Here is a 115343-nt window from a genome sequence, read left to right as displayed (position 1 = left end):
AGTCGCGAAACGGCGCGCGCGTCACTTCTCCCGTGCGGATCGCCGCGGCATCGACACTCAGCGCATTGGCGCCGGGCATCAGCCACCACAGCAGCATCGCCGCCGCAACCACGGCAAGGCCGATCGCGCTGCGCACGACCACGCGCCGGCGCTTGGCCTGCGGGCGCTCAATGCGCCGGTCCATCGCGGCTCCGGAAGGCGTCGTTTGCGTCATGCGGACACTATACCGGATGCAGGACAGCCGCGCTAAGTCCAGCAAATCCTCCATTTTCCGGTGCGATCGCCGTCCGCTTGGCGCGCATCTGTACGGAGTGTCCGTTTCCGGACACTATGCGAGGGCATGTCAAGCGAATCACCCGCCATCCTGATCATTGAGGACGATGCCGACGTCGCCAAGGCGGCGCGTCTGCTGCTCGAGCGTCAAGGAATGTCGGTAGCGGTGGCGGCCGACCCGGCGGCTGCATGGGTCCAACTCGCCGAGCGGCCGGCGGATGTCATCCTGCTCGACCTCAACTTCGCCCGTGGGCGCACCAGCGGCGAGGAGGGGTTCGCGATGCTCGACCGGCTGATCGCCGCCGACCGTCACGCCGTGGTGATCGTCGTCACCGGCCATAGCGGGATTGCCGTCGCGGTGCAGGCGATGCGCCAGGGCGCGACTGACTTCGTGATCAAGCCGTGGAGCAACGAACGCCTGCTTGCGACGGTGCAGCGCGGCGTCGCGCTGCGGCGGGCGAAGCTGGACGCGGCGACCGCGCCGCCGGTCGCCGACGGTCTGTTGCTCGGCGAGAGCGCAGCGATGGCGCGGATCCGCGACCTCATCGCTCGCGTCGCGCCGACCGAGGCGTCGGTATTGCTCAGGGGAGCGACCGGCACCGGCAAGACCCTGAGCGCGCGGCTGCTCCACCAGGGTTCAGCGCGCGCCGATGGCCCCTTCGTCACGCTCCACGCAGAGACCGCCGACGAGGCGACGATCGCCGCCCAAACCGCTGCCGCGTTCGCCGGGACGCTTGTCATCGACCACGTCGATCGCCTGCCGCGCGGGTTGCAGACCGACCTCGGCCAGCGGATCGAGGGTATCCGCATGATCGCGACAAGCCGGTTGGATCGGGCAGGACTGCGCGCGGCGGTCGGCGAAGACCTGCTGTACCGCATCGGCACGATCGAGATCGAAATGCCCCCGCTCGCCGCGCGCGAGGGGGACGCGCTGCTGCTCGCACGGCATTACCGCTCGGTCTTCGAGCATCGCCATGGCAAGCCCGCCTGCGCGATCTCCGACGCCGGCGCGACGGCGATCGCACAGGCAGGTTGGCCCGATAATGTGCGCGAGCTACGCCTGGTGATGGAACGCGCGGTGCTGCTCGGAGCGGACACTGCGCTCGGACTGGACGATCTCGCGCCGCCGGTCGACTACGCCGACGGACGCGCGCTCCAGCCCGCACGCTCGCTTGCGCAGAGCGAGCAAGCCATGATCGAAACGGCCCTCAAGCGCCATGCGTTTAACGTCAGCCGAGCCGCCGCCGAACTCGGGCTGACCCGTGCGGCGCTCTATCGACGGATGGCACGCTATGGGCTCTGACGCGGTCCGCCAGACTTTCCGGGCAGTAACCCTCGCGGTGACTGGGGGCATTTTGGCGCTGGCGGCAACGCAGGGACTGTACGCGACCGCGCTGCTCGCGACGATGGTCGCGCTGTGGATGGTGGTCCGCACTGTGGTCGAGCAGCGCCCCGCCCCACCGCTGCCGGCGGCACCCGCGCTGCCGAACTCCGATGCCGACGCGCTCCAGCGGCTGACCGCCTATCTCGAACTTTCGCCGGCGCCGCTGGTGTCGCTCGACGGCGACCGGCTTCGAGCGGTGAACCGCGCCGCACGACGTCTTCTTGGTGCGAGCGACTTGGTGCCCGATCCGCCCGCCGCGCTCTGCACGGCGCTGACGGACACCCGACCGGGCCGCACCGCCCAGATCGAGCTGAACGACGCCGGGGCCATTCGGAGCTTCGCGCTTACCACAAGCGATTTGACGCTGCCTGGCCGGATGCTGCGGATCGGCGCTCTGATCGACATCGATACGGCGCTGAAGGCAGCGGAGGCGGCCGCCTTGCGCGAACTGATCCAGGTGCTCAGCCACGAGATCGTCAATGCGCTGACGCCGATCGCTTCGCTCGCCGCGACCGCCGTGGTGATGCTCGATGATCCCGTTCCGCCGCTGCCGCAAGTACGCGAAGCGATCGAGACGGTCGCGCGCCGCGCCGCGAGCCTGCACCGCTTCGGCGAAAGCTACCGCGCGCTTGCGCGTCTGCCACAGGCCGTTCCACGGCGCGTCGCCGTCGCCGGGTTCGCCAGCGATCTCGCGATGTTGTTCGCCGCGCGCTGGCCAGCGATCGGCCTGGTGCTGGAAACGCTCGCAGCGCCATCGAATGTGGCGATCGACCCCGACCAGATCAACGCCGCGCTCTGGGCGGTGCTGCAAAACGCAGCCGAAGCGTTGGCCGGTACGCCTGCCGCCGAAATACGGTTGAGCTTCGAGGCGCAGATCGGTCGGACGCTGATCGCGATCGTCGACAACGGACCTGGGATCGCAGCACAGGACGAATCCGACATCTTTCGCCCGTTCTTCACGACCAAGCCCGAGGGTAGCGGGATCGGCCTGTCTCTGGCGCGCCAGATCCTCCGCGGCCATGGCGGCGACCTTATTCTGGTCTCTTCGCACGTTGGGAGGACGGCTTTCGAGGCGACCATTCCATCCTGATGGCCGCGGGGCGGCGGTCAAAGTCCATGATATCCGAGATCTGGCTTGTTGCCGCTCTTCGCAGCGATGGTTCTGAGGAAAGCGCCTAACGGTCCGCGCTGACCCAATAAGCGACATTCACGTTTCCCTCATATCTTTCGGATCCCGGCTGTCCGTTCACGGGCATCGTGCCAACCATAGATGTGAACGGCCAATTCACCCTCTCGATGTAGCCTGCGGCGCTAACTCGCAAACGTGGAGATAAGCGATGGGACACTCGTCGATAGATCCAGCTTTCAACGAGCTTCGCCCTTGGGACGAAGGCCGCGTGCTGGGCCCAAAGTGCGCGCTTAAACCTCAGCAAGTCTGGGCTATTCGCTTCTGGCTTGACCAACATCGGCGGCTGCGGGATCGGGCACTTTTCGACTTCGCGATCGACAGCAAGCTGCGCGGATGCGACGTCGTGAAAGTCCGCATTGGCGACATCGTTGCGGGTGGCCGCGTTCGGGATCGCGCGATCGTAGTGCAGCAAAAAAACGAAACGCCCCGTGCAGTTCGAGCTTGTCGAACCTGCCCGCAAAACCCTCCTCGCTTGGCTCGAGCGCCGTGGCGGCACATTGAACGATTTCGTCTTTCCGAGCCGTAACGACTATATGGGGCACATGAGCACGAGGCAGTATGCACGCCTCGTTCGCGAGTGGATCGTCGGCATCGGCCTCCAAGCTGAGAATTACGGTACTCACTCCCTTCGACGCACTAAGGCGTCGATCATCTACAAGGCGACGGGCAACCTTCGCGCAGCGCAAATCCTACTTGGTCATGCCAAGATCGAGAGCACCGTCCGCTATCTCGGCGTTGATGTGGAAGACGCTTTGGAGCTGTCGGAGCGGACCGAAGTCTGACGGGCTCAGTTTGACCCATTTCCGGTCATTCACGCCCCCTCCAGCGCTTCCCAACTTCCGACATGCGTTAATCTCAATCTGACGACCGGTTTAGATGCCGGGCTTTGTCCCCTGAACAACGCTAGTTGGTGGTTAGGCGACTGTCCGCTTGCGGCGAAAAAACGCTTTAGTTGCCGACAAACGCCAGTGCCGCCATCGCGACCAGCACAACACTCGCTAGCCCCATAACGAACCAAAACGCGATGGGATTGCATGACCGTTCCACAGTGCCGCTGTGAATCGCTGTGACACCACACCGCCATCCGAAACCTATCACCAAGACGCAAATCATTGCGGCTATGATTTCTTGCATCGTGGTAGACATTTTATCGGTCTAACGTCGCCGGGAATGTCTGCAGTCAGGAGCGGCGTTGTGACGAGCGAACACCCGGGCTTGGTCGTAGGCCGTCCGACCGCTTTGCGGCGGCGATTACCGAGAAGTCGCCATTCAGGCCGCCCCGGCCGCTCGCATCGTCTGCTTATTTCTGTTCGGCCCCGCTGGCCTGCTGGCATCCGGCCCCGCACTTGCCCGGAACGCTGGAGCGCAAACCGCGCTTGACCGGGTTGGCAGACTGGGCTTCATTCGCTGGAAAGCGCGCTTTTCGAACCGTTTGGACCACTGCCGGGGGGCTCCAATGCCGATTGCCAAACACCTTACCGCCTGGCTTCTGCTTGCGGCGGCCAGTGCGAACCCTGTGGTGGCTGCGTCCGACACCGCCCCGGTTGCGCGCGACGTCCAGCTACCGGCCTGGGCAGAAACAGCCTTACGCGCCATGAACGCCAAGGACTATACGACTGCGCTGCGCCTGATCACTGCCGGCATCGCTTCGCCGACGTCGACGACAATGCCGACAGCAGTTCGCGTCGCAGCGCTCGAGGCAGGCGTCACGTGCGCATACGAAACCGGGCAGAAGGACCTCGCGCATCGCTTCGCACTCGACGCGACGCAGTTCGACGAGGCCAGCGATTGGGTCTGGCGTACCCGGCTGTGGCTGGAACTTGGCGCCAAGACCCCCGACGCCGCGTTCGCGACGGTCGTCGCGATGACGCAGGGCCGCGGCGGTGCGCTCAACTCGGCACCTGTCCAGTGGATGTTCTCCCTCACCCGGCAGCTGCGCGACGGCGGCGACCTTGCCGCGCGGCGCCGATTGCTCGCGATGCTCACCGCGTCCTCCTATCAGCCGCAGTCTGCGATTCCGGTGATCGATCCGTTCCGCCGCGACTATGCCGGCTTGCTCTACGAGGCAGGCGAAAAGGACGCCGCGCTCGCGCAGGTCCGCCAAATCGAGAATTCCTCGATGCTGTTACTGCTGAGCGTCGATCCACGGTTTCGCCAGGCGCTGGGTGCCGATTTCTCGCCCCGTGTGGCGGTCGAGCGGTTCCTCGCGACGTTGCGAACCGCCGCCGTCCTGCATCCCGAGTCGCTTGAGGTGGTGATCGAGATCGCCGCGCGCGAGCGCCAGCTCGGCCACGCAGATGCCGCGCTTGCCACTCTCCAGGCGGCGGCACCGCTCGGCCCGAAGGCGGCAAGCTACACCGATCTCGGTGAACAGCTTAACTGGTGGTGGGACGGAGTCGGACGGGCGCAGGAAGCGCTCGGTCATTCCGAAGCAGCTCTCGGCGCGTTTGCCCAAGGGAAGGCGACCGTCGAGTATGGTGCCCTCAACGTTAGCCAGACGATTAACTTGGCGTGGGCGCAATTGCGGGTGGGACATACAAGCGATGCCCTGGCCACGCTCACGGTTTTCGACGTGCCGGGGCGCGATGTGAGCGCCTATGGGGTGATGGAAATGCGGTCGGTGCAGGCGTGCGCGGCTACACGACTTGGAAGGGCCGCCGACGCCGCTGTCGCGATCGCCTTCGTTAAGGCGCATCGGCGCGACAATATCGGAGCCCTAGGCGACGTGCTGCTCTGCGCGGGCGATTTCGACGGCGCGGCCGCGGACTTCATTCAGCGGCTCGACGATCCCGAGCAGCGCGCGACCGCGCTGCTCGCGCTGAGCGACTACGATCCGCCGGAGGGGACGCTGCCTCCCGATCCGATCTACAGCCGCCTGCCCATGCTGAAACGGCGGCCCGACGTGCAGGCCGCGATCTCACGGGCTGGAGGTACGCGGCGCATACCGCTGCAACGCGAGCCGATCTGAGCTGAGATACAGATACACGTATCCGCTGCAGGGGCAGCGGTGCGCTCCTATAGCAGCTGTTGGGCCAAACGTGGGGTGATCCGAATACCGCCGTTGGTGCAAGGAGCGTCGACAGACCAAGCTGGTCGCCAGCCGTCCGGCAGCTTTGCGTCCCCATGACCCAGTTCCAACCATTCGGGACGCCTTGAGCGCCACCCAACTTCGGACGTTTGTTAATGTTGCTCAGACGAACGGATCTAACGCCCAGCGTCGCCCGCTGAACAGCAATAGTCGATGGAAAGCTGACGTCGGCAATGCTGCGCGGAGCTGGTAACGTGCCAAAGACCGCGTACGATCCCGTCGCTTGGTTTGAGCAGCGACGCTATGGCGCTGCGCTCAATCGACGTATTAGATCTGTCTCTGCACTACGATACGGCGTGCCGTCATTGCGGAAGACCTCGTGAAACCAGATCGTCGGCTCGGCCAGCACATAGGGTTTCTGCCAGCTATCCCACGGCAACCGGGTCTGGGTCTTGCCGTCTACGAAGCCCCAGTTGATCATCCCGACATTGTAGCGCTTGCCGATCGGTAGCGAGCCGTCGAAGGTCGATCCGTTGCCGCGCGCCATGAATTCGGTGCAGATCACCGGCCGGTGGTAGGGCAGCAATTGTTTGATCCGCCGCTCGAACGCCTCGGGCCAGTTATAGTCGTGAAATGTCACTACGTCCGACTGCGCGAGCTGCAACTTCTCCATCGGCGAACTCTGCCCGCCTGGCGTCCAGTCGTCGCCGAGCCATACGCCCGAGGTCAGCGGCTGCGACGGGTCGGCCGCGCGCGCCCAGTCGAACACCTGCGCGAGCATTGCGCGGACGAGCGGTTCCTTGCCCTCCTGCCCCTTGTATTGGTCGGCACCGTTATCCGGTTCGTTCCACAGGTCCCAGCCGAGAACACGGTCGTCCTTCGCGAAGGCGCCGATCACGCCCTGGACATAGGCCTTAAACATTGGATAGCGGGCGCGGTCCCGCAAACCGGGCAGCCCCGGCGATTGCACCCATCCGGAATTGTGTACGCCCGGAATGGGCGGGTGCTGCGGTCCGAGCTTGGGGTCAGGATCCCAGCAACTGTCGAACAATACGAACAGCGGCTTGATCCCGTGCCGTTTCGCGATGACCAGGAACGCATTGATGCGGCTTTCGAAGCCTTCAGGATCCTGCTGCCATAGTTGGTCGTGGAGAAACACTCGCATCGTGTTCATGCCGATGCCCTGCGCGAGGCCGAGTTCGTAATCGATCCGCTTGGGATCCCACGTCGCCGCCTGCCACATCTCGAGCTGATTGATCGCCGTGGCCGGCGCATAATTCGAGCCGATCAGCCAGCGCTGCTGGCCATACCAGGCATTGGCCTGCGCTTCGCTCCAACGCCCGCGCGCGTCCGCTGCGCTCGCGCCCGCCAATGTCGTCACCGCGAGTAACGCGATCAAGATCGTCTTCATGCTCAGCGCTCCGTGAAGAGTTTATAGACCATCTTGTTGCGATAGGTCTGGCCCGGGTCGAGCCGGATCGATGGGAAGTTCGGTTGATTGGGCGCGTCGGGGAAAAGCTGCGGCTCCATCACGATCGCATCTCCCATGCGGTAGATCTGACCCTTCTTGCCGGTGATCGTCCCGTCGAAGAAATTGCCGGAATAGAATTGCAGGCCAGGCTGGTTCGACCAGAGCTCGTAGCCGCGACCCGACACCGGCTCGACCACGCGCGCCATCAGATGCTGCTCCGACGTAACCTTGTCGCCGATTACCCAATTGTGGTCATAGCCGCGGCCGTAAGCGATCTGCGGATCGCGGGCATCGCGCACGCGCTCGCCGATCGCGGTCGGTTTGCGAAAATCGAATACCGTACCTTCCACCGAGGCGTGTCGCCCGGTCGGGATCGAGGTCGCGTCGGTGGGCGTGTAGCGATCGGCCGGGATCAACACGATGTGCCCCATCGCGCCGCGCGGGCTGCCGACACCCGCCAGATTCCAATAGGAATGATTGGAAATGTTGACGACGGTCGGCTTGTCGGTGGTGGCGCGATATTCGATGGTGAGCTGATTCTTCTCGTCGAGCGAATAGGTCGCATACGTGGTCAGTTTGCCCGGATAGCCCATGTCGCCGTCGGGGCTGACATAGCGCAGAGTCACCGACGCGGTCGGGCCGTTCTTGACCTCGGTCACTTCCCACAGGACCTTGTCGAACCCCTTGGTTCCGCCGTGGAGCGAGTTGGGGCCATTGTTGACCGGCGTCGAATAGGTATGGCCGTTGAACGAGAGGCGACCCTTGGCGATGCGGTTGGCGACTCGGCCGACCGTGGCGCCGAAAAATTCGGGCTTGGCGAGATAGCCCTCGAGCGAGTCGTAGCCGATCTGGACATCCTCGCGCTTGCCCTGCCGGTCGGGCATGACCAGTGACTGTAGCGAAGCGCCGAGCGCGATCACCGTGGCGGACACGCCGCGATCGTTGACCAGCGTGACGGCAGCGACGGCGCGACCGTCTGGCATGCGACCAAACGTCGTCTGCTTGGCATCCCCGGCGCGCGCGGGGTTGGCGATGGTGGTGATAGCGGCCGCCGCAGTCAGCAAGGCCGTCAGAGTCGTTGCGCGGTTCATAACCCTCCTTTTTTTTATTTTGGTTCGTCTCATTAGGCAGGATCGGATCCGGGGCAATCGTCGAGCGCGCGCAACCTGTTTCGGCGCCGGCCGCATCGTTCCGCATCCTCCTCTGCCCGGCGCCTGCGCGGCACTTGTCCGACCGACCAACCCGTTCGTTCAGTCGCCGAATGGACGCTGACACGTCACTTACGTAGCGCGCAAAGGTTTTGCGCCACAAGCGAAACCGCGCACGCCGAGCAAATGTCCTACAAATAGATATTGTCTGACGCGCCAGACCGTTTTAGGACACGACGAACCGCTCGGAATGAAGTGGGCAATCGGGGAGAGGCTATATGAGAGCGAAGGCTTTATTGTGCGCGTCGGTCGCGAGCGCGACGCTAGCGGCGTTGATCGGCGTTTCGCCGGCGTGCGCCCAGACGAGCGACCCGGTTGCCGCGGCGGCGCAGGAAACGCCCGCTCCCAAAGCGGAGGACGCGCCCAAGCCGATCACCGCATCTGACCAGAGCGCGGACCCCGCCTCGTCGCAGCCATCGGTGCAGGAAACACCCGGCGATAATGCCGACATCGTCGTCAGCGGATTGCGCCGCAGCCTCCAGTCGGCGCAGACGATCAAGCGGACATCGGACGGCATCGTCGACGCGATCGTCGCCGAAGACATCGGCAAACTGCCCGACACGTTCGCGTCGTCCGCGCTGCAGCGCGTGGCGGGCGTGACCGTGACGCGCGGCGGTGGCGAATCGGCCGGCGTAACCGTCCGCGGCCTGCCCGACCTGACCACCACCTATAACGGACGCCAGATCTTCACCGCCGAAGGTCGCTTCGTCCAGATCCAGGATTTCCCCGCGGGCACGGTCGCGGCGCTCGAGGTGTATAAATCGGGTCTCGCCAACATGATCGAAGGCGGCATCGCCGGCTCGATCAACGTGCGCGGGCGCCGGCCGTTCGATTTCAAAGGGTTCGAGCTGTCGGGCTCGCTCAACGGCGTGCTGTCGCAACAATCCGAGAAAATCGTTCCGAACGGCAATCTCCTGATCAGCGACCGCTGGAACACAGGCATCGGCGAAATGGGTGTGCTGCTCAACGTCGCATATGTCGGCATCAACTTCCTCGATTCCTCGCGCGAACAATCTGTGGTCATCGCCCGGACCAACCAGCCCAATGGCGACGGCACGGTCTCGAACAATGCCCCGGGTCAGGCTGCCGGGCTGCGCTTTCCAGACGCGCAAGGCAATTTCCTTGGTTATGGCGCACGCTATCGGCCCTCCGCCAACGCCGCCTTTCAGTGGAAGCCCACCCCTGAACTCGAAATTTATGCCGATGGCCTGTATCAGGGGTTCCGGTCGAAGGATTACAACCGCTGGATGTTCATCCCGAACTTCGGCAATATCACGCTGTCGAACGTGACGACCATTCCCGGCACCAACCAGATCAACAGCGCCACCGTCAGCGGCGCGGTGCGTCCCGATGGCTACACCGGCTCGTTCAACGGCAAGACCGACACCTATCAAGCCGGCGGCGGCGTCAACTGGACGAAAGATCGCCTGAAGATCTCGGCCGACCTTGCGTATACCGACAGCAAATACACCGCCGATCTGGTCAACGTCGATTATGCGACGGTGGGCGTGCCGACGCACACGTCGTATTTCAACGTCGCAGAGGACGGCGGGCCTTCGCAAATCTTCAACAACTTCAGCATTACCGATCCCCGCAATTTCATCAGCCGCGGCCTGTATCAGGAACTGACGGTGGTCAGCGGCAAGGATTGGCAGGCGCGCGCAGACGTATCGTATGATCTGAATATGGGCTTCTTGAAGCGCATTCAGGCGGGCGTGCGCTATGACGATCGCGATGCGGCGCGCGACTTCGGAAGCATCTATAACAATAACGAAGCGCTCGGCATCCCATTGACGTCCCTGCCCGGTGCGGTCGTGACGACCAGCCTGCCGGGCTTCACCTACAATTCCGCGCAGCCCAATACAGCCTATGCAGCGCTCACGCGCGACAGCATCCGCGACAATCTGCCCGCTCTGCGAGCCTTCTTCAACGAACCGGCCGGGACAGTCGCATTCGACCCGACGCAGAACTTCCGCGCCAATGAAAAAGCGTACGCCGCCTACGCGCAGCTGAAATACGGCTTCGACTTGGGCGGCATCACCGTCGATGGCCTGGCCGGTTTGCGCTCAGTGAAGACCAAGGAACATATCCAGGCCTTCTCGAACATCAACGGCGTCGTTGCGCCCAGCACGGCGGATAGCGAATATACCGATTATCTGCCGAACGGCAGTGCCCGTATTGCCTTGAACGACAAGTTGCAGATGCGCCTCGCCTACACCAAGACGCGCACTCGGCCGAACTTCATCGACCTTCGGCCGAACTTGACCTTGGGTTCACCCCCGACGTTCCCCGCGGACAGCCCGTGCCTGGATTCTACCAGCGCTACCTACAACAGCCGCGCCTGCGCTCGCGGCGGATCGCAAGGGAACCCCAATCTCAAGCCGTTGACGTCGAACAATTACGATCTCAGCCTTGAATATTATTTCTCGCGGACCGGCTTTTTCAGCGCTGCGGTGTTCCGCCACGACGTGACCGGGTTCCTTGCAACGGTGAACAACGTCTATCGCGACCCGACCTATGGTCTGATCGCGGTCGATCAGCCGGTCAATCTTGGCCAAACCCGCCTGCAGGGCGCGGAAGTGCAGTTCACCAGCTTCCTCGACATTGACGGAATCCCGAACTGGGCGAAGGGCTTCGGCATCCAGGCCAATGGCACCTTCATCGACGCCAAGGGTGATCTCCAGCCCAATTTCGCGGCTACCTACAGCAACCCGCGACAAGCCTTCCCCGGGGTGTCGAAATGGGCGGGGAACGTAATCCTCCTGTACGAAAAGCCGCAATTCTCGGCCCGTGTCGCGTATAACTATCGGTCCGATTTCGTGTCCTACTATACCCTGGAGACGTTCGATCCGGTCGCCCATCCCACGATCGAAAAGGGTCGCGGGCAGGTCGATTTCTCGACCTCGGTCACACCGGTTCCGAACATCACGATCGCGTTCGACATCATCAACCTGCTCGGCAACCCGATCCAGCGCGACCGCGCCTATGACACGGGCGACGTTTATCGGCGGCAAGTGCTCTACATCGAGCGGGCCTACTCGCTCGGCGTCCGGTTCCGCTTCTGAGGACGGGCGAGACCATGCGATCCTTGTTCATCGCTGCCGCGCTCTCGCTGCCCTTCCTTGCCGCCCCGACTACCGGGGGGGCGCAGGATGCGCCGAGCATGGCCGACCGGCTTCGTAACGATCCGCGGGTGGAGGCGCTCCGGCCGTACGGCCTCAACCTGCCCCCCGCTATCCGCATCGACAAGGGCGTGCAATTCGGCAAGGCGATGCGGGTGCCGCTCGACGGCCATCCCGACTTCTGGCGCATCGGCGTGACCACGCCTTTGCTCAAGCCTGTCAAGAAAGGCGATCGGATCGTCATCGCGTTCTGGGCGCGCGCCGAGCAAACCGAGCAGGGCGCGCCGGGGAAGATCGGTCGCGTCCAGCTCGAGGCGACTCCGGTCGTGCGCGCGATCTTCGAACAATCCTTCGAGGTCGGACCGACGTGGAAGATGTATCAACTCAAGGGCGTTTCGGATCGCGACTACGGTGCGGGCGACCTCAACGCGGCGCTGCAAATCGATTCCGCCAAGCAGGTGCTCGATTTCGGACCGGTCTTCGTCCTCGATTACGGAGTATCGTCGCAATGAGGCGCTGGATCGTCCTCGCACTTGGACTTGCCCTCACCACGGCGGCGGTCGCCCGCAATCCCCAGTTCCAGGGCGCCGATCCGCACGCGATGTTCATCGACGGCGAGCTTTGGGTGTTCCCGACCGGAGGCCCCGGAGGAAGCTGGGCGGCAGACCGGTTCGGTGCCTTCTCGTCGCGCGACCTCAGGAGGTGGCGCAGCCGCGGTGTCGTGCTGCGCCGGGACCAGATCAAATGGATCGGCGACGATGGCGCAACCGAGCATTTCCTCTGGGCGCCCGGAGTCGCCACGCGCGACGGCAAATGGTACATCTATTATTCGGTCGGCCCGCAAAACCCGACGCCCAGTCGGATCGGCGTCGCGGTTTCCGACCGTCCGCAGGGCCCTTATCGCGACATCGGCCATCCGCTCGTAACCGGCGGCAACGGCTACGAGGCGATCGATCCGATGGTGTTCGTCGATCCTAAATCGCAGATCGCCTATCTCTATGCCGGTGGCAGCGCCGGCGCGAAGCTCAGGGTGTGGGAACTGAGCCGCGACATGATCACGATCGCGCGCGAAATTCCGATCAATCAACCACCCGAATTCACCGAAGGCGCTTTCGTGCATGAACGCGCCGGCGTCTACTACCTCAGCTACAGCCACGGACACTGGAACGGCCCGGACTACTCGGTTCATTACGCGACCGCCGCCTCACCCGTCGGCCCGTGGACGTACCGAGGGGCTATCCTGACCAGCGATGCGCGTCATCAGGGGCCGGGACATCATAGTTTCGCGCGCACGCCCGCGGGCGACTGGCTGATCGTCTATCACCGCTGGGACCAGGCAGCGGGCCCGGCCCCGTTCCGCGGCGAACGACAGATCGCAATCGACCGCGTGCGCTATGCCGCCGACGGATCGATCCGCCCGATCGTGATGACCGACGGCGATAACGCGCCGACTCTCCCTCTGGTGAAACCATGATGCTCGATCGACGCCGCGTCCTCGCGCTCGGGCTGGGCGGTGGCGTCGCCGCGCTCGCGGCACCAGCACTCGGCGCTCCCGCAACGCTCAACGAGCAGCTTTCCGGCTATCTCGACGGCCTGCACGATCCTGTGATCATCCGCGAGGGCGACACTTATCACGTGTTCGGCTCGGGCGGATGGTGGGGCAAGCCGGGGCCGAGCTGGCGCGTCTCGACCGACCTCCACGACTGGCGCGCCAACGGGTCTCCGTTCGAGGCGATTCCCGACTGGGCGGCAAAGGCGATCCCGGGCGCGACCTCGATGTGGGCGCCCGACATCCACTTTGTCGACGGCGTGTACCGGCTGTATTATTCGGTTTCGACCGGTGGATCGATGCGCTCCGTCACCGGCTTCGCGACCAGTCCGACGCTGGATCGCGCCAGTCCGAAATATGGCTGGACCGACCACGGACTGGTGATCGAATCGTTCGCGGGCGGCACCTACAACGTCATCGACGCCAATTTCGTCGTCGACTTCGCGGGCGATCACTGGCTCGCGTTCGGGAGCTATTGGAGCGGCATCAAGCTCGTCGCGCTCGACAAGACCACCGGGAAGCCCAAGCCGGGCGCCACGCTCCATTCCCTCGCCTATCGCCCCGCCCCGACCGGCGGCGACAATCCGGTGGAGGGCGCGTTCGTGTTCTCGCGCAACGGCTGGTATTACCTTTTCGCCAGCTACGATTATTGCTGTCGGAAGGAAGGCAGCAACTATTACGTCGCGGTCGGCCGGTCCAGGTCCGTTTCCGGGCCGTATGTCGGCAAGGACGGCCGCGCCATGATGGACGGCTATGGCACCGCAGTCATCGCAGAACGGCCATGGGGATCGACCAACTGGCGGGGCCCGGGACATTGCGGCCTCTATCACGATTCGGGTCGCGATCTGGTCGTCTATCATGCCTATGACGTTGCACACGCCTCACGTCCCACATTGCGCGTGGCGGAACTCATTTGGAATGCGCAGGGCTGGCCGGTGGCGCTGGTCTGAAGCCAGCACAGTCGGTCGCCGTTCCAGCGCCAGACGATCCTACGAAAGCGCGAACGTCGCGCTTTCGCGCCTTGTGCTGGCGACGTCGCCGACCATCAGCTTGGGGCCGATATGGTGCAGGTAGACGTTGCTCGTCCCTGCTGCGACGAACGACACGCCGCGCCGATCAGCCAGTCCAGCGATGCGGGTAAAACGGCTGCCCTGAATCGGAGCGGCGCGCGCGTCGGCCTTGACCAGCCGTACCGATCCGTCCTGTATCGCGCAGAGGCGATGGTCGGGCGCCTCGATCGGCGCCAGCGAGACCGAACCACCCGGGTCGGCGAGCTGTCGGAACTGGCTTCCCGCCAGACTCCCGCAGCCGATCGACGGCGCTCCGCCATCATTGCGGAGGAAAAGCCCCGGTGCATCGAGCGGTGACAGACGATCGGGAAGCGCACCATTGCCGACCGGGATGCCGAAATCAGGCGTTCCATCAGGACGGTAATACAGCCGCTGCAGGCGCGTATGGCGGTTCGGGTCGAACAGCGGATCGCCCTTGATCTCGCGATAGTCGCGACCGTGATAGACCAACACGTCACGTCCGCGCTCATCGACCGTGAAGGAATTGTGGCCCGGGCCGTACACGCCGGTTGCCTCCGATGTGGTCAAGACCGGCACCGGCGACTTGGTCCACGACGCCGCGGTCATCAAATCGGCGTCGGCTTTGGCGCTCAGCAACCCGAGGCAATAGCGCTCGTCGGTCGCGCTCGCCGAGTAGCTGATGAACACCCGGCCGTTGCGCGCAAGGAAGGACGGCGCCTCGTTGACCTTGAAGCCACGGATTTCCCACTCTAAGGTCGGGACCGACAGCCGCACCGGCGCGCGCGCGAGCGTCAACGGCGTGGCGAGCGGCGCCAGATACAGGTTCGAATTGGTATCTATCCCCGGTTCGCGCTGCGCCCAGCAGAAATAGCGCGTGCCGCGGTGGACGAAGCTGGTCGAGTCCAGGTTGAAACTGTCCCACGGCGCCTGGAACTGGCCCAGCGCCGACCATCCCCCCGTCATCGGATCGCGCCCATCGCACACGGCCGCCCAAGTGCGGATGCGGAACACGTCCTCGCCGCCGCCGCTCGGCCCGGCCGCGAAATACATTACCCAGCGTCCGTCGATGAGATGAAGCTCGGGCGCCCAGATAAAGCCGGACAAGGGCCCGCTCGCCAGATGGTGCCACACGACTCGCTCGGGCGCCGTGGCCAGTCCTTCCAGCGTGCGCGACCGTCGCAGCACCAGCCGGTCATATTCGGGCACAGAACCGGTGAGATAGTAAAAGCCGTCGCTATGCCGGAACACCTGCGCGTCGGCGCGCTGCCGTACCAGTGGGTTGAGCGGCTCAGCGATGAGTCCGCGCTCACGCGCGAGCGGTCGAGCGGTCGCTGCGCCTGCACCAACCGCGCCGGCTCCGACCATGAGAGAACGCCGAGTGAGGTCGAGCATGGTCATTGTCCTTAGCGCGAGGCGACCGGCCAGCCATCGGCGGACCATTCGACAGGAGAGATCCGCAGCGTCGACGCACCGTGGTTCAATCGGTCATAGGCGTGATAGACGAGGTAATCCTTGCCGTCGGTGTCTCGCAGGAATCCGGGATGCCCCGGTCCGCGAAAGCGCTCCTGTTCCTCCAGATCCGCGCGCAGCACGATCGTCCCCTCGCCGTCGATCAGCCTGCTGCCGTCCTTGCCCTGATAGGGCCCGCGAACGTCCTTTGAACGGCCGACGACGGTGTAATAGGTGCTGTTCGCGCCCTTGCAGCAATAGTCGTACGACACGAACAGATAGTAATAGCCGTCATGCGAGACCAGAAACGGCGCCTCGATCGGCGCCGGGCCGCCGGCTGGTGCGTGACGTCGCGCGATCGTAATCGGCGTGCCGGGCGGGTCGAGCAATTTGCCCGAGCGCGGATCGAGCGCGAACAGCTTGATCCCGCCCCAGAAACTGCCGAGCGCCAGCCAGTGATGGTCGTCGGCGTCAATGAAATGATTGGGATCGATCGCGTTGAAATCGTCCGAAGGGTGCGACATCACGACCGGGCCTTCGTCCTTCCAGCGGTAGTCCGGCGCCTTGGGATCGAGCGTGGGACTGGTAAACAGTCCGATCGCCGACCGGTTCGATCCGAAGGTGGAGACGGCGTAATAGAGGTGCCAGCGACCGCCAAAGAACGACATATCGGGCGCCCACATGTCTTTACTGCCGGGTACCGCCCGCGTCGCCCAATCCGGCAGATCGGTGAACAGCGGAGGCTGCGCGGTCCAGTGGATCAAATCGGGCGACGTCTTGACCGACACCATATGACCCGTGCCGAAAACGTAATAGGTCGCCTTCTCCTTAACGAGAACGGGATCGTGCGTCGGAACGATGTCACCAGTGATCCGCGTATTGATCGGACCGGATATGGCCGGGCCGGGCTCGGCGAGTGCAGTGCCGCCCCAAAATGTGCAGGAGGCGGCCAGAAGAAGGGAGCGGAAAATCATGCGGGTCTCCGTCGGTAGAGTTGGCGGACGGTGCGTGGCCGATCACATCATAGGCGGCGAAGGGTGCTTCGCTCGACTGGTTGCCCCGATCCATCCTCGATCAGCGGCTCCGGGCCGTTGATGCACCGCGTGTAGATCGTGGAGAACATGGTCGTCTGGAACAGCCCGATCAAGATTGACGCCTACACCGCGACCTGGCCGGTCGCGGGCATTTTCGCTGATGGAATTGCTCGTACAAAGAAGTGATCGACCGCACGTGCTCGCTCAGCGTGTCTGCGTATAGCATTGGTCGAAGTGGTGGCGCAGATGCAGTCGCAGCCATGTAGTTGATGACGGTGATGTGGCCCGCATGAAAACAGCGGCGCGCGCACCTTCTACCCACAACAAAAGCCCGCCCCACCTGGGTAGGCGATGAATCGTGATGGTTCGTTTGGAGAACCGGGATAGCCACGATGCCGATATCCTCTGAAACGCGGCAAACTCTGGTTCGCTCTCGTCGCCTTCTTGTCTGAGTATAAAAAACGATACGGTCCGTCAACCGAGACAATCGCGGGTACCGTCACCGGCCACCGTCTCGGCCCGTCGGACGCGCCTGCGCGTCATCCGCCAAGCAAGGGCTCGGTATCTTGCAGCGCCAGCTGCACCAATTCGGTCATTGCCGCTCGCGCCGCTGTCGGATCCGCGTCAGCGATCGCATCGTAGATGCGGCGGTGATCCGGTAGCGGATCACGCGGCAGTTTACGCTTGCGATGTTTGAAGATCGTCGTCCAGGTAACCGCCGCGGCGATCGAGCTTGACAACGCGATCAGCGGCGCATTTCGAGTGGCGGTCAGTACGGAATGATGAAACGCCTGGTCCGCCGCCCGCCCAGCCTCAACCCCCAGGCCAAAGCGCGCCATTTCGCCCAGCGCATGTCCCATGTTGGCCAGATCGGCGCCGGTGCGGCGCTTGGCCGCCAGCGCAGCGGCCGATGGCTCGACAATCATGCGCAGTTCAAACAGATCGCGGATCAGCGCTTCGCTCGGCTCGGAGGCGAAGGACCAGGCCAGCACCTCAGGATCAAGCACGTTCCAGCGACTCCGCTCGCTGACGCGCGTACCCGTCTTGGGGCGGCTCTCGACCAACCCCTTGGCGGCGAGGATTCGGATCGCCTCGCGATAGGCGCTGCGCGAGACCTTCAGGTGCTCGCTGAATTCGATTTCGCCTGACAAGATTTCGCCGGGTATGTGACGACCGGTCAAAATCGCGACACCAAGATCGTGCGCGATCGAGTTGGGGATCCGCTTCGATCCCTGCGCCTCGAACGGAAGCGTAATTCTCTCGGGCATTGCCGGTGCGGCCACGTTGTCTCTCCTTGAGCCCAACCTCTATGAACGTTGCGGGTTCGGCTTGTCGAGCGGATGCACAGACGCTTGATCAATTACCCCATGCTGCAATACGACTATTGTGAGAAAATTCGGCATCGCGACCGAGACGCTGCAAGGATCGATGTCAGCATGTTTTGCGGGAACACCTTGCAGCCGCGCCCTTGCTGTTTAGCGAATATGGCAAGCTGCACCGGTCGGCGCGAGGCCAGAACGAACTCTGCATCGGCCGAGATGCGATTGACGCACCGCAAGCGGTGCGTCGCGCGGCGTAAACACGCTTATACTGACGGCCGCGGGCACCAGCGGGTCGCGGCGATGAGGCGATCCACAACCCAAGTCCAAACTCGCGCCTCCAAGCAATAAGTCGAAGCTTAACGAACGGGAAGATAGCGACCTTGCCGCTACAAAGCCGCCGTTCCGCTATCCACCCGAATTGCGCTGGAAGCAGCCGCTCCTTCCTTCGCAGTATGAACTAAAAGCGGCCAGTCCGCGCACGGCGAGACGCTACCTCCCAAGCCCCCGTCCGATGCCGAGATCAAGCGCATGGTTGAAGACCAGTTCGGCGCCGAGGCTGCGGCCACTGCTGAACGCTATGCCAAGCTCCTGCTTCCGGATCGCGAGCAGCGATTCCAGTTGTGGATCGCGACTAAGCCCCTCGGCCATGGTCCTCATGTTTTTCTGGATCGCGGTGTAATCGTCCCTGCGGCCGTCCGCGTAGGCGATGTGGCTTTGGCGATCGAGCTGCTGCCAGCGTTCGACGAACCGGTCGGCGCGGAGCGTGGGATCGGTGCGGATTTCTGTCTCCAGCTGCATTGCCTGAACTGCGCGCGTGAGCTTGCCGCCCGCCGCCTCACCGAGCAGCGTGCGATCACCTTGAAACGCAGCTTCCATATCGAGCGATGCGCCTGGCCGAAGCGCATCGAGCGCGGCACGTGCTTTCTTTAGTTCCTGGGTCTGTTCCTGGGTTGTGGCGAGCCCATTGTCATGGCCCGTGAAGATCGCATCGACCGCTTGCGCGTGTCGCAGCAGCGCCTCGCCGCGTGCGTATAGCAATCGTGGCCGTGGCGTCGGCTTCACCCGCTCAGGCAGATGCCGCGTAGGCTTAGGTGAGCGTTGCTCGGGAAGAGGAACGTCCTGCGCAGGTCCAAGGCCGAAATCGCGACGTCGCCCCGCGTGTTGCATCCGCAGCACCCAGGAACGCGCTCCGCTGTCGCGAACGAGGAGGTAGAGACCGTGCATATCGGCATGTCTGCCGGGACCTGCATGTTTGACCTTGAGAGTAGTCAACGCCATCTGAAACTCCGCAATGAAGCCCCACATCAAGTCCCACACTTTGATCCGGATTTAGTGGAAAACTGTGGGACGCAATCGCTCGACAGTTTTCAAGTATTCGCAACAAGATCAAGAAGCTGGGACGTAATGATGGTTCCTGGAATTTCACAACGGTATCCGTAGGGGTCACCATCAGCGCTGATGTGCTGTTTTGGTTACGCACCAGGTGTCGGTTGCGCCTGGATTTTCATGCAGTTCCCCCCTTGTTGCCCGATTGCTGGTTCTAATCGGCGTCATGCTATAGCTCGGCTGGCTTGTGCGTTCGAAGTGCGCGCCACTTCGTCAACTCATCGAGGTCGAGTTTGGCGTGGTGATCGGTCGCATTTCTCCGGGCGTTGCGGGATCAACCGGTGAAGCCGCTGCTGGGCCCTTACTGCCGGCGCTGGAAGCGGTTCTGCGGTCTGATGCGGGTATCGGCGCATGGGCACCGACGGGCAGGCAGAGCAATGGAATGACGTGGATCCGACAGGGCGCACGGCACCTGATGCCTCGCGCCGATCTGCGCTTTCATTACCCGGACCGGGGGCCTCGAACAGACGGTCAGCAAGGCATCCGCTGCGCCTGCATATTGTTTCACCCGCTCTCATTACGTCGGGATTGACACGAAAAGTCATATAGTTAACCGACGTTCACCCAGTCAGACTGGGTGAATCAGGGGAAACCATCATATGCGTAAGATTTCCATGGCGGCGTGCGCCTGCATGGTCGTGTGTTGCACGCCCGCCAATGCTGCAACGATCGTGCAGATGGCAAGCGGCGGGCCGGCTTATGTCAATCAGTTCGATCCGACATTCGGTACGTTGAACAGCGTGTCTTTCAGCGCACGATATTCCAAAACCGTCTACTTCGATTATCCATATCAACTCGGAACGCCGATTGTCACTTCTTCCGGCTCCATATCGACCAATTCCTTCACGGCCTACGACTTAACCGGGTCGTATCAGTCGTTCACAGAGAACCCACAATTGATTGGGGTACATTTTGGTGGTGAGGCATCGGGAACGACTCCATCGAATTTGGATGAGTATATCGGAAACCGATTGGTCACGCTTGTTGGCCTCGTCAATGCAAAGTTCGCAATCAACGGCGCCGCTGTCTCTGCCGTCTCGACATCGTTCCCATCCCTATCAAGTGACACCTATACGGTGACGTACGATTATACCCCGGGCGCCGTGCCCGAGCCCGCCACTTGGGCGCTTATGCTTGCCGGCTTCGGTGCAATTGGGTTTGCGATGCGCCAGCGCGGGGCGCGCATCCGTGTTGGCGGGGGCTTAATCCGCGCCGCTTGAGCCCTTCGGGGCTGGCCGCCTGGTCAGCCCCGGCAAAAGCTGACGGCTCAAGATTGACCGACGTCCATCGAGCCCAGCCCTGCTGTTCTGCCACCGGCCGACCGCGCGTCTGTCCCGACGGTTCCCGTACAAAGTCCACCGGTCGAGCTTCGCAGCAATATGGCAGAACCCGCGCAACGCGAGGCAGACCGGGACAGGACCAACGAAGCTGGGCGTGCGCCGGCAAGGTTGCCCTTCGCACCCGTAAAGTCAGAACGGAAGCGATCTGGATAGAGCCGTCGCAACGATATCGCTCCCGTGCGCCGACAGATGCCCGTTATCGACGTACCTTTCGCCGGCCTTGTCGATCAGATCGCAGCGGTAGGTCGGACAGATCGCCGGCATGGGATTGAAGAACAGCGCCGATGGGACGCCCTGCTGCAAGCGGCGATTGAGCATCCCGTCGAACGTGACCGGCGCGTCTCGCTTGCCAGTCCGGTAGCGATAGTCATCGAGCGCGTTGAACCCGAACGACGGGCTGGCGCCGACGAGGATCACGCGCACGCCGCGACCACGCAATTGCTCGACCGTCTGCTCGATCCGTCCGACGTCGAGAACCCCCTCGCCGTCATAGGACGACCATCGCCCGCTCATGATTACCAGTGTTCGCGCGTCCGTCAGCTTCAAGATGCCGTCGTTGAAGGATCGGCACGTTTTATCCTGGACCGGCGTCTCGCCCAGCAGTGGCGGGCAATAGTCCTTGGCGTAGTGAACGAGTTGCCAGCCCCTCGCCTGAGCAATGCGGCGTAGGCCGGGCGCAAGATGGCCAGCGAACGAATCGCCCCAGAGCACGACACGATGCGGCGCCGCGGGGTTGGTAGTGCAAAATTTCGCGTCCCAGTTGGCGAACGATTGCCCGTTCACCAGCGTACACCGGCCACTGGCGAACAGCGTTTCTAAATGGCGGTTTCGCACCTCGAATTTGGGAAAACGGCCAGGAAAGCCGTTGGCCCGCATCGTGATGACCCCGATAGCGCAGACTGCAATCGACGACACTATGGCCAACGTCAGCACAACGCGTGCCGAGGCAGTGGCGCGTCGCGTCGGTCTTTCGATGAGAAAATATGAACCGATCGCCAGAACAAGAGTGGCGGCCAGACACATGAGGCGTACCGGCACGCTCAATCCCGCGGTGGAGTATACTCTGGCAAAGGCGAGGATCGGCCAGTGCCAGAGGTACAGCGAATAAGAGATCAGCCCGATCGCGACGGGAAGGCGATGCCGTAAAACGGACCCGACCATGCTGCTACCCGCACCGAACACGATCAACCCCGCAGCGCCAAGGCATGGCAAGATCGCCGCGGCGCCCGGAAATAGCGTTTGCGGCGTGTAGAAAACGACCGGCCCGACGATGAGAAGAAAGGCACAGAGCGTGATCGCTTCCCGTACCCAGCGCGGCGGCGTCCCCCCTTTCGATGCAACGAACAGCGCCATCGTTCCGGCAAGCAGCTCCCACGCGCGGGTCGGCAAGAGGTAAAAGCTTGCCGCAGGCGAGATGGGGGTGGCCCAGACCGATAGGGCCAGCGATAGCGCAAAGGCCGCGATCAGGATTGGCGTACGGAAGCGACGGCCAGCTGCGCCGGCCACTAGCAGTAAAATCGGGAACGCAATGTAGAATTGCTCTTCTACCGAAAGTGACCAGGTATGAAGCAGTGGAAGCGTCTCGGGACCCGGGCCAAAATAGCGGACCGTTTTCCAGAACAGGATATTTGAGCCAAAAGCTGCGACCGAGGCGAGGCTCTTGCCGAACTCGCGCATCTCGTCGGGGAGCAGCAATACCCAGGCAGCGACATAGCTCGCGATGAGCACCGCAAATAAGGCGGGAAGTATCCGCTTCGATCTTCTGACGTAGAAGCGGGAAAGCGAGAAATCGCCCCTGTCCTTTTCCGACAGGATGATCCCGGTGATCAGAAATCCTGAAATAACGAAAAATACGTCTACCCCGACATATCCGCCCGAAAAACCGCGCACCCCCGCATGGAATGCCAATACGGGAATGATCGCCAACGCCCTAAGACCGTCGACGTGCAGCAAGTGTTTCTGCTCTTTGGGATTGGTACGCATGGCGGGGCGCATAACTTAGCAGCCGGCGGCGGGCAATGTTGGGCGCCAAGCGCCCGATGGACGACCGCTGGAACTCGGTCACTGTTGCGTGCGCCCCGTCGATCGTACACCATCCGCCGGGGAAGCATTCGCCCCGGCCGTTCCGTCCGTGGCGACGACGGGTGGGACAGTCCGGTCCGCCTTGCAGTTCAAAGCTTTGCGACGTGAACCGCAGGCTGAGGAGAAGGTACCGATGAAACCTTGCCGTACCCTCCCTTCGCGACGGGATGTTCTCGCGTCGGCGGCAACGGCTGCGATCGTCGCCGGGACCGTGCCGATCAGCCTCGTGCCGGCCGCCGCGGTCGGCGCGACACCGCCCGTGCCCGGACCCTCCCGCGCCCTGCAGCCCTTCGACATGGCGCAGATCGACCTTGGCGCGGGGCCCTTCCTGCACGCACAGAGGATGATGGAGGCCTATCTCCTGCGGCTCGATCCCGACCGCCTGTTGCATAATTTTCGCCTCAACGCCGGACTGCCACCGAAGGCACCGGTTTATGGTGGCTGGGAATCCGACCCGGTCTGGGCGGACATCAATTGTCATGGCCATACGCTCGGCCATTATCTGTCGGCCTGCTCGCTGGCGTGGCGATCGACGCGCGACCTCCGGTTCAAAGAGCGCGTGGATTACATCGCCCATGACCTGGCCGAATGCCAGGAAGCGTCGGGCACCGGCCTAGTCTGTGCCTTCCCGGGAGGGCCCGCACTCGTGGCCGCGCATCTGCGTGGAGAAGCCATCACGGGCGTCCCCTGGTACACGCTCCACAAGGTGTTTGCAGGCCTGCGTGACGGTACCCTGTTGACCGACAGCAGTACAGCGCGCGCGGTCCTCCTGCGCTTCGCCGATTGGGCGGTGATCGCAACGCGACCGTTATCCGACGCGCAGTTCGAGACGATGCTCGATACCGAGCACGGCGGCATGAACGAAGTCCTTGCCGACCTGTACCTCATGACGGGAAACGCGGACTATCGCACGCTGGCGCAGCGCTTCTCGCACAAAGCGGTCCTGACGCCGCTCGCGGCTGGCCGCGATCAGCTCGATGGCCTGCACGCCAACACCCAAATCCCCAAGATCGTCGGCTTCGAGCGCGTGTACGAGGCGACTGGCGATGCCAGCTACCGCGATGCCGCGCTGTTCTTCTGGAAGGCGGTTGCGCTGACCCGGTCCTTTGCGACCGGCGGCCACGGCGACAACGAGCATTTCTTCCCAATGGCCGAATTCGGCAAGCATGTTTTCTCCGCCAAGGGCGCGGAGACGTGCGGGCAGCACAACATGCTCAAGCTGACCCGCGCGCTCTTCCTGCAGGACCCACGCGTGGACTATGCCGATTATTACGAACGGACGCTGTATAACGGGATCCTCGCCTCGCAAGATCCCGACAGCGGCATGGCCACCTACTTTCAGGGCGCGCGGCCAGGCTATATGAAGCTGTACCACACGCCGGAGCATTCCTTTTGGTGCTGCACCGGCACGGGCATGGAAAACCACGTGAAATACCGGGATTCGATCTACTTTCACGACGACCGCACCCTCTATGTGAACCTGTTCATCCCATCGCGCGTGAATTGGTCCGAGCAGGGCGCCATACTGACCCAGACGACCGCGTTTCCGGAAACGCCCACGACCATGCTGCACTGGACGTTGAAGCGGCCGGCCGCGCTGACGCTGAAAGTACGCCATCCGCGCTGGAGCCCGACTGCGACCGTCCTCGTCAACGGAACCGAGGTCGTTCGCTCCGGCAACCCCGGGCGCTACATCGAACTTGCCAGGACGTGGCACGACGGCGACCGGGTAGAATTGCGCCTCGTCATGCATGTCGGGATCGATCGGGCACCGGCCGCGCCGGATATCGTCGCCTTCACCTATGGGCCGCTGGTCCTGGCGGGCGCGCTGGGCCACGACGGCCTTCAGCCCGGTTCGGACAGCATCGTCAACGAACGCAAGTACGGCACGTACAACGACACGGCATTCGCCGCGCCAACGCTCACGGGCAATCCGGATACCCTGCCGGAAACGATCGTCGCTAGCGGTAAGCCACTGGAGTTCACGATCCCCTCGGCGGAGCAGCAATCGGTGCGACTGGTGCCTTATTATCGGATCGCTCATGAACGCTACGCCACCTATTGGAAAGTGGGGTAAGGCCGGGGTCGGGCTGGCAGGCTACCGGGCGCACATAGCGTAGGCAAAAAAAGGGCGGGAGCGGCCAAACCGCTCCCGCCCGAGGTGCCCGAGGAGGGATCAGAAGCTGCCGCGAAGCCCCACCAGAACCTGCCGGCCCGGCTTGTACTGGGTGAAGGTATCGTTGCTGAACTGGAAGTACGACCGCAACGTCGCATCGGTGAAGTTCGACACGTTGACCGTCAGCTGCGGCAGGTGCTCGACCCCGAAGATCTTGTCGAGATCGAACGCCGACGAGAAGTCGTACGAGGTGTAGTCGTTACCGTACAGCGCAGCGGCCGGGATACCATTCTGCGCGGCACCGCTGTTCTGCGAGCCCCGGCGCGACGTCGTCGAAACGCGCAGCATCACGCCATGTTTTTCGTAATAAGCGGTGATGTTGTAGGTGAAGGGTGCCACCCCGTAGGCGATGGCGGCGCCCTTGCTGGTCTGATCGACGACGGTCGCGTTGGCGTTGAAGCCGAAGCCGGTGACGCCGATATGCCGGGTCAGGAAGTCGAGCGGCTGGACCCACTGGAATTCCAGGCCATTTATCGTCAGCTTGTCGGGCACGTTGGTCTGCGAGGTGAGCTGGACCTGCGCGGCGGTCGGGCCGCCGCGCGAGTTCAGTGCGATCTGTTGCGTCGGGTTCAGCGTATCGTAGGTGATGCCATATTGCGCCAGGAAGGTGAAAGGCACCGTCGTGATGTTCGTGGTGGTGAAACCGGTGATCGACTTGCGGAAGGCGTTGAAGCTGATGACGCCTTCACGGCCGGTATAATATTCGAACCCGAGGTCGAGGTTGGTCGACAGGTAAGGCTTCAGCGCGGGGTTGCCGATCGTTGCCTGATCGGCCGAGGGTGCACCGAAGTTGACGCCGGGCAACTGCGCCGAGGGATCTGGCCGGGTCATCGTGCGCGATCCCGCGACGCGGACGACGGCATGCTCGCCAAGGTCATAGGCGAAGGTCGCGGCCGGCAGCCAGTTGGTATATTCGTTGCGGGTCGTGACGTTGGTCGAAATGTTCGGATAGCGGCTGCCATCGGGCAGCGAACCGCCACCGGCGGGGGTGTTCCGCGGATCGGGCAGCGATACCGTTCCCGAAATGGTCTGGATCGTGTCGACGAAACGCAGACCCGCGTTGAAGCGCAACGTGTTGCCGCCCAATTCCTGCGCGCCGTTGATCGTCGCAAAGCCCGACTTTACCACTTCGCGGATGTAACCGCCGCTTGCCCCGGTGTTCGCGGCGCCGACGACCGGCGCGTTGTCGTGGAACGATTGATAGTTGGTCGCATTGGCAAATTTCGGGAAGTCGACCGTGACGAAACCGGCCGGTCCTGGCATCAGATAGCTGGGAAACGCGCTATTGGGTACGAGCGAGCCGCCGTAGGTCACCGCGCCCGTCATCCCGGCGGTCGAACCCGTCCCGTAGCCGGGATACGTCGGATAGCCGGCAGGCGCGGCTCCCGGCGCGTTGAGACCGACGCATGGGGGCTGGGTATTGGGCGAGGCGACGAACACGCTGGGGTTGTTCCCGCAAACCGCATTCTGCCACGCCTGGCTGTTGTCGAAACCCTGGATCAGCCGGGACACATCGTCATAGGCACCGCCTAGGCGCAGGTTGAGCGCCCTGCCCCCCCACGTCAGATCGGCGCGCGCGCCCTTGGTCTTGTTGATGCGCCGCTCGTCCTGAATGTTGACGCGCGAGCCGGCGTTCCAGCCGAAGTTCGCTGGATTGTTGAGGTCGATGTTCGGGGTGATCACCGGGCCGTTGCCGGTATTGGTGTAGGCCACCGTCGTCCCAGCGCCGAGCGGGGTCGTGCCACCGACCGTCGGGCTTTCGCGGTGGAAGGTCGAGCGGGAATAATTGCCCTGTGCCTCGAACTTCAGATTGTCGCTGATTTCCCATTCACCGCCCGGATTGACGCTGAACAGCCTGGTCGTCTCGATATAGGGCCGGAATTCGTCGAAGAACTGGGCGTTGGCGAAGGTCCCGCCGGTCACCGAGCAGCCCGTGCTGCAATCGCTCTTGTCGAACGTCAGGTTGAGCGGAATGACAGCGCTGTTGCGTACGATCCACGCCATGTCCTCGCGGATCAGGTCGTTGTGCTTGTAGCCGTACAGGCCATCGACGTAGAAATGCAACGTGTCGGACGGGCGCCATTCTGCGCTCACGATCGCATTGACGCGGTCGCGCGAGCCGCGCTCGTCGGACTTGCGGCCAAGACGCGGCAGCAGCGCATTGTCGATCTGCTGGATCGTCGCGCCGGGATTGTGCGCGAGAAGAAACGCCTGATCGACGACGGTCCCGGCTACGAGGCCTGCACCCGCGCCGACTGGCACGACGCCCGGAATGGTCCAATTGCCCCCGCCGGTGGCGTTGCAGCCGGTCGTTGCGCCACACTGCGCCGCAGACAGCGCCGGATTGGTATAGCCGATCGTCTCGAACCCGCGCGTATCGGTAAACGAGCGTTGCCCCGAAACGCCAGCCAAAATGCCGATCGTGTCATTGTGCCAGCTGCCGATCAGCGAACCGCGCACACCGATGCGGTTGGCTTCCCCCTGTTGCGACCCTTGCACGTTGTAGCTGAGATAATTCTTGGCACGATCGAATGGCCGGGCCGAGCGGAGGTCGACGTTACCCGCCGCGCCGCCTTCGAGCAGGTCGGCGGTGTAGCTCTTGTTCACCGTCAGCTTGGTGAACAGGTCGGTCGGGAAGAAGCTCAGGTCGACCGAGCGATCGGTGCCCTGCGCGTCGGTCGCGCCCGACGAGGCGACGGCGATCGGCGCACCGTTGAGCGTGACGTTGGTGAAGTTGGACCCGAGGCCGCGGATCGCGACGTTGGTCCCTTCACCGGTGATGTCCCGCGTGATGGTAACGCCCGAAATGCGGTTGAACGATTCGGCAATGTTGGTGTCGGGGAACTTGCCGATGTCCTCGGCGAAGATCGAATCCGTGAAGCCGGTCGACGCGCGCTTGGCGTTGGTCGAGAGCGCCAGGCTGTTGCGATAGCCTGTCACGACAATGTCGCCGGCGGGCGTCCCGTCCGAGGTTGCGAGCGGCGCGGTCTCCGGTGCGGTAGCGGCATCGCCGGTTGCCGCGCTGGCGGACGGAGCGGATGGCTGACCGATGCCCGGGGCGGGTGACGGGGTCGCCGCCAGCGGCGGTAGCGGAGTCGTTTGCGCGGATGCGGCGTGAGCACAAATCCCGGAGAGAATTGTCGCGCCGAGAAGCGCACCTCGCGTCAAGCGCACGGCACCGTCGAGCAGTATCATTTCAGATATCCCCTTCCCAAATGAACACGCGCCTTGCTTCCCGAGCGCTATGTTTGCGCTACCAAAATGCGCCAGACTTCCAAATCTGTCAAACAGAGATTTGCAATTGTGTCAGGCCGGTCCGTCAAACGGTTGCATCACGCGGTATCTATACGGCATATCGGGACCGGACGTGTCGCAGGTCCGGCGCGGGGGTTCGCCACGGATCGGCTCTAGGAAGAGATCGGGGGACATTGAAAGCCGTACGCCTCTACGCACAGATCGCGCGGCAGATTGCCGCGCAGATCCTGGCCAGTCATTATCCGCTCGGCACGCGCCTGCCGTCCGAGCGCGAGCTTTCGGAGGCGTTCGACGTGTCGCGTCCGACGATCCGGGAGGCGTTGATCGCGCTGGAAGTCGATGGGTTGGTCGAAATCAGAATGGGGTCCGGCGTGTATGTCTCCGCGCAGACACCACGGGGCGGCAAGTTTTCCGCGATCGGCGTGGGCCCGTTCGAGCTGCTCGAGGCGCGTCGCGCGATCGAAGGGGAAGCGTGCGCGATCGCGGCGGCACGGCTGGACGACGACGATGTCGCCGAACTTCGGGCGCTGTTCGACAGTCTAGTGGCCGCCGGTGACGATGTCGCCAAGGCGGAATCGTGCGATCACCGGTTTCACGTCGCCATCGCCAAGGCGACGCGCAACAGCGCCATTTCCGGCGCAGTCGAGGCGCTCTGGCAGGCGCGACTGTGTTCGCCGCAGGAAAAGGCCATGTCCGAGAAGGCACATCGTGCCGGGGTCGGGCCGCGCATCGACGAACATCTCGCGATCTTGGAAGCGATCGCGGCCCGAGACCCGGATCGCGCACGGGTGGCGATGCGATCGCACCTGGACAAGGTTCTGAGCGCGTTGGTCGAGGCGACCGAGGTTCAGGAAAGTGCCGAATTCGACGCGCGGGTTACCGCCCGCCGCCAGAAGTTCGGCTTGCTGTAACCCCCTGCCCTCCGCGCCACCCCTCCGCGGCCGATGCCCCGCCATCTCGTCCCTGGGTCAGTGTCCTGGCGCGAACGGCGTCTCGATCGCGCGATAATATGCCAGCGGATGCGCGGGCGCCGGCGATCCCGCGGGCAGCGGGCGGTGGTTGAGCGACTGGAACCACGCGATGTTCGCATCGCGCCACCATATCGCCTCGCGCCGCTGGATCGCCAGGAACGCGCGTGTCTTGGCGAAGCGCTCGGCATCGACATACGGCGCCAGCGCGTCCCACGACCGCTGCATCGCGCCGACGCTGGCAACCCCGCGATCATAATGCATGACCAGTTCGTCCCACAGCGAGCGGCCTGACGCCATCCGTCGGTCCCACCCCAGATGATGGAACCACAGGATATCGCGCTCGGGCGTGGTGTTCGGATCGTCGAGCTGCCTTGAAAGCCGCGGCGCGTATTGCGCGACCGCATCGCTGCCGCTGGCCGTGCGATCAAAGCCGATGCCGTTGGCGTCGGCCCGCGCGTAATAGACCGGGTTCCATTCCGGCCGCGCCAAGTCGCTGACCCATGGGCCTGGCCCATAGTGATGCCCGGTCGCCATCTGGTGGGCGAGGCCCAGCGGCGTCATGTAATCGACCACCGCTTCGCGCGAAGTCATCATCATCGCGACGGTCGGCGTGACGAAGCGCGGATCGGGGGTAAAGGTCATCCGCGCCCATTCATCGGCGATCGCTCTGGCGTCGCCGTCCGGATCCCAGGCGAAGCGACCGAAAGCGAACCAGTTCGCCTGGTTGAAGGTCGACCCGGACCAATCCCGATCGACACCGATATTGGCGACCCCGGCCATGCCGGTGAGCCGATAGCGATCGACCTTGCCCTCGAGCACCCGCGCCACGGTCGATCCAGGACCGTGCGCCAGAGTATCGCTCTCCAGCGTTTCCTGGAACAGCGGCCCGAGATAAGCGAGGTGCGTCGCCTGCCCCAGATATTCCTTGGTAATCTGGAACTCCATCATCAGCGGCGTCTTGGGCATCGCCCCGAACAGCGGGTGGAAGGGTTCGCGTGGCTGGAAGTCGATCGCGCCGTTCTTGACTTGGACGATCACGTTGTCGGCAAAGCGTCCGTCGAGCGGCTCGAAGTCGTCATAGGCCTGGCGGGCCCGGTCCGTCACGTTCTTCTCGCTATAGACGAACGCGCGGTACATCACGATGCCGCCGTGGGGGCGGACAGCATCCGCGAGCACGTTTGCCCCGTCAGCGTGGCTGCGATGATAATCCTGCGGCCCGGGCTGGCCTTCCGAATTCGCCTTGACCAGAAATCCGCCGAAATCGGGGATCGCGCGATAGATTTCGTCGGCCTTGGCCGCCCACCATGCCTTGACGGCAGGATCGAGCGGATCGGCCGTCTTGAGCCCGCCCAGTTCGATCGGCGCCGAGAAACGCCCGGAGAGATACACTTTGATACCGTACGGCCGGAACACGTCGGCGAGCGCCGCCGCCTTGGCGATGTAGCGCGCGGTAAGGCTTTCCTTCACCGCATTGACGTTGTTGAGCACCGCGCCGTTGATGCCGATCGAGGCGTTGGCACGGGCATAGTCGGTGTAGCGCGGCCCCGTATAATCGGGCAGCGTCCACCAGTCCCAGATCGATTGCCCCGCATAGCCTCGCTCTACGCTGCGATCCAGATTGTCCCAATGATCGAGGATGCGCAATTGCAGCTTGGGCGCCGTGCGCAGGTCGATCCCAGACAGCGACGCGCCCTGTTCGGCCAGCTCGAGCAGGCGAAAGCTGCCATAAAGCAGGCCGACGTCGGTATTGGCGAGGATCGCTACGACGCGCTTTCCTCGAAGGGTTGTCGTATGGAGCCAGTAGCCTTCGCTGCCGAGGTCGCCGAGCGCCGTAGCGTCGAAGCCCAGCGCACGCGCCTGGAGGGGGTTTGCCAGAATGATCGCGTCGCTCACGGCAACGGCGGCCCGGTCAAGGCGATGGCCCGTCATGCCGCCAAAGCCACGCTGCAGCTCGGCGACGGCCACGGCAATCGTCGACGAACGCCCTGGCGCAACGATCACCATGGCATGCGCGACGGTGTCCGCCTTCGCCGGACCTGCCAACGGTCGGTAGCGCAGCCACAGATCGTACCCGTCCTCGGCATGAGCCGGAGTCGCGACAGGGCTCGAACACAGCAGGAGCAACGACAGGATTCGACGGGCGGCTTTCATCGGGACTCTCTCCTACCGCGGCGCTCGTTACGGCGCCGTCTCCACCTATCTGACACAAGTCGTTGACAAGCAGACCTGGCACCTAGCATGGTAGCGCTATCGTTGAAAAGGGCGCCGCAGAGCGACCGATGGCTCCAACTGAGCCGTGCAGGAAGGATACCATGATCGGAACCCCCATCGCCAGCGGGCACCCATGCCGCGACCAGACCGCTGCAGCACGCTCGATCCGCGCGCGCGTCTGAGCGCGACCGCGCGCACCCTTCCCCCCTCCGCCTTTACGGAAAGACCCCATGCCGAAGATTATCGATGCCAAGGTGATCGTCACCTGCCCCGGTCGCAATTTCGTCACGCTGAAGATCGAAACCGAGGACGGCGTCTATGGCCTGGGCGATGCGACGCTCAACGGCCGGGAACTGTCCGTCGCCAGCTATCTGCGCGACCATGTCGTCCCGCTCCTGATCGGACGGGACGCGCATCGGATCGAGGATATCTGGCAGTATCTCTACAAGGGCGCCTATTGGCGGCGGGGCCCCGTGACGATGAGCGCAATCGCCGCGGTCGACACTGCCTTGTGGGACATCAAGGGCAAGATCGCCAATCTCCCACTCTATCAATTGCTGGGCGGCGCGAGCCGCGATGGCGTCATGGTCTACGGCCATGCCAACGGTGTCTCGATCGAAGATACCGTAGCGGTCGCGCGCGATTACCAGCAACAAGGGTATAAGGCGATCCGCCTGCAATGTGGCGTGCCGGGACTGCCCTCCACCTACGGCGTGTCGAAGGACAAGATGTTCTACGAACCCGCCGATGCCGATTTGCCGACCGAGAACTTGTGGTCGACCGAGAAATATCTGCGCATCGTGCCGGAGCTGTTCAAGGCGGCGCGCGAGACGCTGGGCTGGGACGTGCACCTGCTGCACGACATTCATCACCGGCTGACGCCGATCGAAGCGGGGCGGCTCGGCAAGGATCTCGAGCCCTATCGTCCGTTCTGGCTAGAGGATGCGACGCCCGCCGAGAACCAGGACGCGTTCCGCCTGATCCGGCAGCACACCACCACCCCGCTCGCGGTCGGCGAGATCTTCAACTCGATCTGGGATGCCAAGCACCTGATCGAGAACCAGCTGATCGACTATATCCGCGCGACCGTCGTCCATGCCGGCGGCATCACGCACTTGCGTCGGATTGCGGCGCTGGCCGACCTCTACCAGATCCGCACCGGTTGCCACGGCGCGACCGACCTGTCGCCGGTGTGCATGGCGGCTGCGCTGCACTTCGATCTGTCGGTGCCCAATTTCGGGGTGCAGGAATATATGCGCCACACCCCGGAAACCGATGCGGTCTTCCCCCACGCCTACAGCTTCGAGCGTGGGATGATGCACCCGGGCGACAAGCCTGGCCTTGGCGTCGAGATCGACGAAGTGCTTGCCGCCGAGTACCCCTATGCGCGCGCTTATCTGCCCGTAAACCGGCTCGAAGATGGCACGATGTACAATTGGTGAGCGCGATCCGGCGGACGCAGGGCACGTCCGCCGCAAGATTTGCCGGGCGAACCGGACCGGCAGTTGTTTCCGTCCAGCCCGATGGCTTCGCTGTCCGTCTTCTCGAGGAGTGGCGTTATGTTTACCCGACGCGGCGTAGTTGGCGGGGCTCTGGCGGGGGGGCTGATGCGCTCACCGCTGGCAGCCGCGCTCCGGACGGACCGGCACGCACCCGGCTTTGACATCACGCTGCCGGCCGGCGGCGTGGCGCCGATCTTCGTCGACCCCTCGGACCTGCCCGGGGTTCGCCGGGCGGCCGCCGATCTGGCAGCCGACATCGGGAGGGTGACCGGCACCGACGCGCGCCTCCTGACCGATCCCCAGTCGCTCGCCGATCGCGTGATCCTGATCGGGTCGCTCGGCAACAGCCCGGCGATCGACCGCCTCGTCGCCGCCGGAAAGCTTTCCGTCCACGACATCGCAGGCAAATGGGAAACGTTCGTGGTCCAGACGATCGCCGATCCGATGCCCGGTGTTGGCGAGGCGCTGGTCATCGTCGGCAGCGACAAGCGGGGCACGATCTATGGCGTGTACGAAGTGTCTCGGATGATCGGGGTGTCGCCGTGGTATTGGTGGGCCGACGTACCCGTTGCCCGTCAGAGCCGATTGCGCATCGCAAGCGGCCGCTATGTCCAGGAACCGCCCGCGGTGAAATATCGGGGAATCTTCCTGAACGACGAGGCCCCTTGCCTCTCGGGTTGGACGACCGAAAAGTTCGGCGGCATGAATAGCAAATTCTATGGCCGGCTGTTCGAACTGCTGCTCCGCCTTCGTGCCAATTACCTGTGGCCGGCGATGTGGAACAATGCCTTCGCGGTGGACGACCCGGCCAATGCCCGGTTGGCGGAGGACTATGGGATCGTGATGGGCACGTCGCATCACGAACCGATGATGCGTGCGCACAAGGAATGGACCGACAACCGGCAACACTATGGCAACGCCGAATGGAATTACGCCACGAACCGACCGGCGGTTCAGAAGTTCTTCGCCGAGGGAATCGAGCGCAACGCGCACAACGAGCTCATTGTCACGATCGGCATGCGCGGGGACGGCGACGTCGCGCTGGAGAGCACCGGCAGCCTGCAGTCGGATGTGAAGCTGCTCGAAGAGATCATTACCGACCAGCGCCGGATCATCACCGAAGGCATGGGCAGGCCGGCGGAACGGGTTCCGCAGGTTTGGGTCCTGTTCACCGAAGTCTACAAATATTATGACGCCGGCCTGAAGCTGCCGGACGACGTTACCCTGATGTTCGCCGACGACAATGTCGGGAACCTGCGCCGGCTCCCGTTGCCGTCGGAACGCGGCCGGCCGGGCGGGTTCGGCATCTATTTTCATATGGACATGCACGGCGGGCCGTTTTCGTACCAGTGGATCAACGCGAACCCGCTGCCCAAGATCTGGGAGCAGATGAACCTTGCCAATCAATATGGCGCAAACGAGATCTGGATCGCCAACGTCGGCGATCTGAAGCCGCTGGAGCTTCCGATCGAGTTCTTTCTCGCAATGGCGTGGCGCCCGTCCGACGTCGGGAAGGACAAGATCGCTGGCTGGACCCGCGACTGGGCCGAGCGGCAGTTCGGTTCGGAGCACGCAGCGGAGATCGCTTTTCTGGCTGCGCGCTACGCCAAGTACAATGCCTGGCGGAAGCCCGAACAGCTCAAACCCGAAACCTATAGCCTTGAAAACTACCGGGAGGCCGAGCGCGTCTGCGACGCCTGGAGCGCGCTCGAACGCCGCGCCGATGCGGTCAATGCCGCGCTGCGACCGGACCAGCAGGACGCCTTTTACCAGCTCGTGCTCTATCCGGTGCGCGCCTGTTCGAACCTGACCCAGATGTACGTCGCGGCGGCGCGCAATGCCCGGTTCGCCAACCAAGCCCGCGCCAGTACCCGTGCGGAAGCGGACGAAGTACGGCGGCGCTTCCGCCGCGACCATGAACTGCGCGACCAGTACAATCACACGATGGCTGGCGGCAAATGGAACCACATGATGGATCAGACGCACATCGGCTACTTCGACTGGTACCCACCCCAGGCGGACGTCATGCCCGCTGTCGCGGATCTCGATCTGGAAACAGCCACAGGATTCGGTGTGGCCGTGGACGGGGACGCCAGGTCCTGGCCCAATTACTACCTCCCGCCGGCGCTGCCGGTATTGGACAGCATTTCCGCGCGGCCGACCTATCTCGAGGTCTTTCCGCGCGGCGCGCAGCCGGTCGCGGTCACGGTCACTGCCAACCGCCCATGGGTCGTGATCCGCGAAGGAAACGCATTCAGCGCCTCGTCGCGCGACCGCCGCTACTGGATCGACATCGACTGGTCGCGTGCGCCCATTGGTCGCGCAGACGCAACGGTCACGGTGCAAGGCGATGAAAAGATCGACGTCAAGCTGACCGCGATCCGCGCGACCCCGCTGCAGACGAAAGAGGCGCGGGGCGCTTTCGGTGGCCTGGACGGAGCCTTTTCCATTCCCGCGACCGCGTACGCGCGAGCATCGACGGTCAGGGGCACGCGGTGGGAAGAGATCCCGGATTACGGCCGGGTTGCGGGGGCCATGTCACCGTTCCCGGTCGACGCGGCGTCCTTTACCGATCCGACGGCGTCACCCTGTCTCGAATACGACATCTTCCTGCCCGGGGCGGGAAAGTATGACGTGGCGCTCGTCACGGGACCAACGCTGGAGGTCATTCCCGGCAGAAAATTGTCCGTCGCAGTCGGGCTCGGCGATGGCGTGCCCGTGGTGAAGGCCGTCTTCACGCCCGAAGACAGCGAAGCACAGGACTTCCTGGGTTCGGCCCACGCCGCCAATTCCGCCAACAACGCGCGGACCATGCACTTCCCGGTCAACGCCGACCGGGCAGGACGGCATGTGCTGAAGGTGGCGATGATCGATCCGACGCTCGTGCTTCAGACGACCATCGTCTCCTCAGGCGTTCACAGACCCTCGTTTTTCGGGCCGCCGGCGTGAGGAGCGGTGTCCAGGCCGTGCTTGTGCAATAGCGGTGCGACCTGCGGATCGTGGCCGGTCATCGTGCGGAACATGACGTTGTAATCCTGCGTGTGTCCGCGCGACAGGATCAGGTCGCGGAACCGCTGGCCATTGGCTCGCGTCATCCCGCCATGCTGGACGAACCAGTCATAGACGTTCTGCTGGATCATGTCGGTCCATAGATAGGCGTAATAGCCAGCCGCATACCCCGACCCCCAGATGTGTGCGAAATAGCTGGTACGATAGCGCGGCGGCACATGCGCCACGTCCAGCCCGGTCGCGCCGAGCGCCTTCGCCTCGAACGCATCGACGTCAGTCGGCACCGCACTGGACGTGACCGAATGCCATGCCATGTCGAGCTGCGCCGCCGCCAGCGTCTCGCCGAAGCTGTAGCCCTGGTTGAACGTTTCGGCCCGCTTGATCTTGTCGACCAGGGCTTGCGGCATCGCCGCCCCGGTCTGGTAATGATGCGCGTAATGCGCGAGTACGCGCGGCTCGAGCGCCCAATGCTCGTTGAACTGCGACGGGAACTCGACGAAGTCGCGCGCCACCGCGGTGCCCGACAGTGTCGGATAGGTCTGGTTCGCGAACAGCCCGTGCAAGCCGTGGCCGAATTCGTGGAACATCGTCCGCACGTCTTCGAACGTCACCAGCCCGGGCTGTCCGTCCGCCGGCTTGGTGAAGTTGGCGGTGTTGGAGATGACCGGCTTGGTCCCGAAGATCTTCGCTTGGCGGACGAAGCTGTTCATCCAAGCGCCGCCCGACTTGTTGTCGCGCTTCCAGTAATCGAAATAGGCAAGCCCGAGCGGCTTCCCGCCCTCCTCGAACACCTCGTACACGCGAATGTCGGGGTGGTAGGTCGGGATGTCGGTGCGGCGCTTGAAGCTCAGGCCATAGAGCTGGTTGGCGGCATAGAAGACGCCGTTCTCGAGCACGTTCCAGATCTCGAGATACGGCTTGGTCTGGTTGAGATCGAGATCGAACTTCGCCTTGCGGACCTTTTCCGCATACAGGTCCCAATCCCATGGCTGGAGCTTGAACCCGCCATGCTCGGCGTCGATGGTCTGCTGGAGCTCGCCGACCTGCGCGGCCTGCGCCGCGGCGGTGGGCGCATCGAGCGCGTCCAGGAAGCCGCGCGCCGTGTCCGCGGTCTTGGCCATCTGTTCCGCGAGCGAATAGTCCGCCCAGGTCTTGTAGCCGAGCAGATTGGCCTTGCGCGTGCGCAGCGCGATCAATTGCAGGATCGCGGCGCGGGTATCGTTGGCATCGCCCTTTTCGGTCCGCGTCCAACTCTGATCGAACAGCGCCTTCCGCGTGGCACGGTCGGTCAGGGACTGAAGCGCGGGCTGGCCCGTCGTGTTCTGGAGCGGCAAAAGATATTTGCCTGGCATCTTGCGATCGGTGGCGTCGCGCGCCGCGGATTGGACTTCCCCTGGCGCCATTCCCGCGAGCTTGGCCGGATCGTCGAGCACGAGCGCGCCCGCCTTGGTCGCGGCGAGCAACCGCTGGCGGAAGGTGATCCCGGCGGTCGAAATCTGCTTGTTGAGATCGCGCAGCGTCGCCTGGTCCGCTGGCGAAAGCTGCGCGCCGGCGCGGACGAAACTCTTGTAATATTCGTCGAGCAACATGGTCTGCTCGGCATCGAGTTTCAGCGACGCCTTCCGGTCGCTCAGCGTTTTCACGCGCGCAAAGAGTTTGGGATCGAGATAGATCGTATCGTTATACGCAGCGAGCTTGGGTGCCAGCGCCGCTTGCGCCGCCTGCAGCGCGGGGTTCGTATTGGCCTGCGTCACTTGCCCGAAGGCGGACTGTGCCCGAGCCAGCATCTGCCCCTGGCGCTCCATCGCGACAATCGTGTTGTCGAAGGTCGGCGCAGCGGGATTGTCGGCGATGGTGCGCACTTCAGCGAGGCTTTCCGCGATCCCCTGCTCGATCGCGGGCTGATAGTCGGCATCGTGGATCTGATCGAACGGCGGCGCCTGATAGGGAAGCGTACTCCGCTGCGCGAACGGATTGGCGGCATGGGCAGGAGCGATGCCGATCACGGTGGTAACGGTGGCGAGCAGGAGACTACGGAGCATCTACGATCCTTTCGGGAGCCGCATCAGCTAGCGATAGCGGCCGCCGCTTGTCGACCCTGCCCGGTCAAGTTATTGCAAAACAGCAAAACAAGCGCCGCATTCGTCAGGTGTCCCCTGCTGCGTCGCCGATGCCCGTCCCGCGACGCGCAGCCGACCGCGGTCTGCCCTCCGGTCAGCCAGCGACGACCGGATGTTAGTCTTTGGCGAAACCAGCAATGACCGACCGGTCCAGCTTGCGGTGCGCTTGGGCCAACGCCGGCGGCGGGAGCGCCAGTCACTGCGTGCGCAAGACGGCCTGATAGCGCGCCGTACGGAACATTTAGAGGAGGCGGATGCCAGCGCATCCGAAAGCGGGTTCCCGTCGCACAATCCTGAAGACTATCGCTCGATCATGCTTCCACAGTGGTTGCCGCATTGTGTTTCGAACGCGGCACGCTAGGGCAAGCAAACCATGAAAATCGGCAAAAATCAGAGCGATCCCATCTTCGATGCGGAATGGTTGGCGCATCGGTACGATCCTGAACAAGACGCGGTCCACTTCCGCCACGTCCCGTTGTCCTCGCGGGCGCGCGAGACGTTTTTGACCGACGAATATCTTGGCGTGGAGCCGGCCCCGGTACCGATCGACCGCGAACGGATCGCCCAGTCGGACCTGCCGAACGCGCCCCTGCATTTCGTTTTTCATTCGGCGTTTTGCCTGTCCACCCTGCTAGCGAACGCGCTGGATTATCCGGGGCGCTCGATGTCGCTCAAGGAACCCGTGATCCTGAACGATATCGTCGGATGGCGGCATCGCGGCGCCGACGGCACCCGGCTTACGGCGGTCCTCTTGGATGCGTTGCGACTTTGCGCGCGTCCGGGGCCCGGTCGTCGGGCAGTCGTCGTCAAGCCTTCGAACATTGCCAACGGTCTCGCCGATGGCATGTTGCGCCTCCTGCCGCAGGCACGGGCGCTGCTGCTCCATGCTCCGTTGGAAGACTATCTGATCTCGATCGCCAAAAAGCAGATCGATGGTCGACTTTGGGTCCGCGACCTGATGGTCAAGCAATTGCGCGAGGGGCTGACGCTTCCGGTATTCAACGATGAGGATCTGTTGCGCCTGACGGATCTGCAAGTGGCCGCGGTCGGCTGGCTATCGCAACACGCCTTGTTTCACCGCTTGTGCCACGCGTTTCCCGAGCGCGTACGGACGCTGGACAGCGCGACGATTACGGCGTCTCCTGCATCGGTCGTGCAGGCGATGTTCGCTTTTTACGGAATCGCATTATCCGACGAGGAACGTGCGCAGGTGCTGGCCGGCCCTGCCTTTACCCAGCATTCCAAGGATGGCACCGCCTTTGGCTTCTCGGCACGCAGCCTCGATTATGCAGCGGCGGAATCGGTTCACCGGGATGAGTTGACCAAGGTCGCGGCATGGGCTCGCGTGGTGGCCGAGACGGCGGGCGTGCCGATGGCGCTTCCGAACCGCCTTTGCTGAACGGCGGACATATTGCCTGCCGGTCTGGCTGACCTTTCCTAGCGCAGCCGGCGACAACCCGAGGCAACGGGACAGGAAACAGAACTCCAGGAACGACGCCCCCGCCCGCATGCGCAGGCGGGGGCGCGAAATGAGCCGGTGTAACACCGGCCCAAAGCATATCTCAGTAACGAACCTTTACGCCGACTGCGAAACGACGGCCGAGCGCGTCGTAGGTCGAGGGATAGGTGTTGCCGCTATTGAACGAGGTCGCACCGATCCCGGTACCGACGATGGGCGGGCCAACGTCGAACAGGTTCTGCACCGACACGGTCATTTCGAAGTTCCGCTTGATGTTGACCCGGCCGGTCAGATCGAAATAGTCAAACGGACGGATGTGTCCGAAGTTGACCGTTTTCCCACCAAGTCCCGTCGCGGCTGCCAAGGTTCCGGTGAACCCTGCAGCTTCCGATCCTTCGGCGATGCTGCGCGGCTCCTGGTTCACCGCATCGATATGGCGCCACAGGAGCGACAGATCGAAGGCGTCGAAGCCGAGCGTGGTACGCTGCGACCATTGGAACTTCGGCAGGATCGAACCACAGTTCAGGCTGTAATAGCCGACGCATTCGCGCGCGCGCCCAGCCACTGAGGTATCGTTCTGGTTCGACTGGAACTGCGACCGGAACGTGTAGTTCCCGTTGAAGCCCAGCGACAGGCGCGCAAAGCCCAGATCCCGATGGTAGTTGACGCTCAAGTCGATACCGTCGGTGAGCAGCTTGCCCTGGTTGGTCAGAACGCCCGAGAGCCCCAGGGTCGTCGCCGGATCACCGTCGAGACCGCCGGTCACCGGGTTACGCCGGATCGCGGTGCAGGAAGCCGAGCCTGCAGCCCCTGCCGCGGGATTGTAGATGTCGCCGCCGAAGCATGCCGCGAGCAGATCGCCCGGCGTTGGCGTCGTAATCGCGTTCTTGATCTTGATATGGTAATAATCGACCGTTGCATTGAAGCCGGAGAAAAAGCTCGGCTGGATGACGACACCGGCGGTGATGCTGTCCGAAGTTTCGGGCTTCACGTTCGGATTGCCACCCGTCGTGATGTTCGCCTGTGCCGCGGTCGGGTTCTGGATGTTGGCGATGTTGCCGGCAGTCGCGCCCTGCGCAAGGCAGACATTGTACAGGTTGCTGCCAACGGCCGGTGCCGCACGGGTGCGGGTACCGTTCGTCGAGAGCGACGCGCATGGATCAAGCGCCAGGCTGGTCAAGCCGGTCGAGACCGGGGTGAACAATTCCCCCAGGTTCGGCGCACGAACCGCCCGTGCGTAGGTCCCCCGGAACTTCAGATCGCGCACCGGCGACCAGGCCAGTTCCCCCTTGTAGGTGGTCGTGTTGAACTTCGGCGCGCCCGGTGCATTCACCGTATAGGCCGAATAACGCGCGCCACCGCGGGCGGTCAGGTCCTTGAAGAAGGCGCGGTCCTGCACCAGCGGGACGACGATTTCGCCGAACCCTTCGTAGACGTGGAAGCTGCCGACGGTGGTCGGAACCGCACCGCCTGCGCCGCCCAGTTCTCCTGGCGTCTGCGCGAGCGAGTCGGCAACGGTCGAGCCGGTGTACTTGCGATATTCGCCGCCAACCGCGAAGCTGATGCCGTCATTCGCGATCGGCGAATGCACGTGAACGTCTCCCGAGACCACCGCCTTCGCCTGCAGCAGCGACGTCTTCGTCACCGTCGACGAAGCACCCGTCAGGTACGGGATCTGTCCCGCGGTGATCGACCCGACGTCACCGAACAGATTGACCGGGACGCATCCGCTTCCAGCCGTGATGCTCGCGCCGCCCGGGGCACCGCCAAGGCAGGTCGTCGTGTTGGTCGCATAAGCAGCCGAGCGAACCCGCGACGTCAGGACATAGCCCTGGAGCGACTGCGAGTTGGACGACTCGCCATAGCCACCCGACACGTCGTAATGGAGGCTGCTGCTAAGATCGCCGCGAACACCGGCGCGATAATCGAAGATTTCCGTGACGTAGTCGCTGACGCGCGAACCGACCTCGGGCATGCGACGCGATACGTTGGTCGTGAACGTGCGGAAATTGGGGTCGGTCGGGCTCGTCGCTGCGGCGGCTGCGGTACATTGCGCCGCAGTCAGCCCGTTCGACGCGCAGAACTGGTTGCGTGCAGCAGCCGGCAGGTACGGGTTGCTATACGGGATGACCAGCGACGATCCGAAGTCACCGGAAGGTGCAATGATCGTCTGCACCGTGTTCTTCGAATACAGCGCACGGGTATAGACCTGGAACGCGTCCGAGATGTCGTAATGCGCCTGCGCAAAGACGTTGTACCGTTTGAAGGGCGTCTGGTAGATATTGTACGGGTTGAAGTTGAACAGCTTGTAGGTCGGCACGAGCGCACCGTTGCCATCGATCTGCTGCGTCGGCGAACCCGGACGCGTAAAGCGCGCTGGCGCCGTGGTGCCCGAGCCGGATGCCGCGCCGGAGAAGGAGTCGATGTTCGAAACCGAATAGGGTCGATCGCCCTGGTACACGGGATCAGCGGTCTGGTAGCCCACCGAGATCGTGGCATTCCCGCGGTCGTCAGCAAAGTTGCCACCGACCGTCAGGTCGGCGCGCTTGTAGGGGCCGTCGCCGCGCTGCGTGATCTGCGATCCGAGCGACAGTTCGACACCGGCGAAATTCTTCTTGGTGACGAAGTTGACGACACCGGCCACGGCATCTGCGCCATAGGTCGTCGATGCACCACCGGTCAGGACGTCGACGCGCTCGATCATCGCCTGCGGAATGTTGTTGAGATCGACCCGACCGACGAGACCCGATGGGGCGATCCGATCGCCGTCCAGCAGGACGATATTGCGGTTCGATCCGAGCCCACGAAGATCAACGAACGATGCGCCACCGTTGCCGTTGTTGACGGCCGAACCGATGCTCGGAACAACGCCCGGAATTTCGCGGAGCGTCTCTTCTGCGGTGTTGGTTTGACGCAGACCGATCTCTTCCGCCGTCGTCGTCAGAACCGGCGTGGTTTGCGACAGGTTCGGATTGCGGATCAGCGATCCCGTGACGACGATGTCGGTATTCTTGTCCGCTGTTTCTGCAGTGTCTGCCGCTTGATCGGTTGCGGCGGGTGGTGGAACGGTCTGCGCTGTCGCCGGGGCCGCCAGGGCCGCGCCGGTAAGAACTGTGGATACCAGCAGTATGTTACGAAATTTCCAATTCGACACGGACGGAGTCCCCCTTACGCTACACTTTACATACTCTCCCGTGATGCGTTGATCGGCGGAACGCTGCCGACCGCACCGCGGCGAGTGACATTTTTGTGATGCCCGCTCAATCCGTTGTAAAGGAACATTGCTGAGACTGGTGCGTTGCGGCGCAGATTGTGACAATTTTGATACAGGTTGTGTTCAGGTTCAGCATTTCACTTTTCGGGCTGTCGCGGTATGGCGCGGACATGACGATGCTGCCCCTTGCCATCCTGCTTGCTTTCCCACAGCCACCCGAGGGCGATCAGCCGCCTTCCCGATTTACAGTCAGCTTGAAGCAGTGCGCGTCGCTGCCTGAAGGACCGGCGCGGCTCACCTGCTACGACCGTGAAGTTGTCGCTTTGTTGACTGCCGTAACGACCCAAGACGTGGTGTTGGTCGATCGTGCCGACGTCCGCTCCGCGCACCGCAAGAGCTTCGGCTTCGACCGTTCGCCTGCGCGAAGTACAGGGAAGTCTGCCAACGACTTACAGGACAAGTCGGATTTCATTCGCCTCGATACAAAGATAACATCCGGCAAATCAGCAGGTTATGGTCGGTGGCGATTTACCGTCAGCGAAGGTAGCATCTGGGAGACGCTCGAGACGAACAGCGGGTTCGACGAGCCCAGGCCCGGCGCATCCGTTACGATCGAACGCAATACGTTGGGCGGTTATTTTGCGCAGATCGGTCGCGGTCGCGCCGTTCGAACCCGGCGAATCGGATAACCGGACGAACGCACACCGCTCGGTCGCAAGCGCGATAGCTCCTGCCACGGCCGGGCGGTGCTGGTACGGCATTCCGCGGCGTCGCGGATGGTAGCGCACGGGTGGAACAGCACGTCCCCGGCGGCATGACCGCCGCGGGGACGGCCTCGTCATTTCTTCTCGGTGGGCTCGGCCGCGGGGGTATCCTCCGCGGAGGGATCGTTGCGCGCGGCGCGCGACGTCATCCCGGTTGCGGACGCATCATCCATCATCTGCGCGTCGGGTGCCGGCGGTGGCGGGGCTGGCGTATCGTCCGCTACGCTCGCATTGGCTGCTTCGGTCGGTTCGGGCTGCGGTGTCGCGGGTTCCGGTGTCGGGGTTGCGCTGTCCTCCGCGGACGGTGTTTCCATTTCAGCGCTATTGTCGGCGGGCATGGGATCATCCGGCGCACCCGAACAAGCGGCCAGATTAAGGGTCAACAGCGCAGCTGCGACGGCGAAAACGTATTTGCGTGTCATCCGATCGTCTCCTCAGCGTGCGGCCAGCGTCTGTGTCTGGCGCGCGGACCGTGCCTCGATCTTGCTCGCGAGCGTTCCGTCCCATTTGTATGGATCGTCCCGGAAACTGACCTGGCCGGCCTGGTTTGCAAACGCCGTCCAGTACAGCAGGTACACCGCGACGGGCGCGGCAAGCCGCGCACGGACCGTCTTTCCGGCGGCGACCGTGTCGTCGATCGTCTGCGCCGACCATTCAGGGGTCGTGCTCATCAGCTGCTTGGCCAGCGCGGCGGGCTTTTCCAGCCGCACGCACCCGTGGCTCGCCAACCGGTCGAACCGCGAAAAACCGGCCTGCGCCGGCGTATCGTGGAGATACACGGCGAAGGGATTGGCGAAATCGAACTTGAACCGCCCGAGCGCGCTATGCTCCGACGCTTGCTGGAGCCGCTTGCTGCCGTCGCCATTGTCGATCACGCGAAAGCCGTTGCGAGCGAGGTAGCCCGGATGCGCCCTTTCCTTGGGGAAGAGTTCCTTGGTCGCAATCGTCGACGGCACGTTCCATGGCGGATTGAGCACGATACTGTGAATCTGCGACACCAGCATCGGGGTCTCGTCCCCCGGCCGCCCGGTCACCGCCTTCATCGACATGATCGGCGAGTCGCCATCGAACAACGTGAGGACGGCAGCGGCGATATTGACCTGAACGCGGTTCTGCTCGAGCACCGGCGGGAGCCAGCGCCAACGCTCCATGTTCGCCTTGATCTGGCCGATCCGCGCGGCAACCGGCACATTCAGCGCGGCAACCGTCTGCGCACCCAATGTCCCGGTCGGGTTCAGCCCATAGCGACGTTGCGCCCGGCGCAACGCTTCGACCAGATCGGCATCGAACCGGTCACCCGTTCCCTTGACGAGCGGATCTTCCAGCGCAAGCCGCTTGCGCAAAGCCGTGACGCGCGGGCCGCTCGATCCGAACACGATATCGGATCCGGCCGCCAGCTGCGACCAGCCACCATTGTCAGCGATCGCACGGTAACGTGCCAATCCTGCGACCAGCGTGTCATATCCGGCGTAGGGCGGCGGCAGCGATGCAATCCACGCGCTCAGCTTGTCCCGGACGATCGCATCGCGCAGCCCCGGCAGAGGATCGTACGCCACCGGGCGCATCGCCCAATCCTTCTGGAAATCCCCTTCGGCAAGGCGCCCGGAATGCACGGCCCGTGCGTGATCGAGCGCTGCGCGGATCAGACCGTCGTTATCGTGCGGAACCGCGGCAGACTGGTCGCTGAGGCCTTGCGCGACGGTGTCCTTGCGGATCAATTCGCCGAGCTGCTTTACCTGCGCTGGGCTGAGGCTTGGCAGTACCGTCTCCGGCGCGATCAACGGTTGCGTGGTCGGCACGGGCGTCGGCAGCAGCGAGACCGGCGGCGGCGTCTGCGCGTGAAGCGGAAGCGGCATCAGGCAGGCGGCGATGGCGGCATATCCCGACAACGCCAAACCCATGCGGGTGAAGGAAGATTCTCTGAAGCGCTGCATAGTCATGACGACGCCTCTAACACGGCATCGGCACGCTCTGCATCGCCTATTTGACCTTTTGTCGAAGCACCGATCAAGATACGCGAATACGCGCCGGCTTTCGTCCGTTGCCGTTTCGAAAATGGTGCCCACGCATAGACTTGGCCGACGATCGCGAGAAGCGTTGTCCGACCCGACAGGGCGCCGTCCACCCGGATCAGCAAAAGGACGCAGTCACCGGTTCAGGCCAAAGACGGTCAGCGTTAGATCCGGGGTCGTCGAGGTGGTCGCGGCACTGCTCGCGATCCGGTCGAGCGCAGCCTGATAGCTTGCCGCCTGGGCATTGGCGCGGGCCACCGCAGCCTTGCTCGTGGTCCCCGACCCGCCATCCGCAAGCGCCGCCTTCGTCGAGTCCCAATATAGCGAGCGATAGCCGGTCTGCGTGATCGACATCGCCTGCTTTACCGCGTTCAGCGCAATGCCCGCATCCTGCGCCGACGCAAGCGACAATGCGGTCGAAAGCCCGAGCCCAAACTGCCCGCCCGGCGCAACCTTGGGCGCGCTGGCGGATCGTACCGGCGGCTGCGACAGGACCTGTGCGTCGATCCCCAGCTTGGCCAGCGCATCCTGTCCCGGAGGCCCTGCGATCAACGCGATCGTCGCACCGCCCCGCGCGGTGATCTGGAACGCGCGCCCGTCGCCCTTGATCGTACTGGTGACGGTTGCCTTTCCGCCCGTCAGCGAGCCGACGCGGCTGGCGAGCGACGCCACGGTATCGCTTGCCCCGATCGTCAACTGGATCGCAGGGCCGTGGTTGATGCTGATCGAGACGCTGTCCCCGACGCGGACGCTCGTCTGGGCAACGAGATTGGCCGAGACGTCCGGCGTCACGACACCCCGATGGAGCCCGAGCGCGTCGAGGATCGTGGCACCACCGGGATCCGTGGCCAGCCGTACCGGGCCAACCTGCGATCCGGCGGTGCCAAATTGCGCGACGCTCGCCACCGCCCCGGTCGCCAGGTCGATCCGTCCGACAAACCCATCGACCTTGCCCTGCTGTGCCGTACCGAGCGTCCCGGTCGTTCGGCCTCCGACGTACAAGGCATCACCGAGAAACCCGATGCTATCGACCTGATCGTCGCCCGCGGTGGCGAGGTAGGTCGTTGCGACCTGTCCGAAATCTGCGCTGATCCGCGTAACGAACCCGTCGCGCCCTCCCCCGGGCGCGTTGACCTGATCACCGGCGACGGGATCCAGCGTGGCTCCCCCGACGGCGATCATCCCATCCGCCCCCACCGCAAGCGCGCGGCCCTGCGCGGCTCCAAGCGCTACATCGGCCGATTGTGGATCGAGCGTCACGGCATCCAGGCGCTGCAGCACCGTCGCGGATCCCTGCTGCGTCAACGCCAGCACTTGACCGTCCTTGTCGAGCGCCAATGCGGTCACCCGATCGTCGCCGCCGCTGTCGACCGTGCGGGACGCGGCAATCCTGCCGGTAGGATCGAAGCGGGCGAAATAGGCGTTGCCGCCACCGCCTGCGGTCCGGCCCCCCAGAAAGATCGTCCCGTCGCCGGCCACCGCAACCGCGCTCGCGGTATCGGACGTGGATGCCCGCACCGTCTGGGAGAACAGTTCGTCCCCGTTTGTGGCGTAGCGCGCGACCATCATCGCGCTGCCGTTGCCCGTCGGGCTCGCCCCGTCCGACACGGTCCCGGCGATCACGACCCCACCCCCGGGCGCAAGCGCGAGCGCTGCCCCCTGGGACGCGCCCGCTCTTCCTAGTTCGCGCTGCCAAACGACATTGCCCGCGCTGTCCCGTTTCGAAAGGAACATGGTCGGGTTGCCGTTGGACAGCGCACTACCGAGATCGCCCTGCGTGGTACCGACGACATAACTGAAGCCGTCCGGATCGACGATCACGGCGCCTCCGGTCGTCGTCGCGGCGACAGGAGCTGGCGGTGCCGGCGGAGGTAGCTTCCTGCCGGCGGAAGCGGCGCTTGCGGGCGGCGGCCGCAACGCGGCGGTCGCGCTCGCCAGTCGATCGGTTGCCGCGATCGTCCCGGATAGTCGCGGTGCCAGATGCTCCACCGGATCATCAACGCGCAGCACCTGAATGCTTGGCGGAGCGGTGGCGGACGTAACATCCGAAGCGACCACCAGCGTCGAGGGCGCGCCGGGCTGATCGATCGCGATCCGTTCGTTTCCGGTCCGGTCGATCGTGAGGCCCCAGGCGTTCCCGGTCTTGGTGACACGGACCTGCACGTTCCAGCGCGGCACGACCGCACCGTCCGCGCCATATTGGATCGTCCCGTCCGTCGCGCGGGCCGGGACAGCGGCGATTGCGCTGGTAATGGCCGTGGCGATGCCGTCCAGCGTCGGCGGCTGCGCTGCCTGCGACAGATCCACGTCGACAACATCTTTTGCATCACCTTGCGACAGGGTGACGCGCAGCCGTTCGGTCCCGGTAACGCCAGACAGTGGCGCGGTCCGGTCGGCCACGACACCCTTGCCGACGATCGCGGGAAGCACGGGGGGGCCTCCGATCGCGATACTCTCCGCGCGGGTGTGCGGTTGGTCGAACGCAAGTTGCAGCTGGTCGCCGAGCGTCGATCCGAGATAGGCCTGCAGGTCTTTCAGCCCCTGCCCGAAGCTCTGCTGCAAACTTCTGCGCTGCGCATCGTTCGTACCGCTGCTCGCGGCGGCCTGCGCGAGCACGCGCAACCGGTCGAGCGCTTTGTAGGTGGTGAAGTCGGTCTGTACGTCGTGCGGCAGGGTCCCGGTCCCGACGCTGGCGTCGACGATCGTCTTCAACCCCTGGACGGCCGCCACCGAAGGTGATTGCGTTCGGGCCTGGGTCCATGGCGCTGTCGTCGCTGGGGTCTTGAACTGGGCATGCGCCTTGCGCTGCGCCGCGGTTTCGACGGCTGCGGTAGTCGATGTCGCGGTTGCGCCGTAAGTAGCGAATTCATTGGTTCGCGTCAGGATGCTGAGGCCCGCAAGGCTGTTGGAGACGTCCGCGGCCATGGATGGTCACTCCGGGTGGAAGCCCTTCTGGGTCACATTTCCTTTTAGACGGTGATCCGGCCCCCGGTCGCGTCGATCGCTTTTATGCGATCCCTAAAGCGCCGGCTCGGTATCCCGGCAGGAGTCCGCGCAGCGCTCCAGCGCCGCCATTTCGTAGGCGATCAGGTCACGACAATCGCCCAGCGCCCGGTAGAAATCGGCGGATGCGATATGCCGCGCGAAGCTGACGGCCATTGCTCTGGCCGTCTCGGACTGGATCGCATTGAGCAGGTCATGCAGCAGTAGCAGGACCTGATCCTGGTAGCGATCGCGCCCCGGCTCGTCGATGTACGCCATCATCGCGGCGAAGTAGAGCCTGCGCGCCGGAGTATTGGCATGCTCCGGCGCCATGATCTCGCGCTCCCGCAAGACCGCCGCATGGTTTTCGATCGCGAGCCGCGTACGCCCCAACGCGACCAGTACCGCGCCGTTGACGATGACCTTCTCGCCTTCCCGCAACCAGATTTTCAGCGCCACGACATCCCTCCTGCATCCATCGCCATCATAGCGGGGGGCCAACCGCGCCGGTCGGGACCCGGAAAAATTTGCCTAGCGTGTCCCTTCCGAGCGCGAGGCAATCGTTAACCGCGAAATATTCCGTGCCGTGAAACCGGGGCCCCGGTCGCTTTCTACAAAGGATGCATGCCCCGCCTGTCGCGGAGCAACGCCCGGGTCAGCGCACTGACCCCGGCTGCAGAAGCAGTCGCCTTTTGAGAAGGACTATCTCCATGGTTATGTCGGTCAATACGAACACCGCCGCCCTCACCGCGCTGCAGAATCTGAGCATGACGAGCACCGAGCTCGCCGCGACCCAGAAGCGGATCAGCACGGGTCTCAAGGTCTCCTCGACCAAGGATGATTCGGCTTCCTACACCATCGCGCAGACGCTGCGCGGCGACGTCGGCAAGCTTGCATCGGTCGGGTCCTCGCTGAGCCGCGCCAAGAGCACGGTCGACGTGGCGGTTGCAGGGACGCAGCAGATTTCCGACCTCGTCAACCAGATGGCCGCCAAGGCCACGTCGGCGTCGGATGCCGGGCTCGACACCAATAGCCGTACCGCGATGGGCAAGGATTTCGACGCGCTCAAGCAGCAGATCCAGTCCATCATCGACTCGTCGAGCTTCAATGGCACCAACCTGCTCAAGGGCAGCGGCGGCAGCGTCAGCGCGCTGCAGTCGACGGACACGACTGCCGCGACCCTCGACGTCGCCAACCAGGACTTCGACACCGGCGTGGTCACCGCGATCGGCACGACCTTCACCGATGCCGCAACGGCAAAGACGATGGTCGACACGCTGAAGACGGTATCGGGCACGATCAACACCAGCCTCAGCACGCTGGGGTCGGCGTCGCGCAAGATCGACGGTCAGTCGAGCTTCGTGAGCAGCCTGTCGGACGTGATCACCAGCGGCATCGGCAACCTGGTCGACGCCGATCTGTCGAAGGAATCGGCAAACCTGCAGGCGTTGCAGGTCAAGCAGCAGCTTGGCGTGCAGGCTCTGTCGATCGCCAACCAGGCGCCGCAGAGCATCACCTCGCTGTTCCGCTAAGACTACCGAACCCGACGCCGGACCTGCGGGTCCGGTGCCGGGACCAGAGCTCGTCGCTACCTAACCCCCTCGGGTGGCGACGATGCGACAGGGGCCGGCCGGTGCGCTCCCTTGGCCTATCCGGTCCCTGTCCTTCCCTGTTGGCCGAGCCTACCAACAGGGCGTGCGTCACATCGCGCGCTTCCCCGCGAAAGTGGCAGCACGCCGCGCGCTACGTTCGAGCTTCCCCGTTGCGCTCGCGGGTGCCGGTCTTTCGCCGGGCATGAAGCGGTAACGAGAACGCCCCGCAGCTACATCATGCGCCCGCGCAGGTTCATCAGCAGCACGAGCGTCCCTCCGACCATCATCACGATGATGAGCGTCGAGAAGAGGATCAGTTGCAGGTCATGCCGAGAGGCGCGCTGCATCGTGATGTGCAGGAAACACCGGAAGTGCACGATCGCCTGCACCAGCGCGAGCCCCAGCACGATCGCGAACGTCGTCCCCGCCGGGAAAGCGGGCCACACCACCGCCGCGAACGCCGCCCCGGTCAGCGCAAGTGCAAGCAGATAGCCGATGCCGTAGGTCAGCAATTCGCCGCGCCGTTCGTCCGCGTTCTTCATGCGCCGTGCCCGCCCAGATAGACGATCGAGAAAATGGCGATCCACACCACGTCGAGAAAATGCCAGAACAGCCCCAGCCGCAGCAGGTTGAGCTTCACCCGCCGGTCGAGCCCGAGCACGCCGACCTGGACGATCATCACGACCAGCCAGAAGCATCCCGCCAGCACGTGCAACCCGTGCAGCGGCACCAGAGCGAAAAAGGCCGACAGGAAGCCGCTGCGCATCGGATAGGCGCCATCCGCGAACATGTCCGCGAAGTCCTTGAGTTCGAACGCGAGAAAGGCCAGTCCCAGTCCCAGCGTCACGAACAGCCACAAAAACAGGCTGCGGCGTGGCTCGTCATATTTCATGGCGATCGAGGCGCGGCCGAAGGTGACGCTGCTGGTCAGCAGCAACAGCGTCTCGATGAACGTCGGCAGCAGCTTGAACTCGGAGGCCGCCGTCGGGCCGCCAGCGGTCGCCAGCGTCATCGTGCCGTAGGTCGCGAACAGCAGCGCGAAGATCACGGCATCGCTCATCAGGAAGATCCAGAAGCCGAACAGCGCGGTGTCTTCCTCGTCGTCGTCCAGCTGTTCGGCATCGGCCGCTGCGGCGTGGTTCGGCATCGCGCGCTCGCTCATGACTGCGCCAACCCTTCGTTCGCATCGGTCATCTCGTGTTGCCGTGGCACCGCCCGGGCCGCAGCCAGCGCTGCCCGCCAGCGCCGATCCTCCGCCTCGACGGCAGCTGCCGGCAGGGTGCGATGCTGGTTGCGACCGAAACTGCGTACGACCAGCGCGCCCACCATCGCCGCCAGACCGACGACAGCCAACCACCAGATGTGCCAGATGACCCCGAACGCCGCCGCCGCGCCGCACAGACCGATCGCCACCCCCGTCGCGCTGTTCCGCGGCATCACGATATCCTCGTAATATGCGGGGGCGGCATAGGGCGGTGCCTGCCCATCGGCATGCTTGCGCCGATAGAAGATGTCGCGGCCCTCGACTTGCGGGACGCGCGCGAAATTATACTCGGGCGGCGGCGAGGCGATCGACCATTCGAGCGTCCGGCCGTCCCACGGATCCCCCGCGAAGACGCGCGTATGCGCGCGGTTGCGGATGCTGACGATCAGTTGGACGAACAGGGACGCCAAGGCGCAGAACAGGACCCCTGCCCCGCCTAGCGCAACGTATAGCCATGGCCGGAACGACGGATCGAAGATCTCGTGCGTCCGTCGCGCCATGCCGCTCGCGCCCAGCACGTACAGCGGCATGAACGCGAGATAGAAACCGACCACCCAGCAGGTAAAGGCAATCCGCCCCCAACGCTCGTCCAGGCGAAACCCGAACGCCTTGGGGAACCAGTAGTGATATCCTGCCAGCATCCCGTAAAGCAGCCCTGGGATCAGCATGTTATGGAAGTGCGCCACCAGAAACAACGTGTTGTGCACGAGATAGTCCAGCGGCGGCATCGCCAGCAGGATCCCGGTGAACCCGCCCAGGACGAACGTCATCATGAACGCGAGGGCATACAGCATCGGCACCGTGAACCGCACCTCGCCGCGGAACATCGTCCAGATCCAGTCGTAGATCTTGACCCCGGTCGGCACGCCGATCGTCATCGTCGCGATGCCGAACACGGCGTTGAGATTGGCGCTCTGCCCCATGGTGAAGAAGTGGTGGACCCAGACGGTGAAGCTCAGCACCGCGATCGCCATCGTCGCGAGCACGAGCGAGGTGTAGCCGTAGAGGTCCTTGGTCGAGAAGGTCGACACCACCTCGGAATAGACACCGAATGCGGGCAGAATCAGGATGTAGACCTCGGGATGGCCGAACAGCCAGAACAAATTGGCATAGTTCATCATGTTCCCGCCGAGATCGTTGGTGAACATGTGGAACCCCAGATAGCGGTCGAGCGCGAGCAGCGCGGTCGCGACGGTCAGCGGCGGCATGGCGAAGATCATCAGGATCGCGGTGCACAGGCTGGTCCAGCAGAACAGCGGCATCGCCATGAACGCCATGCCCGGCGCGCGTTGCTTGTAGAGCGTGCAGGCGATGTTGATGCCCGCCATGGTCGATCCGATCGAGCCGAGCGACACCGCCCAGATCCAGTAATCGGGTCCGACATCGGGGCTGAATGCAAGCTCGGTAAAGGGCGGATAGCCGGTCCATCCGCCGGTCGAGAACTGCCCGACCACCAGCGATGCCATCATCAGCCCCGCGCCCCCGCCGGTCAGCCACAAGGCGACCGAATTGGCCCAGGGAAACGCCATGTCGCGCGCCCCGATCTGGAGCGGCATCACGTAGTTGATCAACCCGGTCAGGAACGGCATCGCCATGAAGAAGATCATGATCGATCCGTGCGTGCTGAACAGCTCGCCGAAATGGTCGGGCGTGAGGAAGCCGGGATTGTTGATCGCGACGGCCTGCTGTCCGCGCATCAGCATTGCCTCAACCAGCGCCCGCGACAGCATCACGAAGGCGAGCACGATGTACATGATGCCGATCTTCTTGTGGTCGAGGCTGGTCAGCCACTCCGACCAAAGATAGCGCCATTTGCCGTAGCGGGTCAGCAACAGGGCAACGACGACGGCCCCGACGACGACCAGCCCGCCGGCAAACGCGCCGATCAGTTCGCTGGCACTGGGGTTTTCGACCGCCCGCACGAACGGCAGGTCGCGCCATTCGAACCGACCGAGCAGAAGCGGCCAGACAGGGGTATTCATCGTGCGTCCTTCGCCAATTCCGCCGCATGCGCGGTCATTGCGGCATGCGCCCCACCGGAGGTTTCGGTCAGCACGCGCTGGAACAGCCCCGGCACGACCGCGCCGAAGAAGCGTGGGTGCGGTGCGACCATCCGTTGCGACATCGTGTGCCATGCCGCCTGGTCGAGGATTGCGGGCGCACGATGCACCCGGCCGAGCCACGCCTGATAGTCCGCTCCCGACAGCGCCAGCACGGTAAACTTCTGCCGCGCAAAACCCGCGCCGTTATATTGCGTGTTCTGCCCGAGATATCGGCCCGGCCGCGACGCAGCGATGTTGAGCTCGGTGGTCATCCCAGCCATGGCGTAGATCTGCCCGGAAAGTTGCGGGATCAGCAGCGACTGCATCACCGTTCCGCTGGTCAGCCGGATGTGCATCGGGCGCCCGACCGGGAGTGCCAGCTGATTGACCGTCGCGAAGCCCTCGTCGGGATAGATGAACAGCCATTTCCAGTCGAGCGCGACCGCTTTGACCTCGATCGGCGGACCACCCGCAAGCTTGCGATACGGATCGTCGAGGTGAGTCCAGTTCCACAACAACACCGCAAGGCCGATCACGATGCCGATTGGCGGGATCCAGATCAGGCCCTCGACCCACCAGGAGAAGTTCCAGTTCGGCCGATACGCGTCGTCGGCATTGCCGAGCCGGTAATGCCAGGCAAACAACGGAACCAGCAGCAGCACCGGGCCCGCGACGAACACCAGCACGGCGGACACGATGAAGAAGAGGTGCCGTTCCTCCGTCGCAACCGGCCCAGCGGCATTGAGGAAACCGTGATCGAGCGCGCTGCAGCCACACAAGGCCAACAACAGCACCATCGGTGCCAGGCGTGCCGCCACGGGCACGCGGACATGGTGGCGGCGGATCATCTACGCGTATTCCCTCGTCGCCGGGCACCCTGCCCGGGAACATGCGTGCTCTTGCGCCATCCGACGCGGCATGTCGACGGATCAGGCGGCCTTTTTGTCGTGGCCCGTGTTACGCTTGTGTCATCTCGGCAAGTGCAGCGGCCAGCTCGGCGCTGCGAAACGGCTTGGTCAACCGGGGCAGATCGGACGCGACGCCGTCGAGTTCGGCATAGCCCGACACGATCAGGACCGGAAGGCGCGGCCATGTGGCGCGCACCGTGCGCGCCAGCTCTGTGCCATTCATTCCGGGCATCAGATGATCGGTCACCAGCAGCGTGAAACCATCGTCCTCAGCCAGCAGCGCCAGCGCTTCCTCTGCCGATGCCGCCTCCGTCACGTCATAGCCCAGGTCGTTCAGCATGTTCCCCGTACTCAACCGCACGAACCGCTCGTCGTCGACCAGCAAGGCGCGTCCATGCGCGCGGTGCGCCGGTCGGCGCTGCCTCCCCTGGTCCTCACCTTGCCTAACGGGCGCGGTTGCGCTGACCGGCAACCACAATGCGATCGTGGTCCCCAACCCGGGAGAACTGTCGATCGCCAGCCCCCCGCCAAGCTGCGCCGCCAGCCCATGCACCATCGACAGGCCGAGCCCCGTGCCCTGGCCAATGCCCTTGGTGGAAAAGAATGGCTCGATCGCGCGCGCACGGGTTGCCGAATCGATGCCCTCGCCGGAATCGACGACCGCAAGCCGGACATAATCCCCGGCGACCAGTCCGGTCTGGTGATGCGCCGCAATGTGCTCATGCCGGGCGGAAAGTTGCAGCGTTCCCCCGTCGGGCATCGCGTCGCGGGCGTTGACGGCCAGATTGAGCAACGCCATTTCGAGCTGATTGGCATCGGCGCGCGCCGGCGGAAGATCCGGCGCCAGAACGAGCCTGACATTGATCGTCGGGCCAAGCGTGGTTTCGATCAACCCAGCCATGCTCGCGACCAGGGCCGCGACGTCTACGGGAACGGGCTGCAAGGGCTGACGCCGGGCAAAGGCGAGCAGGCGTTGCACCAGCGTCTTGGCACGCTCGGCGGACTGTAATGCGCCATCGATCAACCGCTGCTCGCGGTCTCCACCGACGCCACGCCGCATCAGCATGTCGAGCGACCCGACGATCGGGGTCAGGAGATTGTTGAAATCGTGCGCAACCCCGCCGGTGAGTTGCCCCATGGCTTCCATCTTCTGGCTTTGCCGCAGGGCCTCCTCCGCATCGTCGAGCCGTTCCTGATCCCGGATCCGCTGGGTCACGTCCGTCACGAACTGGTAACAGCCGACCGGCGTACCTTGAGCGTCGCGCAACGTCCGGAACTTGACCTCATACCAGGGCCGGTCGCGATCGGCAGCGCCATGCTGCGTCAGAAGGGTAATCTCTTCGCCCGCCAGTCCGCGTCCCCAGGTTTCGCGTACCGCCGCCCGCTCTTCGGGCAGGTGGGCGAGCAGGTCCAGCATGTTGTCGCCAACGGCGGGCCGGACGCCGTAGATCCGCTCGAATTCGTCGGCATTGGCGCGATTGATCGCCAGGATCGTGTAGTCGAGGTCGCTGACCAGCACCATCACATCGGTGCTTTCGATGATCTTGGCGAGGAGGTTGCGCTCCGCGGTCCTTTCCTCGACCCGCATTTCCAGGTTTTCATTGAGTTCGCGCAACGCCCGGTCGGCACGGCGTCGGTCGGTGATGTCGTTGAACAGTACCGCGACGCGGTTCTGCTCCAGCGCGCCGGTGCGATACGCGTGGACATCGTACCAGCGGCCGAATGCGGTCGCCTCGTTCTCGAATTGCGCGGGTTCTCCGGTAAGCGCGACGCGCCCGTAGAAATCGAACCAATGTTGCTCGAGATCTGGAACGATCTCGCGGATCCAACGCCCGGTCGCGCCGACCAGCCCGGTCTGGCGCTCGAACGCCGAATTCGCCTCGACGATGCGATAGTCGACCGGGCGTCGGTCGGCGTCGAACCGCAGTTCGATGATGCAAAAGCCCGAATCGATCGCCTCGAACAGCGTGCGGTAACGCGTCTCGCTCTCGTGCTGGTCTGCCTCGGCCCGGACCCGATCGGTAATGTCATACCCGCCGACGAAGATGCCCGTCACGTGGCCGGCGTCGTCGCGGATCGGTTGATACAGCAGATCGATGAACCGGGTTCCACGATCCTGATGGAGTTCGATCGGCATCGCTCGCGCCGCGAACGGGACACCCGTACGATACACCGTGTCCAGCAAGCCGAAGAACTGCTGCGCGGCCAGTTCGGGGAAACATTCGCGGATGGTCCGCCCTTCATAGTCCCGCGCGCCCGACATTTCGACATAGGCGTCGTTGACGTAGGTGAAACGATGCTCGGGCCCCGACAACAGCGCCGCGAACCCGGGCATCTGTTGCAGCATGCGCTGTTGACGCTCGCGCTCAGCCGCAGCCTCCCGCCGGGCGAGCACGCCGGCCGTGGCATCGCTCGCGACGTTGAGAAAGCCGACGATGTCCCCCTGATCGTCGCGCGCTGGACTGTAGCAGAAATTCCACCATGTTTCCTCGGGATAGCCATTGCGGTGCAGGACCAAGGGAAAGTCTTCGAACCATACCGCGGCGCCGGCCAGAGCACGGTCAACGAATGGCGCAATATCGGGCCAAACGTCTGCCCAGACCCGGGCGATCGGCTGCCCCAGCGCCGCCGGATGGCGCAACCCGAGAAACGGCGCATACGCCTGGTTGTAAAGCAGGGTAAGCTCCGGGCCCCAGCACACGCACATTGCCTGACGGGATTCGAGCATCGACTCGCAGGTTGTTCGCAACGACTGAGGCCACGCGTCCCGCGGGCCAAGCGGTGTTGTCGCCCAATCGAATGCGTCGAACGATGCCGACGGTGAAGCCGCCGCCGGACGTGCATTCGATCCGCTTTTCGTCGGACCGTCCAAGTTCGTTACCATCGTCGGATCGTTACTCACAGCCGCTCCAACCGTCCTCGCGGCGGTTGGCCTCATATGCCTGCGCAAGCGTAGCCATTACTGCCGCGCGCGTCACGCCGGATATCGTCAGATGTCCGTGGGCTCGATCCCGGCCGACGTGGCTCCGCGCCATAGTGTGGCCAAAAAAGCATATCGCCACGATCGCAAAATAGCATAAGGGCATCCCATTATTCTGTTTCACGGCTTTAACTAATTCATACAGCCTTCATGTTGACAGGGAGCCCGCCTCGATGCGCGACCGCGAAAACGCGCGCCATCCTCAAAGCCCCCCGGCATGTTGGCGACGATCGATCAACCTTTGGGGGGTAAGATGAAGTCACTGCGTCACATTCGGCGGTTCTCTGGATATGCGGCGTCGGCCGCGCGATGGACGGCGTCCGCGGCGAGCCTGTCGCTGTTGCTGCCGATCGCCGCTCAGGCGCAGTCCGCGCCGCCCGCGGACCAGACGTCGTCGGGCAACCCGGAACTCACCGACATCGTCGTCACCGCGAACCGCTCTGGCGCGCAATCGCTGCAGAACGTGCCGCTCGCGGTTTCCGTGGTGAACGTCGATCAGGTGACCAAGTCCGGCCAGGGCAATCTGTCCGATCTTGCCAAGTTCACGCCCTCGCTGTCGATCACGGAAGGGGCACCGGGCTTCAACAAGTTCAACATGCGCGGTCTCGCGACCGGTCCCTATCGTACCTCGGACACGTCGGACCGCTCGCTCGTTGCCGTCTACCTCGATGACACGCCGATCTCGGTTCAGGGCCAGACACCCGACCTCAAGGTCTATGACCTCGAGCGGGTCGAGATTCTCCGCGGTCCGCAGGGAACGCTGTTCGGGGCGGGCTCGATGGCGGGGATGATCCGCTTTGTCACAGCAAAGCCCAACCTTACCCGCGCCTTCGGTACTGCCGAGGCCGGCGTGCTGACGACCGAACACGGTGAGCCCGGCTTCAATTTCCGCGGGATGCTCAACCTGCCGATCGTTTCGGACACGCTGGCGATGCGCGCGAACTTCTACGTCGGGCGCGACGGTGGCTTCATCGACAATATCGGGCTGCGCAACAAGCAGGACGCCAACCGGAACAGCACATACCAGGGCCGCGTCGCGCTGCGCTGGACGCCGGACGCAGCGCTGACGGTCGATGCGTCGGTCACCTACGAACGCAGCATCGCCAACGGGCTCAACTCGGCGTTCGATGGCCTCAAGCCCTACACGGTGCTGACCAACGGGCCGGAAGGCACCGACGATCGGTTCCGCCTCTATACGCTGGGGGCGGACTATGACGCCGGTTTTGCACATCTGATCGTGACGGGTGCCTATACCGACCGCGCGATCGGCTTCGACGCCAGCCTGGAGCCGCAGATTGGCTATTTCTTCCAGGATTATGGCTCGCCGCTGACGCCGCAGACCAACACCTATCCGCTGTACGAGGCGCCCACCGCCTACAGCGATACGCTGGCACGTCAGATCCCGGCGGAACTGTACCAGATCGACCAGAAGATTAAGGACTATATGCTCGAAGGGCGGCTGGTGTCGCAGCCGGGCGGTCCGCTAACGTGGACGGTCGGCGCCTTCTACGAAAAACAGAAGCGCCACTTGCGGCAGGACATTCCGGTCGCCGGCTTCGACACCCTGTCCTACCAGAATGGCTCCGGGCCTTACAACACGCCGAACGGCCTGTATGACTCAAGGCTGGTCGATGCCGCGTTCCAGTCGAACGACATCTTCTCGGGGCTGCAGGACACCAACGAACATCAGATCGCGCTCTATGCCGACGGCACGTGGCACGCGACCGAGAAACTCGATCTCACCGCCGGGCTACGCTACTTCAACTTCAAGGAGCGCTATTACCTGTTCGAAAGCGGCGTATACGGCGTCATCAACAATCGGCCGCTGACGACCAACGCGACGTTGAAATCGAACGGCGTCAATCCCCGCGCAAACGTCTCCTACCATTTCGACCGGGACTTCATGGTCTATGCCGAGGCCGCGAAGGGCTTCCGCTATGGCGGCGGCAACCAGCCGGTGCCGGTCGACACGACGACGCCAGGCAAGAACCCGTCGATTGCACAGCAATGCACGAGCCAGCTGGCCGGATACGGCTACAACGCCGCGCCGCTGACGTTCGGGCCGGATAAATTGTGGAACTACACGATCGGCGAGAAGGCGAAGCTCGCGGGCGGCCGCGTGACGCTCAACGCCAGCGCCTATTACATCGACTGGCGCGACGTGCAGACCCGGTTGCGGCTCGATTGCTCGTATTTCTTCACCGACAACAAGGGGCGCGTCACCAGCAAGGGCGTCGAGCTCGAGACGATGATCAAGGCGACGCCCGAAATCACCGTATCGGCAAGCGGATCGTACAACGATTCCAAGGCCAACGGCGACATCCCGACGGTCGGCGCGTTCGACGGCGACCGCACGCCGTATTACCCGCGCTGGACCGGCAACCTCCAGCTGTTCTACGATCGCCCGGTCGGCAACGGTGCTCTGCATGTGCAGACGGGGTATCAGTACCAATCGTCGCAGAACACCAACTTCAACCCGTTCAGCACCGTCATCACCAATGGCACGCTGACCCGCAACGGCCTCAACCAGAGCTTCGCCGTCATCCCGGCGACGCATAATGTCAGCGCGGCGGTCACCTATAACGTCGGGCAGTTCGAGTTCGGCGTCTACGGGACCAACCTCGCCAATGGCGTGCGCGTGACCGACATCGCGCGGGCGACCTATTATCAGGTCTATCAGGCGGGCAGCCGCGTGACGCTCGCCCGGCCGCGGACGATCGGCTTCCGCGCGAAGGTCAGCTTCTGATCGCGCATCGGCCGGGTTTCGACCCGGCCGGTCCGTTATCGCGCGCGGCGACGATAGGCGCCGTACTGGTCCGCCACGCGGTGCAGCAGATCACCCTGGACGATCGCGACGTCGACGACGTGGAACCCCCAGTCGGGGTAAGCGGCATCTCCGATCGTCGCGGTTCCCGCGACCGTTTCGGACAGGGCTGTGCGAGCGACACGGACGGCGAGATGACTCGCCACAGCGGACGTGACGCAGCGCCCCGAAAGCATTCCTGGCACCGCCACGTAGCGCGTCACGATCGGCTTGCCTGCGACGCTCCATCCGGTTGCCGGACGCTGATATTGCGCGACCCCACCGCGCCACCACGGCGCGCCGAACCGCGCATCGAGCGGGGCCTCGCCGCCGTCGAGCCGCGCCGGGTTGGTGCAACCGGCGACCAGCCCCGGTCGCCGGGACACGCCGAACACCGCATTGGACGGCGGCGGCACAGTATCGCGGTAACTCGCCCAGCTCATGACGCACCCGATCTGCGCATCCCGGCGGCAAAGCGGGATCGTCCGGAAATCTCCCCCGACGTCGCGCCCGGGGGGAACCAGCACCGCCGTCCCCGGCAGGATCGCGGACAACAGCTGGCGCTGGACCGGCTTGCCGTCGATCTCCTCCGTGACGAGCCGCTTGAGCAACGACGACCCCTGGCTGTGCCCGATCAGGACGAACGGCCGACCGTGATTGTCGTGCGCGAGATAGTGCTGCCACGCGGCCCGAACATCGGCATAGGCGAGATCGAAATCGCCCGGATTTGCGCCACCGCCAAGGCCCTTTCGTAGCGCCGTGAGCGTCACCTGCCGGTAGAGCGGCGCAAACGTCCGGCAGACGCTGCGGAACGGCGCGAACTGCGCCTCGGTCATCTCGCGCTCGCTACGATCGGGCGTCAGGTCGCTATTGCCGCCCGGGTCGAGCGAGACCGTCGGGTACACGTAGAAGCAATCCACCGCGTCCGGCCCGCGGTTTGGCCCACGCTCCACCCGCGATGCGTTCCGCGAATCAACCACCGTCAACGCAAGATCGGCGGCGCAGACGTCCTTGCGACCGGGGCGGCAAAGCCAGTTTCCCGTCTGCGCGTAATCGACCGCCGGCACCACCGTCGATCCGGACAGGAGCGTCGCTAGCGCCATGGCAAGGAACGCCATGCCGGTCAGGCCTGTTTGAGCGTCGACGGTTCGGCGATCTTCGCCGGATGCCCCAGCCGGACATCGTCGCTGTCATAGGTCCGCACGCTGGTCAGATAATGATAGCCGGCCCAGAAGCCAGTGAGCGACAAGGCCAGCAGCGCGTAGCGCAGCGATTCCGCATTGTTGCCCAGCCGCGCCGCGAGCGTATCGCTGATCCAGCCGACCGCGGTCGGCGCGATGATCAGGTTGCAGACGTTCGCCGCGAGCAGGCTGATCGCCATCCCTTGCGCGCGCATCGTCGGCGGGAGGAAGTTGAGCAGCAACGCCATCGTCGGCCCCATGTAGAGGTATACGCACGGGATCACGAGCCACAGCATAGCGGTCGCTACCGTCAACGAGTGCGTCCAGAAGATGATGAAGGACGGGATCGTCGACAGGATCACGATCCCTGCCAGGAACCAGGCAATGCGCTTGGCATCCTGCATCTGCGGCAGTGCGAGCAGCGCCCCGGTCGCAATCGTCGCGAGCGTTCCCGCCCAGAAATAGATCGTCCCGAGCCGCGCCCCCGCGTCCGACGTGGACAGGCCGTAGGCGCGTTCGAAATAGGTCTGCATCCAGAACAGCATACCCCAGCCCCACAAGCAGATCACCGCGCCCGCCGCATTGATGTGCCACGCCGAGCGCTGGCTCCACAGGAAGCGGCAGGTCTCGCTGAAGGTCGCGGCGGGTTCGCTGGTCTCGGTGACGAGTTCGAACCGCCCGCGGATCGGCTCGCGCACAGTCAGCAGGATGACCAGCCCAAACACCACACCCGGCACGCCGAGCGCGACGAACGCCGCTCGCCAGCTATGGAAATGATCGACGATCTGGCCCGCGACGCTCGACCCGAGCCAAGCGCCGAGCGGCAGCCCGAGGGCCCATAGCGTCAGCGCATAGGCGCGCCGCCCGCGCGGAAAATTGTCAGCGATGATCGAGGTCGAGGGCGGCGTGCACCCCGCCTCGCCGATCCCGACCCCGATCCGCGCGAGCAGGAACTGCCAGAAGTTCTGCGTCATCCCGAGCAGCGCGGTCATTCCCGACCAGGTGATCAGCGCGACCGCGACGATGTTGCGCCGGTTCGCGCGATCGGCATAGCGCGCGATCGGCAGCCCTGCGAAAATGTAGAAGATCGCGAGCGACACGCCGGTCAGCCAGCCGACCCCGGTGTCGCTCAGACCGAACTCCTTGCGGATCGGCTCGAGCACGGTCGAGACGACGTAGCGGTCCGCAATGTTGAGCGCGTAGACGAGGGCGAGGATCGTGACGACATACCAGCGCGCCGGGGACAGGGTTGGTCGCGTCTTGTTCGTCAAATCAAATCCCCCCGGTGGCTCCATGCCAGAGCGCTTCCAATGTTCGCGCATAACTCGATGCGCAATAGACCTCGCATTCCGCTTCGCTCGTGACAAGCAGGGTGACGGCAACGTGATGGATCACCGTCCGCGCGACCGCGCCCGGTGCCAGCGCGCGCGCTGTGGTATCGAGGAAACCGCTGACCGACAGCAGATCGCGCCAGCCCGGACCGCTCAGCGTCGCGCGCATCAGGCCGCCGCCGATCGGGGTGCACGCGCCTTGCGCCCCGATCGCCACCGCGATGCCCGTCGCGCCTTCGCCCGCATCGATGGCCCACCAGCGGCGCGGCTCGACCTGCACGCAGCGCACCCCGGGAAACACGGGCAGTGCGCCGTCCCACAGGTCGATCACGACCAGGTCGTGGATGTTCGCCCAGGACACGGTCGCCTCAATCACGGTAGCGTGTCCCGCCTGGATCATGGAACAGCGGGACACCGACCGTCACCGCCGCGTGCAGGCCGCGCGTCGGTGAGGTCGCGATGAGCGTTTCGCCATTGCGCGCCCTCCCCCCGGCCAGCAAGGCAAGTGCAACCGACCCGTGTTCCAGCACACGCGTTCCTGCCGACGTGACATGACCCTCCGCCGCTGCCCCATGCGCCGCCACCAGCATCGCGCCTTCGGGAATCGGCCTGGTCGAGCTCAGCCCGACGAGCTGCAACCGGTCCGCCGCGTGGAGCGCGGGGCGGCTGAGCCCCTGTGCTCCCACGAAGCCGCCCGCCTTGCGGAGCATCCCCGCGAGCCCGAGATCGTGCGGCGTCGTACGACCGTCGGCCTCGGCGCCGATCACGACATGGCCTTTTTCGATCCGGAGATGTTCCATCGCATCTAGCCCATAGGCGCAGCCGCCGACGCCCCGCACTGCCACCGCCAGCGCGTCCCACACCAGCACCGCGTCCTGCGGCACCGCGTACAGCTCGAACGCGCGTTCTCCGCTGTAGCTTGCCGCCAGCACAAGGACCGCCACGCCAGCGACCATCGCGGTCGCGGTGCCCATATGGGCGGGCGGGACGATCCCGGTGACCTGCGCTAACAACACCGCCGCCTGTGGCCCGGCCAGCGCAATTCCCGCGAAGTGCTCCTGCTGCGAAACTACCGAAACACGCAGCTGAGGCGCGAGGATGCGGTGGACATAGCTGAGATGCGCTTCCATCCGATCCGCGCCGCCGGTCGAGCTCGTCAGGAGGTAGTCGGTCTCGCCGAGCCGCCAGACGGTGCCGTCGTCCGTCACCATGCCGTCCTCGCGCATCATGAACGTATAGCGCCCGCGCCCAATCGCCAGTTTCGAAATTCCGGTCGCGCACACCAGCTCGAGCAATGCCGCCGCGTCCGGTCCCTTCACCGCAAACTTGGCGAGCGTCGAGACGTCGACGATCCCCGCCGTCGTCCGCACCGCGCGTGCCTCGCGCATCGCGGCGTCGTAGAGCGTCTCGCCCGCCACCGGATAGGCGCGCGGCCGATGCCAAAGGCCGAGCGGTTGCCAGATCGGGGCGAGCCGCTGGTGGCTGTCCCACAGCGCCAGCCGTCGTGCGGGCGCGGCATGGCCGCCGCCATCCGCCCCCGCCAGCGTACCCAGCGTCAGCGGCGTATAGGGCGGGCGGAACGTCGTCAGCCCGGCCTGCGGGATCGTGACGCCGCCGGTCTGCGCCAGCCGCGCGAGCGCCGCCATGTTGCTCGTCTTGCCCTGATCGGTCGCCATGCCGAGCGTGGTGTAGCGCTTGAGATGTTCGACCGAACGATACCCCTCGGTCCAGGCGAGATCGACGTCGGCGGCGGTCACGTCGTTCTGGAAATCGACGAAGCTGTGCTTTGGGTCGGTCAGGGATGCGGTGGTGGTGGCGATCGGCGGGATATCGCCCGCTGCCGCACCGACGCTGGTCACCGCTTGCGGGAACGCGCCGGGAACAAACGCCTGCAGGTCCTCGCGCCAGTCCAGCGTGCCGCCTGCCTGGCTGTGAAGATGGACGGCGGGGGTGAAACCGCCCGACATGGCCAGCAGGTCCGCCTCGAAGCGCCGCTTCCTGCCACCGATGCTAGCGACGACAGCCGTAAGCCCGCGCGCGCCGCCATGCGTTTCGACGACGTGCGCGTCGGTGAAGGTGGCTGCATCCCCATCCGCCGGACGCGATTTCCGACTGTCAAGGATCGCCACTACCTCGCCGCCAGCGGTACGAACCGCTTTAGCAGTTGCATAGGCGTCGTCATTGTTGGTCGCGATCACCACGCGCTGCCCCGGCAGCACGTCGAACCGTTCGATATAGCTCCGCACGGCCTGCGACAGCATCACCCCCGGGCGGTCGTTCCCGGCGAAGGTCAGCGGCCGCTCGATCGCGCCGGTCGCGAGCACGATTTGGCGCGCTCTGACATGCCACAAGCGCTGCACGGGCTGGCCGGGCGCAGGCGGCTGGCCGGGTTCGACGAGGCGTTCGGTAAGGGTGGCAAAGCCGTGGTCCCACAAGCCGGACGCCGTGGTGCGCGTGAGGACGCTGAAATCCTCCGTCCGTGCTCCGGCGAAGGCCGGAGCCCAGGGTATCGAGCGCTGCCTTTGCAACTCTGGATTCCCGCTTTCGCGGGAAAGCAGATGCGGCGCAGGATCTTGCTCCACCAGCATCACCCGCTCGCCCGCCTCCAGCGCGGCGCGCGCCGCCGCGACACCGGCGGCACCGCCCCCGACAACCAGCACGTCGCAAAATGCCGAGCGATGCTCGTAGCGATCGGGGTCTGCCAGCGTCGGGGCCTTGCCCAGCCCGGCGGCCCGCCGAATGAACCGCTCATACACCATCCACCGCGACGGCGGCCCGAAGAAGGTCTTGTAGTAGAACCCCGCGCTCAAAAACTTGGCGAACAGGCCGTTGACCGCCCCGAGATCGAACCTCAGCGAAGGCCACGCATTCTGGCTCCGCGCGACCAGCCCTTCATAGACATAGACGTCGGTTGCGCGCGTGTTGGGCTCCGTCCGCCCGCCCTCGCCGACCGTGACCAGCGCGTTCGGTTCCTCGACCCCCGCCGCCATGATCCCGCGTGGGCGATGATATTTGAAGCTCCGCCCGACCAGCATCACGCCATTCGCGAGCAACGCCGCCGCCAGCGTATCCCCCTCACGCGCGAGCATCGCGCGGCCGTCGAAGGTGAAGCGCAGCGTCCCCGCCGCGCCGCCGATCCGCCGACCGCTCACGCCAGCATCGCGGGATCGTACGCGACGACCGACGCAATCGCATGGCTCCGCCGGTGCCGCCGCAGCACGATCCACTGTCGGCAGCCGTAAGCGTGCCGCCAAAGCTCGTCCTCCAGCCCGACCGGATTGGCACGTGCATACAGCCGGGCAACTGCCAGATCCGACGGCATATCAGGCGTCACGATCGAATCGAGCGTACGTTCATAGACGAACTCGACCTGCGCGCGTTCGCCGCAATGGGGACAGTCGATCAGCAGCATCAGCGCAACTGCGGCATGAAGCCGACCCCCGCCTCGTCGATCGTCGCCCCGCGCGCGAAGCGATCCAGCGCGAACGGTGCGGCGAGCGGATGGCTCGTTCCCGTCGCGAGCAGATGCGCGTAGCACCAGCCCGATCCCGGCGTCGCCTTGAACCCGCCGTAACACCAGCCGCCATTCAAATAGAGCCCGTCGACCGGCAGCGCCGATATGATCGGCGATCCGTCGAAGCTCATGTCGGTCGTCCCCGACCAGCACCGCACCATCCGCAGCCGCGACAGCGCCGGCACCAGCGCGATCGCCTCCGCCGCCGCTTTCTCGAGCCGGACCGGCAGCCCGCGCTGCGCATAGCTCGGGAACTGGTCGGGATCGCCGCCGAGCACGATCCCGCCCTTGTCCGACTGGCTGATGTAGCAATGGAGCGATTGCGACATGATGACGGTGTCGACCATCGGCTTGACCGGCTCGGTCACGAACGCCTGCAGCGTGTGCGCCTCGATCGGCAGCGTGAGCCCGGCGAGCGCCGCCACCCGCCCGCTGCTTCCCGCGACGCAGATGCCGACCCGCCCCGCCCCGATCTGCCCGCGCGTGGTTTCCACGCCCGTCACGCGACCGCCCGCCATGGTGAAGCCGGTGACCTCGCACTGCTGGATTACATCGACCCCAAGTGCGTCCGCCGCGCGCGCATAGCCCCAGGCGACCGCATCGTGCCGAGCGGTCCCGCCGCGCCGCTGGATCAAGCCGCCATGGATCGGGAAGCGCGCGCTTTCGGACATGTCGAGCAACGGCACGAGCTTGCGCACGTCATCACGTGTGAGAAGATCCGCGTCGATCCCCGAACAGCGCAACGCATCGCCGCGTTGCGCGAGTTGCGTCATGTCGCCGTCGGAATGGCCGAGGAACAGCGCCCCGCGCGGGCTGAACATGACGTTGTAATTGAGCTCGTCGCTCATCCCCTCCCATAGCCCGATCGCAAAATCGAACAGATCGTGGAGCGGCTTCTGGCGATAGTTGGAACGAACGATCGTCGTGTTGCGCCCGGTGTTGCCGCCGCCGATCCACCCGCGCTCGAGCACCGCGACATTGCGGATGCCGTGGACCTTGGCGAGATAATAGGCCGTCGACAGGCCGTGCCCGCCCCCGCCGATCACGATGACGTCATAATGGCGTTTCGGTTCCGGATCGCGCCACGCCCGCTCCCAGCCCCGCTGCCCGGTCAACCCCGCCTTGAGCAAGGCGAGCGCCGAATAGCGCTTCACGCCGCCCGCTCCAGCGCCCAGCCGCGCCGTTCGCGCCAGTCGGGTTCGAGGGTCGCGAACCGTGCCAGCCCGAGCTTGCTGATGTCGGCGAACGAGCACACCCCGTCGAGCACCAGATCGCGGATCGCATGGCCGCTGGCGGGCGACAAACCGAAGCCGACCCCGGACATCGTCGCGACCGTGACATTGCCCGGATCGGCGGGGCGATCGAGGATCGGTCGCCCGTCGGGGGTATTCTCGACGATCCCCGCCCACGACCGGATCACGCCAAGCCCGGCAGCGCGCGGAAACAGCTCTGCCACGCGCCGCGCGAGGTTGCGCACCAGCGGCGAGGTCGGGCGCGCGAGTGGCCCGGCAGGATCGGTCGCCAGCCATTCATGCGGCCCGCCCCCGAACGCGAGATTGCCGCGCAGCGTCTGGCGACCGTACAGCCCGTTCCCATCGACCCCGCCGATCGCCATCAGCGGCGCGGGCTCGGTCACGATCATTTCCGCGCGCGCCGCGGCCAGCGGAAAGCGGATCCCGATCGGCGCGAGCAACGCCTCGGCCTGTGGCCCCGCCGCCACGACCAAAGCATCGCATGCGATCGTTCCGCGCGGCGTCACCACCGCACTGGCGCGTCCGCCGCGCGTCTTGATCGACAGCGCCGGGCAATGCTGCAGGATCTGTCCTCCAAGATCCTGCAACGCCCAGGCATAGGCCTGCACCGTCCGCTGCGGATTGGCATGGCCGCCGAAGCGCAAATGGATCCCGCCGAGGCAGCTGTGATCGGTCAGCGGCACCATCGCCTGCGCCTGCGTCGAATCCAGATCTTCGACCTGGTAGCCCATCGCGCTGCACATCCGCCCGACCGCGCGATAATGGTCGAGCAGGACGGGATCGCGCTGGATGATGATCCGCTCGCGCCGATATTCGGTCGGATAGCCGAGCAGCTCGTCCATCTGCGGCCACAGCCGCTGTTCCTCGGCGAACAACGGGCTCTGGTAATGCGACGCGCCGCCGCCGTTCCGGCCCGATGCTTCCCAGCCGACCACGCCCTTGTCGAGGACAACGACATCGACCCCCGCGCGCGCCAGCCACCACGCCGCGCTCAGCCCCGTCACGCCAGCGCCGATCACGACGACGGAAGCATGACGGGGCATGTCGCGCTCAGACATGCAGCGTCCCGCCGAGACCGGTGACGTGCTCCGCCTCCTCGGGCGTGCCGATTGCGGCGTATGGCGTCCATTGCGTCGGGATCCCGAACCAGACGTCCCATCCCGCCGTCATCCCGGCGTCTTCGTTCCAGTCGGCAAGCACGCTCAACGGCACCGGGCGGACGGGCGCGCGAAAACTCGCGACCGGGACTTCAGACGGCAGGACGCCCTGCTCGACCGCAAGCAGGCAGCGCACCTGCTCGCGACAGCGCCGCCCCTGGCATGGCCCCATGCCAGCCCGCGTAAGCCGCTTGATCTGGTCGGGATGCGCGGGACCGTCCGCCAGCAGCGTCCCCAGCGATCGCGTCGCCAGCCGCGCGGGTCGGTCGAGGTAGCGTGGCGGCTGGACGCCGAGGAGGTCGGCGCGGGTGACCGCCTCGCACTGGCAGACGATCGTTTTCGGTGGGGCGTGGCGACCAAGCGCGGACGCCCATGCGAGCAGACGCCCGTCGGCAGGCGCTTGTACGGTCGCGCTGTCCCCCACCAGTTGCACCAGCCCGTTGGCGACCGTTCCTGCCGCCTCGATCAACTCGGTCGCTGGCGTCACGCCGATGGCAAGGACGATCGCATCGCATTCGAGCGTCGTGCGAGTCGCATCATCCGTCAGCGACGCAAGCGTCACGCGCTCGACCCCATCGATCCCGCCATCGGTCGCCGCGATCGTGTACGCGAGGAACACCGGCACCCCGAGCGCCTCGGCCAGCGCCGGGTCGACCTCGGTCCGGTCGGCAATCTCGACGATGCCGGCAACCGCGATCCCGCGCTCGAGCGCCAGCCGCGCGGTTTGAAGCGCCAGGTCGCCAGACCCGATAATCACGATCCGCTGGCTCGCCAGCGCATCGTAGCGGGTCAGCAGCGCGGCGAACCCCTGCGCCCCCATTACCCCGGGCTGGTCCCATCCCGGAAACGCCATCGCGATGTCACGCGCCCCGGTCGCGAGCACCAGCCGCCGGAAGCCGACCATCCGCGACGCCTCGGCATCCGCGATCCCGAGCAGCGGCCCCGGCAGGGCGCGCAAGGCGGCGTTCGGCACGTACAGTCCCCAGGCGACCGTCCCGAGCCGGACGTCGACCCCGGCATCGAACGCCGCCTCCAGTTCGGGATTGGCGCGGAACAGCTGTTCGACCAGCCGGTCGGGATGGTGCACCGCCGCCGTGGCGCGACCGCCGAAGAACAGTGGCACATCGTTCCCGATCACCGCCCCCGCCACCGGGTTCTCGTCGATCAGCAGCACGCTCGCGCCACTCAGCGCGGCGCGGATCGCGGTCGTCGTTCCCGCCCGGCCCGCGCCGACCACGATCAGGTCGAACTGTTCGTCGGGCGCGGGAAACTTGCCGTCGATCGCGTGGGGGTCGAGGATTTTCATATCGCGTCCAGCGCCTGGGATAGGTCGGCGATCAGGTCGTCGACATGTTCGATCCCGACCGACAGCCGCAGCGTGGCGGGGGTGATGCCGCCCGCCGCGCGTTCGTCGGCGGACAGCGCATAATGCGTCGTCGTCGCGGGATGCGTGATAAGCGTCTCGGACCCGCCGAGGCTGACCGCAAAGCGCAGCAATTCGAGCCGGTCGAGAAAGCGGAATGCCTCCGCCTCGCCGCCAACGACCGCGAAGGAAAAGGTCGACCCCGCCGCCTTGCATTGCCTGTCGTACACCGCGCGGGCGGGCGTGCCCTCGGCAAGGAAACCGAGATAGGTGAGGCTCGCCACCTTGGGATGGTCGCGCAGGACCTCGGCAAGCCGACGCGCATTGTCCATCGACCGCTCGACCCGCAGGTGCACCGTCTCCATCGAGCGCAGCATCAGCCAGCACGTATAGGGGTCGAGATGGCTCCCAAGTGTGGTGCGCAACAACCGCAGCGGCGCGACCAGCGCTTCGCGCCCGGTGACACCACCTGCCAGCAAGTCGCTGTGCCCGCCGCAATATTTTGTGAGGCTCGTCATGCACAGGTCGGCCCCGAGCTCGATCGGCCGCTGCATCATCGGCCCGAGCACCGTGTTGTCGACGACCACGATCGGCCGCGTCCCGGTCCGCATGCCGACCGCGTCCGCGATCTCCACGAGCATCGCGATGTCGACCATCGCGGCGGTGGGGTTGGCGGGAGTCTCGCCGACGATCAGCTTGAGTGGCCCCGCCGTTAGCGTGGTCTCGACCGCCGCCATGACGTCGGCACGGTCGCAGCCGTCGGTGAAGCTCGCGTGATGCACCCCGAACCCCGGCAGCAACCCGGTATAGAGCCCGTTGGTCCCGCCATAGATCGGCCGCCCGAACACCACACTGTCGCCCGGTCGCAGATGCGCGAGCGCAATCGCGCTGTGCGTCGCCATCCCGCTGTTGAACACCGCCGCGCCTTCCGCGCCGTCGAGCGCGGCGAGCCGCTCCTCGACCATGTCGAGATTGGGGTGGCTGAGGCGCGCATAGATATGCCCCGCGCCGCCGACTTCCGGCCCGGTGCCGTCGAAATAGGCCTCGTGAATGTCCTTCGCCTGCCGCGCGGAGGCATAAGCGAAGGTCGACGTCATGTAGATCGGGGGCTTCGCTGCATTGGCGCCCCCCGCCGGATCATATCCCGCACGGACCGCGAGCGTTTCGGAGCGCCAGCGCGGCCCAGTCATACCGGAACCCGCGCGAGATATTCGCTCGCCCGCGCGCAATACCAGTCGACGAAGCGCAGCGTCAGCGATTCCGCGGTCGGGCTGTACGGCCCCGGCGTATAGCCCGGCGACCACACACCGACCTGATTGTCCTCGGCGAACGCCTTGTCCTGCAGATTGGTCTGCGTCCACAGATGCGTCAGTTCGTCGATGTCGTAATCGACGCCCTCGACCGCATCCTCATGCACCAGCCAGGTCGAGACGACATGGGTTTCCCCGGGCGACACCGGCATCGCATTGAACGCGAACGTATAGTCGCTGGTCGAATGGCAGAAGTTGTTGGGCTCGACCGCCCAGCGCAATGACCCCGCATCGCCGCCACCCGCCTCGACCATCAGCTTCTTGACCGCGAACTGCCCCGAGGTCGTCATCGCGACATTGCCGTCGTTGAGCGCGAAGCGGACCGCCTGCCACCAGTCCTCGCCGACCGGACCCGCCGGAAGGCCGATCGCTTCCATCCGCTCCGTAAACAGGCGCGCAGCGGCGGCCTCCAGATCGAAATATTGCGTAGCGCCAACCGGGAAGGTGCGCGCCAGCTCGGGGTGACCGCTCGCGCAATGGTAGCATTCGCGGCCATTCTCGACGACGAGCTTCCAATTGGCATATTCGACCAGCACTGATTTGTGCGCGACCTTGGCGCGCTTCAAGTTATGCGGTTCGAGCAAAGGCGTCAGATCGCGCCGCAAGATACTGATATCAGGTGGGACCTGCGCCAGCGACACGAAGATCGCGCCCGCGATCGTCTCGAGATGGACAGGCTTCAACCCGTAATCGGTCTTGTCGAAATCATCCGGCATCCGCCCCGCCGCGAGCAGCCGCCCGTCGAGTCCGTAGCTCCAGCGATGATACGGACAGGTCAGCCTCGGCGCATGTCCCGCTCCCGGCTTGCACAGGATCGAGCCGCGGTGGCGGCAGCTGTTGTGAAAGGCGCGCAACACCCCGTCGCGCCCGCGTACCACGATCACCGGCCAGCGCCCGACCATGAAGGACAGATAGTCGCCCGGCTGCTTCACTTCGGCAGTAAAACCGGCGAGCAGCCACGACGTGCCGAAGATCGCGGCAAGGTCGAAATCGAAGGCGTCTGGGCTCAGGTACAGGTGCTGTGGCAGCGAATGGCCGGCGCGCCGCGATCCCACCCATTGTGCAACACCTGAAAGGTCCACCAAGCTGTGCTCCTGCCCCGTACGAAGCGGTGTGACACGGCAGCACCTTCCCCGGAAAATTCCATTTGCGCATGCGCCCATGCGAAAACCGCGACGGGCGCGGAGGGCATCGGACGAGCAGTCCGGGTCTTGCATTCGGTGGTGGAATTGAATTGATACCCGCCATACAGCGCGTCGCAGCCATCCGGGGAACGGGCCATCGCCAAGTCGAAGATCATCAACCGCCGCTGGCTCCCGCTCAACGCGTTGCGCGCCTTCGACGCGGTCGGGCAGCGGCTGAGCTTCACGGCGGGGGCGCAGGCGCTCAACGTCTCGCAAAGCGCGGTCAGCCGGCACATCATCAGCCTCGAGGAATTGCTCGGGCAGAAACTGTTCGACCGTTCGGGCCAGCGCCTCGTGCTGACCGCAGCGGGCGCGGCGTTGCTCCCCGAAGTGCGGCGATCGTTCGACCTGCTGGAACAGACGATGAATGCGGTAAGCCACGATCCGTTGAGCGGCCGCCCGATCCGGATACACATCCCGCCATCGCTGCTGCAGCAGGTGGTGATGCCGATGATCCGCGCGTTCCACCGCGACTATCCCGACGTGCGGATCGACATTTCGAGTTCACCCGTGACGGGGATGCCGACCACCGAGACCGACATGGCGATCGTGTTCGACCGGCCGAACATCGACGACCGCATTACCGACCTGTTGTGGCTCGTCCGGGTCGCGCCGGTCTGTTCCCCCGCCGTGGCGGCGGCCAACACGGGCAAGTCGCTCGAGCAGTTCCTGTCGGACAACGACCTGCTGCACGTGACCCTCGACGGCGAGGTGCGCGGGCTGCTGTGGAGCAGCTTTGCACGCAGCAGCGGGATCGAGCTCAACACCAATCGCGGGCTCGCGTTCGACACGCTGTCGCTCGCTGCGACCTATGCGATGCAGTCCGGCGGGATCGCGCTCGCTGATATCGCGATGTTCGCGCCCGAGATCGCTGCGGGCAAGCTCGTCGTGCCGTATGACACGATGGTCGACGACGGGTTCGGCTATTATCTCAAATTGCGCGCGGACGATCTCGACGATCCGACGATCAGCCTGTTCCGCAGCTGGCTGATCGCGCAATTCGCGGCGCGGCAGGCGGGCTGAACTTTCCGGTCGCATCCGCCGCGAGACGCGCTATTTGGTTGCAATGGAAACGATCAACCCCAGCCCCGACGCCGAAACCATCGCGATTCTCGAGACGATCGAGACCCGGCTGCGCTGGCTGTCGTCCTGGACGATCCACAACGCCAACCACCTCCGCGAAAGCCGCGACGGGCTGAAGGTCGGCGGGCACCAGGCGAGCTGCGCGTCGATCACCGCGATCATGACCGCGCTCTACTTCGGCGCGCTCCGCCCGAACGACAAGGTCGCGGTCAAGCCGCACGCCGGGCCGGTGCTCCACGCGATCCATTACCTGATGGGCCAGCAATCGCTCGACGCGCTCCGGCGCTACCGTGGCCTCGGCGGCGCGCAGAGCTACCCGAGCCGGACCAAGGATTCGATTCCCGTCGACTTCTCGACCGGGTCGGTCGGACTCGGGGTCGCGATCACCGCCTTCGCGAGTCTGATCCAGGATTATCTGATCGCGCACGGCGACCTCGCCGAAGCGGACGCCGGGCGGATGATCGCGCTGATGGGCGATGCCGAGCTCGACGAGGGCAATATCTACGAATGCCTGATCGAGGCGTACAAGCACGACATCCGCAATTGCTGGTGGATCGTCGATTACAACCGCCAGTCACTCGACAGCACGACGGCTGACCGAATGTTCCGGCGCTTCGACGACATTTTCGAAACCTGCGGCTGGCGCGTCGAGACGCTGAAACACGGCAAGCTCCAGCGCGCCGCCTTCGGGCGCGACGGCGGACAGGCGATCGCCGACTGGATCGATGCCTGCCCGAATGCCGAATTCGCTGCGCTGACCTATCAGGGCGGCGCCGCCTGGCGCACTCGCCTGCACGCGGACCTGGCGGGTGCGGGCGAAACCCTGGCGCTGATCGACACGTTTGACGACGATGCGCTGGCGGCATTGATGACCAACCTCGGGGGGCATTGCATCGAGACGCTGCTCGACGCCTTCGCGCGCTGTGACGACGACGTGCCGACGTTGTTCATCGCCTATACGATCAAGGGCTTCGGCCTCCCCTTCGCGGGTCACAAGGACAATCATTCGGGGCTGATGAACCCCGGCCAGATCCACGCGCTGCGCGACCGTCTCGGGATCGCGGAGGGCGACGAATGGGCGCCGTACGGTGGCCTCGGCGACAATGTCGCGGCGCAGGCGCGTTCCGTGGTCGAACGCAGCGCGCTGGCGACCGCGCGTCCCGTTCCCGCCGCCCCCGCAATCTTCCTGCCCGACGCGCTCCCCGCCCCGGAAGGCGCGGAATGGTCGACCCAGGCGGCGTTCGGGCGCATCCTGCTCGATCTCGCCAAGAGCGGGCATCCGGTCACGGACCGGATCGTGACGACCTCGCCCGACGTGACCGTCTCGACCAACCTCGGCGCGTTCGTCAATCAGCGCGGGTTGTTCCGGCGGCAGGAACTCGCCGACGTCTTCTCCGCCGCGCGCATTCCGACCGCGCAGAAATGGGCGGGTCACGGCGCGGGGCAGCATATCGAACTTGGCATCGCCGAGAACAATCTGTTCCTGATGCTGGCGGCGCTCGGTCTTGCGGCACCGCTGTTCGGCACCCGGCTGATGCCGATCGGGACGGTCTACGACCCGTTCATCGCGCGCGGGCTCGATGCGCTCAACTACGCCTGTTACCAGGATGCGCGCTTCTTGCTGGTGGCGACGCCCTCGGGGCTGACGCTCGGGCCGGAGGGCGGCGCGCACCAGTCGATCAACTCGCCGCTGATCGGGATCGGCCAGCCCGGGCTCACCTATTTCGAGCCTGCCTTTGCCGACGAACTCGCGCTGATGATGCACTGGGCGTTCGAGCAGATCCAGGCGGACGACGGCGGATCGACCTATCTGCGCCTGTCCACCCGCACGATCCCGCAGGTCGAGCGCACGGATGACCGATGGAAGGCGGATGCGCTCGAGGGCGGCTATTGGCTGGTCGAACCCGATGGCGCGCGCGATGTCGCGATCGTCTTCACTGGTGCGGTGACGCCCGAGGTACTCGAGGCGCATGCCACGCTGGCGGACGACGTACCGGGGCTGGGCCTGCTGATGGCGACTTCGCCTGACCTGCTGCATCGCGGCTGGTCCGCACGCCACGCGCAACGCTGGACAGGCGGCGCGCGGACTCCGTGCCATGCCGAAACGCTGCTCGACGCCCTCGCGCCCGGTGCCGGGCTGGTCACGGTGATCGACGGTGCTCCGTCCACGCTATCGTGGCTCGGCGGGGTTCGCGGGATGCGCGTGAGCCCGCTCGGGACCGACCGGTTCGGCCAGACGGGCGACCTGCCAGACTTGTACCGGCTGTACCGGCTGGATGCTGAAGCGATCGTGGATGCCGTCGCCGAACTGCTGCTCTAGACCGCACATCCCACACCGACGTTTCGTGCACGTGCGGCTGAACGGCGGTGGGGGTCACCCCGGCCTGACCGGCTCCGCGGGAACGCCGATGCGTCATGCGCGGCTTGCTTTGGATCAGCGCAAAATACCGCCGCTGCCAGTGGCGCTAAATTGGCGTCGCGCGTTCTCCCGTTCCTGCTTCGAATGGAAAGGACACGCCGCTGGAAAGCTTTGCCGCATGGGTCGAATCCCCCGCGACGGTGATCGCGGCCCCGATGACGGGGGACGCGCGATGCGCACGCACGGGTCGTTCTGCTACGGGTTCGTTCGCGCATTTTGACGCCGCGCCGATCGGCTCGCCGACACCGGCATTGCGAGCATGACGATCGACGACGTGCGCCTATCCCGGATCGATCCTCCCAAAGCCATCTTCTGCGCGTGCCCGCCGCAGGGCGGCGTCAATCGGCCGGCACGTCCGGCCTTGCTACAGGTATGTGCAGCATGAATATCGCTTATATCGCAACGCGTATCGCCGAAACCTTGCGATCGCATGACATGGTCTTTCTGGCGGATGATGACCAGCAGGCCGAGGCGCTGTCGTGCGCCGTGAGGGCGATCGTGTCCCCGTCGTGCGTGTTCCTCCTCCCCTCCAGTGATACGCTGCCCGGGGATATCGCTCCAGCGTCCCCCGCAAATGCCGGGCGCCGTGTCGCGACCCTGCATGCCTTGCGCCTTGCGCAAATGGACCCACGGCGTTCCCCGCTGGCGCTGATCCTGAGCGGCGAGGCCGCGGCACGCAGGTATCCCACGCCTGCCGCCTTCGATCGCGCGCCGCCCACCATGCGGATCGGGGACGCGATCGATACCGATGCCTTTGCAGGGATGGTCGAGGAGCTCGGCTACGTCGCGGACGACCGCGTCGACGAACCCGGCGAAGTTGCCGTGCGTGGCGAAGTGATCGACATCTTCCCCGCCGATGCTGTCCGCCCCGCGCGGATCGATGTCGTTGATGGCGAGATTTCGGCGATCCGATCCTTCGATCCGGCCACGCAACGCACGCTCGACGATCTTGGCCTGCTTGAAATCGGACGCGCGGCCGAACCACCGATGCAGAGCCCCGTGGCGATCCTGGATCACATGACGCCGGCGCGGATTGCCATGGCGCCGAAGGCCGATGCGCGCCGCAAGCGCTTTCTTCAGCTCGCCGCCGACGTCGCGGCCCGCGGTACCGGCAAGATCGATGCGATCGAGGACGACTGCTGGGCGGCGGCGCTCGAGGATTGGACGCCACTGACCTTCGACGGACAGGTGGCGGACGTACCGCGCTTTGCCGAAGTCAAGGCACCGCTCGCCAAACTGGCGCGCTTTGCCAAGCCTCTGTTGGAGGATCACGTCCTGATCCTGGCAGGAAGCACGCGCGACGTGCGCTTCCTGCGCGGCCGCATTGCCAAACGACTCGGAATCACTTTTGCCGAGGCCGCAGACTGGGCCGCGATCCGTGCGCTGGCACCCGGGACGGCCACGACGATCACCATGCCGGTGGACTGCGGCTTCGTCGACGATCAACGCATCGTGATCGCCGCAGCGGATCTGCTCGGGAGCCGTGCCTTGCTGGACGACGCCCTCCCCGGTGCAACGAATCCTCTGCTCGGCAGCGCGGAAATCCGCATCGGGGACGTCGTCGTCCACGAAGATCACGGGGTCGGCCTCGTGCTGGGTCTCGAACCTGCCCCCCGGGCCGAGGCGACATCGGGCGAAATGATCGCGCTCGAATATGCCGGCGGGGCACGGCGACTGGTCGCGATCGACGATGCGGACCGGATCTGGCGCTACGGCGCGGATGCCGAAGCGGTGACGCTCGACAAGCTCGATGGGTCGTCCTGGCAGAAACGCCGCGGCGACATTGATGCCGCTATCGCCGAAAGCGCCAGGGGGCTGACCGAGCTCGCCCGCACCCGCGAGATGCTCGAGGCTCCCGCCCTGACGCCCGACCCGTCCGCGTATGAGCGGTTCGCGAACGGGTTCGCATTCAACGAGACTGCGGACCAGACCCGCGCAATCAATGCCGTGCGGGAGGATCTCGCGCGGGGGCGTCCGATGGATCGGCTGGTCGTCGGCGACGTCGGTTACGGCAAGACCGAGGTCGCGTTGCGGGCCGCCGGGATCGCGGCCCTGTCGGGGCATCAGGTCGTCGTCGCCGCCCCGACGACGGTGCTCGTAAGGCAGCATCTCGAGAGTTTCCGGAAACGATTCGACGCGGCGGGCATCGTCGTCGCCGGGCTGTCCCGCCTGTCGAGCGCGGCCGAGAAGCGAGCGGTCAAGGCAGGGCTTGCCGATGGATCGATCAACGTCGTCATCGGAACGGGTGCCGTCATGGCGAAGGGAGTGAGCTATGCCAACCTCGGCCTGGTGATCATCGACGAGGAGCAGCGGTTTGGCGCGGCTGACAAGGCCCGGCTCCGGGGATCGGGCGAAATCCATCTCCTGACGCTGAGCGCAACGCCGATCCCCCGGACGCTTCAGATGGCGCTCGTCGGACTGCAGCAGATTTCGATCATCGCGACGCCCCCGGCCCGCCGCCAACCCATTCGCACCAGCCTCGACCAGTTCGACGACGTGCGGATCCGGACCGCATTGCTTCGCGAAAAGGCCCGCGGCGGACAAAGCTTCGTCGTCGTTCCGCGGATCGAGGACATGGCCAGCTTCGGCGCCAAGCTGCGTGCGGCAGTGCCCGGCCTCAGCATCGTCGAGGCGCACGGCAAGATGCCCGCCGCCGAGATCGACGATGTCATGGTGCGCTTTTCCGACGGACACGGCGACGTGCTGCTGGCGACGAACATCATCGAAGCCGGGCTCGACGTTCCGCGGGCCAACACCATGATCGTATGGCGGGCGGACCGGTTCGGACTGGCGCAGTTGCACCAGCTTCGCGGACGGGTCGGACGCGGGAACCGTCGCGGACAGGTCATCCTGCTGACCGACTCGGGGGATGCGATTGCCGAACGCACGCTCAAGCGACTGCGGACCTTAGCGACGTTCGACCGGCTAGGCGCCGGCTTCGATATCAGCGCGCAAGACCTCGACATGCGGGGCGCCGGCGATCTGCTCGGAGAGACCCAGGCGGGCCATACCAAGCTGATCGGGATCGACCTGTACCAGCATCTGCTTGGCGGTGCGTTGCGTCAGGCGCGCGGCGAGGATGCCGAACGCTGGACCCCGGAATTGAACCTTGGCGCAGCCGGAGGGTTTTCGGCGACGTGGATCCCTGAGGACGACATCCGCCTGTCACTCTACATCCGGCTGAGCCGGATAGCGGACGGTTCGAACCTCGATGCGTTCGAAGACGAATTGGTCGACCGCTTCGGCGCGCTGCCAGACGATGCGATTTCGCTGCTGGCGCGAGCCCGGGTGCGGTTGCTAGCGCGCGATGCGCGGGTCGAACGGATCGACGCCGGGTCCGCAGCGATCGCGCTGACGCCGCGGCGTGATTTTACCGCCGATACCGCGGACGCCGGGCTGGTCGAAAAAAACGGCCGGTTCCTGCTTACGGAACCGACCGAGGACGCAATCCGGACCGACCGGGTCACGGCCTTGCTGGAAGAGCTCGTCGCCTGATGACCCCGGCAACCGCCGGGGTCATGGAGAACTCAGGCAATTCGACGTCCCAGCTCCTTGTTGACGCCAAGCGCGATCAGCGTCGCCAGCGCGCCCGAGAGGAGATAGGCACCCGCCGCGAGCAGTCCGAAATTGCTCGCGAGCACCAGGGCCACGAGCGGCGCGAAGCCCGCACCGACGAGCCATGCCAGATCGGACGTCAGTGCCGCGCCGGTATAACGCCGCGCGCTGCCGAAATTGGCGGCGACCGCGCCCGAAGACTGGCCGAACGCCACGCCTAGCAAGGCAAAACCGACCAGCACGAACGTGAGCTCGCCCGTGTAGCCCGCGCTCAACAGCTGCGGGGCGAACCCGCTGAACGCCGCGATCCCCGCCGCGGTCACGCCAAGCAGATACCGCCGGCCGACCCGATCGGCGATCACGCCCGATGCGATCACGCCCACGACGCCCACGACCCCACCAAGGATTTCGATCGAAAGGAACCGTTCGGGGCTCTGCTTCGTAAACAGATTCACCCAGGACAGCGGAAAAACGGTGACCATGTGGAACAGCGCAAAACTCGCCAGCGGCGCAAACGCCCCGATCACAATGTTGCGCCAGTCGCTGCGAATGGTTTCGAGCACGTTCGACGGCTCGAGCTCGCGGCTTTCGAACATCGCCTCATAATGCGGAGTCGATACCATCCGCAGCCGTGCGAACAGCGCGACGACGTTGATCGCGAACGCCACGAAGAACGGATACCGCCATCCCCAGTCGAGGAAATCGGCAAGCGACAACGTGCTGAGGAAGAAGGCGAACAAGGCACTCGCGACGATCAGGCCAAGCGGCGCGCCGAGCTGCGGGATCATGGCATACCAGCCGCGCTTGTTCTCGGGCGCATTCAGCGCGAGCAGCGAGGCCAGGCCGTCCCAGGCACCGCCAAGGGCGATGCCCTGGCCGATCCGGAAGATCGCCAGCAACACGATCGCCCATCCGCCGATCGTCTCATAGCCCGGCAGGAACGCGACCGCGGCGGTCGACCCGCCGAGCATGAAAAGCGCGATCGTCAGCTTGGTCCCGCGGCCAAGCACCGCATCGACCGCGAGAAAGATCATCGACCCGACCGGGCGCGCGATGAACGCCAGGGCAAAAATTCCGAACGAGTACAGCGTACCGGTCAGCCGATCCGCGAACGGAAAGATCAACGCCGGAAAAACCAGCACCGACGCGATCGCATAGACGAAAAAGTCGAAAAATTCGGACGTGCGCCCGATGACAACGCCGATGGCGATCTCGTTCGGGTCGACGTGTCCATGACCATGGGCGTGGCGCGCGTTGATCGCGCGCGCGTCACGCTCGGCATTGTGGGAGGCGGTTTGTACTGTCATCGTTCGCGTCTTCCTGGACCGGTGGACGATCGGTCGGCTTCGGAGCCTATGCCTTATATCACGACAATGCGGCATTGGACAAAATGTCCAATATCGCAGCGCAGCATCTGTGTATAGCGCGCCGCCATGGCATTCCTTCGTCTTTCCCCGAATCTCCGCCGTCCGAGTCGCAAGCTTGCTGCCGGCGGGACGCTTGCGCTGCTCCTGAGCGGTTGCAACATGGTCGTAATGCACCCTGCCGGCGATGTTGCGTTGCAGCAGCGCGATCTCGTGGTTTTTTCGACCGCGCTGATGCTGTTGATCGTCGTGCCGGTGATCGGATTGGTCGGCCTGTTCGCGTGGCGCTATCGCGCCACCAACGAAGACGCGACCTATGAACCCGATTGGGATCACTCGTCGCAGCTCGAATTGCTGATCTGGGCGGCTCCGCTGCTGATCGTGATCTGTCTTGGCGCGGTGACCTGGACCGCGACTCACCTGCTCGACCCCTATCGTCCGATCAGCCGACTTGCCGCGGGCAAACCGCTGGTGGCAAACGTCAAGCCGCTCGAGGTCGAAGTGATCGCACTCGATTGGAAGTGGATGTTCGTCTATCCGCAATATGGCATTGCGACCGTGAACGAGCTGGCAGCGCCGATCGACCGGCCTATCCACTTTCGGATTACCTCGTCCTCGGTGATGAACGCCTTCTACGTGCCGACGCTTGCCGGGATGATCTACGCGATGCCGTCGATGGAGACGCAGCTGAACGCGGTCATCAACAAGCCGGGCAATTACGAAGGCTTCTCGTCCAACTATTCGGGCGCAGGCTTTTCGGGGATGCGGTTCCGGTTCCACGGTCTGAACGACGCCGATTTCGCCGCCTGGATCGCCCGCAACAAGGCGGCCGGCGCGACGCTGACCCGCGCCGATTATCTGAAGCTCGAGAAGCCTTCGGAGAAGGTTCCGGTCATGCGGTTCGCGAACGTCGATCCCGGCATCTTCAGTGCCGTCGTCAACCAGTGCATTCGTCCCGGCACGACCTGCATGAGCGACATGATGAAGAAAGACATGCAAGACAGCGCGGCGATGGAAGGCATGCCCAACAGCGGTACGGCGGAAGGGCATCGTGTTTCCGAGCCGCTGACGACACGGGACGCCGGCCACGCGCCGCCCAAAAGCCCGTCCGACATCCCGCAACGCGGACCTTCGAAACCGGAAGAGTCCAATACGCCCAAGCAGCGCCCCCTCTAAATGGCCAGTACCATGCAAGCTTCACCCCTCAACGTCAGTCCGATCCTCGGCCGCTTCACGCTTGAGTCGCTCCCGCTTCACGAACCGATCGTCGTCGCCACCTTCTGTGGCGTCGCGCTCGGCGGGATCGCGCTGCTGTCGGCGATCACTTATTTCAAGCTCTGGGGCTATCTCTGGAAGGAGTGGTTCACCAGCGTCGATCACAAGAAGATCGGCATCATGTACATGATCCTCGGGATCGTCATGCTGCTGCGTGGCTTCTCCGACGCGATCATGATGCGCGCGCAGCAGGCGATGGCGTTCGGCAACGAAGGCTATCTCAACGCGCACCATTACGACCAGGTGTTCACCGCCCACGGTGTCATCATGATCTTCTTCGTCGCGATGCCGTTCGTGACCGGGCTGATGAACTACGTCGTCCCGCTCCAGATCGGTGCGCGCGACGTGTCCTTCCCCTTCCTCAACAACTTCAGCTTCTGGATGACGACCGCAGGCGCGGTGATCATCATGATGAGCCTGTTCGTCGGCGAATTCGCGCAGACCGGCTGGCTCGCCATGCCGCCGCTCTCGGGGATCAACTACAGCCCGGGCGTCGGCGTCGATTATTACATCTGGTCGCTCCAGATTGCGGGTGTCGGCACGCTGCTGTCGGGCGTCAACCTGATCGCCACCATCGTCAAGATGCGCGCGCCGGGCATGACCATGATGAAGATGCCGATCTTCTGCTGGACCGCGCTCTGCACCAACATCCTGATCGTCGCCGCCTTCCCGGTCCTGACCGCAGTGCTCGCACTGCTCAGCCTCGACCGCTACGCCGATACCGCGTTCTTTACGAACACGCTCGGCGGTAACCCGATGATGTACGTCAACCTGATCTGGATCTGGGGCCACCCGGAAGTTTACATCCTGATTCTCCCGATGTTCGGCGTGTTCAGCGAGGTCACCTCGACCTTCTCGGGCAAGCGGATCTTCGGCTACACCTCGATGGTGTATGCGACCATGGTCATCACCCTGCTCGCTTACCTCGTCTGGCTGCACCACTTCTTCACCATGGGGTCGGGCGCGAGCGTCAACTCGTTCTTCGGCATCACCACGATGATCATCTCGATCCCGACGGGCGCGAAGATCTTCAACTGGCTGTTCACCATGTACCGTGGCCGGGTGCGCTTCGAGCTGCCGATGATGTGGACGATCGCGTTCATGATCACCTTCACGATCGGCGGCATGACCGGCGTCCTGCTCGCAGTGCCGCCGGCCGACTTCGTGCTGCACAACTCGCTGTTCCTCGTGGCGCATTTCCACAACGTCATCATCGGCGGCGTGGTGTTCGGGGCCTTCGCCGGGATCAACTACTGGTTCCCCAAGGCGTTCGGCTTCAAGCTCAACCAGTTCTGGGGCAAGGTGTCGTTCTGGTGCTGGGTCGTGGGCTTCTACCTCGCGTTCATGCCGCTCTACGTGCTCGGCCTGATGGGCGTTACCCGCCGTTTGCGTACCTTCGATGACCCGAGCCTGCAGATCTGGTTCATCATCGCAGGGATCGGTGCGTTGCTCATCGCAGCCGGCATCGGCGCCATGCTGCTGCAGTTCGCGGTCAGCGTGCGCGATCGCGAGAAGCTTCGCGACACCACCGGTGACCCGTGGAACGGTCGCACGCTTGAATGGGCAACCTCGTCGCCGCCGCCAGACTATAACTTCGCGTTCACCCCGGTGATCCACCAGGGCGATGCGTGGGCCGACATGAAGGCACGCGGCTACGAGCGTCCGACGACTGGCTTCAAGGACATCCACATGCCATCGAACACTGGTACCGGCGTGATCCTTGCCGGGCTCAGCGTCGGCTTCTCGGTCGGCATGATCTGGTACGTGTGGTGGCTTGCGGCGATCAGCTTCGTCGGGATCCTGGCGGTCGCGATCGGCCACACGTTCATCTACAAGCGTGACTTCTACATCCCGAAGGCGACCGTCGCCGAAAAGGAAGAAGCCCGCACCGCGATCCTCGCGGAGGTAAAGGCATGAGCACGACCACCACCGACTACGATCTGGACACGTTCCACCTCGCCGAAGAGCCGCATCATGCCGAGGGGTCGAGCACGATGCTCGGCTTCTGGCTCTACCTGATGAGCGACTGCCTGATCTTCGCCATGCTGTTCGCGACCTACGGCGTGCTGGGGACCAGCTACGCCGGGGGTCCGGGGCCCAAGCAGCTGTTCGAGCTGCCGCTGGTCGCTGTCAACACGTCGATGCTGCTGTTCTCGTCGATCACCTATGGCTTCGCGATGCTCGCGATGACCAACAAGAAGGTTGGCGCGACCCAGGCGTGGCTCGCGGTTACCGCGGCGTTCGGCATCGCGTTCATCAGCATCGAGCTGTACGAGTTCGCCAACCTGATCCATGAAGGCGCGACGCCGCAACGCAGCGCGTTCCTGTCGTCGTTCTTCACGCTGGTCGCGACGCACGGGCTCCACGTCACCTTCGGGTTGATCTGGCTGTTCACGCTGATGGTTCAGATCCAGGTCAAGGGCCTGATCCCCGCCAACCAGCGCCGCCTGATGTGCCTCAGCCTGTTCTGGCACTTCCTCGACGTCATCTGGATCGGCGTCTTCACCTTCGTCTATCTCATGGGAATGCTGCGATGAGCGCTGACCTCCACCACGCCGCGCACGACGCGCACCACGGCGCCCCCCACGGCAATGGCCATCACGACGACCTCGCACACGAAGAGTCGCACGGCTCGTACAGGAGCTACGGGATCGGTTTTGGCCTGTCGGTGATCCTCACCGCGATCCCGTTCTGGCTGGTGATGACGCGGACACTGACCAACCAGGCGACCGCGCTGATCATCATGGCGTTCGCCGCGGTGCAGATGGTCGTCCACATGATCTTCTTCCTGCACATGAACCGTCGGGCCGAGGGCGGCTGGTCGATGATGGCGCTGATCTTCACGATCGTCATCGTCGGGATCGCACTGAGCGGATCGCTCTGGGTGATGTACCACATGAACGCCAACATGATGCCCACCCAAGACATGAGCCAGATGGGGTGACCACGGCGGGACAGCGCGCGCGGCGCGGCGCGGTCGGGGTGGCGTGGCTCCTCGTCATCGTCGCGCTGCTCGGGCTCGGCACGTGGCAGGTGCAACGACGCGCCTGGAAGCTCGATCTGATCGCGCGCGTGAATGCGCGCGTTCACGCCGCCGCCGTCCCCGCGCCTGCTACCGTCGACCAGAACAGCGCCTATCTGCGGGTTCAGGCGCGTGGTGCGTACGTCGCTGGCAAGGACACATTCGTTCAGGCCTTGACCGTTCGCGGCCCCGGTTTCTGGGCAATGACCCCGCTGCGGTTGACGAGCGGGGCGACCGTGCTGATCAACCGCGGCTATGTCCCTGCGCGTCGCGCCTTGCCACCGCCGACGGGCTTGGCGACGGTGACGGGCCTGCTCCGCCTAACCGAGCCGCGCGGTGGGTTCCTGCGCAAAAATGACCCGGGTGCCGAGCGCTGGTATTCCCGCGATGTCGGCGCAATCGCGGCGCGTCGCGGCGTTACCCCGGCGCTTCCCTACTTCATCGATGCCGATGCAGCGGACACCCGCCCCGGCGCGCCGGTTGGCGGTCTTACGGTGATACGTTTTCCCAACAGTCATCTTGCTTATGCGGTCACATGGTACATTCTCGCGCTCATGAGCACCGCCGGATTCGTGTACTGGATACGTCAGGGGCCCCGCCGACCCGATCGCGGCGCGTGACCCAGGCGGTGGCCGGCCTGCGCGGCGTCCCCGTTTCGCAGACGGCCGGCCATGCCAATATGCTCCAGCTGGTCGAGTTGCGCTGGATGGCGGTCGCTGGCCAGTTGGCGACGATCCTGCTGACCAACGTCGTGTTTGGCATTCGCCTGCCGATGCTTGCGATGCTGAGCGTGCTGACGGCGCTCGTCATTCTCAACGCCGCCAGCCTGTTGCGCCTGCGTCTCGCGTCCCCGATTACCAACGGCGCCCTCTTCGGTGGCCTGTTGCTCGACGTCCTCGCGCTGAGTGGTCAGTTGTACCTCAGTGGGGGCGCGACCAATCCCTTCGTGTCGCTGTTCCTCCTGCAGGTCGTTCTTGGCTCGGTCCTGCTCGCGCGGTGGTCGGCGTGGACGATCGTGGCCGCGACCAGCCTGTCCTTTGCCGTGCTGACCGCATTCTACCGTCCGATCACCCTGCCGCCAGGATTCGACCGCTCGCTGTTTGCCTTGCACGTTCAGGGAATGTGGGTCTGTTTCGCCCTCGTTGCGGTGCTGCTGGTGGCATTCGTCGGGCGGATCAACGGAAATCTGCGCGCGCAGGACAACCGCCTTGCCGAGATCGAGCGCCAAGCGGTCGAGGAGGAGCATATCGTCCGGATCGGGATGCTCGCGTCCGGGGCGGCGCACGAATTGGGGACGCCGCTCTCTTCGCTCTCCGTGATCTTGGGGGACTGGCGCCGGAACGGTGCGATCGCCCGCAATCCGGACTTGCTGTCCGATATCGAGGAAATGCAGGCGGAGGTGCAGCGCTGCAAGGCGATCGTGACCAGCATCCTTTTGTCGTCGGGTGACGCGCGCGGCGAGCAGTCCGCCGCCACCACGGTCCGCGCCTTCGTCGACCGCGTCATCGCCGACTGGATCGCTGCGCGCAGTTTCGCCAACGCCACGTATGACGATCAGTTCGGACGCGACGTCCCGATCGTATCCGACGTGGTTCTGCAGCAAGCAGTGTTCAACTTGCTGGACAATGCGGCCGAATATTCGCCGCAGCGGATCGACATTACGCTGGCCCGCGACGACGGCGACATGGTGCTGACCGTCCGCGACGCCGGGCCGGGCTTCGCCGCCGAACAGCTCGGCAATATCGGAAAGCCTTACAACAGTACCAAGCATGAACTCGGCCGTGGCATGGGGCTGTTTCTCGCGAGCAACGTCGCCCGTAAGCTCGATGGCGCGCTCAGCGCACGCAACCAGCCCCGCAGCGGCGCCGAAGTGACGTTCCGCCTGCCGCTCGCGGCCATCGCTTTGGGTGGAGATGACGATGTCGACTAACCCCCTGTTGCTGATCATCGAGGATGATGCTGCCTTCGCCCGAACCCTGCAACGATCGTTCCAACGGCGCGAGTATGAGGTCATTCTGGCCGAGGGCCCAAACGACCTGCCGGCCCTGCTCGCAGCACGCACCCCGGATTATGCCGTCGTGGACCTCAAATTGGCAAACAGTTCGGGGCTGGCGTGTGTCGAGACGTTGCGTGCGCACGATCCCGACACGGTGATCGTGGTCCTGACCGGCTATGCGAGTATCACGACCGCCGTTCAGGCCATCAAGCTCGGCGCCACCTCCTACCTCGCCAAGCCGGCCAACACCGATGATATCGAGCGCGCGTTCGGCATGACGCTGGGCGATGCCGATGTGCCGATCGGGGATCGTCAGACATCGATCAAGACGATCGAATGGGAACGGATCAACGAGACCCTGGCGGCGACCGGGTTCAACGTATCCGAGACCGCACGACGGTTGGGAATGCACCGCCGAACTTTGGCGCGGAAATTGGAAAAACGCCGGATAGTATAAAGCTGCCGCCCGGCAAGGCAGGATCGCTAGCTTCGCCATGCTCCGGCCCGTGCGTCAGCCCCAGATATGCACATCAAAATGAAATAGTGCATATTAGGTATCATTTGTTACTAACACTATAATTGACATTTCATCGCTTCACCGGAACCATTCATCGCATTACGCATTGTGTTCGCGATGGCAAGCACTGCCACGGGCGATCCGCCCTGTCCCGAAGCGTAATTCGGACAACCAGCAAACAATCCGAAGGTTGGCGGCGCATGCCCGGTGTGGGCCGTGCGTCCGGCATTTGTCGATGTTGTCCGGGGCGTGCGTATGAAAATCCGGTATTTTTCGCTAATCTTGCTCGCTACTGCTCCGGCATTGCATGCCCAGCGCGTGCCTTCGGCCGGGGGTCAGCTTCAGCAGATTCCCCCTGCCCCGACGACGCTTCGCGCCGATCCCGGATTGGTCGTCGCTCCGCCAGCAGCGGCCCCGGATGTGGATCCGGCCGGACCGCGCATCCGCGTTTCCACCCTGCGGATCAGCGGTGAGACGCTGTATGACGAGGGAACGCTCCTCGCCGCCAGTGGCGTGACTGCCGGCAGTAACCTCAACCTCTACGAATTGCGCGCCGCCGCAGCGCGGATCGCCGCCTTTTACAAGGCTCGCGGTTATTTCCTGGCGCAGGCATATTTGCCCGCCCAGGACGTTCAGGGCGGATCGGTGACGATCGCAGTCATCGAAGGCCGGTACGGCGCCGTGACGATCGACAATGCGACCAACTTCAAACCAGGCGTCGCGCGCGGCATCCTGCGCGGAATCGACACCGGCGACATCGTCGCGAGCGCGCCGCTGGAGCGCCGTTTGCTGTTGTTGTCCGATATCCCCGGCGTTGCGGTACAGTCGACGCTCTCGCCGGGTACGGACTTTGGCGCGTCCAATCTTAACGTGGCGCTGGCGCCCGGTCGCCGCGTGACGGGCGATGTCTCGGTCGACAACGCGGGCAACCGCTATACCGGGGCCTATCGCGGCGGCGGCTCGATCAATCTCAACAATGCGACCGGGCTCGGCGATACGCTCGGTTTCCGGGTGCTCGCCTCGACGGAAGGCATGGCGTATGGCCGCGCGTCCTGGCAGGTTCCAGTCGGCAACCTGACCGTCGGCGCGGCATACGCGCATTTCCGCTACGATCTCAGCCATGAGTTCGAGAGCCTGAATGCGCATGGAACCGCGGACATCGCCGCCGTCTATGCCAGCTACCCGCTGGTGCGTTCCCGCAACGCCAATCTGTACGCAGTCGGCGAGCTCGACGCGAAATGGTACGACGACCGGATCGATCTTACCGGAAGCCGTTCACGGCGGATGAGCAAGACCGGAACGCTCGGACTGAACGGCAATACGCGTGACGGACTTGGCGGTGGGGGCCTGAACGTCTTCTCTGTCGGCTGGACCATCGGCGACCTGGACCTGCGAACGCCGCTCGATCGGGCGGCCGACGCGCTCACGGCGCGCAGCAACGGCACGTTCAACAAGTTCAATTTCAGTGCGGCGCGGCTCCAATCGGTCTCGGGTCCCCTGTCGCTCTATGGTGCGGTGCGCGGACAGGTGGCGCTCGACAATCTCGACACGTCCGAAAAAATGGAACTGGGCGGCGCGTATAACGTCCGAGCTTACCCCGAAGGCGAAGCCTATGGCGACCAGGGCTATATCGCCACCGCCGAAGCGCGTCTGATGGTCAGCGACTGGACGCGGGGCTTCCCCGGGCAACTTCAGTTGATCGGCTTCGTCGACACCGGCCATGTGCAATATTCGAAGGACAAGTGGTTCGTCGGCCGCAACCACACCCAACGCAGCGGCTATGGCGGCGGCATCGCCTGGATGGCACCGGAGAACTTCACACTCCGCGGAACCTATGCCCGAAAGATCGGCGACGTCGCCGCGACGTCCGCGCCCGATCGCGCGGGGCAATTCTGGTTCCAGGTCGCCAAGACCTTCTGACGCACGCGTCTGCGCTGCCGTCTGTACTCGCTATTCAAGGGATCTCGTTCATGACCACCATCGGACATGTTTTCACGCCCCGCCCGCACCGCAAAGCCCTCCTGGAAACGACCGGTCTCCCCGGCTTGATGCGGATCGCGCTGATTGGCATCCTTGCCTCGGTCGGCATGGGTGGTCAGGCCTATGCGCAGGCACAGCCACTCCCGACCGGCGGATCCGTTACGGCGGGCAGTGCCAATATCGCAACGGGCGCCAACAGCGTCACGGTTACTCAGTCGAGCCATGCCGCCGCCCTCAACTGGCAGAGCTTCGACATCGCTGCGGGCAACAGCGTCAATTTTGTGCAGCCAGACAGCAACTCCGTCGCCCTCAACCGGGTCGTCGGCCCTGACCCGTCGCAGATCCTCGGTAATCTCAACGCGAACGGGAAGGTCTTCCTGGTCAACCCGAATGGCGTTGTGTTCGGTGCAGGATCGCAGGTCAACGTTGGCGGCCTCGTCGCCTCGACGCTGAACATCGCGGACGCCGACTTCATGGCGGGTAAGTACAAGTTCAGCGGCTCCGGCACGGGATCGGTGCTGAACCAGGGAACGATCACGGCGGCAGATGGCGGCTACGTCGCGTTACTTGGCGGTCGCGTCGCGAATGACGGCACGATTTCCGCACGGCTGGGGACGGTTGCGCTCGCAGGCGGCGAAGCGATCACGCTGGATGTCGCTGGCGACGGTTTGCTGAATGTCGTGGTCGATGCCGGTACGGTTGGCGCACTCGTGCGCAACGGCGGCTTGATCCGCGCGAACGGCGGCACCGTGCTGATGACCACCCAGGGAGCGGGAACGCTGCTCGGCACCGTGGTCAACAATAGCGGTGTCGTTGAAGCCCGCACGATCGATACCCGTGGCGGGACGATCAAGCTCCTCGGCGACATGCAGAACGGGACCGTGAACCTCGCCGGGTCGCTCGACGCAAGCGCGCCCGATGGCGGCAATGGCGGGTTCGTCGAGACGTCCGCCGCAAGCGTGACGATCAGCGACGCCGCGCACGTGTCGACCCTGTCGCCCGCGGGTGCTACCGGACTGTGGCTGATCGATCCGCAAGACTTCATCATCGGGGCTGGCGGCAACATCTCCGGCGCGACGCTGTCGGCGATGCTGGTTACCAACAGTGTGACCATCAGCACCTTGCCAACCGGTACGGTTACGACGCCGGGCACTCCGCCCACGACGGCAATCGGCACGACCGCGCCCGGGAATGGCGACATTATCGTCAACGATGCGGTCGCCTGGACGGCAACCCCCAGTACGACCACGCTTCGGCTGAATGCGGACCGCGATGTCGTCTTCAACAATTCGGTTAGCGCGACCAATGGCAACATCGTCGCATGCTGCGGCCGCGACGTCGTCGTCAACGCCGCGCTGACGACGACCAACGGCAGCATCCTGCTGAACGCCGGGCGCAACGTAAACGTGCTGGCGGCGATCACAACGACGGACGGCAACATCGCGCTGTGTGCCGGCGTCGATGCCTTTATCGCTGCGTCGGTCACCCTCACCCGCGGTTCGACGATCCCCGCGCAAAGCCTTGGTCTACAACCGGGTCTCCTGATCATTGCAGGGGCTTCGGGGACTGGGCCGGGCGTCGGCGGAGGGACCCTTACGTTCGCCCCGGGAACAGCCCCGGTCACCGTCACCGGTCCCAATGCGGCGGTGATGATCAACTATAACCCCGTCTCCTATTCCGCCCCGACGGATTATTCCGGGTTCTTCACGCTCAGCCTCGGGGCGACCGTGGCGCAGCGCATGCTGGTCTTTCCGGGCAGCACGAAGGTAGCGGACGGAACGACCACCGCTTCGCTGGCCGGTTTCAACGGAACCACGGTCACCGGACTGCCCGCTGGCGTGACCCTGGTTGCCGGTGCCGATGCCAGCGCGACCTACGACACCGCCAGTGCCGGGACGAACATCGGCATCACGTTCTCGGGCTATTCGCTTGCGGGCGCAAATGCCGGGCAATACGCTTTGGCGGGGTCTTGCTGCGTGTCCACCTTCCGGACCAGCGGGACCATCACCCCGGCCGCCGTCGTGACGCCACCGGTCGTAACCCCGCCGGTGGTCACGCCCCCGGTGACGACACCGGTCGACACCCCACCGGTCGTGACGACGCCGGTCGTCACGACGCCCGTCGGATCCACGCCTGTGGTCACCACTCCGGTCGTCGTCGTGATAACGCCCGGCGATACCAGCGGAACCCCGCCGGTCACGATCGTTCCGGTCGGGTCGACGGCAGGGCCGCCCACCGCCCCGCCGGTGGTTCTCCAGCCAGTCCCCGTGCCGGAACGTCCGTATCGTCCGTCGCCGCCGCCGGTCATCATCGTCACCCCGCCGCCGCCGGGCCTGCAGACGTTGCTGCCCCCGCCGCCGGTTCAGCCAGTTCCGCCGGTCCAACCGATGGTACCTGCATACCAGGCTCCCCAGCCGCATCCGGCGCGTGTTCTTCCCGCCAAGCAGGCTCGCAACTGACGTGATCGGCCAGCGGCTCCTGGTCTCGGCAGGGATGGCACTCTGTCTATGCCTTCCGGCGGCCGGACAAGCCTCCGTCGTCGGTGCTGGCCAAGCGATGGCCTCCGATGACGGCACGCCCCCCGTCCGTGCGCTCGTATCGAGGATCATGACGTCGGGCGATAATCATGCCCGACCATTCCTGATTGTCGACAAAGTCGCGGCCCGGGTTTTCGCGTTCGACGCGTCGGGCAAACTTCGGGACACGAGCCCCGCGCTGCTGGGCGCAGCGCGGGGCGACGTCCCTCCGGCGGGTATCGGCACCCGGACGCTTGCACAGATCGGGCCTGCCGACCGTATCACGCAAGCCGGTCGGTTCGAGGCGCACATGGGCCGCGACCTCCACGAGGATGTGTTGTGGATCGACTATGACAGCGGTCTATCGCTCCACCGCGTCGTCACGACCAGCCGAAGCGAACACCGCCTGACCCGTCTGGCGACCCCGACCACCGACGATAATCGCGTATCCTTCGGCTGTATCAACGTCCCGCGGATCTTCTACGAAACGGTCGTGGCGCCGCTGTTCAGGCCCGCCGATGGAACCGTCTATATCCTGCCCGAGCAGAAGTCGGTAGCAGCGACCTTCCCGACGCTTGCGGATGCGATGGACAAGGCAGGCTGACTGGTCCTCTGCTCCAGGAGTTTGTATCTGCCTGCCGCTGCGTTCGTTCCGGGCGTTGCCGAATTGGATAAATACCCCCGCCCGATGTCTGGTCGCGTAAAACTGTTCTTCGACGGCGGCTGCCGTCCCAATCCCGGCCGCATGGAAATCGCGGTTGTCGCCAAGGGAAAGGCCATGATCCAGGACGATCTCGGCGATGGATCGAGCATGGATGCCGAATGGCACGCGCTGATCGCGGCGGAGCGGTTGGCGCGCGATCTCGGGCTGGATCACGGCGGGTATGTCCTGCTCGGCGACGCAGCGGCGGTCATTGCACAGGTACGGGGGACGCAGCGCTGTCGAGGATCGGGCGATCAGCATCTATCGACCCTCATGGCACTGACGGACGGAGCCCTGCCGCCGATCCGCTACATCAAGCGGACACAGAACCTCGCCGGCATTGCGCTGGCGCGCCGGAACGATCGCTGACGATGCCCGATACGCTCTACAGCTTTCGGCGATGTCCCTATGCGATGCGCGCGCGCTTCGCTCTCGCCATCAGCGGCCAGGTGGTGGAACTCCGTGAGGTAGTGTTGCGCGACAAGCCGGATGCGATGCTTGCGATATCGCCCAAGGCGACCGTTCCCGTGCTGGCGCTGGCGACGGGTGCGATCATCGACCAGAGCCTCGACATCATGCGATGGGCGCTCGGCCGCCACGATCCCGAACGCTGGATGGAGAGCGATGATGCCACGCTGATCGCGGACTGTGACGATCGTTTCAAACATCACCTCGATCGCTACAAATATCCCGAGCGCTTCGATACCGACGCGCTTGCGCATCGATCGGCGGCTTGTACCTGGCTTGCGATGCTGGAGGATCGGTTGGCGCAAAACGGCAACCTGTGCCGTCCCATCCGCTCGATCACCGATGCTGCGATCAAGCCGTTCGTCCGTCAATTCGCAAGAGTCGACCCTCCTTGGTTCGATCGACAGCCCCTGCCACGGGTACGGGCCTGGTTGCTGGAACATGGCGAGTCCCCCTTGTTCGCTGCCGTCATGGAGCGGCACAAACCCTGGAAACCCGGCGACACTCCCATCTTCTGGCCTGCCGAACGCTGACGGCAAGGCCGGAACGGATCGCCGCGGGTACGGCTTTGCGCTCGGGCACGATGGTGTGTAGCGGCATCTCCCATGTCTGATCCGCATTCCGCATCCGCCCCCTTCACGCTCGGCCTTGATTTCGGAACCACCAACTCTGTTGCCGCGATGGCACGCGAGGGCATTTCCGAACTGCTGCCGCTCCAGTCGCCCCATGGCCCCGACGCGGCGTTCCGGTCGGCGCTGTGTTTCTGGGAAGAGGACTCGGTCGCCGGCGGCATCGCCGCCGAAGCAGGGCCGTGGGCGATCGCGGAATATCTCGAATACCCGCAAGGCAGCCGCTTCCTCCAATCGTTCAAGTCCGTTGCCGCGAACCCGAGTTTCGAACATGCGACCATCTTCGAGCGACGGTATCGCTTCGAGGATCTCGGGCAGACGTTCCTTGCCAAGATGGCCGCACGATCCGGCGGCCTGCTAGAGCGCGCGTCGCGCGTCGTCGTGGGACGCCCTGTAGAATATGCCGGATACCGCCCCGACGCCGCTCTCGCACGGCAGCGCTACGACCTAATGTTCGCCAAACTCGGGACAGACGTCCATTACGTTTACGAGCCACTGGGCGCCGCGTTCAGCTACGCCTCTCGGATCAGCGAGCCGGCAACGATCCTTGTCGCGGATTTCGGTGGAGGCACGAGCGATTTTTCGGCGGTGCGCATCGAGGCGCCCGGCGCGGCGCGGCGCTGCGTGCCGCTGGGTCACGCCGGTGTCGGGATCGCGGGCGACCGGTTCGACGCGCGGATCGTCGACCAGCTGGTCATGCCGCTGCTCGGAAAGGGCACGTCCTATCGATCCTTCGACAAGGTCCTCGAAATCCCGCGCGGCTATTTTGCCGATTTCGCCGACTGGTCGAGGCTGGCGCTGATGCGCAATCGGCGCACGATCGCCGAGCTCGAGAAGCTTCGCAAATCCGCCCTAGATCCGGCGGCGATCGGGCGGATGATCGCCGTGATCGAAGAGGAACTCGGGTTTCAGCTGCACGAGGCCGTCGGACAGGTCAAACGGGACCTGTCGGCGGCGGAGCATGCCAGCTTTCGTTTCACCGGTGGCGGCCTGTCGATCGAGGCGGACGTCACGCGCGCACAGTTCGAAAGCTGGATTGCGCCCGACATCGCGCGGATCGAGGAAGCCGTCGACCGCGTGCTGACTGTCGCGGCGATCGGCTCGAGGGAGATTGACCGGGTGTTCCTGACCGGCGGTTCGTCGTTGACGCCACGGGTCCGTCGCATGTTCACGGAGCGGTTCGGCGACGATCGCATCGCCACAGGCGGCGAGCTTACCTCGATCGCGCATGGACTGGCACTGATCGGCGAACAGGACGATCTGGCGGCGTGGTCCGCCTGACCGTCAATACGGCGGGCTACGGCGCGCCCGCTGCGCGCGGGCCGCTTCGGTCCACCAGGCGAGATCGTCGGCAAAGCGAGGAAACGCCTTCGCCGCCGCGGCCCCGCCCTCGCCCGATGGCTGGCCTTCATCGTCGAACGCCTTGCCGATTCCTCCGACCGCAAGGGGCGTCGATGTGACGATCATGCCCATTTCCGAGAGAATTCCATGCCAGGCCATCGCCCCGCGCACGCCGGCCAGACGCCCCGCCGAATAGCTCGCCACCGCCGCCGGGCGCCAATACCATTCCTCCAGGAAATGATCCGTCAGGTTCTTGAGCCCGGGCTGCACCCCCCAATTATATTCGCCTGCCACGAACACGAATGCGTCGGCGGCGCGGATCTTCCCTGCGAGCGCCTCAAGCGCAGCTGGCGCCGTCCCGGCCTCATACTCCTTGTACATCCGGTCCAGCATCGGAAGATCGATCGCCTTGGCGTCGATCAGTTCGACGTCCGCACCACGCTCCGCGAACGATTGGACGAGATAGTCCGCCAGGCGGATCCCCTGCCGATCCGATCGATAAGAGCCGTAGAAGATCAGGATCCGGTCACTCATGCGTCATTCTCTCGATATACTGCCGGGGCCGCGGCGGAAGCGCAGGGGACACACCGGCACCCCCCGCGCTTCTTGACCACCCGTCCAGCGCCCATAGCGCTTGGCGGCTGGCCACCGTTCCCGTGGATGGGAACATTACCGTGGACACCGTGCGGTGTCCTTTGGCGCTTCTGTCAGAATGCGGCGGTTACGGAGAATAGCACCTTGCCGTTGGCGATGGACTCGCCGTTCTTGGTGCGCGAGAAATTGGGCTGGAGATAGGCCGCCTCCGACCGACTGATATCGGTGTCGACATACGCTGCCCCGAGCGTCACCGGTCCGATCACATAGTCGAGCCCGAGCAGCCAGTCCCAATACTTTCCCGTCGGCGCGACGCTGGTCCCGTTAGGCCCTAGCCCGGGATTGCCGTCCGAATAGCCGATGTGCGCCTTGGCCGTGAGCTTGGTCGTCGGAACGCCGACGCTTGCGTCCCCCCACAGATAGAGGTTGTCCTCGCTTTGCCCCCGACTTTGCGGCGTATTCGAAAAGTTGCCGAGTGCCCGCTGCTTGGGCGCGTAGGCCACCCCGCCCAGCAACGTCGCCGGGCCAAGCGTGCCACTGATTTTGGCATAGGGCTCGGCGAAGTCGGTAGTGTCCGCGCCGCCGGGGTACATGTACCAGGTCACGCCGACATCGATCGTGCCGCTTCCGATCGCGCGTTTGTAGCCACCGATCAGATCGAGTTCGAGATTGGCACCGCCGAACGTACCCCAGCCCGCCAGGTTCGAGCCCCAGAAGCCACCGTAAAACCCGCTTTCATGCGTCAGCGTGGCGCCGCCCTGCAGCGCAAACGCCTCGTCGGACTGAGAGACGCCACGAAAGCGGTAATCCGACACAAGCGCCACAGTGCCGGTAACCGTGACCGGCGGTGGCGGGGCGGTATCCTGCGCAACAGCCGGTACGGCCAGCAGGCACAGGGAGACAGCGATACAATGACGAAACATGGGATACCCTTCTGATCCAAGGAAAGGTTCCCGCCTGGGGCCAAGCTGCCGACCCTCTCATCGTCATGGTGGACAATGGGGAACGGTCCGCTCGAACCCGAATCCACTACCATCCATCCGGCACGGCAGCCTTGCTGGCTTGTAACAAAGCATTGCCGCGCCGGGGATCGGGTCAGGCGATCATCGCTGCCAGGCTGGGCGAAGCGCCCGTCAGCTCGACCGGGTTCCCCCCTGCCCGACGCCGCGCCATGAACTCCTTCATCAACTCGGCGCAGGTGTGGTCGACCTTGGTCAGTCCCGAGACGTCCATCCGCACGAACCCATGGTCCGGGCCCCGCAGCGGGAGCGAGTCGAGCGTATCGGACAGTTTGGGCAGGGTGACGAACGTCGCGCTACCCGACAGGGCCATGTCGCCATTGGCGGCCGCGCCCGGCCGCACGACGTTGAGCCGGAGGCGTCGTGCATGCGGCACGAGTTCGAGCAGCGACAGCGCGATCCCGACCAATACGCCGGTCAGCAGATCTTCCGTCACGACAACGACCAGGGTCACCGCCCAGATCAGCGCCGGCAAGACCCCGTAACTGTGAAACAGATGTTTGACGTGCGCGAGGCTGACCAGACGCATGCCGGTGATGACGAGCACGGCACCGAGCGCCGCCATTGGGATCTCCCGCAGCAGCCATGGAAGGAGCGCCACGAAACCAAGGATCCAGACCCCGTGCAACATGGTCGACAACCGGGTCGTCGCGCCCGCCTGCACATTGGCAGAACTGCGCACGATCACGCCGGTCATCGGCAACGCACCCGCCACGCCGCACAACAGGTTGCCGATCCCCTGCGCGCGAAGCTCCTTGTTGTAGTTTGTCCGAACACCGCTGTGCATCCGGTCGACGGCGGCCGCCGACAGGAGGGTCTCGGCGCTGGCGATGAAGGCGATGGCGAGCGCTGCGACGATGATCGACGGATCCATCCACTTGGCAAGGAACGTCGGTCCGGGAAGCGTAATCGCGGCGACGATCGACTGCGGCACATCGACCCGGTTGATCTGCAGACCCAGGGTATAGGCGGTCAGTGTGCCGATCAGCACCCCGACGAGCGCAGCGGGAACCTGCTTGAGCGCGGCCGGACGGAAACGTTCCCACCCAAGCATCGCGAGGATCGTGAGAACGCCGATCATGAACGCATGCTCGACGTTCGACAGGTTGACCGGCGACAGGCCAAGCAGCCGTTCCGGAATGGCGACGAGGTTCTGCAATCCGCTCGGCAGCGGCTTCGCATCGAAGAGGACGTGAAACTGTCCGACGACGATCAGGACACCGATCCCAGCGAGCATCCCGTGTACGACCGCGGGCGAGATGGCGCGAAACCATCCGCCCACTTTCAGGATGCCGGCGACCAGCTGGATCAGGCCGGCGAGAATGAGGATCGGCCCGAGCGCGGACAGGCCCTTGTCCCGAACCAGTTCGAATACCACCACGGCAAGCCCCGCCGCCGGCCCGGAGACCTGCAGCGGGGAGCCGGAGAATGCACCGACGATGATGCCGCCGATGATGCCGGTGATCAGCCCCTTCTCGGGGGGAACGCCCGAAGCGACCGCGATGCCCATGCACAGCGGCATCGCGACGAGAAACACGACGATCGACGCCGTCAAGTCCCGCGAAGCAATGGCCAATGTCGGAAGCTTCAAACCGAGTGCGGTCATTCCGCCGCCTCCAGGAGAGGCTCGCCGGCCGCAAGCCGCTGCTGCGCAGCGAGCGCGACCGGCATCGGGCGATCGTCGCGAATTTCCTCGAAGCGGCCGGTAATGCCGTCCAGCGCCAGCACCACGCCATTGTGAATGTCGAAGAACCAGCCGTGTAGCGCCAGTTCACCGCGGGCAATGCCGGACGCGACCGACGGATGCGTCCGCAGGTGCGCCAGCTGCACGACGACGTTCTCGAGGGCGGCCGCACGGACCTGCTCGGTACCCGCGAGTTCCGGGTAGCCATCGCTCACCACGCTGTGTGCAGCGTGACTGTGCCTCAGCCACGCTGCCACATTGGGCATGGTACTCAGCGATGCCGGGTTCATCAGGGCCTTCATCGCGCCGCAGTCCGAGTGGCCGCAGACGATGATGTCGCGGACGCCCAAGGCCATCACGGCGAATTCGACCGTCGACGTCACACCGCCATTGGCGGTGCTGAACGGGGGCACGATGTTGCCGGCGTTCCGGCACACGAAAAGATCGCCGGGGGCGGCCTGGAGTATTTCTTCCGGCACGACCCGTGAGTCCGCGCACGACACGATCAACGCCTTGGGGCGCTGGCCGTTCGCGGCGAGGTTGGCGTACAATTTGCTCTGGTGGGGAAAGACGTTCTTCTGGAAATCGAAGATGCGACCGATGAGCTCGTTCATGGACTTTGCTCCTGCTCTTTACCGCGCTTGGGGACTGCGCGGATTTCACAGGATGAGATAGCCAGCGCCCTTTGCTGCAACGCGGCAGGTTTGTAAAAAAACGTTTCCGCCGGAATCACGATCAGTGACGGCGCTGCGCAACTGGCCTGGCGGGCTCGGCACCCTTACCGCGATGCTGCCCGGGATCGCGTTATAGGGCGCGCGGCAACCGGATCTCCGCGCGTAATCCTCCCTGCGGCCGGTTGCTCAGCAGCAGGCCCCCCTTCTCGAGCTCGACCGCGCGCAATACGATCGCCAGCCCCAGGCCAAGTCCCTGCGTGTCTCGCCGCCGGGCCGTATCGAGCCGCACGAACGGCTCGAGCACGCTCTGCAACTGCGAATCCGGGATACCGGGGCCGTCGTCCTCCACGCAGGCCGTCACCGTCCCGCTGTCCGTGGCCAGCGAAATCGTAACGTGATCGCCGTGATGAAGGCCATTCTCCACCAGATTGGAAAGAGCCCGCTTCAGACCGAGCTGTCGAAAGACATGATCGAGATGATCCGGCCCGATATAGGTCACCGCACGCCCGTGATCCGCGGCATCGTCGGCCAGCGTTGCACACAGCACGGCCAGATCGGCCAGTACGGGCTTCTCCGGATCATCCTCGCCGCCGAGAAAAGCCAGCAGCGATCCCACCATCGCGTCCATTTCCGCGACGTCGTCGAGGATCTCGTCGCGCACGGCATCCGTCTGCACGCTCTCGGCCCGCAACCGCAAGCGCGCAAGCGGCGTCCGGATATCGTGGCCGACCGCTGCGAGTGCCTGGGTGCGGTCGGCGATGAGCTGCTGAATCCGGGCCTGCATGCGATTGAAGGCTACGATCACGCGGCGTACTTCGGCCGGCCCTTCCTCCGCGAGTGGTGCCGCCTGCGCAGTACCGAAGCGGTCCGCTGCACTCGCCAGCAGCCGCATCGGACGAAGCGTCCGTCCGATCAGTCCGCCGCCCAGCGCCATCACCACGCCCGCAATGCCAAGGGCGATGAGGATGCGGTTTCGCGACTGGTCGAGGCTGTCGATCGCTTCGGCGGTCCGGAAATACAGCCAGCTACCATCCGGCAAGGCCGCCGCGCCCGCTACGAAGGAGCCTGCCAGCGCGGGTTCGAGCCGCATCCGCAACGGGGCGGATTGCAGTACGGGCTCCCACGCCAGCACTTTCGCGCGCATTTCGGAAAGCGCCGGATCGCTGGGTGGCGGAGCCTCGGTCCGCCATGCCATCGCGTAATGGGCCGTCGATACAGATCGCGCCATCGCCGATCGTTCCGCAACCGGATGCTCCGCCATGAGACGCCGGGCAATCACCAGATGCTCGGCCAGCCGTCGGCCTTCATCGTCGCGGACCGAAAACTGGCTGGCGCGTTCGTACAACACCGTGCTCATCCCGAACTCGACGAGCGTCGCGAACAGCAGGATGGCCACGACCCGTCCGATCAAGCCGAACGAAGGCCGCACGGTGGGCATCAGGAACGCTCGACGGTCGCGTTGAACATGTATCCGACGCCGCGCACCGTTACGATCGGCGGGGGCCGATCACCGACCGAGAGCTTGCGCCGCAGCCGGCTGACCAGAACGTCGACGCTGCGATCGGTGCTGTCGCCCATACGGGTCCGTGACAGTTCGATCAGCCGCTCCCGCGCGATCACCCGGCCTGCGTGGTCGAGCAGGCTGGTCAGGAGATCGAATTCGGCGCCGGTCAGGTCGACCACGGCCCCGCTGGGCGAGCGCAATTCGCGGCGCGGCAGATTGACGGTCCAACCATCGAAGCTAAGCAACCCCTGCTCGCGGTCACGCGCGTCCCGCGGCGCATCTACCCGCCGGAGCACGGCGCGAATGCGGGCTGTCAGTTCGCGCGTGCCGAACGGCTTGGCCAGATAGTCATCCGCACCAAGCTCAAGGCCGACGACGCGGTCGGTCTCACTGCCGCGCGCGCTGACGAAAATGATCGGCACGTTGCTCTGCTGGCGCAGCTTGCGGCACAGTTCGATCCCGTCGGTGCCCGGCAGCATGATGTCGAGCAGGACGAGGTCGACCGGCCCCGCCTCCATCGCCAGCCACATCTCCGGCGCCGACGCGGCAGGCCGGACGAGGTAGCCATGTTCCTGCAACGCACGAGTGGTCAGCGTGCGCAGCGCGGGGTCGTCCTCGACGAGTACGATCGTAGGCGGTGTCGTCATAAGCAGCACATCTAACCGTTCGGGGTTGGAGGGTTCCGGTACGGATACCTACCTGTTCGGTCAACGCACCTCCGGGGCAAGGCGATACCGCCGGCGCCGAGCAACGTTTCCTCACAGATCAGCGAAGGGATGGAAAAGCCACCCTCCTATCTCCGCGGAATAGAATCCCACCGGAGACGATCCCCATGTTTCGCACCGCCTTCACGATTGCGGCCGTTCCCGCGCTGATCCTGGCCTTTGCCCCGGCTGTTGCAAGCGGTGGTAAGGATCGCGTGACAAGCCTCTCGGCTACCGAACAGAATGCTTTCGCCCGGTGCCAACTTCGCCAACCTCACATGCAGACCGGCAAGGGCCTGATCTTCCAGCCGCACAATTGCCGCCAGATCGCTCGCGCCGAAATGGCCACGCTTTCGCCGAAGCAGCCCCTGGCTTCGCGCGAAGTCGGGCTCGACTGACCAACCCTCAGCGACCCAAGGAACCGCCGCCCCCTCCCCGATCCTCGGCGGTTTACAAATTGATCCTCAAGGCCCCGGGAAACCGGGGCCTTTTTTCTGCTTACTCGGCTTTCCGGCACGCGTCGGCTAGGCAGGACTATATCTCACGATATATAGCGTGTCGTCGAGCAGAGACAGATCAATGGGGACGACATGCGAACTGGGAATTGGGCCGCGCTGGCATCGGCGGCGGTTTGGGCGATCGGCTATGCGGGTGTGGCGCACGCATGCGATACCGCGGCGCCGCTCACCTCCGCCACAACCCTCCCTGACGCGCAAACAGCGGCGTCCGGCGGCAATATCGTCGTAACGGCACGGCGGCGTGCCGAAAATCTGGAACAGGTCCCGCTCGCCGTATCCGTCGTCGACGGCGGGCTGATCGACCGATCCTATACGGTCAATACGCAGCAGCTCAGCTTGCTGGTACCCAGCCTGGCTTACAGCTCGGCGAATCCGCGCAACACGGCGTTCACGATCCGCGGACTGGGCAGCAGCGTCGTCGCCGTAAGCCAGGCAAACGACGGCCTCGAACCGGGGGTCGGCTTCTACGTCGACCAGGTGTATCACGCTCGCCCGGCCACCGCCGCCTTCGATTTTTCGGATATCGAGCGGATCGAAGTTCTGCGCGGCCCCCAAGGTACGCTGTTCGGGAAAAACACCACCGCGGGCGCGATCAACGTCGTGACCCGCTTGCCGACCTTCACTCCCGAAGCCAGCGAAGAGGTGTCGGTCGGCAGCTATAATTTCGTTCAGGCGAAGGTGTCGGCATCGGGTCCGCTGGTCGGGGACACTCTCGCCTTCCGCCTTTCCGGCGTGACCACCCGTCGGGATGGCTTCATCCGCAATGCCGTCAGCGGCGCGAAGCAGAACGGCATCGGCACTCAGGCGATCCGCGGCCAGTTGCTGTTCCGCCCGACCACGGACGTTTCGCTGCGCGTGACCGCGGACTTCACCAATTTCGAGAGCGAATGCTGCACCCAGGTGTATCTGCGCGTCGGACAGAGCCTGCGCCCAGCCGCGCGGCAATATGCGGCGCTGGCGGCCGGGCTCAACTATGCGCCGCCGAGCACCAATCCCTATGACCGCGTCACCGACATCGATGCCCCCCTCGGGGTCAACACCAGCGAAGGCGGCGTGTCGGCGATCGCTGACTGGAACCTCGGGTTTGGCACGCTCACCTCGGTCAGTGCGTGGCGCTTCTGGAACTGGGATGCCGCCAACGACCGCGACTATACCGGCCTTCCGATCCAGCAAATCCAGCATATTCCGTCGCGGCAGGATCAGTTCAGCCAGGAACTGCGTCTTGCGTCCAACGGCGAACATCGGCTCGGCTACGTGGCCGGACTCTACTATTTCGACCAGAAAATCGTCGGTCGGCCGAACAGCGTCTACGGATCGCAGGCAGCCTATTGGCTGATCGGCCCGACGACCGGCACCGGCGCCAATGCCGTCGCCGTACCCGCCAATCTCCTCGACGGATATGGTACCGACGGCAGTACCCGCCTGAAGGAGGACAGCTACGCCGCCTTCGCCGAGCTCAACTACAAGATCCTGCCACGGGTCACGGCAACCGGTGGCCTGCGTTACACCTATGAGGTCAAGGACGGCAATTATGCCACCTTCGTCTTCGGCGGACTGCAAACGAATAACCCCGCGCTATTGAATGCGAAGCTCGGCGTGCTGCGCCCGCAAAGCTACGACGCGCACGACACGGAAAGCAATCTGTCGGGACGTGCCAACCTGGCATGGCAAATGACGGACCAGGTCCTGGCGTACGGCAGCTATGCCCGTGGGTTCAAGTCGGGCGGTATCAACCTTTCGGGCTTGCCGCTGAACACGCAGAACCAGGCCGTCCTGACCACTGCGGTAATCCGCCCGGAACGCAATCAAACCTATGAGATCGGGGTGAAGTCGCAACTGTTCGATCGGCGACTTACGGTGAACCTCGCGGGATACCTGACGGATGTGCGCGATTTTCAGGCAACGCTGGTCGACAGTTCTCAGACGGTCGCCCTGCGAGGGTATTTGTCGAACATCCCGAAAGTCACCGTCAAGGGGGCGGAGGCCGACGTCACGGCGCAGATCACCCGTAATCTGCAACTGCGCGGCAACGTCGCTTATGCGGATGGCCGCTACAAGGACTATCCGGCCGGGCCATGTCCGCTGGAAGTGCAGACCAATGCGACGACCGCCTGCAACCTTACCGGACGGCCGCTTGCGGGCCTGTCCAAATGGTCGGAAACGATCGGATTGAATTATGCGGTGCCGTTCAGGTCAGGCGCCGTCATCCTGCACGGTGATTCGAACTTCCGCACCAGCTATTACGGTGATCCGACGCTATCAAAATACACGCTGATCGACGGCTTCAACCAGACCAACGCCAGCCTCGGGTTCCGGGCGGCGAGCGGGTTGGAAGTCGCGGTGTTCGTGCGCAACCTCTTCGACACCAACTATATCCAGAACCTGACGATCCAGGCGGGCAATTCCGGCCTCATCCTGGGAACGCCGAGCGAGCCGCGTGTGATCGGCATCACGCTGCGCGCGCGCCAATCGTGACTGCGTAAGTCTACGGATACCGAGCCGCCAGTCAGCGGCGCAGAATGCGGCAACGTCGATTCCATGCCGGCCGATCCTCCCCGTTCGGCCGGCGTGGGGCGCATTTCCGGCAGGAGTATCACCATGGCCCACTTCACCGCTACCGCGCAGGCGCTCCGCCATGTCGTCGTGCTGGGCCATCCCGCCGCGGACAGTTTCAACCATGCGATCGCCGACCGCTATTGCTCGACCGTCCGCGCCTGTGGGCAGGAGGCCGACTTGCGCGATCTGTATGCGCTCGATTTCGATCCGCGGTTGCGCGCCGACCACCGGCCGGGGACGCTCGGCAATCACCTGTCCAACGATGTCTCGCGTGAGCTCGGCCTGTTGCGGCAGGCGGACGTCGTCGTCTTCGTCTATCCGCTTTGGTTCGGAATGCCGCCTGCGATCATCAAGGGGTATGTCGACCGCGTGCTCGGTGCTGCTTTGACCCCGGAAGCGATCGTGAAGAACATCCCGGACGCGGTGCTCGAAGGCCGGACGTTCGCGACGTTCTCAACCTCGGCGACGACGCGGGCATGGCTGGAGGAACAGGGCCAATGGATGTCGCTGCACCAGGCGTTCGATCGCTACCTGCTGTCGATTTTCGGGATGCAGGATGGCGGCCATACCCATTTCGAGGCTGTCGTCGATGACCTCAACCCGCAATATGCGCGGGAAATGCTGCAATCGGTCGAGGAGACCGCGCGCAGGCTGTGCAGCACGCTAGCCGCGGCGCGCCATTCGCTCTCGGCGAAGCGTGCCATGGGGGCAATGGTGGACGCCGAATAACGCGCTGACCCGGCGCCAGAGCACAGGGATTGTGTCGCAAAGGCGCGTTACAGGAACAGCTTGCGGATCGACAACCTTACGGTTCGCCCCAGCGGGTTCAAATACCCCGGCTGGTACGCGACGGGCGTCGTGCCGTCGGCACCGGTGACGCGTTGCCGCGAGTCGAACAGGTTGTCGACGGACACCGCCACCCGCATGCCGCGCATCCACGGGTGTGCCTTGACCAGATCGAGCCGCTGCCCGAGGTCTCCGAACAGACGGACGCCGACCGTTCCGAGATCCGAAAAACGCAACGTCTGGGGATTGCCGATCGTACCGCCGTTGACGCTCGTCGCGCTTTGCCAATTCGCCGAGAATCGAACGCCTAGCCCGTTGTTGTTGTAGCCTGCCTGCCCTTCGAGCTCGTGGCGTGGCTGGCCACCGCTCGATCCGATTGCATCGCCGTTGAGGAGGTCGAGCGCCGGGCCGCCCTGTTGGACCAGCACGCGGTCCGTAAAGTGCCACGTGTGGTAGAGCGCGAATTGCAAGCGTCCGCCGGCATTCCCCCGTCCGCCACCGCCGCCGAACCCGCGGCCACCGCCGCCGGGTCCACCGCCCCCCGGTCCACCGCCGCCCGGTCCACCCGCCGGGCCGGCACCGCCCGGGGCGCCAGCTGCACCGGGCGCGCCACCAGGTGCCCCGCTTTGTTGGGCAAGCCGGGCCAGGCCGCCCGGCAATCGCAACCCCGCAAAGGGATTGGGTCCGGTTCCGGCGCGCCACGCCGCGATCTGCTTTTGCAGCTTGGATTTGAGCGGTGCGGAAAAATTGATGCCCCAGCGCAATTCCGATCGACTGGTCTCCGCAAAGTTGATCGGTCGCGTATCGAGCCGCTGCAGCACGCCACCCGCGTCGCGGACGAAGCGATCCGGGAAGGCGGCTTCGATCGCGGCGGTCGCGGTCGGGAACGCCACGATCGGATTTTCCACGCGCGCCTGGACGTAATTTGCCGACAGCGAAAGCTGCTTGGAACTCCACGGCTTGAGGGTCGCGCCGATCTTCACGGTATGGCCGTTGCTGGCGCGCAGGTTCGGGTTGCCGCCCGAGAGCGTCGTCACCACCGCATTCTGACCAAGGACATAGTCGAACACCGCGATATTGGGCGTCGTAATCTGCGGATTGCCGAGTTGCTGCGGCGTTGGCGCGCCGTCCTGATCGGTCACCGACGCAATGATCCGCAATGGTACGACCGGGGACCAGTTCAGGCCATAACCGATGGTCTTGAGCGTTCCGAAGTCGGAAAGATGATCGACCGCGATGTTGCCGTTGACCGACAGACTGCCGATGGCCGCCAGCACGTCCTTCCCGCGGCTGGTCAGCGGGACGTCGACGTTCACCTGGCCGCTAACCGTCTTGCGCGACACCGCGCCGGTCGATGTCAGCGCGGCGCGATACGATCGGCTGCTGAAATCATTGATGTCTCCGCCAAGGTGCACGCTGGTGGTGACGTCGCCGGCGGGAAGCTTGAACAGGCTGCCGTTGAGCAGCGCGTCGACCTGTGTCTCGTTCGACACCGAATACCCGCTGCTGGACGGCAGGGGGCCGATCAGACCGGGCGAAATCGCGCCGAAGGGATTGGCGGAGGGATCGTTCGCCGTCAGGCGCGCCTGGAAGGCGCTGCTGTCGAAGCCGGTATCGGTGAAGGTCTTCGCTTCGCTATGATCGTAGGCCCCGGTTACCGACCATTGCCACGTCCCGATCACCCCGTTGAGTACCGTTCCGAAATGCGCGGCGACGGTCGACCCGTGTTGCGCCAACGGCAAATAATCCCCCGTCAGCGCGCGATCCACCTGGACCGTATTGGCAAATGGCGAAAACGGGTTGCCCGCCGGCAGGGTCAATGCGACCGTCGGCAGCCCCAGCAACGCGTCGCTGCTCGTCGTGCCGAGCGTGGCGTTGACCGTCGCGGACACTTTTCCCAACGTCCGCGCATAGGTCGCGTTGGCGTTGAACGTCTCGGTTTGCGGCAGCAGCGTTCGATAGGGCGTCACGTCGGTCGTATTGGCCCGCCCCGCGGTACCGGCAAAGGCGGCCAGCGAGGGGTTCGCACTGGGCACGCCGGCAATCGGCGCCGCGCCGAGCGCGGGATCGATCGCCGCGCCTGCAACACCCACGACATTTCCGCCGATGGCGAAGGGGGTCGGCGTCCGCTGAATGCCACGTTCATTCTCGGTCAGGGCGTTCGCTCCCTGATATTCGAGATGAAGATTAAGCCGTCCGCTCCGCGCGATCTTGAGCAGGTCGAGCTCCCCCTGTGGCGCATTCCGGCCCCCTTCGGTCGCCAGACGGTCGGCCAGTTCGACCGTCGCGGCGCGGAAGCGCCGGCGAAGGACGAAGTTCACCACCTTCTGATCCGCGCGATAGCCGTATTTCAGCGCGACTTCCTCGGGAAGAATGTCGACGCGCTGGATCGCTTCAGTCGGCAAGTCCCGAATTTCCTGGAAACCCGAGATGCGTTTGCCATCGATCAGCACCACCGGCGCGCCGCCGCTGCCCCGATCGCTGCGAATCTGCGGGCTCAGTTCGGCCAGCAATTCCGTCACCGAGCCGACCCCGTAGGAGCGGATGTCCGCAGGGCTGAGTTGCTGCTCGGGCGGAATGTCGCCTACGACGGACCCTGGCTGTTTCGCGCCCTGAACGACGATGTCCGGGCCTTCGTCGCCCCCCTCGCCTGCACCTTCGCTCGCCCCGGGCGTCGGCGTCGACGGCTTGGTCGGGGCAGATGCTTGCTGCGCCAGCGCCATGGAGGGCGCCGCGGCGAGGGCCAGCGTCAAAAGCACAGTCGATCGCGTCATCTGGTTTCCGGTCTGTTGCGGTGGCGCAAGGATTGCGGTTCGGTAACGACCACTTGTCGCAAGATTGTGCCGGTCGGTAGCGATACCGGCAGCTTTTTCTTTCATCGCGAATGACCCTGCGGGCCGCGCGCTCCAACCGCCCGATCCGGCAGGACAATCCCCCGGCAGCCGATACGCTCGACGACGCGTATCCGGGTGCCGGCGAAACGCGCACCCACCCCCGCCATGCCTGTTCCCGCAGTCAGGGCGTTTCCGGCCCCGGTTCTCCCCGCGTGATCAGAACCAGCACCATCCCCTCGTTGACTTGGCCGCCAGCGGTCGCCGTCAGTGCGGCGACCGTCCCGTCGAACGGCGCGGTCAGGCTGTGCTCCATCTTCATCGCTTCCAGCGTGACGAGCTTCTGGCCCTTGGTCACGACGTCGCCTTCGGCCACGTCGACGGCGATGATCCGGCCCGGCATTGGCGACAGGATCGCACCATCCGCCGCCGCTCCGGTCGCGGTCCCATAGCCGCGCCACAACCGGTAGGAGCGCGCATCGCCCAGCGCGAACAGCGTGATCTCCTCCTCGGCAACATCCGTGTCAGGTACCACGTCCTCGACCGTATGGACCTGCCCGGCTTGATCCACGATCCGGACGGTCCGGCGGGCCGGACCGTTGAGCCGGAACCCGCTGCCAGCCGTCCACGGCGTATTGGCATCACCTGCGACCAGCGCGGCGGCGACCGCCTGGAGAGCGTCCGCCTCGACCGCCAGCGGATTGGCGAGCGCGTCGCCGCGGCGTCCGATCAAGCCGGTATCCATCGTGCCCGCGCGGAACTCGGGGTCCTCGCATAAGCGGCCGAGGAAACCGGCGTTGGTCTGGACCGGCCAGACCTCGACGTCGGTCACCGCGTCCCACAGCCGATCAATCGCCTGCTCCCGGCTCGGTGCATGGACGACCAGCTTGGCGATCATCGGGTCGTAGAACGGCGTGACGCTCCCGCCTTCCTCCACGCCGGTCTCGATCCGCGCGAAGCCCGGCAGCGCAAGATGCTCGAGCGGGCCGGTCGAGGGGAGAAAGCCCGTCGCCGGGTTTTCGGCATAGAGTCGCGCTTCCATCGCCCAACCGTCGATCGCAAGCGCGTCCTGGCGCAGCGGAAGCGGTTCGCCGCTCGCGACGCGCAGCTGCCATTCGACCAGATCGACCCCGGTGATCTCTTCCGTCACCGGATGCTCGACCTGAAGCCGGGTGTTCATTTCCATGAACCAGATGCGATCGGCGCGCAGTCCATCAGTCCCGTCGGCGATGAATTCGATCGTGCCCGCGCCGACATAGTCGACCGCCTTGGCCGCCCGGACCGCCGCCGCGCAGATTGCCTCGCGCGTCGCCGCGTCCATGCCCGGCGCGGGCGCTTCCTCGATCACCTTCTGGTGCCGCCGCTGGAGCGAGCAATCGCGCTCGAACAGGTGCACGACGTTGCCATGGCTGTCGCCGAACACCTGCACCTCGATATGGCGCGGGGAGAGGACGTATTTCTCGATCAGCACCTGCGTATTGCCGAAGGACGATGCCGCCTCGCGCTGGCACGACAGCAAAGCGGCCGCAAAGTCCTCGGCCGCATCGACACGCCGCATGCCCTTGCCGCCGCCGCCTGCGACAGCCTTGATGAGCACCGGATAGCCCACCGCCGCCGCTTCCGTCGCGAGCCGCTCGGGCGACTGGTCATCCCCCAAATAGCCGGGCGTGACGGGCACACCCGCTTCGATCATCCGGGCCTTGGCGGCGTCCTTCAGCCCCATCGCGCGGATGCTGTCGGGATTGGGGCCAACCCAGATCAGCCCGGCATCGATCACGCTTTGCGCGAAGTCCGCGTTTTCCGAGAGAAAACCGTAGCCTGGGTGGATCGCCTCGGCGCCGCTCTGCTGCGCGGCGGCGATGATCCGGTCGCCGCGCAGATAGCTTTCGCGCGCCGGGCTCGGACCGATGTGGACCGCCTCGTCCGCCTCGCGGACGTGGAGCGCCTCGGCATCCGCATCGGAATAGACCGCGACCGTCCGCACCCCCATGGCGCGCGCGGTGCGAATGATGCGGCAGGCGATCTCGCCGCGATTGGCGATGAGCAGCGATTGGATCACGTCAGTTCTCGCAAGGTGTCGTCCGCGACGACCAGGTAATGTTCTGGACCAGCCAGCGACCATTTTCGCGGACCAGATCGAAATGATCGTAGCCGCAATGGTGCCGCACGCCGTTAATGCTGAAAGTATAAGGCGCCCACACCATCGCGATGTCGCCGTCCACTTCGATCGCGGGGGTGCTGATCCGCTCCTCGAACCGCTCCGCGCCCGGCGTGAAGCGCGCGAGCAGCTCGGCGCGGGTCATGTGCTTGACGGTGCGCGTGCCGTCGGCGTTCTCGCTCGCCAAGGTGGCGGTCGCATCGGCACGCATCGCGTCGCCGATCCGCACGGCATCGCGCGCGCCGATCCCGGCGAGCAGCGCGGTGACAGGGGCGAGGACCTGCCCTTCCTCGGTCGCGGGGGGCGGCAGGCCGGTGCCCTTGGGAAGCGGCTGCACCGGGGTGACTTGCGACGACATTTGCGCAAGCAGCGCGAGGATCATGAACATGGCGGGCACTCCGGCAAATTCCTCCCCGAGCTTGTCTCGGGGAGGGGGACCATGCGAAGCATGGTGGAGGGGTTGGCGCAACGCTTGGGGGAGCGGGCAGGATGATCCGGGGCACTACCGAAGCGTTTCACCGCTCGCGCGCATCGCGGTGGAAGCTGACCTTGCCCGAAGTGTTGCTGTGGCAGCAGTTGCGCAAACGCGGCACGGGGCACAAATGGCGACGGCAACAGCCCGCCGGCGTCTATTCGCTCGACTTCTATTGTCACGCCGCACGACTTTGCGTCGAGGTCGATGGCGAGGCGCATAGTCGCGGGGACAGGCCGCAACGCGATGCCCGACGCGATTCCTGGGTCCAGGCGCAGGGTATCGTCACGCTGCGAATTCCGGCGATCGACATATTGCGCGACCTCGATGCTGTCCTGCGGGGTATCGTTGCGTACGCAACGGAACGCGCACCCGTCCACCCCCCTTCCCGAGACGAGCCCGGTGAGGAATGAACCTGTCCTAAATCCTCCCCGAGCTCTGCTCGGGGAGGGGGACCGTGAGCATTCAGCGAACGGTGGAGGGGTGGATGCCGGATGCAACGTCCGCCGTCGCGCAAACCCCTCCACCACCAGTCTGAAGAAGACTGGCGGTCCCCCTCCCCCGTTGGGGGAGGATTGAAAAGCGGGCACCCCCATCACATCCGGAACACCCCAAACGCCGGCCGCTCCGGGATCGGCGCGTTCAACGTCGCCGCGAAAGCCAGTCCGAGCACGTCGCGCGTCTGCGCCGGATCGATGATGCCGTCGTCCCACAGCCGCGCGGTCGCATACCAGGGATTGCCCTCGTCCTCATATTTCTGCCGGATCGGCGCCTTGAACGCCTCCGCCTCGTCGGCAGACCAGCCCTCCGCATCGCGGTGCACCGTCGCCAGCACCGACGCCGCCTGCTCCCCGCCCATCACCGAGATCCGGCTGTTGGGCCAGCTGAACAGGAAGCGCGGCGAATAGGCGCGCCCGCACATCCCGTAATTCCCCGCGCCGAAGCTCCCCCCGATCAGCACGGTGATCTTGGGGACCGTAGCGGTCGCAACAGCCGTCACCAATTTCGCGCCATGCTTGGCGATCCCCTCCGCTTCATAGCGCCCGCCAACCATGAACCCAGAAATGTTCTGCAGGAACAGCAGAGGGATCTTCCGCTGGCACGCCAGCTCGATGAAATGCGCGCCCTTCTGCGCGCTCTCCGAAAACAACACGCCGTTGTTGGCGAGGATCGCGACCGGGATCCCCCAGATATGCGCGAACCCGCACACCAGCGACGTCCCGTACAACGCCTTGAACTCGTGGAATTCCGACCCATCCACCAGCCGCGCGATGATCTCGTGCACGTCATACGGCGCGCGCACGTCGGCGGGCACGATCCCGTACAATTCCTCGCCAGCAAACCTCGGCAACCGCGGTTCGGCGTAATTGACGTCACCGCGCGTCTGCGGCGGCAACATCGAGACAATGTCGCGCACGATCGTCAAAGCGTGATCGTCATCCTCCGCGACATGATCGACCACACCCGACTTGCGCCCGTGCGTATCCGCGCCGCCAAGCTCCTCCGCCGAAATCACCTCGCCCGTCGCAGCCTTCACCAGCGGCGGCCCGGCCAGGAAGATCGTCCCCTGCCCCCGCACGATGATCGTCTCGTCGGACATCGCGGGCACATAGGCGCCGCCCGCGGTGCAGCTCCCCATCACGCAGGCGATCTGCGGAATCCCCTTGGCGGACATGTTCGCCTGGTTGAAGAAGATCCGCCCGAAATGATCACGATCCGGGAACACCTCCGCCTGATGCGGCAGGTTCGCGCCGCCGCTGTCGACCAGATAGATGCACGGCAGATGGTTCGCCTCGGCAATCTCCTGTGCGCGCAGATGCTTCTTCACGGTCAGCGGATAATAGGTCCCGCCCTTCACGGTCGCGTCGTTGCACAGGATCATGCACTGCCGCCCCGACACGCGCCCGATCCCGGCGATCAAGCCAGCCCCCGGCACCTCGTCGTCATACAGGCCGTTCGCCGCTAGCTGCCCGATCTCGAGAAACGGCGCCCCCGGATCGAGCAACCGCTCGACCCTGTCGCGCGGGAGCAGTTTGCCACGCGCGGTATGGCGCTCGCGGCTCTTTGCATTCCCGCCCAGTGCGGCGGTCGCGACGTCGGCCACGAGCCGTTCCACCAGGGCACGATTGTGCGCGGCATTGGCGTGGAAGGTGTCACTGTCGACGCTGATCTTCGAGTCTAGGACGGGGGCGCTCAAGGGCGGTTTCCTGCTTGCAGTATCCGTTGCATTTGAAACTGCCTAGCGACCCCGCGCGGCGAAGGAAAGCCGATTGGCAGAACCGCGGCGCCGGTCTATCGCGGCACCAAACCGATAGTTGCCGAGGATACTTGTCCATGAAACGCCTGACCGTATTTTCCATTGCGCTGCTCGCGACCTCGGCAATCGGGACCGGTCTGGCGGCGCAAGCGGTCGGCACGCAATCGGGCGTCGACAAGGCACTGGTCGACAACAGCGTCAAGCCGGGGGACAATTTCGACGATTATGCCAATGGCACGTGGCGCAATACCGCCGAGATCGAGCCAGCGCGCTCATCCACCGGTGTCGGCGTCGAAGTCCAAAAGGTCGCCGAGACGCGCAACGCGACGATCATCCAGGACGCCGCCAAGGCCAACGCCGCACCGGGCAGCAGCCAGCGCCTGATCGCGGATTATTACGCCGCCTATAACGACACCACCGCGATCGAGGCGCGCGGCGCAGCCCCGCTCAAGGCGCTGATCGCGCCCTATTACGCGCTACGCGACAAGACCGCGTTGGCGAAGGTGATGGGCGCACAGATGCGGTCGGACACCGACCCGTTCAACAACAACAATTATGCCAGCACGACCAATTTGTTTGGCCTGTTTGTCTCGCAGGATCTCAACCAGCCGAAGCGCAACGTCCCCTATCTAATGCAGGGCGGCCTCGGGCTCGCCGACCGCGATTACTATCTGTCGCAGAGCCCGCAGATGGCGGAATTGCGCGAGGGGTATAAGGCGTATCTCGCGCAGATCTTCGGACTCGCGGGCCTGAGCGATCCGGCCGCCCGCGCTGCCCGCGTGTTCGCGCTGGAAATGAAGATCGCCGCCGCGCAGACCGACATTGAGGCAAGCCAGGACGCCAGCAAGGGCGACAACCCGTGGACCCGCGCCGACTTCGCGCGCAAGGCCCCGGGAATCGACTGGGCGACCTACTGGACCGCGGCGGGTATTCCCGCCGCGCAGCAGGACTTCATCGCGTGGCAGCCCGAGGCGATCATGAAGCTCTCCGCCCTCGTGGCAAGCGAGCCCCTCGACGCCTGGCAGGACTGGCTGACCGCACACCGGATCACCGCGGTCGCCTCGGTTCTTCCCAAGGCGTTCGATGACGCGCGTTTTGGATTTTACGGCAAGCAGTTGAACGGGACGCCGGCGCAGCAGTCTCGCGACAAGCGCAGCATCGCGGCGGTCAACGCAGCACTCGGCGACGAGGTCGGGCGGCTGTATGCGGCGCGCTATTTCTCGGCGCAGTCGAAGGCCGAGATCCAGACGATGGTCAAGAACATCGTCGGCGCGTTCGACCAGCGCATCCAGAAGCTGGACTGGATGGCCCCCGCGACCAAGGCCGAGGCGCGGCGCAAGCTATCGGTGTTGTACGTCGGCGTCGGCTATCCCGATCACTGGCGCGCGTTCCCCAAGTTCGCGGTCGATGCGAAGGATCCGATCGGCAATCTCGAACGCGCCGATCTCGCTTTCTATCGCTATCAGACGGGCAAGCTCGGCAAGGCGCCCGATCGCACCGAATGGTGGATGACCCCGCAGACCGTCAACGCGGTCAATCTGCCGCTGCAGAACGCGCTCAACTTCCCCGCGGCGATCCTGCAGGCGCCCTATTTCGATGCGAAATACGACGCGGCCGCCAATTACGGCGCGATCGGTGCGGTGATCGGGCACGAGATCAGCCACAGCTTCGACAATCTCGGCGCGGATTTCGATTCGACCGGCAAGTATCGCAACTGGTGGACGCCCGCCGATCTGAAGCGGTTCGAACAGGCCGGTTCGGCGCTGGTTGCGCAATATGATGCCTATCAGGCGCTCCCGGGGTTGAAGCTCAAGGGCCGACAGGAACTCGGCGAGAACATCGCGGATACGGCTGGTTTGACAGCGGCTTACGAGGCGTACCGCGCATCCTATGGCGGCAAGGAACCGCCGGTGATCGACGGCATGACCGGCGACCAGCGCTTCTTCCTCGCCTTCGCCCAGAGCTGGCGCACCAAGATGCGCGACAAGGCGCTCCGCGCGCGCATCGCGACCGACGTCCATGCGCCGGCGATGTTCCGCGTGCTGACGGTGCGTAACCTCGATGCGTGGTATCCGGCGTACAAGGTCCAGCCGGGCGACAAGCTGTACCTTGCGCCCGCGGACCGGGTCCACGTCTGGTAAGACGCGGCCCTGATTTTGCTTTGAGCACCTCCCCGGCGAAGGCCGGGGCCCAATGGTGGCGTCCAATGGCATTGCGCGCAGCACCTGCCACGACCCGCCCTCGACTGGGCCCCGGCCTTCGCCGGGGAAGCAGTATGGCGTATTACTGCGCG

General features: G+C 64.8%; 80 protein-coding genes and 1 pseudogene (2 of these 81 only partly in view). 38 read left to right on the top strand and 43 right to left on the bottom strand.

From position 1 onward, the window contains the following. On the bottom strand, positions 1 to 184 hold the beginning of the coding sequence (locus L8G49_RS12315; RefSeq protein ID WP_242186067.1) for an HlyD family efflux transporter periplasmic adaptor subunit. The gene continues 1064 nt to the left of window position 1, outside the view; the window shows 184 of its 1248 coding nt (coding positions 1–184); the start codon lies at positions 182 to 184; its stop codon lies beyond the left edge, outside the window. Between the two features lie 156 nt (positions 185 to 340). On the opposite strand from L8G49_RS12315, the gene L8G49_RS12310 reads away from it, so the two are divergent. The 4 genes and pseudogenes from L8G49_RS12310 (at position 341) to L8G49_RS12295 (ending at position 5814) form a co-directional block, all read left to right on the top strand. Further along, positions 341 to 1576: a response regulator gene (locus tag L8G49_RS12310; protein WP_242186064.1), complete on the top strand. Its 1236-nt coding sequence runs from the start codon at positions 341 to 343 to the stop codon at positions 1574 to 1576. Continuing rightward, positions 1566 to 2747: a HAMP domain-containing sensor histidine kinase gene (locus tag L8G49_RS12305; protein WP_242186063.1), complete on the top strand. Its 1182-nt coding sequence runs from the start codon at positions 1566 to 1568 to the stop codon at positions 2745 to 2747. The genes L8G49_RS12310 and L8G49_RS12305 overlap by 11 nt, the downstream gene beginning before the upstream one ends. A 247-nt stretch (positions 2748 to 2994) precedes the next feature. After that, a pseudogene (locus L8G49_RS12300) lies at positions 2995 to 3628 on the top strand (tyrosine-type recombinase/integrase). Between the two features lie 674 nt (positions 3629 to 4302). Then, complete coding sequence (locus L8G49_RS12295; RefSeq protein ID WP_242186061.1) at positions 4303 to 5814, top strand: hypothetical protein; 1512 nt, start codon at positions 4303 to 4305, stop codon at positions 5812 to 5814. 361 nt (positions 5815 to 6175) lie between these two features. Here the strand turns inward: L8G49_RS12295 and L8G49_RS12290 are convergent, their stop codons facing one another. Further along, positions 6176 to 7285 carry a cellulase family glycosylhydrolase gene (locus tag L8G49_RS12290; protein WP_242186059.1) on the bottom strand — a complete coding sequence of 370 codons (1110 nt, stop codon included), beginning with the start codon at positions 7283 to 7285 and terminating at the stop codon, positions 6176 to 6178. Between the two features lie 2 nt (positions 7286 to 7287). Next, complete coding sequence (locus tag L8G49_RS12285) at positions 7288 to 8436, bottom strand: aldose epimerase family protein (protein ID WP_242186057.1); 1149 nt, start codon at positions 8434 to 8436, stop codon at positions 7288 to 7290. Between the two features lie 335 nt (positions 8437 to 8771). Here L8G49_RS12285 and L8G49_RS12280 point away from each other — a divergent pair, with 335 nt between their 5' ends. Genes L8G49_RS12280 through L8G49_RS12265 form a run of 4 tightly spaced genes read left to right on the top strand, consistent with a single transcriptional unit; the run spans position 8772 to position 14174 of the window. Beyond that, on the top strand, positions 8772 to 11618 hold the full coding sequence (locus L8G49_RS12280) for a TonB-dependent receptor (RefSeq protein ID WP_242186055.1): 2847 nt from the start codon (positions 8772 to 8774) through the stop codon (positions 11616 to 11618). Between the two features lie 14 nt (positions 11619 to 11632). Next, on the top strand, positions 11633 to 12187 hold the full coding sequence (locus L8G49_RS12275; protein ID WP_242186053.1) for a hypothetical protein: 555 nt from the start codon (positions 11633 to 11635) through the stop codon (positions 12185 to 12187). Further along, entirely contained in the window at positions 12184 to 13149 is a 966-nt protein-coding gene (locus tag L8G49_RS12270) for a family 43 glycosylhydrolase (RefSeq protein WP_242186050.1), read from the top strand. Before L8G49_RS12275 ends, L8G49_RS12270 begins: the two co-directional genes overlap by 4 nt. Further along, the gene (locus L8G49_RS12265) at positions 13146 to 14174 is read left to right on the top strand and encodes an arabinan endo-1,5-alpha-L-arabinosidase (protein ID WP_242186048.1); all 1029 of its coding nucleotides are present in this window, start codon (positions 13146 to 13148) and stop codon (positions 14172 to 14174) included. Before L8G49_RS12270 ends, L8G49_RS12265 begins: the two co-directional genes overlap by 4 nt. 39 nt (positions 14175 to 14213) lie before the next feature. Here the strand turns inward: L8G49_RS12265 and L8G49_RS12260 are convergent, their stop codons facing one another. The 4 genes from L8G49_RS12260 to L8G49_RS12245 form a co-directional block, all read right to left on the bottom strand. Further along, positions 14214 to 15647: a glycoside hydrolase family 43 protein gene (locus tag L8G49_RS12260; protein ID WP_242186046.1), complete on the bottom strand. Its 1434-nt coding sequence runs from the start codon at positions 15645 to 15647 to the stop codon at positions 14214 to 14216. An 11-nt stretch (positions 15648 to 15658) separates the two neighbouring features. Continuing rightward, the gene (locus L8G49_RS12255) at positions 15659 to 16678 is read right to left on the bottom strand and encodes a family 43 glycosylhydrolase (protein ID WP_242186044.1); all 1020 of its coding nucleotides are present in this window, start codon (positions 16676 to 16678) and stop codon (positions 15659 to 15661) included. Between the two features lie 599 nt (positions 16679 to 17277). Then, a complete protein-coding gene (locus L8G49_RS12250) occupies positions 17278 to 18006 on the bottom strand; it encodes a FadR/GntR family transcriptional regulator (RefSeq protein ID WP_242186114.1) in 729 nt (242 codons plus the stop codon). Between the two features lie 543 nt (positions 18007 to 18549). Then, positions 18550 to 19377 (bottom strand): Arm DNA-binding domain-containing protein, encoded by an 828-nt coding sequence (locus tag L8G49_RS12245; RefSeq protein ID WP_242186042.1) that lies wholly within the window; start codon positions 19375 to 19377, stop codon positions 18550 to 18552. A gap of 668 nt (positions 19378 to 20045) precedes the next feature. Here L8G49_RS12245 and L8G49_RS12240 point away from each other — a divergent pair. After that, positions 20046 to 20666: a PEPxxWA-CTERM sorting domain-containing protein gene (locus L8G49_RS12240; RefSeq protein WP_242186039.1), complete on the top strand. Its 621-nt coding sequence runs from the start codon at positions 20046 to 20048 to the stop codon at positions 20664 to 20666. Between the two features lie 249 nt (positions 20667 to 20915). On the opposite strand, the gene L8G49_RS12235 is transcribed toward L8G49_RS12240, so the two are convergent. Further along, complete coding sequence (locus L8G49_RS12235; RefSeq protein ID WP_242186036.1) at positions 20916 to 22769, bottom strand: acyltransferase family protein; 1854 nt, start codon at positions 22767 to 22769, stop codon at positions 20916 to 20918. A 232-nt stretch (positions 22770 to 23001) separates the two neighbouring features. Here L8G49_RS12235 and L8G49_RS12230 point away from each other — a divergent pair, with 232 nt between their 5' ends. After that, positions 23002 to 24945 carry a beta-L-arabinofuranosidase domain-containing protein gene (locus tag L8G49_RS12230; RefSeq protein ID WP_242186033.1) on the top strand — a complete coding sequence of 648 codons (1944 nt, stop codon included), beginning with the start codon at positions 23002 to 23004 and terminating at the stop codon, positions 24943 to 24945. A gap of 99 nt (positions 24946 to 25044) precedes the next feature. On the opposite strand, the gene L8G49_RS12225 is transcribed toward L8G49_RS12230, so the two are convergent. Then, complete coding sequence (locus L8G49_RS12225; RefSeq protein ID WP_242186032.1) at positions 25045 to 28239, bottom strand: TonB-dependent receptor; 3195 nt, start codon at positions 28237 to 28239, stop codon at positions 25045 to 25047. 233 nt (positions 28240 to 28472) lie between these two features. Here L8G49_RS12225 and L8G49_RS12220 point away from each other — a divergent pair, with 233 nt between their 5' ends. Beyond that, a complete protein-coding gene (locus L8G49_RS12220) occupies positions 28473 to 29210 on the top strand; it encodes a FadR/GntR family transcriptional regulator (protein WP_242138966.1) in 738 nt (245 codons plus the stop codon). Between the two features lie 57 nt (positions 29211 to 29267). Here the strand turns inward: L8G49_RS12220 and L8G49_RS12215 are convergent, their stop codons facing one another. Continuing rightward, a complete protein-coding gene (locus L8G49_RS12215; protein WP_242186028.1) occupies positions 29268 to 31421 on the bottom strand; it encodes an alpha-glucuronidase family glycosyl hydrolase in 2154 nt (717 codons plus the stop codon). 290 nt (positions 31422 to 31711) lie between these two features. On the opposite strand from L8G49_RS12215, the gene manD reads away from it, so the two are divergent. After that, complete coding sequence (gene manD / locus L8G49_RS12210; RefSeq protein WP_242138964.1) at positions 31712 to 32923, top strand: D-mannonate dehydratase ManD; 1212 nt, start codon at positions 31712 to 31714, stop codon at positions 32921 to 32923. Between the two features lie 165 nt (positions 32924 to 33088). Continuing rightward, the gene (locus L8G49_RS12205; protein ID WP_242186026.1) at positions 33089 to 35932 is read left to right on the top strand and encodes a glycosyl hydrolase 115 family protein; all 2844 of its coding nucleotides are present in this window, start codon (positions 33089 to 33091) and stop codon (positions 35930 to 35932) included. On the opposite strand, the gene L8G49_RS12200 is transcribed toward L8G49_RS12205, so the two are convergent. Continuing rightward, on the bottom strand, positions 35899 to 38034 hold the full coding sequence (locus L8G49_RS12200; protein ID WP_242186023.1) for a M3 family metallopeptidase: 2136 nt from the start codon (positions 38032 to 38034) through the stop codon (positions 35899 to 35901). The genes L8G49_RS12205 and L8G49_RS12200 overlap by 34 nt on opposite strands. A 451-nt stretch (positions 38035 to 38485) precedes the next feature. Here L8G49_RS12200 and L8G49_RS12195 point away from each other — a divergent pair, with 451 nt between their 5' ends. Then, positions 38486 to 39511, top strand: coding sequence for a hypothetical protein (locus tag L8G49_RS12195; RefSeq protein ID WP_242186021.1), 1026 nt, complete (start codon positions 38486 to 38488; stop codon positions 39509 to 39511). A 163-nt stretch (positions 39512 to 39674) separates the two neighbouring features. Here L8G49_RS12195 and L8G49_RS12190 read toward each other — a convergent pair whose 3' ends face one another. Then, positions 39675 to 42725: a TonB-dependent receptor gene (locus tag L8G49_RS12190; RefSeq protein ID WP_242186017.1), complete on the bottom strand. Its 3051-nt coding sequence runs from the start codon at positions 42723 to 42725 to the stop codon at positions 39675 to 39677. A gap of 230 nt (positions 42726 to 42955) precedes the next feature. Between L8G49_RS12190 and L8G49_RS12185 the strand changes: the two genes are divergently transcribed. After that, positions 42956 to 43474, top strand: a complete 519-nt coding sequence (locus L8G49_RS12185) for a hypothetical protein (protein ID WP_242186015.1) — start codon at positions 42956 to 42958, stop codon at positions 43472 to 43474. Positions 43475 to 43623: 149 nt separating this feature from the next. Here the strand turns inward: L8G49_RS12185 and L8G49_RS12180 are convergent, their stop codons facing one another. From L8G49_RS12180 to L8G49_RS12165, 4 genes are all read right to left on the bottom strand, one after another. Continuing rightward, the gene (locus L8G49_RS12180) at positions 43624 to 43971 is read right to left on the bottom strand and encodes a hypothetical protein (protein WP_242186013.1); all 348 of its coding nucleotides are present in this window, start codon (positions 43969 to 43971) and stop codon (positions 43624 to 43626) included. Positions 43972 to 43983: 12 nt separating this feature from the next. Continuing rightward, positions 43984 to 45450, bottom strand: coding sequence for a L,D-transpeptidase family protein (locus L8G49_RS12175; RefSeq protein WP_242186011.1), 1467 nt, complete (start codon positions 45448 to 45450; stop codon positions 43984 to 43986). Between the two features lie 246 nt (positions 45451 to 45696). Next, positions 45697 to 48486: a hypothetical protein gene (locus tag L8G49_RS12170; protein ID WP_242186009.1), complete on the bottom strand. Its 2790-nt coding sequence runs from the start codon at positions 48484 to 48486 to the stop codon at positions 45697 to 45699. A gap of 93 nt (positions 48487 to 48579) precedes the next feature. After that, on the bottom strand, positions 48580 to 49002 hold the full coding sequence (locus L8G49_RS12165) for a flagellar biosynthesis repressor FlbT (protein WP_242186007.1): 423 nt from the start codon (positions 49000 to 49002) through the stop codon (positions 48580 to 48582). A 251-nt stretch (positions 49003 to 49253) separates the two neighbouring features. Between L8G49_RS12165 and L8G49_RS12160 the strand changes: the two genes are divergently transcribed. After that, on the top strand, positions 49254 to 50075 hold the full coding sequence (locus L8G49_RS12160; protein WP_242138954.1) for a flagellin: 822 nt from the start codon (positions 49254 to 49256) through the stop codon (positions 50073 to 50075). A 290-nt stretch (positions 50076 to 50365) separates the two neighbouring features. Here L8G49_RS12160 and L8G49_RS12155 read toward each other — a convergent pair whose 3' ends face one another. The 5 genes from L8G49_RS12155 to L8G49_RS12135 form a co-directional block, all read right to left on the bottom strand. Beyond that, positions 50366 to 50677 (bottom strand): cytochrome C oxidase subunit IV family protein, encoded by a 312-nt coding sequence (locus L8G49_RS12155; RefSeq protein WP_242138953.1) that lies wholly within the window; start codon positions 50675 to 50677, stop codon positions 50366 to 50368. Then, a complete protein-coding gene (locus L8G49_RS12150; RefSeq protein WP_242138952.1) occupies positions 50674 to 51297 on the bottom strand; it encodes a cytochrome c oxidase subunit 3 in 624 nt (207 codons plus the stop codon). The genes L8G49_RS12155 and L8G49_RS12150 overlap by 4 nt, the downstream gene beginning before the upstream one ends. Then, entirely contained in the window at positions 51294 to 53381 is a 2088-nt protein-coding gene (locus L8G49_RS12145) for a cbb3-type cytochrome c oxidase subunit I (RefSeq protein WP_242186005.1), read from the bottom strand. Before L8G49_RS12145 ends, L8G49_RS12150 begins: the two co-directional genes overlap by 4 nt. Next, positions 53378 to 54289 (bottom strand): cytochrome ubiquinol oxidase subunit II, encoded by a 912-nt coding sequence (locus L8G49_RS12140; protein WP_242186004.1) that lies wholly within the window; start codon positions 54287 to 54289, stop codon positions 53378 to 53380. Before L8G49_RS12140 ends, L8G49_RS12145 begins: the two co-directional genes overlap by 4 nt. Positions 54290 to 54398: 109 nt before the next feature. Then, a complete protein-coding gene (locus tag L8G49_RS12135; RefSeq protein WP_242186002.1) occupies positions 54399 to 57077 on the bottom strand; it encodes a PAS domain-containing protein in 2679 nt (892 codons plus the stop codon). Between the two features lie 505 nt (positions 57078 to 57582). Between L8G49_RS12135 and L8G49_RS12130 the strand changes: the two genes are divergently transcribed. Continuing rightward, entirely contained in the window at positions 57583 to 60075 is a 2493-nt protein-coding gene (locus L8G49_RS12130; protein WP_242185999.1) for a TonB-dependent receptor, read from the top strand. Positions 60076 to 60110: 35 nt separating this feature from the next. Here L8G49_RS12130 and L8G49_RS12125 read toward each other — a convergent pair whose 3' ends face one another. From L8G49_RS12125 to L8G49_RS12080, 10 genes are read right to left on the bottom strand one after another with little or no spacing between them, the layout of a single operon-like run. Then, complete coding sequence (locus L8G49_RS12125) at positions 60111 to 61250, bottom strand: DUF3089 domain-containing protein (RefSeq protein WP_242185997.1); 1140 nt, start codon at positions 61248 to 61250, stop codon at positions 60111 to 60113. Positions 61251 to 61255: 5 nt separating this feature from the next. Continuing rightward, positions 61256 to 62584: an MFS transporter gene (locus L8G49_RS12120; protein WP_242185995.1), complete on the bottom strand. Its 1329-nt coding sequence runs from the start codon at positions 62582 to 62584 to the stop codon at positions 61256 to 61258. 1 nt (position 62585) lies between these two features. Beyond that, on the bottom strand, positions 62586 to 63020 hold the full coding sequence (locus L8G49_RS12115) for a sarcosine oxidase subunit gamma (RefSeq protein WP_242185993.1): 435 nt from the start codon (positions 63018 to 63020) through the stop codon (positions 62586 to 62588). Then, positions 63013 to 65796, bottom strand: coding sequence for a 2Fe-2S iron-sulfur cluster-binding protein (locus L8G49_RS12110; protein WP_242185992.1), 2784 nt, complete (start codon positions 65794 to 65796; stop codon positions 63013 to 63015). Before L8G49_RS12110 ends, L8G49_RS12115 begins: the two co-directional genes overlap by 8 nt. Next, positions 65793 to 66056: a sarcosine oxidase subunit delta gene (locus L8G49_RS12105; RefSeq protein WP_242138943.1), complete on the bottom strand. Its 264-nt coding sequence runs from the start codon at positions 66054 to 66056 to the stop codon at positions 65793 to 65795. The genes L8G49_RS12110 and L8G49_RS12105 overlap by 4 nt, the downstream gene beginning before the upstream one ends. Further along, positions 66056 to 67312 (bottom strand): sarcosine oxidase subunit beta family protein, encoded by a 1257-nt coding sequence (locus L8G49_RS12100; RefSeq protein ID WP_242185990.1) that lies wholly within the window; start codon positions 67310 to 67312, stop codon positions 66056 to 66058. The genes L8G49_RS12105 and L8G49_RS12100 overlap by 1 nt, the downstream gene beginning before the upstream one ends. Next, positions 67309 to 68469, bottom strand: coding sequence for an FAD-binding oxidoreductase (locus tag L8G49_RS12095; protein ID WP_242185987.1), 1161 nt, complete (start codon positions 68467 to 68469; stop codon positions 67309 to 67311). The genes L8G49_RS12100 and L8G49_RS12095 overlap by 4 nt, the downstream gene beginning before the upstream one ends. Then, a complete protein-coding gene (locus L8G49_RS12090) occupies positions 68462 to 69874 on the bottom strand; it encodes an NAD(P)/FAD-dependent oxidoreductase (protein ID WP_242185985.1) in 1413 nt (470 codons plus the stop codon). The genes L8G49_RS12095 and L8G49_RS12090 overlap by 8 nt, the downstream gene beginning before the upstream one ends. Next, the gene (locus L8G49_RS12085) at positions 69871 to 71121 is read right to left on the bottom strand and encodes a PLP-dependent transferase (protein ID WP_242185983.1); all 1251 of its coding nucleotides are present in this window, start codon (positions 71119 to 71121) and stop codon (positions 69871 to 69873) included. Before L8G49_RS12085 ends, L8G49_RS12090 begins: the two co-directional genes overlap by 4 nt. Continuing rightward, positions 71118 to 72323, bottom strand: a complete 1206-nt coding sequence (locus L8G49_RS12080; protein ID WP_242186112.1) for an aromatic ring-hydroxylating dioxygenase subunit alpha — start codon at positions 72321 to 72323, stop codon at positions 71118 to 71120. Before L8G49_RS12080 ends, L8G49_RS12085 begins: the two co-directional genes overlap by 4 nt. Positions 72324 to 72569: 246 nt before the next feature. Between L8G49_RS12080 and L8G49_RS12075 the strand changes: the two genes are divergently transcribed. The 3 genes from L8G49_RS12075 (at position 72570) to L8G49_RS12065 (ending at position 79422) form a co-directional block, all read left to right on the top strand. After that, a complete protein-coding gene (locus L8G49_RS12075; RefSeq protein WP_242185981.1) occupies positions 72570 to 73448 on the top strand; it encodes a LysR substrate-binding domain-containing protein in 879 nt (292 codons plus the stop codon). 43 nt (positions 73449 to 73491) lie between these two features. Further along, positions 73492 to 75828 (top strand): transketolase, encoded by a 2337-nt coding sequence (locus L8G49_RS12070; protein WP_242185978.1) that lies wholly within the window; start codon positions 73492 to 73494, stop codon positions 75826 to 75828. Between the two features lie 480 nt (positions 75829 to 76308). Then, complete coding sequence (locus L8G49_RS12065) at positions 76309 to 79422, top strand: helicase-related protein (protein WP_242185976.1); 3114 nt, start codon at positions 76309 to 76311, stop codon at positions 79420 to 79422. Positions 79423 to 79454: 32 nt separating this feature from the next. On the opposite strand, the gene L8G49_RS12060 is transcribed toward L8G49_RS12065, so the two are convergent. After that, positions 79455 to 80789: an MFS transporter gene (locus L8G49_RS12060; protein WP_242138936.1), complete on the bottom strand. Its 1335-nt coding sequence runs from the start codon at positions 80787 to 80789 to the stop codon at positions 79455 to 79457. Positions 80790 to 80915: 126 nt separating this feature from the next. Here L8G49_RS12060 and cyoA point away from each other — a divergent pair, with 126 nt between their 5' ends. The 13 genes from cyoA to L8G49_RS11990 all read left to right on the top strand — a co-directional run bounded on the left by cyoA (position 80916) and on the right by L8G49_RS11990 (position 95233). After that, entirely contained in the window at positions 80916 to 82022 is a 1107-nt protein-coding gene (gene cyoA, locus L8G49_RS12055; RefSeq protein WP_277923240.1) for a ubiquinol oxidase subunit II, read from the top strand. Positions 82023 to 82034: 12 nt separating this feature from the next. Beyond that, positions 82035 to 84038, top strand: coding sequence for a cytochrome o ubiquinol oxidase subunit I (cyoB, locus tag L8G49_RS12050; protein WP_242138934.1), 2004 nt, complete (start codon positions 82035 to 82037; stop codon positions 84036 to 84038). Beyond that, entirely contained in the window at positions 84035 to 84658 is a 624-nt protein-coding gene (gene cyoC, locus L8G49_RS12045) for a cytochrome o ubiquinol oxidase subunit III (protein WP_242138933.1), read from the top strand. Before cyoB ends, cyoC begins: the two co-directional genes overlap by 4 nt. Next, positions 84655 to 85065 carry a cytochrome o ubiquinol oxidase subunit IV gene (gene cyoD / locus L8G49_RS12040; RefSeq protein WP_242185975.1) on the top strand — a complete coding sequence of 137 codons (411 nt, stop codon included), beginning with the start codon at positions 84655 to 84657 and terminating at the stop codon, positions 85063 to 85065. The genes cyoC and cyoD overlap by 4 nt, the downstream gene beginning before the upstream one ends. Continuing rightward, a complete protein-coding gene (locus tag L8G49_RS12035) occupies positions 85062 to 85763 on the top strand; it encodes an SURF1 family protein (protein WP_242185972.1) in 702 nt (233 codons plus the stop codon). Before cyoD ends, L8G49_RS12035 begins: the two co-directional genes overlap by 4 nt. Beyond that, a complete protein-coding gene (locus L8G49_RS12030) occupies positions 85760 to 87073 on the top strand; it encodes an ATP-binding protein (protein ID WP_242185970.1) in 1314 nt (437 codons plus the stop codon). The genes L8G49_RS12035 and L8G49_RS12030 overlap by 4 nt, the downstream gene beginning before the upstream one ends. Further along, entirely contained in the window at positions 87063 to 87596 is a 534-nt protein-coding gene (locus L8G49_RS12025) for a response regulator transcription factor (RefSeq protein ID WP_242185969.1), read from the top strand. The genes L8G49_RS12030 and L8G49_RS12025 overlap by 11 nt, the downstream gene beginning before the upstream one ends. 378 nt (positions 87597 to 87974) lie before the next feature. Then, positions 87975 to 89576: a ShlB/FhaC/HecB family hemolysin secretion/activation protein gene (locus tag L8G49_RS12020; RefSeq protein WP_242185968.1), complete on the top strand. Its 1602-nt coding sequence runs from the start codon at positions 87975 to 87977 to the stop codon at positions 89574 to 89576. A gap of 50 nt (positions 89577 to 89626) precedes the next feature. Beyond that, a complete protein-coding gene (locus L8G49_RS21015) occupies positions 89627 to 92095 on the top strand; it encodes a filamentous hemagglutinin N-terminal domain-containing protein (RefSeq protein WP_277923238.1) in 2469 nt (822 codons plus the stop codon). Between the two features lie 97 nt (positions 92096 to 92192). Then, the gene (locus L8G49_RS12005; RefSeq protein WP_242185967.1) at positions 92193 to 92756 is read left to right on the top strand and encodes a L,D-transpeptidase; all 564 of its coding nucleotides are present in this window, start codon (positions 92193 to 92195) and stop codon (positions 92754 to 92756) included. Between the two features lie 84 nt (positions 92757 to 92840). Further along, complete coding sequence (locus tag L8G49_RS12000) at positions 92841 to 93224, top strand: ribonuclease HI (protein ID WP_242185966.1); 384 nt, start codon at positions 92841 to 92843, stop codon at positions 93222 to 93224. A gap of 2 nt (positions 93225 to 93226) precedes the next feature. Continuing rightward, on the top strand, positions 93227 to 93856 hold the full coding sequence (locus L8G49_RS11995) for a glutathione S-transferase (protein ID WP_242185964.1): 630 nt from the start codon (positions 93227 to 93229) through the stop codon (positions 93854 to 93856). Between the two features lie 72 nt (positions 93857 to 93928). Next, complete coding sequence (locus L8G49_RS11990; RefSeq protein WP_242185962.1) at positions 93929 to 95233, top strand: Hsp70 family protein; 1305 nt, start codon at positions 93929 to 93931, stop codon at positions 95231 to 95233. A 3-nt stretch (positions 95234 to 95236) separates the two neighbouring features. On the opposite strand, the gene L8G49_RS11985 is transcribed toward L8G49_RS11990, so the two are convergent. From L8G49_RS11985 to L8G49_RS11960, 6 genes are all read right to left on the bottom strand, one after another. Beyond that, positions 95237 to 95827, bottom strand: coding sequence for an NAD(P)H-dependent oxidoreductase (locus tag L8G49_RS11985; protein ID WP_242185960.1), 591 nt, complete (start codon positions 95825 to 95827; stop codon positions 95237 to 95239). Between the two features lie 173 nt (positions 95828 to 96000). Beyond that, entirely contained in the window at positions 96001 to 96810 is an 810-nt protein-coding gene (locus tag L8G49_RS11980) for a TorF family putative porin (protein ID WP_242138921.1), read from the bottom strand. 172 nt (positions 96811 to 96982) lie between these two features. Next, positions 96983 to 98512: a SulP family inorganic anion transporter gene (locus L8G49_RS11975; RefSeq protein WP_242185957.1), complete on the bottom strand. Its 1530-nt coding sequence runs from the start codon at positions 98510 to 98512 to the stop codon at positions 96983 to 96985. Beyond that, positions 98509 to 99204, bottom strand: a complete 696-nt coding sequence (locus tag L8G49_RS11970; RefSeq protein WP_242138919.1) for a carbonic anhydrase — start codon at positions 99202 to 99204, stop codon at positions 98509 to 98511. The genes L8G49_RS11975 and L8G49_RS11970 overlap by 4 nt, the downstream gene beginning before the upstream one ends. 190 nt (positions 99205 to 99394) lie before the next feature. Continuing rightward, positions 99395 to 100705, bottom strand: coding sequence for an ATP-binding protein (locus tag L8G49_RS11965; protein ID WP_242186108.1), 1311 nt, complete (start codon positions 100703 to 100705; stop codon positions 99395 to 99397). Beyond that, complete coding sequence (locus L8G49_RS11960; protein ID WP_242185955.1) at positions 100702 to 101415, bottom strand: response regulator transcription factor; 714 nt, start codon at positions 101413 to 101415, stop codon at positions 100702 to 100704. Before L8G49_RS11960 ends, L8G49_RS11965 begins: the two co-directional genes overlap by 4 nt. Before the next feature lie 185 nt (positions 101416 to 101600). Here L8G49_RS11960 and L8G49_RS11955 point away from each other — a divergent pair, with 185 nt between their 5' ends. The 3 genes from L8G49_RS11955 (at position 101601) to L8G49_RS11945 (ending at position 105275) form a co-directional block, all read left to right on the top strand. Then, the gene (locus L8G49_RS11955) at positions 101601 to 101870 is read left to right on the top strand and encodes a hypothetical protein (protein WP_242138917.1); all 270 of its coding nucleotides are present in this window, start codon (positions 101601 to 101603) and stop codon (positions 101868 to 101870) included. Positions 101871 to 102062: 192 nt separating this feature from the next. After that, on the top strand, positions 102063 to 104465 hold the full coding sequence (locus L8G49_RS11950) for a TonB-dependent receptor (RefSeq protein ID WP_242185952.1): 2403 nt from the start codon (positions 102063 to 102065) through the stop codon (positions 104463 to 104465). A gap of 123 nt (positions 104466 to 104588) precedes the next feature. After that, a complete protein-coding gene (locus L8G49_RS11945; RefSeq protein ID WP_242185950.1) occupies positions 104589 to 105275 on the top strand; it encodes an NAD(P)H-dependent oxidoreductase in 687 nt (228 codons plus the stop codon). 47 nt (positions 105276 to 105322) lie between these two features. Here L8G49_RS11945 and L8G49_RS11940 read toward each other — a convergent pair whose 3' ends face one another. The 3 genes from L8G49_RS11940 to L8G49_RS11930 form a co-directional block, all read right to left on the bottom strand. Then, on the bottom strand, positions 105323 to 108106 hold the full coding sequence (locus tag L8G49_RS11940; protein ID WP_242185948.1) for a TonB-dependent receptor: 2784 nt from the start codon (positions 108104 to 108106) through the stop codon (positions 105323 to 105325). Positions 108107 to 108347: 241 nt separating this feature from the next. Further along, positions 108348 to 110222, bottom strand: a complete 1875-nt coding sequence (locus L8G49_RS11935) for an acetyl/propionyl/methylcrotonyl-CoA carboxylase subunit alpha (RefSeq protein ID WP_242185946.1) — start codon at positions 110220 to 110222, stop codon at positions 108348 to 108350. A 1-nt stretch (position 110223) separates the two neighbouring features. After that, complete coding sequence (locus L8G49_RS11930; protein ID WP_242185944.1) at positions 110224 to 110709, bottom strand: nuclear transport factor 2 family protein; 486 nt, start codon at positions 110707 to 110709, stop codon at positions 110224 to 110226. 101 nt (positions 110710 to 110810) lie between these two features. Between L8G49_RS11930 and L8G49_RS11925 the strand changes: the two genes are divergently transcribed. After that, on the top strand, positions 110811 to 111206 hold the full coding sequence (locus L8G49_RS11925; protein WP_242185942.1) for an endonuclease domain-containing protein: 396 nt from the start codon (positions 110811 to 110813) through the stop codon (positions 111204 to 111206). A 182-nt stretch (positions 111207 to 111388) separates the two neighbouring features. Here L8G49_RS11925 and L8G49_RS11920 read toward each other — a convergent pair whose 3' ends face one another. Continuing rightward, positions 111389 to 112990 carry a carboxyl transferase domain-containing protein gene (locus L8G49_RS11920; protein ID WP_242185939.1) on the bottom strand — a complete coding sequence of 534 codons (1602 nt, stop codon included), beginning with the start codon at positions 112988 to 112990 and terminating at the stop codon, positions 111389 to 111391. Between the two features lie 137 nt (positions 112991 to 113127). On the opposite strand from L8G49_RS11920, the gene L8G49_RS11915 reads away from it, so the two are divergent. Continuing rightward, complete coding sequence (locus L8G49_RS11915; RefSeq protein ID WP_242185926.1) at positions 113128 to 115191, top strand: M13 family metallopeptidase; 2064 nt, start codon at positions 113128 to 113130, stop codon at positions 115189 to 115191. 142 nt (positions 115192 to 115333) lie between these two features. Here L8G49_RS11915 and L8G49_RS11910 read toward each other — a convergent pair whose 3' ends face one another. After that, a protein-coding gene (locus L8G49_RS11910) for an isovaleryl-CoA dehydrogenase (protein WP_242185924.1) crosses the window boundary here: on the bottom strand, positions 115334 to 115343 show its 3' portion. The gene runs 1157 nt beyond the window's last position; only the last 10 of its 1167 coding nucleotides appear in the window; the start codon falls outside the window, past its right edge — the gene reads right to left on this strand; it ends in the stop codon at positions 115334 to 115336.

Origin of the sequence: Sphingomonas sp. CARO-RG-8B-R24-01 (genome assembly GCF_022662295.1) — a bacterium.
Classification (GTDB): Bacteria; Pseudomonadota; Alphaproteobacteria; order Sphingomonadales; family Sphingomonadaceae; genus Sphingomonas.
Note: the sequence above shows the minus strand (reverse complement) of the source record. Positions and strands in the feature narration are given on the sequence as shown.

What these genes read in the sequence shown, in the direction of transcription:
- L8G49_RS12310 (WP_242186064.1), top strand. Translation starts at nt 341, where the DNA reads ATGTCAAGCGAATCACCCGCCATCCTGATCATTGAGGACGATGCCGAC.
- L8G49_RS12305 (WP_242186063.1), top strand. Translation starts at nt 1,566, where the DNA reads ATGGGCTCTGACGCGGTCCGCCAGACTTTCCGGGCAGTAACCCTCGCG.
- L8G49_RS12295 (WP_242186061.1), top strand. Translation starts at nt 4,303, where the DNA reads ATGCCGATTGCCAAACACCTTACCGCCTGGCTTCTGCTTGCGGCGGCC.
- L8G49_RS12290 (WP_242186059.1), bottom strand. Translation starts at nt 7,285, where the DNA reads ATGAAGACGATCTTGATCGCGTTACTCGCGGTGACGACATTGGCGGGC.
- L8G49_RS12285 (WP_242186057.1), bottom strand. Translation starts at nt 8,436, where the DNA reads ATGAACCGCGCAACGACTCTGACGGCCTTGCTGACTGCGGCGGCCGCT.
- L8G49_RS12280 (WP_242186055.1), top strand. Translation starts at nt 8,772, where the DNA reads ATGAGAGCGAAGGCTTTATTGTGCGCGTCGGTCGCGAGCGCGACGCTA.
- L8G49_RS12275 (WP_242186053.1), top strand. Translation starts at nt 11,633, where the DNA reads ATGCGATCCTTGTTCATCGCTGCCGCGCTCTCGCTGCCCTTCCTTGCC.
- L8G49_RS12270 (WP_242186050.1), top strand. Translation starts at nt 12,184, where the DNA reads ATGAGGCGCTGGATCGTCCTCGCACTTGGACTTGCCCTCACCACGGCG.
- L8G49_RS12265 (WP_242186048.1), top strand. Translation starts at nt 13,146, where the DNA reads ATGATGCTCGATCGACGCCGCGTCCTCGCGCTCGGGCTGGGCGGTGGC.
- L8G49_RS12260 (WP_242186046.1), bottom strand. Translation starts at nt 15,647, where the DNA reads ATGCTCGACCTCACTCGGCGTTCTCTCATGGTCGGAGCCGGCGCGGTT.
- L8G49_RS12255 (WP_242186044.1), bottom strand. Translation starts at nt 16,678, where the DNA reads ATGATTTTCCGCTCCCTTCTTCTGGCCGCCTCCTGCACATTTTGGGGC.
- L8G49_RS12250 (WP_242186114.1), bottom strand. Translation starts at nt 18,006, where the DNA reads ATGCCCGAGAGAATTACGCTTCCGTTCGAGGCGCAGGGATCGAAGCGG.
- L8G49_RS12240 (WP_242186039.1), top strand. Translation starts at nt 20,046, where the DNA reads ATGCGTAAGATTTCCATGGCGGCGTGCGCCTGCATGGTCGTGTGTTGC.
- L8G49_RS12235 (WP_242186036.1), bottom strand. Translation starts at nt 22,769, where the DNA reads ATGCGTACCAATCCCAAAGAGCAGAAACACTTGCTGCACGTCGACGGT.
- L8G49_RS12230 (WP_242186033.1), top strand. Translation starts at nt 23,002, where the DNA reads ATGAAACCTTGCCGTACCCTCCCTTCGCGACGGGATGTTCTCGCGTCG.
- L8G49_RS12225 (WP_242186032.1), bottom strand. Translation starts at nt 28,239, where the DNA reads ATGATACTGCTCGACGGTGCCGTGCGCTTGACGCGAGGTGCGCTTCTC.
- L8G49_RS12215 (WP_242186028.1), bottom strand. Translation starts at nt 31,421, where the DNA reads ATGAAAGCCGCCCGTCGAATCCTGTCGTTGCTCCTGCTGTGTTCGAGC.
- manD (WP_242138964.1), top strand. Translation starts at nt 31,712, where the DNA reads ATGCCGAAGATTATCGATGCCAAGGTGATCGTCACCTGCCCCGGTCGC.
- L8G49_RS12205 (WP_242186026.1), top strand. Translation starts at nt 33,089, where the DNA reads ATGCGCTCACCGCTGGCAGCCGCGCTCCGGACGGACCGGCACGCACCC.
- L8G49_RS12200 (WP_242186023.1), bottom strand. Translation starts at nt 38,034, where the DNA reads ATGCTCCGTAGTCTCCTGCTCGCCACCGTTACCACCGTGATCGGCATC.
- L8G49_RS12195 (WP_242186021.1), top strand. Translation starts at nt 38,486, where the DNA reads ATGAAAATCGGCAAAAATCAGAGCGATCCCATCTTCGATGCGGAATGG.
- L8G49_RS12185 (WP_242186015.1), top strand. Translation starts at nt 42,956, where the DNA reads ATGACGATGCTGCCCCTTGCCATCCTGCTTGCTTTCCCACAGCCACCC.
- L8G49_RS12180 (WP_242186013.1), bottom strand. Translation starts at nt 43,971, where the DNA reads ATGACACGCAAATACGTTTTCGCCGTCGCAGCTGCGCTGTTGACCCTT.
- L8G49_RS12175 (WP_242186011.1), bottom strand. Translation starts at nt 45,450, where the DNA reads ATGGGTTTGGCGTTGTCGGGATATGCCGCCATCGCCGCCTGCCTGATG.
- L8G49_RS12170 (WP_242186009.1), bottom strand. Translation starts at nt 48,486, where the DNA reads ATGGCCGCGGACGTCTCCAACAGCCTTGCGGGCCTCAGCATCCTGACG.
- L8G49_RS12160 (WP_242138954.1), top strand. Translation starts at nt 49,254, where the DNA reads ATGGTTATGTCGGTCAATACGAACACCGCCGCCCTCACCGCGCTGCAG.
- L8G49_RS12155 (WP_242138953.1), bottom strand. Translation starts at nt 50,677, where the DNA reads ATGAAGAACGCGGACGAACGGCGCGGCGAATTGCTGACCTACGGCATC.
- L8G49_RS12150 (WP_242138952.1), bottom strand. Translation starts at nt 51,297, where the DNA reads ATGAGCGAGCGCGCGATGCCGAACCACGCCGCAGCGGCCGATGCCGAA.
- L8G49_RS12145 (WP_242186005.1), bottom strand. Translation starts at nt 53,381, where the DNA reads ATGAATACCCCTGTCTGGCCGCTTCTGCTCGGTCGGTTCGAATGGCGC.
- L8G49_RS12140 (WP_242186004.1), bottom strand. Translation starts at nt 54,289, where the DNA reads ATGATCCGCCGCCACCATGTCCGCGTGCCCGTGGCGGCACGCCTGGCA.
- L8G49_RS12135 (WP_242186002.1), bottom strand. Translation starts at nt 57,077, where the DNA reads ATGCTCGAATCCCGTCAGGCAATGTGCGTGTGCTGGGGCCCGGAGCTT.
- L8G49_RS12130 (WP_242185999.1), top strand. Translation starts at nt 57,583, where the DNA reads ATGAAGTCACTGCGTCACATTCGGCGGTTCTCTGGATATGCGGCGTCG.
- L8G49_RS12125 (WP_242185997.1), bottom strand. Translation starts at nt 61,250, where the DNA reads ATGGCGTTCCTTGCCATGGCGCTAGCGACGCTCCTGTCCGGATCGACG.
- L8G49_RS12105 (WP_242138943.1), bottom strand. Translation starts at nt 66,056, where the DNA reads ATGCTGCTGATCGACTGTCCCCATTGCGGCGAACGCGCGCAGGTCGAG.
- L8G49_RS12095 (WP_242185987.1), bottom strand. Translation starts at nt 68,469, where the DNA reads ATGTCTGAGCGCGACATGCCCCGTCATGCTTCCGTCGTCGTGATCGGC.
- L8G49_RS12090 (WP_242185985.1), bottom strand. Translation starts at nt 69,874, where the DNA reads ATGAAAATCCTCGACCCCCACGCGATCGACGGCAAGTTTCCCGCGCCC.
- L8G49_RS12085 (WP_242185983.1), bottom strand. Translation starts at nt 71,121, where the DNA reads ATGACTGGGCCGCGCTGGCGCTCCGAAACGCTCGCGGTCCGTGCGGGA.
- L8G49_RS12070 (WP_242185978.1), top strand. Translation starts at nt 73,492, where the DNA reads ATGGAAACGATCAACCCCAGCCCCGACGCCGAAACCATCGCGATTCTC.
- L8G49_RS12065 (WP_242185976.1), top strand. Translation starts at nt 76,309, where the DNA reads ATGAATATCGCTTATATCGCAACGCGTATCGCCGAAACCTTGCGATCG.
- L8G49_RS12060 (WP_242138936.1), bottom strand. Translation starts at nt 80,789, where the DNA reads ATGACAGTACAAACCGCCTCCCACAATGCCGAGCGTGACGCGCGCGCG.
- cyoA (WP_277923240.1), top strand. Translation starts at nt 80,916, where the DNA reads ATGGCATTCCTTCGTCTTTCCCCGAATCTCCGCCGTCCGAGTCGCAAG.
- cyoB (WP_242138934.1), top strand. Translation starts at nt 82,035, where the DNA reads ATGCAAGCTTCACCCCTCAACGTCAGTCCGATCCTCGGCCGCTTCACG.
- cyoC (WP_242138933.1), top strand. Translation starts at nt 84,035, where the DNA reads ATGAGCACGACCACCACCGACTACGATCTGGACACGTTCCACCTCGCC.
- cyoD (WP_242185975.1), top strand. Translation starts at nt 84,655, where the DNA reads ATGAGCGCTGACCTCCACCACGCCGCGCACGACGCGCACCACGGCGCC.
- L8G49_RS12025 (WP_242185969.1), top strand. Translation starts at nt 87,063, where the DNA reads ATGTCGACTAACCCCCTGTTGCTGATCATCGAGGATGATGCTGCCTTC.
- L8G49_RS21015 (WP_277923238.1), top strand. Translation starts at nt 89,627, where the DNA reads ATGACCACCATCGGACATGTTTTCACGCCCCGCCCGCACCGCAAAGCC.
- L8G49_RS12005 (WP_242185967.1), top strand. Translation starts at nt 92,193, where the DNA reads ATGGCCTCCGATGACGGCACGCCCCCCGTCCGTGCGCTCGTATCGAGG.
- L8G49_RS12000 (WP_242185966.1), top strand. Translation starts at nt 92,841, where the DNA reads ATGTCTGGTCGCGTAAAACTGTTCTTCGACGGCGGCTGCCGTCCCAAT.
- L8G49_RS11995 (WP_242185964.1), top strand. Translation starts at nt 93,227, where the DNA reads ATGCCCGATACGCTCTACAGCTTTCGGCGATGTCCCTATGCGATGCGC.
- L8G49_RS11990 (WP_242185962.1), top strand. Translation starts at nt 93,929, where the DNA reads ATGTCTGATCCGCATTCCGCATCCGCCCCCTTCACGCTCGGCCTTGAT.
- L8G49_RS11985 (WP_242185960.1), bottom strand. Translation starts at nt 95,827, where the DNA reads ATGAGTGACCGGATCCTGATCTTCTACGGCTCTTATCGATCGGATCGG.
- L8G49_RS11980 (WP_242138921.1), bottom strand. Translation starts at nt 96,810, where the DNA reads ATGTTTCGTCATTGTATCGCTGTCTCCCTGTGCCTGCTGGCCGTACCG.
- L8G49_RS11975 (WP_242185957.1), bottom strand. Translation starts at nt 98,512, where the DNA reads ATGACCGCACTCGGTTTGAAGCTTCCGACATTGGCCATTGCTTCGCGG.
- L8G49_RS11970 (WP_242138919.1), bottom strand. Translation starts at nt 99,204, where the DNA reads ATGAACGAGCTCATCGGTCGCATCTTCGATTTCCAGAAGAACGTCTTT.
- L8G49_RS11960 (WP_242185955.1), bottom strand. Translation starts at nt 101,415, where the DNA reads ATGACGACACCGCCTACGATCGTACTCGTCGAGGACGACCCCGCGCTG.
- L8G49_RS11955 (WP_242138917.1), top strand. Translation starts at nt 101,601, where the DNA reads ATGTTTCGCACCGCCTTCACGATTGCGGCCGTTCCCGCGCTGATCCTG.
- L8G49_RS11950 (WP_242185952.1), top strand. Translation starts at nt 102,063, where the DNA reads ATGCGAACTGGGAATTGGGCCGCGCTGGCATCGGCGGCGGTTTGGGCG.
- L8G49_RS11945 (WP_242185950.1), top strand. Translation starts at nt 104,589, where the DNA reads ATGGCCCACTTCACCGCTACCGCGCAGGCGCTCCGCCATGTCGTCGTG.
- L8G49_RS11940 (WP_242185948.1), bottom strand. Translation starts at nt 108,106, where the DNA reads ATGACGCGATCGACTGTGCTTTTGACGCTGGCCCTCGCCGCGGCGCCC.
- L8G49_RS11930 (WP_242185944.1), bottom strand. Translation starts at nt 110,709, where the DNA reads ATGTTCATGATCCTCGCGCTGCTTGCGCAAATGTCGTCGCAAGTCACC.
- L8G49_RS11925 (WP_242185942.1), top strand. Translation starts at nt 110,811, where the DNA reads ATGATCCGGGGCACTACCGAAGCGTTTCACCGCTCGCGCGCATCGCGG.
- L8G49_RS11915 (WP_242185926.1), top strand. Translation starts at nt 113,128, where the DNA reads ATGAAACGCCTGACCGTATTTTCCATTGCGCTGCTCGCGACCTCGGCA.